This is a genomic window from Saccharolobus shibatae B12 (assembly GCF_019175345.1).
GTDB classification, from domain to species: Archaea; Thermoproteota; Thermoprotei_A; order Sulfolobales; family Sulfolobaceae; genus Saccharolobus; species Saccharolobus shibatae.
The window spans coordinates 57,672-172,527 of record NZ_CP077717.1 but is presented as its reverse complement, the minus strand read 5'-3'; the positions used below and the strand labels follow the sequence as shown (position 1 = coordinate 172,527).

General features: G+C 34.1%; 126 protein-coding genes, 8 tRNA genes, 1 rRNA gene, 1 other RNA gene and 2 pseudogenes (2 of these 138 only partly in view). 62 read left to right on the top strand and 76 right to left on the bottom strand.

Annotated elements, in window-relative coordinates; all coding sequences use genetic code 11:
* Together J5U23_RS01290 and J5U23_RS01285 are read right to left on the bottom strand one after the other, a co-directional pair.
* A protein-coding gene (locus tag J5U23_RS01290) for a TatD family hydrolase (RefSeq protein WP_218259093.1) crosses the window boundary here: on the bottom strand, window positions 1-520 show its 5' portion. 227 nt of this gene lie to the left of the window's left edge; 520 of the gene's 747 nt are visible here — the first part of the coding sequence; its start codon is at window positions 518-520; its stop codon lies beyond the left edge, outside the window.
* A gap of 31 nt (window positions 521-551) precedes the next feature.
* Window positions 552-716 (bottom strand): AbrB/MazE/SpoVT family DNA-binding domain-containing protein, encoded by a 165-nt coding sequence (locus J5U23_RS01285; RefSeq protein ID WP_012712036.1) that lies wholly within the window; start codon window positions 714-716, stop codon window positions 552-554.
* A 248-nt stretch (window positions 717-964) separates the two neighbouring features.
* Between J5U23_RS01285 and lrs14 the strand changes: the two genes are divergently transcribed.
* The 3 genes from lrs14 (at window position 965) to J5U23_RS01270 (ending at window position 2,599) form a co-directional block, all read left to right on the top strand.
* On the top strand, window positions 965-1,354 hold the full coding sequence (gene lrs14, locus J5U23_RS01280) for an HTH-type transcriptional regulator Lrs14 (RefSeq protein WP_012712035.1): 390 nt from the start codon (window positions 965-967) through the stop codon (window positions 1,352-1,354).
* 66 nt (window positions 1,355-1,420) lie between these two features.
* Window positions 1,421-1,816 carry a PadR family transcriptional regulator gene (locus J5U23_RS01275; RefSeq protein WP_218259092.1) on the top strand — a complete coding sequence of 132 codons (396 nt, stop codon included), beginning with the start codon at window positions 1,421-1,423 and terminating at the stop codon, window positions 1,814-1,816.
* A 33-nt stretch (window positions 1,817-1,849) separates the two neighbouring features.
* A complete protein-coding gene (locus J5U23_RS01270; protein ID WP_218259091.1) occupies window positions 1,850-2,599 on the top strand; it encodes an enoyl-CoA hydratase/isomerase family protein in 750 nt (249 codons plus the stop codon).
* On the opposite strand, the gene J5U23_RS01265 is transcribed toward J5U23_RS01270, so the two are convergent.
* Window positions 2,596-3,597: an ABC transporter permease gene (locus tag J5U23_RS01265; protein ID WP_218266673.1), complete on the bottom strand. Its 1,002-nt coding sequence runs from the start codon at window positions 3,595-3,597 to the stop codon at window positions 2,596-2,598. The genes J5U23_RS01270 and J5U23_RS01265 overlap by 4 nt on opposite strands.
* A complete protein-coding gene (locus J5U23_RS01260) occupies window positions 3,590-4,330 on the bottom strand; it encodes an ABC transporter ATP-binding protein (RefSeq protein ID WP_218259089.1) in 741 nt (246 codons plus the stop codon). The genes J5U23_RS01265 and J5U23_RS01260 overlap by 8 nt, the downstream gene beginning before the upstream one ends.
* Window positions 4,331-4,358: 28 nt before the next feature.
* On the opposite strand from J5U23_RS01260, the gene J5U23_RS01255 reads away from it, so the two are divergent.
* The 3 genes from J5U23_RS01255 to J5U23_RS01245 are packed head-to-tail and all read left to right on the top strand — an operon-like array spanning window position 4,359 to window position 6,500.
* Window positions 4,359-5,315 carry an AIR synthase family protein gene (locus J5U23_RS01255; RefSeq protein ID WP_218266672.1) on the top strand — a complete coding sequence of 319 codons (957 nt, stop codon included), beginning with the start codon at window positions 4,359-4,361 and terminating at the stop codon, window positions 5,313-5,315.
* Window positions 5,281-5,775, top strand: a complete 495-nt coding sequence (locus J5U23_RS01250) for an NTP transferase domain-containing protein (RefSeq protein WP_218266671.1) — start codon at window positions 5,281-5,283, stop codon at window positions 5,773-5,775. Before J5U23_RS01255 ends, J5U23_RS01250 begins: the two co-directional genes overlap by 35 nt.
* Window positions 5,772-6,500, top strand: coding sequence for a DUF1614 domain-containing protein (locus tag J5U23_RS01245; protein WP_218266670.1), 729 nt, complete (start codon window positions 5,772-5,774; stop codon window positions 6,498-6,500). The genes J5U23_RS01250 and J5U23_RS01245 overlap by 4 nt, the downstream gene beginning before the upstream one ends.
* A 72-nt stretch (window positions 6,501-6,572) precedes the next feature.
* Here the strand turns inward: J5U23_RS01245 and J5U23_RS01240 are convergent, their stop codons facing one another.
* Window positions 6,573-7,658 carry a transposase gene (locus J5U23_RS01240; RefSeq protein ID WP_218266669.1) on the bottom strand — a complete coding sequence of 362 codons (1,086 nt, stop codon included), beginning with the start codon at window positions 7,656-7,658 and terminating at the stop codon, window positions 6,573-6,575.
* A gap of 271 nt (window positions 7,659-7,929) precedes the next feature.
* Here J5U23_RS01240 and J5U23_RS01235 point away from each other — a divergent pair.
* The 3 genes from J5U23_RS01235 to J5U23_RS01225 all read left to right on the top strand — a co-directional run bounded on the left by J5U23_RS01235 (window position 7,930) and on the right by J5U23_RS01225 (window position 8,622).
* Window positions 7,930-8,005: transfer RNA gene (locus tag J5U23_RS01235), tRNA-Pro, on the top strand.
* An 18-nt stretch (window positions 8,006-8,023) separates the two neighbouring features.
* On the top strand, window positions 8,024-8,461 hold the full coding sequence (locus J5U23_RS01230) for a hypothetical protein (protein WP_218259085.1): 438 nt from the start codon (window positions 8,024-8,026) through the stop codon (window positions 8,459-8,461).
* Between the two features lie 74 nt (window positions 8,462-8,535).
* A tRNA-Asn gene (locus tag J5U23_RS01225) sits at window positions 8,536-8,622 on the top strand.
* Window positions 8,623-9,489: 867 nt separating this feature from the next.
* On the opposite strand, the gene J5U23_RS01220 is transcribed toward J5U23_RS01225, so the two are convergent.
* From J5U23_RS01220 to J5U23_RS01130, 19 genes are all read right to left on the bottom strand, one after another.
* Window positions 9,490-9,693 carry a hypothetical protein gene (locus J5U23_RS01220; protein ID WP_218266668.1) on the bottom strand — a complete coding sequence of 68 codons (204 nt, stop codon included), beginning with the start codon at window positions 9,691-9,693 and terminating at the stop codon, window positions 9,490-9,492.
* A 182-nt stretch (window positions 9,694-9,875) separates the two neighbouring features.
* Window positions 9,876-9,960 (bottom strand) — tRNA-Ser (locus tag J5U23_RS01215).
* A gap of 41 nt (window positions 9,961-10,001) precedes the next feature.
* An RNA gene (gene ffs, locus J5U23_RS01210) (signal recognition particle sRNA) lies at window positions 10,002-10,309 on the bottom strand.
* Window positions 10,310-10,365: 56 nt separating this feature from the next.
* Window positions 10,366-11,334 carry an MraY family glycosyltransferase gene (locus tag J5U23_RS01205; protein WP_218259084.1) on the bottom strand — a complete coding sequence of 323 codons (969 nt, stop codon included), beginning with the start codon at window positions 11,332-11,334 and terminating at the stop codon, window positions 10,366-10,368.
* Window positions 11,335-12,330: a geranylgeranyl diphosphate synthase gene (gene gds, locus J5U23_RS01200; RefSeq protein ID WP_218259083.1), complete on the bottom strand. Its 996-nt coding sequence runs from the start codon at window positions 12,328-12,330 to the stop codon at window positions 11,335-11,337.
* A gap of 1 nt (window position 12,331) precedes the next feature.
* On the bottom strand, window positions 12,332-13,438 hold the full coding sequence (fni, locus tag J5U23_RS01195) for a type 2 isopentenyl-diphosphate Delta-isomerase (RefSeq protein WP_218259082.1): 1,107 nt from the start codon (window positions 13,436-13,438) through the stop codon (window positions 12,332-12,334).
* A complete protein-coding gene (locus tag J5U23_RS01190) occupies window positions 13,431-14,150 on the bottom strand; it encodes an isopentenyl phosphate kinase (protein ID WP_218267469.1) in 720 nt (239 codons plus the stop codon). Before J5U23_RS01190 ends, fni begins: the two co-directional genes overlap by 8 nt.
* The gene (locus J5U23_RS01185) at window positions 14,102-14,824 is read right to left on the bottom strand and encodes a hypothetical protein (RefSeq protein WP_218266667.1); all 723 of its coding nucleotides are present in this window, start codon (window positions 14,822-14,824) and stop codon (window positions 14,102-14,104) included. Before J5U23_RS01185 ends, J5U23_RS01190 begins: the two co-directional genes overlap by 49 nt.
* Window positions 14,751-15,605, bottom strand: coding sequence for an AmmeMemoRadiSam system protein B (gene amrB, locus J5U23_RS01180; RefSeq protein WP_218266666.1), 855 nt, complete (start codon window positions 15,603-15,605; stop codon window positions 14,751-14,753). Before amrB ends, J5U23_RS01185 begins: the two co-directional genes overlap by 74 nt.
* On the bottom strand, window positions 15,602-16,282 hold the full coding sequence (gene rpsB / locus J5U23_RS01175) for a 30S ribosomal protein S2 (protein ID WP_218259079.1): 681 nt from the start codon (window positions 16,280-16,282) through the stop codon (window positions 15,602-15,604). The genes amrB and rpsB overlap by 4 nt, the downstream gene beginning before the upstream one ends.
* A gap of 12 nt (window positions 16,283-16,294) precedes the next feature.
* Complete coding sequence (locus J5U23_RS01170) at window positions 16,295-16,495, bottom strand: DNA-directed RNA polymerase subunit N (RefSeq protein ID WP_012712019.1); 201 nt, start codon at window positions 16,493-16,495, stop codon at window positions 16,295-16,297.
* Between the two features lie 6 nt (window positions 16,496-16,501).
* Complete coding sequence (locus J5U23_RS01165; protein ID WP_218266665.1) at window positions 16,502-16,915, bottom strand: 30S ribosomal protein S9; 414 nt, start codon at window positions 16,913-16,915, stop codon at window positions 16,502-16,504.
* The gene (locus J5U23_RS01160; protein ID WP_218266664.1) at window positions 16,915-17,361 is read right to left on the bottom strand and encodes a 50S ribosomal protein L13; all 447 of its coding nucleotides are present in this window, start codon (window positions 17,359-17,361) and stop codon (window positions 16,915-16,917) included. Before J5U23_RS01160 ends, J5U23_RS01165 begins: the two co-directional genes overlap by 1 nt.
* The gene (locus J5U23_RS01155) at window positions 17,358-17,717 is read right to left on the bottom strand and encodes a 50S ribosomal protein L18e (protein ID WP_218259076.1); all 360 of its coding nucleotides are present in this window, start codon (window positions 17,715-17,717) and stop codon (window positions 17,358-17,360) included. The genes J5U23_RS01160 and J5U23_RS01155 overlap by 4 nt, the downstream gene beginning before the upstream one ends.
* Entirely contained in the window at window positions 17,714-18,511 is a 798-nt protein-coding gene (locus tag J5U23_RS01150; protein WP_218266663.1) for a DNA-directed RNA polymerase subunit D, read from the bottom strand. The genes J5U23_RS01155 and J5U23_RS01150 overlap by 4 nt, the downstream gene beginning before the upstream one ends.
* 11 nt (window positions 18,512-18,522) lie before the next feature.
* A complete protein-coding gene (locus tag J5U23_RS01145) occupies window positions 18,523-18,921 on the bottom strand; it encodes a 30S ribosomal protein S11 (RefSeq protein WP_012712014.1) in 399 nt (132 codons plus the stop codon).
* The gene (locus J5U23_RS01140; protein WP_218259074.1) at window positions 18,905-19,450 is read right to left on the bottom strand and encodes a 30S ribosomal protein S4; all 546 of its coding nucleotides are present in this window, start codon (window positions 19,448-19,450) and stop codon (window positions 18,905-18,907) included. The genes J5U23_RS01145 and J5U23_RS01140 overlap by 17 nt, the downstream gene beginning before the upstream one ends.
* Window positions 19,451-19,460: 10 nt before the next feature.
* On the bottom strand, window positions 19,461-19,961 hold the full coding sequence (locus J5U23_RS01135) for a 30S ribosomal protein S13 (protein WP_218259073.1): 501 nt from the start codon (window positions 19,959-19,961) through the stop codon (window positions 19,461-19,463).
* A gap of 20 nt (window positions 19,962-19,981) precedes the next feature.
* Window positions 19,982-21,259, bottom strand: coding sequence for an AIR synthase related protein (locus J5U23_RS01130; RefSeq protein ID WP_218266662.1), 1,278 nt, complete (start codon window positions 21,257-21,259; stop codon window positions 19,982-19,984).
* A 205-nt stretch (window positions 21,260-21,464) separates the two neighbouring features.
* Between J5U23_RS01130 and J5U23_RS01125 the strand changes: the two genes are divergently transcribed.
* From J5U23_RS01125 to dnaG, 3 genes are read left to right on the top strand one after another with little or no spacing between them, the layout of a single operon-like run.
* A complete protein-coding gene (locus J5U23_RS01125; RefSeq protein ID WP_218266661.1) occupies window positions 21,465-21,818 on the top strand; it encodes a hypothetical protein in 354 nt (117 codons plus the stop codon).
* 45 nt (window positions 21,819-21,863) lie between these two features.
* Window positions 21,864-22,949 (top strand): tyrosine--tRNA ligase, encoded by a 1,086-nt coding sequence (locus J5U23_RS01120; RefSeq protein ID WP_218266660.1) that lies wholly within the window; start codon window positions 21,864-21,866, stop codon window positions 22,947-22,949.
* A gap of 19 nt (window positions 22,950-22,968) precedes the next feature.
* Window positions 22,969-24,177, top strand: a complete 1,209-nt coding sequence (dnaG, locus tag J5U23_RS01115; RefSeq protein ID WP_218260998.1) for a DNA primase DnaG — start codon at window positions 22,969-22,971, stop codon at window positions 24,175-24,177.
* Here the strand turns inward: dnaG and J5U23_RS01110 are convergent.
* A complete protein-coding gene (locus J5U23_RS01110; RefSeq protein ID WP_218266659.1) occupies window positions 24,164-26,455 on the bottom strand; it encodes a DNA-directed DNA polymerase in 2,292 nt (763 codons plus the stop codon). The two genes, dnaG and J5U23_RS01110, sit on opposite strands and share 14 nt — an antisense overlap.
* 51 nt (window positions 26,456-26,506) lie before the next feature.
* The gene (gene rimI, locus J5U23_RS01105) at window positions 26,507-26,962 is read right to left on the bottom strand and encodes a ribosomal protein S18-alanine N-acetyltransferase (protein ID WP_218259068.1); all 456 of its coding nucleotides are present in this window, start codon (window positions 26,960-26,962) and stop codon (window positions 26,507-26,509) included.
* An 18-nt stretch (window positions 26,963-26,980) separates the two neighbouring features.
* Here rimI and J5U23_RS01100 point away from each other — a divergent pair, with 18 nt between their 5' ends.
* Window positions 26,981-28,015 carry an mRNA surveillance protein pelota gene (locus tag J5U23_RS01100; RefSeq protein WP_218266658.1) on the top strand — a complete coding sequence of 345 codons (1,035 nt, stop codon included), beginning with the start codon at window positions 26,981-26,983 and terminating at the stop codon, window positions 28,013-28,015.
* Here J5U23_RS01100 and J5U23_RS01095 read toward each other — a convergent pair.
* From J5U23_RS01095 to J5U23_RS01085, 3 genes are read right to left on the bottom strand one after another with little or no spacing between them, the layout of a single operon-like run.
* Entirely contained in the window at window positions 27,986-29,038 is a 1,053-nt protein-coding gene (locus tag J5U23_RS01095; RefSeq protein WP_218266657.1) for a radical SAM protein, read from the bottom strand. The two genes, J5U23_RS01100 and J5U23_RS01095, sit on opposite strands and share 30 nt — an antisense overlap.
* Window positions 28,986-29,564 carry a DUF1122 family protein gene (locus tag J5U23_RS01090; RefSeq protein WP_218259065.1) on the bottom strand — a complete coding sequence of 193 codons (579 nt, stop codon included), beginning with the start codon at window positions 29,562-29,564 and terminating at the stop codon, window positions 28,986-28,988. Before J5U23_RS01090 ends, J5U23_RS01095 begins: the two co-directional genes overlap by 53 nt.
* A complete protein-coding gene (locus J5U23_RS01085; RefSeq protein WP_218259064.1) occupies window positions 29,557-30,213 on the bottom strand; it encodes a nucleotidyltransferase domain-containing protein in 657 nt (218 codons plus the stop codon). The genes J5U23_RS01090 and J5U23_RS01085 overlap by 8 nt, the downstream gene beginning before the upstream one ends.
* Here J5U23_RS01085 and J5U23_RS01080 point away from each other — a divergent pair.
* On the top strand, window positions 30,187-31,341 hold the full coding sequence (locus J5U23_RS01080) for a site-2 protease family protein (RefSeq protein ID WP_218266656.1): 1,155 nt from the start codon (window positions 30,187-30,189) through the stop codon (window positions 31,339-31,341). The genes J5U23_RS01085 and J5U23_RS01080 overlap by 27 nt on opposite strands.
* Here the strand turns inward: J5U23_RS01080 and lysS are convergent.
* The 10 genes from lysS to map all read right to left on the bottom strand — a co-directional run bounded on the left by lysS (window position 31,322) and on the right by map (window position 39,762).
* Window positions 31,322-32,800: a lysine--tRNA ligase gene (gene lysS / locus J5U23_RS01075; protein ID WP_218266655.1), complete on the bottom strand. Its 1,479-nt coding sequence runs from the start codon at window positions 32,798-32,800 to the stop codon at window positions 31,322-31,324. The two genes, J5U23_RS01080 and lysS, sit on opposite strands and share 20 nt — an antisense overlap.
* A 57-nt stretch (window positions 32,801-32,857) precedes the next feature.
* Window positions 32,858-32,996 (bottom strand) — tRNA-Trp (locus J5U23_RS01070).
* 63 nt (window positions 32,997-33,059) lie between these two features.
* Window positions 33,060-33,443, bottom strand: coding sequence for a 50S ribosomal protein L7Ae (gene rpl7ae / locus J5U23_RS01065; protein WP_012711999.1), 384 nt, complete (start codon window positions 33,441-33,443; stop codon window positions 33,060-33,062).
* Window positions 33,444-33,698: 255 nt separating this feature from the next.
* Window positions 33,699-35,426, bottom strand: coding sequence for a glutamate--tRNA ligase (locus J5U23_RS01060; RefSeq protein ID WP_218266654.1), 1,728 nt, complete (start codon window positions 35,424-35,426; stop codon window positions 33,699-33,701).
* Window positions 35,413-36,099, bottom strand: coding sequence for a phosphoglycolate phosphatase (locus J5U23_RS01055; RefSeq protein WP_218266653.1), 687 nt, complete (start codon window positions 36,097-36,099; stop codon window positions 35,413-35,415). The genes J5U23_RS01060 and J5U23_RS01055 overlap by 14 nt, the downstream gene beginning before the upstream one ends.
* Window positions 36,096-37,295, bottom strand: coding sequence for an HD domain-containing protein (locus J5U23_RS01050; RefSeq protein ID WP_218266652.1), 1,200 nt, complete (start codon window positions 37,293-37,295; stop codon window positions 36,096-36,098). The genes J5U23_RS01055 and J5U23_RS01050 overlap by 4 nt, the downstream gene beginning before the upstream one ends.
* A gap of 40 nt (window positions 37,296-37,335) precedes the next feature.
* Window positions 37,336-37,454, bottom strand: a 5S ribosomal RNA gene (rrf, locus tag J5U23_RS01045).
* Window positions 37,455-37,487: 33 nt separating this feature from the next.
* The gene (locus J5U23_RS01040; protein WP_218259049.1) at window positions 37,488-37,682 is read right to left on the bottom strand and encodes a hypothetical protein; all 195 of its coding nucleotides are present in this window, start codon (window positions 37,680-37,682) and stop codon (window positions 37,488-37,490) included.
* On the bottom strand, window positions 37,683-38,813 hold the full coding sequence (locus J5U23_RS01035) for a DUF1512 domain-containing protein (RefSeq protein ID WP_218259048.1): 1,131 nt from the start codon (window positions 38,811-38,813) through the stop codon (window positions 37,683-37,685).
* Between the two features lie 43 nt (window positions 38,814-38,856).
* Complete coding sequence (map, locus tag J5U23_RS01030) at window positions 38,857-39,762, bottom strand: type II methionyl aminopeptidase (protein WP_218266651.1); 906 nt, start codon at window positions 39,760-39,762, stop codon at window positions 38,857-38,859.
* 53 nt (window positions 39,763-39,815) lie between these two features.
* Between map and J5U23_RS01025 the strand changes: the two genes are divergently transcribed.
* The 4 genes from J5U23_RS01025 to J5U23_RS01010 are packed head-to-tail and all read left to right on the top strand — an operon-like array spanning window position 39,816 to window position 44,324.
* Entirely contained in the window at window positions 39,816-40,499 is a 684-nt protein-coding gene (locus J5U23_RS01025; protein WP_218266650.1) for a metal-dependent hydrolase, read from the top strand.
* 5 nt (window positions 40,500-40,504) lie between these two features.
* Window positions 40,505-41,902 carry a phenylalanine--tRNA ligase subunit alpha gene (gene pheS, locus J5U23_RS01020; protein WP_218266649.1) on the top strand — a complete coding sequence of 466 codons (1,398 nt, stop codon included), beginning with the start codon at window positions 40,505-40,507 and terminating at the stop codon, window positions 41,900-41,902.
* 5 nt (window positions 41,903-41,907) lie between these two features.
* Window positions 41,908-43,545, top strand: coding sequence for a phenylalanine--tRNA ligase subunit beta (pheT, locus tag J5U23_RS01015; RefSeq protein ID WP_218266648.1), 1,638 nt, complete (start codon window positions 41,908-41,910; stop codon window positions 43,543-43,545).
* Between the two features lie 8 nt (window positions 43,546-43,553).
* On the top strand, window positions 43,554-44,324 hold the full coding sequence (locus J5U23_RS01010; RefSeq protein ID WP_218266647.1) for an alpha/beta fold hydrolase: 771 nt from the start codon (window positions 43,554-43,556) through the stop codon (window positions 44,322-44,324).
* Here J5U23_RS01010 and J5U23_RS01005 read toward each other — a convergent pair.
* On the bottom strand, window positions 44,305-45,096 hold the full coding sequence (locus tag J5U23_RS01005) for a nicotinamide mononucleotide deamidase-related protein (protein WP_218266646.1): 792 nt from the start codon (window positions 45,094-45,096) through the stop codon (window positions 44,305-44,307). The two genes, J5U23_RS01010 and J5U23_RS01005, sit on opposite strands and share 20 nt — an antisense overlap.
* A 41-nt stretch (window positions 45,097-45,137) precedes the next feature.
* On the opposite strand from J5U23_RS01005, the gene J5U23_RS01000 reads away from it, so the two are divergent.
* Entirely contained in the window at window positions 45,138-46,343 is a 1,206-nt protein-coding gene (locus tag J5U23_RS01000) for an aminotransferase-like domain-containing protein (RefSeq protein ID WP_218266645.1), read from the top strand.
* Here J5U23_RS01000 and J5U23_RS00995 read toward each other — a convergent pair.
* Window positions 46,336-47,199 carry an MDR/zinc-dependent alcohol dehydrogenase-like family protein gene (locus tag J5U23_RS00995; protein ID WP_218266644.1) on the bottom strand — a complete coding sequence of 288 codons (864 nt, stop codon included), beginning with the start codon at window positions 47,197-47,199 and terminating at the stop codon, window positions 46,336-46,338. The genes J5U23_RS01000 and J5U23_RS00995 overlap by 8 nt on opposite strands.
* A gap of 55 nt (window positions 47,200-47,254) precedes the next feature.
* On the opposite strand from J5U23_RS00995, the gene J5U23_RS00990 reads away from it, so the two are divergent.
* Complete coding sequence (locus tag J5U23_RS00990) at window positions 47,255-47,623, top strand: helix-turn-helix domain-containing protein (RefSeq protein ID WP_218259039.1); 369 nt, start codon at window positions 47,255-47,257, stop codon at window positions 47,621-47,623.
* On the opposite strand, the gene J5U23_RS00985 is transcribed toward J5U23_RS00990, so the two are convergent.
* Window positions 47,600-47,992: a hypothetical protein gene (locus J5U23_RS00985; RefSeq protein ID WP_218259038.1), complete on the bottom strand. Its 393-nt coding sequence runs from the start codon at window positions 47,990-47,992 to the stop codon at window positions 47,600-47,602. The genes J5U23_RS00990 and J5U23_RS00985 overlap by 24 nt on opposite strands.
* A gap of 67 nt (window positions 47,993-48,059) precedes the next feature.
* Here J5U23_RS00985 and J5U23_RS00980 point away from each other — a divergent pair, with 67 nt between their 5' ends.
* Both J5U23_RS00980 and J5U23_RS00975 read left to right on the top strand, forming a co-directional pair.
* Window positions 48,060-48,755, top strand: a complete 696-nt coding sequence (locus J5U23_RS00980) for a DUF2192 domain-containing protein (protein ID WP_218259037.1) — start codon at window positions 48,060-48,062, stop codon at window positions 48,753-48,755.
* A 41-nt stretch (window positions 48,756-48,796) separates the two neighbouring features.
* The gene (locus J5U23_RS00975; protein WP_218259036.1) at window positions 48,797-49,699 is read left to right on the top strand and encodes a CBS domain-containing protein; all 903 of its coding nucleotides are present in this window, start codon (window positions 48,797-48,799) and stop codon (window positions 49,697-49,699) included.
* Between the two features lie 254 nt (window positions 49,700-49,953).
* Here the strand turns inward: J5U23_RS00975 and J5U23_RS00970 are convergent, their stop codons facing one another.
* Genes J5U23_RS00970 through J5U23_RS00955 form a run of 4 tightly spaced genes read right to left on the bottom strand, consistent with a single transcriptional unit; the run spans window position 49,954 to window position 55,221 of the window.
* Window positions 49,954-52,581: an ATP-dependent helicase gene (locus tag J5U23_RS00970; protein WP_218266643.1), complete on the bottom strand. Its 2,628-nt coding sequence runs from the start codon at window positions 52,579-52,581 to the stop codon at window positions 49,954-49,956.
* Window positions 52,582-52,621: 40 nt separating this feature from the next.
* Window positions 52,622-53,995 (bottom strand): glycosyltransferase, encoded by a 1,374-nt coding sequence (locus J5U23_RS00965; protein WP_218267468.1) that lies wholly within the window; start codon window positions 53,993-53,995, stop codon window positions 52,622-52,624.
* A complete protein-coding gene (locus tag J5U23_RS00960; protein ID WP_218266642.1) occupies window positions 53,988-54,551 on the bottom strand; it encodes a ParB N-terminal domain-containing protein in 564 nt (187 codons plus the stop codon). The genes J5U23_RS00965 and J5U23_RS00960 overlap by 8 nt, the downstream gene beginning before the upstream one ends.
* Complete coding sequence (locus J5U23_RS00955) at window positions 54,520-55,221, bottom strand: endonuclease III domain-containing protein (RefSeq protein ID WP_218266641.1); 702 nt, start codon at window positions 55,219-55,221, stop codon at window positions 54,520-54,522. Before J5U23_RS00955 ends, J5U23_RS00960 begins: the two co-directional genes overlap by 32 nt.
* 55 nt (window positions 55,222-55,276) lie before the next feature.
* Between J5U23_RS00955 and J5U23_RS00950 the strand changes: the two genes are divergently transcribed.
* Window positions 55,277-55,540 (top strand): hypothetical protein, encoded by a 264-nt coding sequence (locus J5U23_RS00950; RefSeq protein ID WP_218259033.1) that lies wholly within the window; start codon window positions 55,277-55,279, stop codon window positions 55,538-55,540.
* On the opposite strand, the gene upsB is transcribed toward J5U23_RS00950, so the two are convergent.
* The 7 genes from upsB to J5U23_RS00915 form a co-directional block, all read right to left on the bottom strand.
* The gene (gene upsB, locus J5U23_RS00945; protein ID WP_218266640.1) at window positions 55,521-55,925 is read right to left on the bottom strand and encodes a pilin subunit UpsB; all 405 of its coding nucleotides are present in this window, start codon (window positions 55,923-55,925) and stop codon (window positions 55,521-55,523) included. The genes J5U23_RS00950 and upsB overlap by 20 nt on opposite strands.
* Before the next feature lie 14 nt (window positions 55,926-55,939).
* A complete protein-coding gene (gene upsA, locus J5U23_RS00940; RefSeq protein ID WP_218266639.1) occupies window positions 55,940-56,389 on the bottom strand; it encodes a pilin subunit UpsA in 450 nt (149 codons plus the stop codon).
* A gap of 55 nt (window positions 56,390-56,444) precedes the next feature.
* A complete protein-coding gene (gene upsF, locus J5U23_RS00935; RefSeq protein ID WP_218259030.1) occupies window positions 56,445-57,956 on the bottom strand; it encodes a membrane pilin protein UpsF in 1,512 nt (503 codons plus the stop codon).
* Window positions 57,937-59,358 carry a type II/IV secretion system ATPase subunit gene (locus J5U23_RS00930; protein ID WP_218266638.1) on the bottom strand — a complete coding sequence of 474 codons (1,422 nt, stop codon included), beginning with the start codon at window positions 59,356-59,358 and terminating at the stop codon, window positions 57,937-57,939. Before J5U23_RS00930 ends, upsF begins: the two co-directional genes overlap by 20 nt.
* Window positions 59,359-59,385: 27 nt before the next feature.
* On the bottom strand, window positions 59,386-61,458 hold the full coding sequence (gene upsX / locus J5U23_RS00925; protein WP_218266637.1) for a protein UpsX: 2,073 nt from the start codon (window positions 61,456-61,458) through the stop codon (window positions 59,386-59,388).
* A 48-nt stretch (window positions 61,459-61,506) separates the two neighbouring features.
* Window positions 61,507-62,613 (bottom strand): RsmB/NOP family class I SAM-dependent RNA methyltransferase, encoded by a 1,107-nt coding sequence (locus tag J5U23_RS00920; protein ID WP_218266636.1) that lies wholly within the window; start codon window positions 62,611-62,613, stop codon window positions 61,507-61,509.
* A gap of 270 nt (window positions 62,614-62,883) precedes the next feature.
* The gene (locus J5U23_RS00915) at window positions 62,884-63,546 is read right to left on the bottom strand and encodes a hypothetical protein (protein WP_218266635.1); all 663 of its coding nucleotides are present in this window, start codon (window positions 63,544-63,546) and stop codon (window positions 62,884-62,886) included.
* Window positions 63,547-63,619: 73 nt separating this feature from the next.
* On the opposite strand from J5U23_RS00915, the gene J5U23_RS00910 reads away from it, so the two are divergent.
* Window positions 63,620-64,522: an FAD-dependent oxidoreductase gene (locus J5U23_RS00910; protein ID WP_218266634.1), complete on the top strand. Its 903-nt coding sequence runs from the start codon at window positions 63,620-63,622 to the stop codon at window positions 64,520-64,522.
* A gap of 107 nt (window positions 64,523-64,629) precedes the next feature.
* On the opposite strand, the gene J5U23_RS00905 is transcribed toward J5U23_RS00910, so the two are convergent.
* Together J5U23_RS00905 and cimA are read right to left on the bottom strand one after the other, a co-directional pair.
* A complete protein-coding gene (locus J5U23_RS00905; protein WP_218266633.1) occupies window positions 64,630-65,538 on the bottom strand; it encodes a 4-hydroxybenzoate octaprenyltransferase in 909 nt (302 codons plus the stop codon).
* Window positions 65,535-67,184, bottom strand: coding sequence for a citramalate synthase (gene cimA, locus J5U23_RS00900; protein WP_218266632.1), 1,650 nt, complete (start codon window positions 67,182-67,184; stop codon window positions 65,535-65,537). Before cimA ends, J5U23_RS00905 begins: the two co-directional genes overlap by 4 nt.
* Between cimA and J5U23_RS00895 the strand changes: the two genes are divergently transcribed.
* On the top strand, window positions 67,135-67,713 hold the full coding sequence (locus J5U23_RS00895; RefSeq protein WP_218259022.1) for a hypothetical protein: 579 nt from the start codon (window positions 67,135-67,137) through the stop codon (window positions 67,711-67,713). The genes cimA and J5U23_RS00895 overlap by 50 nt on opposite strands.
* On the opposite strand, the gene J5U23_RS00890 is transcribed toward J5U23_RS00895, so the two are convergent.
* Genes J5U23_RS00890 through J5U23_RS00880 form a run of 3 tightly spaced genes read right to left on the bottom strand, consistent with a single transcriptional unit; the run spans window position 67,696 to window position 70,131 of the window.
* Window positions 67,696-68,511, bottom strand: a complete 816-nt coding sequence (locus J5U23_RS00890; RefSeq protein ID WP_218266631.1) for an ABC transporter substrate-binding protein — start codon at window positions 68,509-68,511, stop codon at window positions 67,696-67,698. The genes J5U23_RS00895 and J5U23_RS00890 overlap by 18 nt on opposite strands.
* Before the next feature lie 31 nt (window positions 68,512-68,542).
* On the bottom strand, window positions 68,543-69,544 hold the full coding sequence (locus J5U23_RS00885) for a cobalamin biosynthesis protein CbiG (protein WP_218259020.1): 1,002 nt from the start codon (window positions 69,542-69,544) through the stop codon (window positions 68,543-68,545).
* Window positions 69,463-70,131, bottom strand: a complete 669-nt coding sequence (locus tag J5U23_RS00880; protein WP_218261537.1) for an A24 family peptidase C-terminal domain-containing protein — start codon at window positions 70,129-70,131, stop codon at window positions 69,463-69,465. The genes J5U23_RS00885 and J5U23_RS00880 overlap by 82 nt, the downstream gene beginning before the upstream one ends.
* 363 nt (window positions 70,132-70,494) lie before the next feature.
* On the opposite strand from J5U23_RS00880, the pseudogene J5U23_RS16135 reads away from it, so the two are divergent.
* Window positions 70,495-70,581: pseudogene (locus J5U23_RS16135) on the top strand (transposase); the annotation flags it as partial.
* An 80-nt stretch (window positions 70,582-70,661) separates the two neighbouring features.
* Window positions 70,662-70,736: transfer RNA gene (locus tag J5U23_RS00870), tRNA-Val, on the top strand.
* 223 nt (window positions 70,737-70,959) lie between these two features.
* On the opposite strand, the gene J5U23_RS00865 is transcribed toward J5U23_RS00870, so the two are convergent.
* A tRNA-Lys gene (locus J5U23_RS00865) sits at window positions 70,960-71,056 on the bottom strand.
* Between the two features lie 128 nt (window positions 71,057-71,184).
* On the opposite strand from J5U23_RS00865, the gene J5U23_RS00860 reads away from it, so the two are divergent.
* Window positions 71,185-72,420, top strand: coding sequence for an anion transporter (locus J5U23_RS00860; protein ID WP_218266630.1), 1,236 nt, complete (start codon window positions 71,185-71,187; stop codon window positions 72,418-72,420).
* Here J5U23_RS00860 and J5U23_RS00855 read toward each other — a convergent pair.
* A complete protein-coding gene (locus tag J5U23_RS00855) occupies window positions 72,406-72,666 on the bottom strand; it encodes a hypothetical protein (RefSeq protein ID WP_012711960.1) in 261 nt (86 codons plus the stop codon). The two genes, J5U23_RS00860 and J5U23_RS00855, sit on opposite strands and share 15 nt — an antisense overlap.
* A gap of 57 nt (window positions 72,667-72,723) precedes the next feature.
* Between J5U23_RS00855 and J5U23_RS00850 the strand changes: the two genes are divergently transcribed.
* Together J5U23_RS00850 and J5U23_RS00845 are read left to right on the top strand one after the other, a co-directional pair.
* Window positions 72,724-73,041, top strand: a complete 318-nt coding sequence (locus J5U23_RS00850; RefSeq protein WP_218260975.1) for a hypothetical protein — start codon at window positions 72,724-72,726, stop codon at window positions 73,039-73,041.
* A 21-nt stretch (window positions 73,042-73,062) separates the two neighbouring features.
* Entirely contained in the window at window positions 73,063-73,956 is an 894-nt protein-coding gene (locus J5U23_RS00845; RefSeq protein ID WP_218260974.1) for a hypothetical protein, read from the top strand.
* Here J5U23_RS00845 and J5U23_RS00840 read toward each other — a convergent pair.
* Together J5U23_RS00840 and J5U23_RS00835 are read right to left on the bottom strand one after the other, a co-directional pair.
* The gene (locus J5U23_RS00840) at window positions 73,931-74,704 is read right to left on the bottom strand and encodes a carbohydrate kinase family protein (protein WP_218260187.1); all 774 of its coding nucleotides are present in this window, start codon (window positions 74,702-74,704) and stop codon (window positions 73,931-73,933) included. The two genes, J5U23_RS00845 and J5U23_RS00840, sit on opposite strands and share 26 nt — an antisense overlap.
* The gene (locus J5U23_RS00835; protein WP_218259016.1) at window positions 74,691-74,984 is read right to left on the bottom strand and encodes a hypothetical protein; all 294 of its coding nucleotides are present in this window, start codon (window positions 74,982-74,984) and stop codon (window positions 74,691-74,693) included. The genes J5U23_RS00840 and J5U23_RS00835 overlap by 14 nt, the downstream gene beginning before the upstream one ends.
* 340 nt (window positions 74,985-75,324) lie before the next feature.
* On the opposite strand from J5U23_RS00835, the gene hxlB reads away from it, so the two are divergent.
* Complete coding sequence (gene hxlB, locus J5U23_RS00830) at window positions 75,325-75,954, top strand: 6-phospho-3-hexuloisomerase (RefSeq protein WP_012711955.1); 630 nt, start codon at window positions 75,325-75,327, stop codon at window positions 75,952-75,954.
* 40 nt (window positions 75,955-75,994) lie between these two features.
* Complete coding sequence (gene cedB, locus J5U23_RS00825) at window positions 75,995-77,797, top strand: DNA import protein CedB (protein WP_218267467.1); 1,803 nt, start codon at window positions 75,995-75,997, stop codon at window positions 77,795-77,797.
* Here cedB and J5U23_RS00820 read toward each other — a convergent pair.
* Window positions 77,777-78,202: a hypothetical protein gene (locus J5U23_RS00820; RefSeq protein ID WP_218260186.1), complete on the bottom strand. Its 426-nt coding sequence runs from the start codon at window positions 78,200-78,202 to the stop codon at window positions 77,777-77,779. The genes cedB and J5U23_RS00820 overlap by 21 nt on opposite strands.
* A gap of 56 nt (window positions 78,203-78,258) precedes the next feature.
* On the opposite strand from J5U23_RS00820, the gene argC reads away from it, so the two are divergent.
* From argC to J5U23_RS00765, 11 genes are all read left to right on the top strand, one after another.
* Window positions 78,259-79,317, top strand: coding sequence for an N-acetyl-gamma-glutamyl-phosphate reductase (gene argC, locus J5U23_RS00815; RefSeq protein WP_218259015.1), 1,059 nt, complete (start codon window positions 78,259-78,261; stop codon window positions 79,315-79,317).
* A gap of 1 nt (window position 79,318) precedes the next feature.
* Complete coding sequence (locus J5U23_RS00810; RefSeq protein ID WP_218266629.1) at window positions 79,319-80,113, top strand: [LysW]-aminoadipate/[LysW]-glutamate kinase; 795 nt, start codon at window positions 79,319-79,321, stop codon at window positions 80,111-80,113.
* Window positions 80,106-80,534, top strand: a complete 429-nt coding sequence (lysM, locus tag J5U23_RS00805; protein WP_012711950.1) for an HTH-type transcriptional regulator LysM — start codon at window positions 80,106-80,108, stop codon at window positions 80,532-80,534. Before J5U23_RS00810 ends, lysM begins: the two co-directional genes overlap by 8 nt.
* Window positions 80,535-80,599: 65 nt before the next feature.
* On the top strand, window positions 80,600-80,770 hold the full coding sequence (gene lysW/argW, locus J5U23_RS00800; RefSeq protein WP_012711949.1) for an alpha-aminoadipate/glutamate carrier protein LysW: 171 nt from the start codon (window positions 80,600-80,602) through the stop codon (window positions 80,768-80,770).
* Entirely contained in the window at window positions 80,767-81,618 is an 852-nt protein-coding gene (gene lysX, locus J5U23_RS00795; protein ID WP_218266628.1) for a lysine biosynthesis protein LysX, read from the top strand. The genes lysW/argW and lysX overlap by 4 nt, the downstream gene beginning before the upstream one ends.
* Window positions 81,615-82,781: a [LysW]-aminoadipate semialdehyde/glutamate semialdehyde transaminase gene (gene lysJ / locus J5U23_RS00790; protein ID WP_218266627.1), complete on the top strand. Its 1,167-nt coding sequence runs from the start codon at window positions 81,615-81,617 to the stop codon at window positions 82,779-82,781. The genes lysX and lysJ overlap by 4 nt, the downstream gene beginning before the upstream one ends.
* The gene (locus J5U23_RS00785) at window positions 82,729-83,769 is read left to right on the top strand and encodes an N-acetyl-lysine deacetylase (RefSeq protein ID WP_218266626.1); all 1,041 of its coding nucleotides are present in this window, start codon (window positions 82,729-82,731) and stop codon (window positions 83,767-83,769) included. The genes lysJ and J5U23_RS00785 overlap by 53 nt, the downstream gene beginning before the upstream one ends.
* Window positions 83,754-84,542, top strand: coding sequence for a polyprenyl diphosphate synthase (gene uppS, locus J5U23_RS00780; protein WP_218259010.1), 789 nt, complete (start codon window positions 83,754-83,756; stop codon window positions 84,540-84,542). The genes J5U23_RS00785 and uppS overlap by 16 nt, the downstream gene beginning before the upstream one ends.
* A 43-nt stretch (window positions 84,543-84,585) precedes the next feature.
* The gene (locus J5U23_RS00775) at window positions 84,586-84,987 is read left to right on the top strand and encodes a 30S ribosomal protein S8e (RefSeq protein ID WP_218266625.1); all 402 of its coding nucleotides are present in this window, start codon (window positions 84,586-84,588) and stop codon (window positions 84,985-84,987) included.
* Window positions 84,968-85,276 (top strand): signal recognition particle subunit SRP19/SEC65 family protein, encoded by a 309-nt coding sequence (locus tag J5U23_RS00770; RefSeq protein ID WP_218259008.1) that lies wholly within the window; start codon window positions 84,968-84,970, stop codon window positions 85,274-85,276. The genes J5U23_RS00775 and J5U23_RS00770 overlap by 20 nt, the downstream gene beginning before the upstream one ends.
* Before the next feature lie 45 nt (window positions 85,277-85,321).
* A complete protein-coding gene (locus J5U23_RS00765; RefSeq protein WP_218261536.1) occupies window positions 85,322-86,260 on the top strand; it encodes an NAD-dependent epimerase/dehydratase family protein in 939 nt (312 codons plus the stop codon).
* Window positions 86,261-86,646: 386 nt separating this feature from the next.
* On the opposite strand, the pseudogene J5U23_RS00760 reads toward J5U23_RS00765, so the two are convergent.
* The 7 genes and pseudogenes from J5U23_RS00760 to J5U23_RS00730 form a co-directional block, all read right to left on the bottom strand.
* Window positions 86,647-87,593, bottom strand: a pseudogene (locus J5U23_RS00760) (IS110 family transposase); the annotation flags it as partial.
* A 561-nt stretch (window positions 87,594-88,154) separates the two neighbouring features.
* Window positions 88,155-88,250: transfer RNA gene (locus J5U23_RS00755), tRNA-Lys, on the bottom strand.
* A gap of 51 nt (window positions 88,251-88,301) precedes the next feature.
* Window positions 88,302-89,429, bottom strand: coding sequence for an ATP-binding cassette domain-containing protein (locus tag J5U23_RS00750; protein ID WP_218266624.1), 1,128 nt, complete (start codon window positions 89,427-89,429; stop codon window positions 88,302-88,304).
* A complete protein-coding gene (locus J5U23_RS00745) occupies window positions 89,402-89,983 on the bottom strand; it encodes a hypothetical protein (protein ID WP_218260968.1) in 582 nt (193 codons plus the stop codon). Before J5U23_RS00745 ends, J5U23_RS00750 begins: the two co-directional genes overlap by 28 nt.
* On the bottom strand, window positions 89,980-90,534 hold the full coding sequence (locus J5U23_RS00740; protein WP_218266623.1) for a hypothetical protein: 555 nt from the start codon (window positions 90,532-90,534) through the stop codon (window positions 89,980-89,982). The genes J5U23_RS00745 and J5U23_RS00740 overlap by 4 nt, the downstream gene beginning before the upstream one ends.
* A gap of 60 nt (window positions 90,535-90,594) precedes the next feature.
* Entirely contained in the window at window positions 90,595-92,226 is a 1,632-nt protein-coding gene (locus J5U23_RS00735) for a thiamine pyrophosphate-binding protein (protein ID WP_218266622.1), read from the bottom strand.
* A gap of 40 nt (window positions 92,227-92,266) precedes the next feature.
* Window positions 92,267-92,380 (bottom strand) — tRNA-Cys (locus J5U23_RS00730).
* A 51-nt stretch (window positions 92,381-92,431) separates the two neighbouring features.
* Between J5U23_RS00730 and J5U23_RS00725 the strand changes: the two genes are divergently transcribed.
* Complete coding sequence (locus J5U23_RS00725) at window positions 92,432-92,992, top strand: nucleotidyltransferase (RefSeq protein WP_218266621.1); 561 nt, start codon at window positions 92,432-92,434, stop codon at window positions 92,990-92,992.
* Between the two features lie 14 nt (window positions 92,993-93,006).
* On the opposite strand, the gene J5U23_RS00720 is transcribed toward J5U23_RS00725, so the two are convergent.
* Complete coding sequence (locus tag J5U23_RS00720; RefSeq protein WP_009990396.1) at window positions 93,007-93,177, bottom strand: 50S ribosomal protein L40e; 171 nt, start codon at window positions 93,175-93,177, stop codon at window positions 93,007-93,009.
* Between the two features lie 62 nt (window positions 93,178-93,239).
* Between J5U23_RS00720 and J5U23_RS00715 the strand changes: the two genes are divergently transcribed.
* The gene (locus J5U23_RS00715; protein ID WP_012711936.1) at window positions 93,240-93,752 is read left to right on the top strand and encodes a transcription elongation factor NusA; all 513 of its coding nucleotides are present in this window, start codon (window positions 93,240-93,242) and stop codon (window positions 93,750-93,752) included.
* 1 nt (window position 93,753) lies between these two features.
* On the top strand, window positions 93,754-95,043 hold the full coding sequence (gene aspS / locus J5U23_RS00710; RefSeq protein ID WP_218266620.1) for an aspartate--tRNA(Asn) ligase: 1,290 nt from the start codon (window positions 93,754-93,756) through the stop codon (window positions 95,041-95,043).
* A 3-nt stretch (window positions 95,044-95,046) separates the two neighbouring features.
* Here the strand turns inward: aspS and truD are convergent, their stop codons facing one another.
* Both truD and pth2 read right to left on the bottom strand, forming a co-directional pair.
* Window positions 95,047-96,180: a tRNA pseudouridine(13) synthase TruD gene (truD, locus tag J5U23_RS00705; RefSeq protein ID WP_218266619.1), complete on the bottom strand. Its 1,134-nt coding sequence runs from the start codon at window positions 96,178-96,180 to the stop codon at window positions 95,047-95,049.
* Window positions 96,177-96,539 carry a peptidyl-tRNA hydrolase Pth2 gene (gene pth2 / locus J5U23_RS00700; protein WP_218259000.1) on the bottom strand — a complete coding sequence of 121 codons (363 nt, stop codon included), beginning with the start codon at window positions 96,537-96,539 and terminating at the stop codon, window positions 96,177-96,179. Before pth2 ends, truD begins: the two co-directional genes overlap by 4 nt.
* A 67-nt stretch (window positions 96,540-96,606) precedes the next feature.
* Here pth2 and J5U23_RS00695 point away from each other — a divergent pair, with 67 nt between their 5' ends.
* The 15 genes from J5U23_RS00695 (at window position 96,607) to J5U23_RS00625 (ending at window position 110,890) form a co-directional block, all read left to right on the top strand.
* A complete protein-coding gene (locus J5U23_RS00695; protein WP_153424083.1) occupies window positions 96,607-96,804 on the top strand; it encodes a zinc finger domain-containing protein in 198 nt (65 codons plus the stop codon).
* 13 nt (window positions 96,805-96,817) lie between these two features.
* Window positions 96,818-97,093 (top strand): elongation factor 1-beta, encoded by a 276-nt coding sequence (locus J5U23_RS00690; protein ID WP_218266618.1) that lies wholly within the window; start codon window positions 96,818-96,820, stop codon window positions 97,091-97,093.
* A gap of 64 nt (window positions 97,094-97,157) precedes the next feature.
* Window positions 97,158-99,467, top strand: a complete 2,310-nt coding sequence (locus tag J5U23_RS00685) for a CDC48 family AAA ATPase (RefSeq protein WP_218258999.1) — start codon at window positions 97,158-97,160, stop codon at window positions 99,465-99,467.
* 5 nt (window positions 99,468-99,472) lie between these two features.
* Window positions 99,473-99,703 (top strand): hypothetical protein, encoded by a 231-nt coding sequence (locus J5U23_RS00680; protein WP_218260183.1) that lies wholly within the window; start codon window positions 99,473-99,475, stop codon window positions 99,701-99,703.
* Window positions 99,700-100,755 (top strand): flap endonuclease-1, encoded by a 1,056-nt coding sequence (gene fen / locus J5U23_RS00675; protein WP_218260182.1) that lies wholly within the window; start codon window positions 99,700-99,702, stop codon window positions 100,753-100,755. The genes J5U23_RS00680 and fen overlap by 4 nt, the downstream gene beginning before the upstream one ends.
* Window positions 100,756-100,801: 46 nt before the next feature.
* Window positions 100,802-101,446 (top strand): precorrin-2 dehydrogenase/sirohydrochlorin ferrochelatase family protein, encoded by a 645-nt coding sequence (locus tag J5U23_RS00670; RefSeq protein WP_218258998.1) that lies wholly within the window; start codon window positions 100,802-100,804, stop codon window positions 101,444-101,446.
* The gene (locus J5U23_RS00665; protein WP_218258997.1) at window positions 101,436-102,716 is read left to right on the top strand and encodes a glutamyl-tRNA reductase; all 1,281 of its coding nucleotides are present in this window, start codon (window positions 101,436-101,438) and stop codon (window positions 102,714-102,716) included. Before J5U23_RS00670 ends, J5U23_RS00665 begins: the two co-directional genes overlap by 11 nt.
* Window positions 102,646-103,656: a porphobilinogen synthase gene (gene hemB / locus J5U23_RS00660; RefSeq protein ID WP_218258996.1), complete on the top strand. Its 1,011-nt coding sequence runs from the start codon at window positions 102,646-102,648 to the stop codon at window positions 103,654-103,656. Before J5U23_RS00665 ends, hemB begins: the two co-directional genes overlap by 71 nt.
* The gene (gene hemL / locus J5U23_RS00655; protein ID WP_218266617.1) at window positions 103,629-104,909 is read left to right on the top strand and encodes a glutamate-1-semialdehyde 2,1-aminomutase; all 1,281 of its coding nucleotides are present in this window, start codon (window positions 103,629-103,631) and stop codon (window positions 104,907-104,909) included. The genes hemB and hemL overlap by 28 nt, the downstream gene beginning before the upstream one ends.
* On the top strand, window positions 104,906-105,787 hold the full coding sequence (gene hemC, locus J5U23_RS00650; RefSeq protein ID WP_218260963.1) for a hydroxymethylbilane synthase: 882 nt from the start codon (window positions 104,906-104,908) through the stop codon (window positions 105,785-105,787). Before hemL ends, hemC begins: the two co-directional genes overlap by 4 nt.
* Window positions 105,768-106,472 carry a uroporphyrinogen-III synthase gene (locus tag J5U23_RS00645; protein WP_218266616.1) on the top strand — a complete coding sequence of 235 codons (705 nt, stop codon included), beginning with the start codon at window positions 105,768-105,770 and terminating at the stop codon, window positions 106,470-106,472. Before hemC ends, J5U23_RS00645 begins: the two co-directional genes overlap by 20 nt.
* Complete coding sequence (locus tag J5U23_RS00640) at window positions 106,465-106,722, top strand: hypothetical protein (RefSeq protein ID WP_218266615.1); 258 nt, start codon at window positions 106,465-106,467, stop codon at window positions 106,720-106,722. The genes J5U23_RS00645 and J5U23_RS00640 overlap by 8 nt, the downstream gene beginning before the upstream one ends.
* Window positions 106,723-108,369, top strand: a complete 1,647-nt coding sequence (locus J5U23_RS00635; protein ID WP_218260962.1) for an alkaline phosphatase family protein — start codon at window positions 106,723-106,725, stop codon at window positions 108,367-108,369. It abuts the gene before it with no gap.
* Window positions 108,335-109,771: a (2Fe-2S)-binding protein gene (locus J5U23_RS00630; RefSeq protein ID WP_218266614.1), complete on the top strand. Its 1,437-nt coding sequence runs from the start codon at window positions 108,335-108,337 to the stop codon at window positions 109,769-109,771. The genes J5U23_RS00635 and J5U23_RS00630 overlap by 35 nt, the downstream gene beginning before the upstream one ends.
* Window positions 109,772-110,890: an NAD(P)/FAD-dependent oxidoreductase gene (locus tag J5U23_RS00625; protein WP_218258990.1), complete on the top strand. Its 1,119-nt coding sequence runs from the start codon at window positions 109,772-109,774 to the stop codon at window positions 110,888-110,890.
* A gap of 173 nt (window positions 110,891-111,063) precedes the next feature.
* Here the strand turns inward: J5U23_RS00625 and J5U23_RS00620 are convergent, their stop codons facing one another.
* Together J5U23_RS00620 and J5U23_RS00615 are read right to left on the bottom strand one after the other, a co-directional pair.
* A complete protein-coding gene (locus J5U23_RS00620) occupies window positions 111,064-112,050 on the bottom strand; it encodes an MBL fold metallo-hydrolase (protein ID WP_218258989.1) in 987 nt (328 codons plus the stop codon).
* 31 nt (window positions 112,051-112,081) lie between these two features.
* Entirely contained in the window at window positions 112,082-113,887 is a 1,806-nt protein-coding gene (locus tag J5U23_RS00615; protein ID WP_218266613.1) for an ATP-dependent DNA ligase, read from the bottom strand.
* Between the two features lie 165 nt (window positions 113,888-114,052).
* On the opposite strand from J5U23_RS00615, the gene dcd reads away from it, so the two are divergent.
* Complete coding sequence (dcd, locus tag J5U23_RS00610; RefSeq protein ID WP_016730934.1) at window positions 114,053-114,607, top strand: dCTP deaminase; 555 nt, start codon at window positions 114,053-114,055, stop codon at window positions 114,605-114,607.
* On the opposite strand, the gene J5U23_RS00605 is transcribed toward dcd, so the two are convergent.
* Window positions 114,561-114,856: the 3' end of a CopG family transcriptional regulator gene (locus J5U23_RS00605; protein ID WP_218258987.1), read on the bottom strand. It continues 394 nt past the right edge of the window; 296 of the gene's 690 nt are visible here — the last part of the coding sequence; its start codon lies beyond the right edge, outside the window — the gene reads right to left on this strand; the stop codon is at window positions 114,561-114,563. The two genes, dcd and J5U23_RS00605, sit on opposite strands and share 47 nt — an antisense overlap.

The window sequence follows — 114,856 nt, the reverse complement described above, 5'->3', positions numbered from 1 at the left end:
CCCTCACTATTATTGGGGGAATTGATATTAATCCACCAAGTTCAATTACCTTATCAGCTATCTTTACACTTCCCTCAAAACTATGTATTACAAATTTAACTTTTTTGAATGAGGTAATTATCTCCAAGAAATCTTTCATTCCTCCCCTTATATGGATTATTACTGGTTTTTCTTCACTTTCAGCTATTTGCAAGAATCTCTCTAGAATTTCAATTTGTTTTCTTTTGAGTTCGTTATCCTTTATCCAAAAGTAATCTAAACCAACCTCACTTATTATGTTTGCGTACCTTGTTAACTCCACGCACCTATCTACCTCATTTATCTTATCTTTCACAAACTCAGGATGAAAACCTATTGCCGGAATAATATTGTTATATTTTCTAGCTAACTCAAGCGTTTTTAAATTGCTTTGGAGATCAACACCAGCATTTACTATTAGAATTTCACATTCATTTACTATAAAATCCCTATCTGCATCAAAGTCTCTAACATCTATATGAGCGTGAGAATCCACTAACATTAAAGGAAAAAGAGAAAAAAGATTTAAAAAACTACTTCCAAGGCTCCTTCAGTAACTGTATTTTTACTACTCCCTCACTTTCATCGTAGGTTACTTTAACTAAATCTCCTTCCTTAATTTGAAACTTCTGTCTTACTTTTGCTGGAATTGTTACTTGATAGTTTCTTGATACTTTTACTATTTCTTCTACTGCCATTCTATTCACCATAATACTCTATTACTAATCTAATATATAAATCTTACTCATATCTGTAAATAATAGATACTAGTACATAAGTGAGAATGATGTAGTAATGCTTTATATCCAAAGTATATTAGTAATACTTTATGCTAATTATTTTTGTATAATACTTGCACCAGAGGTTTATAGATTCAATAGTTACCTTACTATGGTTGGAAAAAATTTTTATATGTGACTTGTTAGATTCTTTATTAGTGAGATAAATGTCGGAAACCCAATTAAGTGAGGGAACTAGAATAAAGTTACCATCTGGAAAGGATGCTGGTCTAGTAGATATTTTGTCATTTTGCTATGGTCTATCGGAAACTGATGTCACAGTATTATTAGCCTTAATGAAAGGCGATGCTAGAGGTACTGAAGAGTTGGAAAGTGATCTTAAGCTTTCTAAAGCTTCAATTAATAGAAGTTTAAACAAGTTACTTGAAATGGGATTAGTAATGAGAATAAAGGAGCCAGGGAACAAGGCTGGAAGACCAAGATATTTATACAAGGCTAGAGATTATACTGAGCTTAAAGGTAAGATGCTTAGCGATATAAAGGATTGTGCAGATAAGATGGCACAACTAGTTGAAAAGGAGTTTAAGCCATTGTAATTTTTTCTGAGTTTTTCTATTTTTAGTACTTTAGCTTTAAAAGCTTTAATATAATAATGAATATTAATGTTTTGGCATAGGAGAAGAGGCTTAAAGTGGCTTATATTGTACGTATTATCTAAAGGGCCAATGACTGGTGCTCAAATTATGGATGAGATTGAGAAGACAAGCTATGGTATGTGGAGACCATCTCCAGGCTCTGTGTATCCTGCATTGGACGCTCTGGAATCTGAAGGTTTAATAAGAATTAGCAAAGTTGACGGGTGGAAAAAGTATTATGAATTGACAGAAGAGGGTAGAAAAGCTATCGGAGTTATGTCAGAGGAGGATAAAGTTAAAGAAGCAATAGAACAATTGGAGTTCTCTGCTAGATACATAGTTGAGAATCTAGAGAAATTGAATGACGAGGATAAGCGAAAAGTGAAAAATATTTTGGATGAGTTAAGTAAAGTTATGCGATAGATTTTTATTTGTTAAGTTATATTTACTATCAATATGCCTATTGAAGTTTACGAGTATGATAAGTATATTTTATTGAAATTTTATCAAAATGATAATAAATATAATTTATTTAATGTTGAGTTCATGACACAGATGATAGATACTTTATCAGCAATAAATGACAATAAGGGTAAAAGATTTCTTATTATTAGGGGAGAGGATAACTTTGGTACAGGTGCGGACATTAGAGAATTAATTAAAGCCTCCAACGATAGTGAATTCGCTATTACATTCTTTACCTATATGAGGGAAATATTTCATAAAATGCTAGATATGAATAAAATAGTTATTTCCCAAGTAAAAAAGATAGCCTATGGAGCTTCTATGGAGCTTCTATTGCTATCAGACTACGTCATATCGGAATCTAAGGCAATGTTCGCAACACCGGGTGTAAAAATAGGTGTATTTCCCCCGGTTCTCTCATCAATTGGCCATTTTATATTAGGTTATAATAACGTTAAAAGAATAGCAATGAAAGGTGAGGTTATTGATGCAAATGAGGCTAAATCTATAGGTTTAGTACACATTGTTAATGACGATTTGGATAAGGCAACCTTTGAATTGATTAAAGAACTATCAATTTCTGCACCTTCTGCAACTTTATATATAAAAAGAAATATGCTAAGACCATTTAGAGATTACATTGATAAAGCTTTTAATGATCTTATTATACAAATTCAGAGTGAAGAAGCAAGAGAGGGACTATTAAGCTTTCTTAATAAGACCAACCCACCCTGGTTTTAGTCAATTTCTCTTAACTTTAAAAGTCGTCCTCCCGCATAAAGGAAGAGTACGGTAAAGAAGAAAACTATGGAGACTAAAATGGGATTTGGCGATACACCGTATACTATTAAATCTCGAATAATTGTTATAATTACAGATAATGGTTGGTATTCTACAAATATTCTTACTATCGGCGGATATACGTTAGGAGGGAAGAAGGCATTACTCAAGAACATTAGCGGAAATACTAGAACGTTAGCCACTATCTCTGAAAGAAATATCTTATCCTTTGGTGTTAATCCGTAGATTATTGCCCCTAGGCCACCAAATAATAAGGTTGAGATTACTAAGAATACCAAGAATTCTATACCTATTATTGGTATAAAACCAAATAGAATTCCCAGAATTATTACTGCAGCTGTGGAAATTAGTGTTATAATTATCACGTAGATTATTAGTGAAATCACCCACTCATAACTCTTTAATGGAGATGTAGCTAATCTTTCGATTATCCTATCTCTGAAATAACTAGCCGAAACTCCTATCGTACTAAGTATTCCATTAGAGAGTGATATTATCCCTATTATTCCAGATATTAAATAATAATAATAAGTATATCCTGATATTTGTAAAACTGTGAAGTCATGTGTATTATTGACCTTTTGATAATACTGGTCAATAACTGACTCTAATACTGGTACAAACTCTTGATTTTGCTTACTGGTATATATTGTGAAACTAGACCCATTAACCTTAACGTAAATATAGTCATGCTCTACTGCGTATTTTAGACTTACGTTAGTTACTCCTTGAAATATCTCAGTGGTATTAAGATACTTGGCTAGACCATAATCTCCCTCCACTGCAACAGTAACGTGAAAATAACTACTAAAACCCCCAAATACGAGACCGAATAGTAACGTTATGATAATAGGAAATATTATTATCCAGAAGATTACGAATCTATTTCTTAAATTATCCTTAACCAATGCAGAAACAGTCAATAATATCCTATTCATTATTCTCACCATCCTCTAAAGACTTAATTAATTCTAGGTAAGCATCTTCCAAATTACTAGCCTTAAATTCTGTCATTATCTCGCTTGCGGTGGAAACTTTAATCAGCTTACCCCCGTATAGTATTGCTACTCTATCTGATAGTTTTTGCGCCTCATCTAAATAATGCGTTGTTAGAAATATCGTTACCCCTTTATTTTTCATCATCTTTATGATTTCCCAAAATTCTCTTCTAGCCTTAGGATCTAAACCCACGGTGGGTTCGTCTAAAAATAAAATTTCTTGATCTCCAGCAAATGCTGATGCAAGACCTACTCTTCTCATATAACCCCCAGACAAGTATCTTAGTTTTTGGTTTTTCACTTCCTCTAAGCCTAACAGTGAAATTAGTTCACCAACCTGTGTTTCCTTTCCATTATATAATTTAACGAAATATTCTATGTTCTCCCTTACCGTTAAATCTAGAAATCCTTGATAATCTTGAGGCATTACTCCAATCTTTTCTCTAATTTTTCCACACTCCTCCGGTACCCTATACCCTATTACCCTAACTTCTCCCCTAGATGGTTTTATCACACAAGATAGTACTTTCACAGTTGTTGTCTTCCCTGCTCCATTGGGACCAAGCAATGAGAATATTTCGCCTTTATAGACTGTAAATGAGATCCCCCTTAGTACTTCTTTATCTTTGTAATTTTTATATAAATCCCTAACCTCTACTATAACATTACTCATATATGCTAATTATTTCATAATAGTTAATGTGAATTTCGGTAAAGTTTCTACCAATAAATTTATTTATAATTTACCAATAGGGGACTGTCTTACTTGTCCATCAATAGGTGAAGACGCTGCAGTTCTTGAGATAAAAGGTGAATATTTGATCGTACATTCAGATCCAATTACTGAGGCTAAAAGTGACAACGGTTTTCTTTCAATAGCGGTGGCGTGTAATGATATAAATATGAAAGGAGCGCAATGCAGATGGGTAAACAGTGTTATCTTACTTTCAGATGTTTCCCACTTGGATGGTATAATTTCTGGAATATCAGAAGCGTGTAACTCAATAGGCTGTAAAGTTGTAGGTGGTCATACAGAGGTTACAAGTAATGTTAAACAAGACATTGTAATTACTACCGCAATGGGAACTTCTAATAAGTTTTTGAACTACAAGAGTGTAAAAGAGGGAATGAAAGTCGTACTTGTTGGAAGCCCGGGTATTGAGGGAACATGGATTTTAGCTAAAGATTATAGTGAATTGCTATTAGAAAAGGGTGTAAGTAGGGAGGTTATTGAGAAGGCAAAGGGCTTTAAGAAGGACATAATAGTCCAACAGAGAGCTTTAAGTATTTTAGATTATGTAGTTGCAATGCACGACGCTACAGAGGGAGGAGTAATGCAAGCGTTACTTGAGATCGCAAAAGCTACCGGCTATACTGTTTCGATTAATTTGGATAAGATTGGATTGAGATATGAGACCAAAATTATAACTAAGGCCTTAAGTATTGATCCTTTAAGATTGATTTCCTCTGGGTCCTTTATTGCAATATCTAATCATCCGGAAAAGATTCTTGAGAGAATTAGTGAGGCATATGTAATAGGTGAGGTTAGGAGGGGGGATTCGGTTCTAGAGATTAAGGATGTTGGAACTTTTAATCAAGATTTCGAGGAGGAATTGGTGAGGTTTGAAAGCAATTATCTTAGCTGGGGGAAAGGGTAGAAGAATTACGTTATTTAAGCCTTTTTTAGTAGTTTGCGGTAAACCGTTAATTTCATGGGTTTTTGACGCAGTAAATAAGGTATGCGATAAGGTATACTTAGGTATTAGTTCATCTCATCCGTTATTTCCAATATTCAGGGATTCTATTTTCAAAATATTTCCTACTCCAGATATTAGTTATGAAAACGATATCAAATATGTAGTTGATAATTTAAAACCACCAATTCTAGTTGTGCCTATTGACGTCGCGTTCATTGACGATAATGCCATTAAAACTTTGATTGAAAAGTGTAATGCTGATGTATGCAGTCTCAAAAGTTATGGTAGTTATCTTGGCGTCTCTTATTGGATTGGATTAAATTTTTCGAATTATACTGATATTGAAGTGAAGAAGAGGTTATATAACATAAATACTTGGGAAGATTATATTAAAGCCAATAAGGAGTGTAATATGCTTTGAAAAGAATAATTGTTCTTTCGCCTTTTAGGGGTCTTTTTAGGTCTATATTATACTTCTTGTTAGGCCTTATTATGGCACTAATATCTGCAGGATATTTCTCCCAACTTTTTTCCATAGTCGGAATTAATAAGGATATTGCAATAATTGTTTCGATTACTATTTCATTTCTAAGTCTGTTCAGTAGCCCTTTTAACTTAGTTTTGAAAGAGGTGAAAAAAGAGGCTATATCAATCGAGGAAGATGTTGTATTCTTCTTTGGGTTTCCCGTCTTTATACCACGTATCTCTAAACACAATATGAATACATTAATCGCCATAAATCTAGGCGGAGCCCTAATTCCATTAGCAGTATCATTGTTTTTAATGTATGAATTACAAGCTTATATCTTATATTTTGTAATAAATATAATAATTGTTGCCGTTGCATCAAAGCTTTTCTCTAGGGTAATAAGAGGAGTTGGAGTTATAATGCACCCCATAATACCTAGCGTATTTTCAGTAATAACTAGTTATTTTCTTTTCTATAGATTTCATATTCTTATACCCTTATCTGCATACATTGGTAGCGTGGTAGGTACGTTAATAGGTGCCGATTTACTTAACTTAAGAAGAATTATTAATGAGGCAAGGCCACAAGTTATTAGCATAGGTGGGATGGGTACATTTGATGGTATATTCGTATCTGGTATTATATCTGTTTTCATAAGTGAACTCCTTATTATCTAAATCATTGGGCGATTCAGGTTTCCATTGCGAATTGTAATATTCTCTATTAATTAGGATAATTCAATGAAGAAATTATTGTGTATATTTCTGATAAAGCGAGAAGAATGAGGAGTATTGTAATATTATTACAGTAACGAGAAAACAAGTTAATAGGTTATAGTTGTTAGCTATGGTCCGAGCGATCTGTAGTATCCTCCAAGGGGAGTGAAACTTACCGAACCTCCGCCTTTCCAAGAGAGAGTTGAAGGACTCGATCAAGTTATTGGATTTGAGCCACCTCCAGAGCTCCTTGGGAGCGGAGAGATAACTCAAGAGCCTCGGACAAGTCTCCGGCTTAATCTCTCCACTCTCGGCAGATGAGATGATAACATTCAACGCCTCCCTCTCCTCCTTAGTCGCGTTACGCTTAAGGTGAACCAAGCATCCTTGCCTTCTTACTTGAAGTTCAGCGAGGGAGATCGCCCTGTCCAACGCCTTAGTTCCATCAGCCACCACTAGGACGAAGCTCGACTTCTTCCAGACCTCAACCAAGAGTTTCCAATAACCCACTGCATCTTCCTCCACGCTTAAGATTATATCCAGAACGGCCCTCTTGCCTTCCTTTGTCATACCAATCGCCGAGAGGAGGACTCCCTTTCCTCCCTTGAGCTTCACGCACTTCCCATCAACTATTACATACTTGAAATTGCCACTCGCTTCGATCTGAGGCATCCAGAGCTTGGCGTTCAACTTACCTCCCAGCACAGAATAGACCAACATCAAGGCCGTGAAGACCTTCCTCTCCTCCCTCAGCAAAGTCTCCTCCACCTGAGTCTTCACCCTCCCCTTAATTCCGTAAAGTACGGGCAATTTCACCGAGATCCACTCTAACTTGTAAATGACTTCTCTCCCTTCTAACATGATCTTAAACCCCTTGAGGAACCTGTACCTCGCGTAACCCTTCCTTTTCACCTCCTTACCTCTCTGGTAGTTAGGACTCTTCTTCTCAGCCTCCTCCAAGGCCATCTTCTCGATCTCCTTGACCGATTTGTTTAATAAGGCGTCATCGGATAATATCTTGGGGACGAGTATGAGGGTTAAGCTCTGTCCAGATCCCTCTACGAGTTCCTTTAGCTGAATGTCGTAGAGGGTTACCTCGTTCGTAGCTAAGAGGTCCACGATATTACCTCATACTCGTCCCCTATCAGTGTTACTCAAAATGTAGAATCAATTATTCTTATCTGTTTTTATAGAAATAAATTGAAATCGCAATGGAGCCGTGAATCGCCCAAATCATTTTTGTTCATTATTCTACTTTACCATAATTTCTCACAACCAAAAGTCTTACTTCGATAACAGGCTAAGAAAGCGTATTTTCATGATCTACCTCAATTTCCCTTTTTATATAATAGAGTAAATCATTTATAGCCTTTAGAAACTATTATATGAGGGGGCCGTAGTCTAGCCTGGACTAGGACGCCAGGCTTGGGCCCTGGTGATCGCGGGTTCAAATCCCGCCGGCCCCATCTAGCGGGTTTGAAATTATGACAAAAGAGAAATCAAAAGCACTTATTGCCAGTTCAATGAAAAGAGTAAAGATGAGTATATTTTACCTTGAAAATGACATGATAGAGGAGGCTCGCAAAGAAATGCAAAAATCTTGGAGGCAAATAATTTCAGCATTACTTATACTAAATTTGTATAACAAAGAGGAAAAACAAATCACACATTATAGTGTGCCTAGGTCAAAGATATTTAGCGTATCAAAGTCATTAGAAGATAAGGGTCTTAGAGATCTAGTTAAAATCTCTTCCGTGTACTTTTCTTCTCTACAAGAATTACCTAAAAGTGAGATAAAGGTTCTTATAATCACCTTAATTAAAGAAGAGATAGAACACATCAAGGAATGGTTTAAAATAATATGGGATGAGAAATTAGATGAGGAGTTAAACGAGATAAAAAAGAAGGTAGCTAATGGCTGATATTGTTTTTATAAAGCTTTTACTTTACGTTAACTGAAGATAACTTTTTAATCCATTATTAGTATTTTTATCACGCCGGAGTAGCTCAGTTGGCAGAGCGCCCGGCTGTTATGCCGGGTGCAGAAACCGGGTGGTCGGAGGTTCGAGTCCTCCCTCCGGCGCTATGTTTTTTCATAGTTCTGAAATATAAACAGAATAAGACTACTTGTTCGTAATAAATCTAGCATCATATAAATGTTTCTTAAAAAATGAATACAAAAATATTTAACTACAATTAATTCCTAGGTTTGCTAAGTATTGTGATAGCTCATTGTATAATTTGTTTTATATCTCACTTTCACTTTCCTTAGCATCAACCTCAGACATTAAATTATTTAATTGACTTTGAGCCATTTGCTCATACTACCTTCTGATTCCTAGTTAAGTCTGGTTGTGTTTCAATGCGGGCGATTCACGGATCCATTGCGAATTGTAATTTATGAATAATATAAATATAAAAGTATTAACATGATTAAGCACGTATTCCCTTTATTAACCGTTATTACCCAATTAAATTCGTCATAATTTTTGAAATATAGTGAATTTGCAATGGAAACTTGAATCGCCCTTCAATGCATGAGTTTGTTGTTAACAATACTTGATTATAAACGTTATTCAATTTCTCTACAAAGGGTTGTGCATCTTGTATAATTTGATTAACCTCATTCCACTCCTCAACTGCAAATATTGTTGCATAAGCAATACCAGCTAGAACATAGACGCTACAAGTGGCTCATAAATCTTCTTAGCCTTTGACATCATATCCTTTAAAATATTAAATAGTTCTGATTGGCCTTTAATGCTGCTGCGTAATTTGCACTATCATTATCTGTAAAACTATTTGGCAATTTCATAACTGGTAACATCTACAAACCAATTTTAAGATAACCTGGCTTAATATTGGTTTATTAGGATAATAATCCAGGGAGTTCAACTACCGGTAGTGTAAATTGCAGGATAAGGATATGGAAAAACTGAAGATAGGGTTATCAAATTGTTTTTACACTTTTAGAGATAAGCCAATTGACCGCCAAAGGGTAAAGAAACTCAGACTTAACTTGCTTTAATATCGCGTACTTGTTTAATTCTGGTTGGTAGCTTAGTAGCTGTGCTGCACCATTTGGTAATGATATTTGATTTACTGATTCGTTGTAATTCGCATTTGGTAACGAGTACAATACCGGGTTTTTCAATTGATAACACTTCAAATGAGTCCTGTTCGCACTACTGGTATTACTCATTTTTCCGTTACATAATCAATTAACGTATCCTTGTACAAATTTACAACATTTCCTCCTTAAATTTTGATTCTATTAAGTGAGGAAACGATAGATCCTTGTTACTAGAAATTTAATCAAAATTGAAAAGAAATATGCGCCGAGGGCGGGATTTGAACCCGCGTGGGGAGAATCCCCAGCGGCTTAGCAGGCCGCCGCCCTACCTGGCTAGGCGACCTCGGCACTACTTTAATAGTATGCTTTATCCCTTTTTATGCTTTATGGGGCCAGACCCCCTACTCCATGGCCTACCTATCTATAGGCTTACCCCAGTTTCACTCTGGCTGTAGACCAGCGAACGCTGGCGTCCAGGCACGGCTGCTCCCTTCCGGGCCTCGCCGATTCCCCCAGCTATCGTAGTACTTCCCCTCCCTCCGGAGAGGAAGCCTACGACCGCCAAGCCCCGCTGGGCAGCCTTCATAGCTCCACTGGGACCTACAGATAGGAGACACCATAGAGTAGGAGTTACTGGTGCCCGCATTACGCCTTGCGGGTCACAGGGATTGGCGAGATCCCCCACCCTCCCTGGCCCCATCTATATATATCTTTAATGATTTTTAAGAGTATTGATAAAGGCCAAGAGTTCTACTATATTACTATTGTTACACTTTGTAGAATTACAGCTATTATTGCGAATATTACTTCTATTCCCCATAAAATTATAACCACTTGATACTCCTTAAATCGACCCATTTTCATTACTACATGTGTTAATGAATGAGGCTTTTCATCCCAATATAATCTACCAGAAGAGTCCACTTTGCCAAACGATACGCCCTTAAACTTTGTTCTTAACTTCAATATGAACTCCACAACGTATGGTATATAGAGAATCGCTAATGCAGTGTACATGAAACCCGCAATTCCTATGGCTCCTATCAATGCTCCTATGAAATACGTGCCAACATTACCTGGAAATATTTTCGCAGGATATTTATTAAATAACAGAAAAGCCACTAATGAAAAAATTGCTGAAAGTGCCACTAAACCAGCCTGGTATGAAGGACCACCATGAGTTAGTCCTATATACGCTAATGCAGATAACATTATAACCCCCATACCTACACCCAACCCGTTTAGACCCTCTAGCATATTGAAGGCATTAGATGCTATCGTTAACGCAAAAGGTATTATTATGACATAATACAATATTCCGAAATTTACTGGACCTAAAAATGGAATTGATATTACTGAGTGTCCAACGCTGTAAACTATTAGCGGAACTGATGCGAAAATTGGTAGAAATGCTCTTACTGATTGCCTAAGGTTAAATATATCATCTAATAGTCCAAGAAATGCTATAAGCAATGAGGAGAGTATTACAGATGGAATTACTCGCTCACTTCTTACATCAGTTAGTAATAAGGAGAAGGATCCCGCTATAAACCCGGCTATTATACTTATCCCACCCATTAGTGGTATTTCCGGTTTATCTGGTTTATTTACATCCTTACCTACAAGCCCACTCTTTTTTGCCTGTCTTATTACCCAGACTGTTGTAATATAGCTTATGAAAAAGGATATAAAAATTGAAAGCAATATCCCTGATATGCTCATTTACTTTCTCCTTTCAATGGTAAACTGCGCTAGATATTTTAAAGCCTTTTCAGCAGTTTCATTGTAAACTGGAATTTTACGCAAATGTTCTAATGCAAGATCTGAGTACTTTTTAGCTAAATTGTATGCATATTGCAATGAATACTTCCTTATTATTTCCGACGCTCTCTCAAGATCGTCCTTTTTAGCCTCCCTATTCCCAAGCGTAGAAACCAGAATTTTCTTTTCATCGTCAGTAGCTTCACTTAAAGTTTTTATAACAAGAATTGTTTTCTTACCTTCCCTAATATCACTGTAAACTGGTTTCCCTAATTCCTTTTCGTCTCCAATAATTCCTAAGATATCATCCACTATTTGGAATGATATGCCTAGATTTAATCCATATTCGACTAAATTTTTAATTATATCATCGCTAGCCTTGTTAATTATACCGCCTAATGCAGCAGAACATGAAAATAGCATCGCAGTCTTTCCTTTTATCATTTGCATGTACTCTTCCTCAGTTACATCTACTCTATTTTCAAATGACATATCCATTGCTTGACCTTCCGATATTATCTCGATAGAATTAATAAATACGGAAAAAGCCTTATAAAACGTATTCCCGTCAAGACCTTTTAGAGCCTCATTTAAGGCTTCAAAAGCCTTGGCGTGTAAGTAATCACCTGCAAGTATTGCCATTGGTTCACCCCACTTTACATGAACAGTTGGTAATCCTCTTCTTAGGTAATCCCTATCCATTATATCGTCATGAACTAGAGTAAAGTTGTGAAGAATCTCCACGGCAGCTGCTGCCTTATATGCCCTTTGCCTGTCCCCGCCAATTAAGTCTGACGATGAAACCAGAATTAAGGGTCTAAGTCTTTTGCCCCCAGCTGTAAATAAATGAAACGATGCTTCCTCAAGCGTTCTAACATTGCTCTTTACAAAATTTTTTATATGAAAATTTACATTGTTAACTATATCATTAAAATACGAACTTAATTCGTCACTCATTTTATTCTCTCTTTCTAACTTTCTCGTATATAGATAAATTTATCCCCCTATATTCTGCCCACTCTTTAAGTTTACCTAAAATAACAATACTGGTCTTCTTTAACGCATCAACGTCTTTAGAACCAGTAAGCATCATGGCGGCCTTCAATTCAAATATTATCTTTCTAAAGAATTGTTCTAAACTTTCCTTACCTTCTATAGCACTTTTTAACACTGGTAATGCCATACCAGCAATATCAGCACCTAAGGCTATAGCCTTAGCTGCATCTAACCCACTCCTAATGCCTCCACTACCCACTAGAAAGGAATCTGGAACTGAATATCTCACTTCCATTATCGACGCTGCAGTTGGTACACCCCAATCCAGAAAATTTTTTGCACTCTCTGCCTTCCAGTTCCCTCTTCTAATATCCCTTATCATCTCAATTGCTATCCAATTAGTACCGCCTTGTCCAGAAGTGTCAAAATTCTTTATACCATAACTGTAAAGAAGTTTTGCAGTTTCCATGGAAATACCGTTGCCGCTTTCCTTTACTATAATCGGCACAGATAACTCCTTAGAGATGTCTCTCAGTTTTTCTAGAGCATAAATCTGATACTCAGGTTCACCTTCTGGTTGAAATACTTCTTGGGCTGGATTTAAGTGAACAGCTATTGCATCAGCTTCGATCATTTGTATGGCGTCTTGGAATTCCTTTAGCCCATATCCTTTAACTAGTTGTGGCATCCCTAAATTAGCAATAATAGGTATTGTAGGAGCTACCTTCCTAACTATCGCAAAACTTTCCCTTGCCTCAGCCTTTTCTATCGCAACTCTCTGACTACCTACCCCCATGGGTATTCCGAATTTTTCAGCGACCTCTGCTATAATCTTGTTTATTCTTCCCAATTCATTCCTTCCACCTGTCATCCCAGTTACCATTACTGGCACACTTATCTCTTTCCTAAAAAATTTTGTCTTAGTATTTATTTCACTAAATGATATCCCCGGAAATCCTTGGTGAACTAAAATTACATCATTTAAGAACGTTGATGAAGATAAACCATCTACGTTTTCAAAAGCGGCAATTTCAACGTGCTCCACTTTTCTATTTACTATATCAGGCATTCGGATTACCTCTTACCAAAGTACCTATATTATATCCCTTTAATGCTAAATATATATTTCCAGCTTTACTCCCATCAAAAATCATAGCATTTAAATTGTTTTCAAATATCTTTTGTATCTTAGAAATTATTCCACCAGTAATATCATAATAATTAGCTTGTAGCAATCTACCAACCTCATCTATCCTTCTTAACTCGCTTATGACTCTTCCATCCCTTCCTAAAATTCCAGCCTTATCGATTGCGAAAAGTAATCTGGCATTGAGTTTCTTCACAATATCTATACTCATATCATCTGCAGAAATTATGGATCCATCAAATTTAATATCACCATATATCAAGGGCACAAGGCCCTTCTCTAGAGCATTTAACACTATATCAAAAGTATAGAATTTTCCAGGGATACTAATAACGTTAACACCACTTTTTAACAGTTGTTTAGTTATCATATAATTTAACTCCTGCATGGCTTCAGAGGTCCTTACGGTTCTACTATCATCAAATATCGATGCCTCATAATGGCCAAAACTCCCTCCACCATGTAATAATATAATCTTTTCGTTAGGATTTTCATCAATGAATTTCTTAATTTCTTCCGAAATTTTTCTTAGCAATTCTAATCTAACACACCTAGGGAGATCTTTGCATGTGATTAGACTTCCACCTAATTTGAGAACTCTATAATCGTAAGCCAATTCAGATCCCATATCCATTTCCAATTATTTATTTTTAAATACGGTAAGGAATATATAGCACTCCATAGTCCATTTTCAAATTCTATTAGATTTCGTGCTTTACTCTCAACATATTCAACTGGAATAATACCAGCTAGATGAATTAGCGAATTATCTAGATATTTAGGATTGCCATCAAAAGGGTATGAGGAAACTACTTTAATTTTAATTGGTTCTAATTGAATTCTAATTGGTTCTTCACCATCTCTAAAGAGGATGGGGGAATTAAGTTGTTGTGAAGTTCTGAGTGCCTTAACTAAAGAGTTTTGGGGGAATATTGCTTCATCCACTAGGTGAAGGATTTCAAATTTCTCATCTTCACTCATTGGGACCTCACAATTTCTTATAGCATCATTTGCCAACTTCTCAGTAACGTAAATATAATATGAAGAGAAGGGAATCGAGGAATCCCAATGTTCCTCCTCCTTAACGCACTGAAAACCAATTGCCTCATTAAATTGCCTTATAAACTGGCCAATTGCCTCAGTCCTCACAAAAATGTTTAATGACTCTATGATTCCGTCAAGCACCAGAATCGGATTATTTATTCCTTTTATAGGGATTCCGAGAAACGGAACTCTAACTCCCAAAACGCGCTGCAAGATAACCCACAACTGAATCTTTAGGTCCCGAAGTGTCACCAGAAGTTGCATGTTTCAAAATATAGGCTTTTTTACCGAACTTCTTAGCTAGGATTAGGTTAACCATTATAGGACCATAACCACATAAAGTAACATCTTTACCTTCTACAACCTCGTATAAACCCTTATAATCTAATTGTTGAATTTTTTCTATTGCTTCCTCATCTTTCTTTACCGTAATCTCATGTGGGTCGTAATGGTTCATATCACTACTTGCCAAGACTACTATATCCTTATCTGGATTCTTCTGCATAACCTTATAAATGGCATCTGCTAGAAATTCGGCAATTTCAGGGGTTTGCATCATAATTACAATTGGAACCATCTTAAAGTTATCACCAAAAAAGTACTGCAAAAATGGCAATTGAACCTCGATTGAATGTTCGTATAAGTGCGATTTTTCATCTAAGTCTATCACTTCCGATTCCTTGATTAATTGCATTAAAATTTCTTCATCTATTTTCACACTACCTAACGGAGTTTCCCATTCTCCCTTAGGCCAGGCAGAAACATAAGAACCCAAACCGGTATGATTAGGACCTAATATTATCACAACATCTGGCCTACCTTCTGAAACTAAATAATAATATGAGTGAGCTGCCACGGGGCCGCTATAAATATAACCAGCATGGGGCACGACAAAAAATAAATTATCTCTTTTCTTCTTCTCGTAAGATTGTTTAGGAATATCTCTTGGACCTATATTATGTCTGAATGACCACTCAATCTGCATTTTAAGTTTTTTCGGATCTGATTCATAAAAAGAACCTGCAACCGCTGGTAATCTCTTCATTGAACAAGCCTCATCTCGAATTCACTTACTGGTACCGCCAAATCGCCATCTGGGGGAATTATCCTCCTCTCTCTGAGTATTTGCCTAGCTAATGCCCAATATAATAGCGCCAATGATTTCCTACCTTTATTATTGGCCGGTATTATGAGATCAATATAATCGATTTTAGCATCAGTATCAGCAAAAGCAACTATCGGTATTCCTACCTTAGCAGCTTCTTTTATTGCTTGAGTATCAGTTCTAGGATCGGATACTAACAATACCTTTGGCTCTGTATATGTTGATAAATATGGATTTGTAAAAGTTCCTGGTATTATTCTACCTACCAATGCTCTAGCTCCTATCACTTCTGCGAACTTTTGGACTGGCCTGTATGCATAAGGCCTACTCGCTACTGCAATTATATCCTGTGGTTCATACCTTGATAAGAACTTAGCTGCTATTCTTAATCTTTCATCTATCTTTCTAACATCTAATACATACAATCCTTCTGCTCTTACTCTATATACGAAACTCTCCATATATTTAGTACAACTATGAGTACCTATATGAACTCCAGCCGAAAGATAAGTCTCTACTGGAACTAATAATTCTATTATTGTACCTTTTTCGGATTTTCGTAACTCCTCTTTTTCTGCTTCAGTTAATTCTCCTCCTCTTTCTTCCTTTTCACTCAAATTGATCACCTTTCAAATTGGTCTAGTATAGTGGATTACTTCACTAATTATATCTATGTGAGATAAAAGCATTCTTCTGCAACAATATCTTTTTACACCTAAGTCATCAAGAACCTTTCCTGGATTCTCCCCTGCATTAACTCTTGTTATAAATGGCTGCCACTTATCAGCTATCAATGAACCACATGTAAAACATCTAATTGGGATCATCATTTAGATTCACCTATACGATTTCTGCCTCCATCTCCTTGCGCTATATCTCATCCATTTCTCTGATTCCGTCTGCCTTGGATCTCCAGCTAGCATTGTCCTATCATACGCCCTATATATTTTCTTTAATTCATCACTACCAGTGAACTTAACCAATGCCCTAGCCAAAGCCATCCTTGCTGCATCAGCCTGGCCCATTATCCCACCCCCATAAGTTACTATTTTGGCATCTATCTTTGATCTAATGTCATTCCCAGCTAAAAGTAATGGTTCCATGACTTTCAATCTTACGATTTCTATTGGTATTAACTCAATTGGAATGTTGTTTACGAACACTCTTCCTTTCCCGGGGAATATATAACATGTAGCTCTAGCTGTCTTCCTTCTAGCGCTGGAAATAACTACTTTCTGTTCCTCACTCATCAACTCCACCCTAGCTCTTTTGCAACTACTTCTACTGTTACATACTTACCTTTAAGTCTACTCACATCAGCGTCTGGGAATTTAATAAATTGTCTCCCCTCAAATTCCTTCGGTACTCCAATATATACCTTAACGTTCTTAAGCATTCTACGTCCCTTACTACTCTTAGGTAACATTCCCCTAATAGTCCTTTTAACTATATTTATCGGTGATTTAGGTCTTCTAATCCCATTTCTATAAGGATTAAAAAGCGTTCTTACTGTTAAAAGTAATTTATATGACTCTATAACTCTGTTTTTCTCCCCACTTATTACTGCTTTTTCTCCATTTACTATAATTACCTTTTTACCTTCCTTTAATAATCTAACTATGTTACTCGCCATTCTACCTAAGATCTGACCTTCAGCGTTAATTACTACTTCTTGCTCTTGAACTTGCGTACTCATTGCTTCATCAACCTCACACTTTTTCCTTTAAAATCCTTAAAGGTTTCTAAAGCTTTATATATACTCATAGTCTGACCTCCCGAAGCTCTAATTTTTTCTATAGCGGATTTTGAGAAATCTAATGCAATAACTGTTACTACGTGATCTAGTTTACCTATACCTAAGACTTTTCCTGGAACAACAACTATGTCATTGGTCTTAGTGTACTTGTTTATTTTGTATAGGTTAATATATGGCCTCTTTCTGGATGATGCCGATAATTCCTCAGCTACTTTTCTCCACAATGGCTTCTTAGACTTTTCCAAATTTCTAATAAGCTTTCTAACCATTATATTCGTACTACCAGTTACCTTCATTTAATCACCTCTACCAACTTCTTCTCTAATTCTTCAATCTTTCTAATAATGCTTTTACCAGCCTCTAATAAAATTCTCTCTGGCTTAAGAGATCCGACACTTTCTAGCTCCAGAATATATTTATCTTCTACAGACGAAATTCTAATTAAGCCATTACAATATCTTAAACACTCTTCACACAAGGTACAGGCCAACTCGTTCTTTACTGAGAGTTTACCATCTTTTAATTCAAATACCCCCTCTGGGCAAACAGTAGCTCCTTTTTCACAATTTCCTAGTATCTCAACTTTCGGATAGTATCTAACTATTGCCAAAGAAACTGGTATAAACTTAGCGTGCTCTTTTCCGTAGCCTAATCTTAACCTAGCCTCAAGTGATATCTTTTGATTAGCACCTAATAGCACAATTGGTATGTCTCCAGATATTGGAACTATTGATGGATCCTCTGATTTTATATCTTTAGAGTATAGCATCTTAGGCTCATTCAACGCTTCCGCTTCAATGTAAATCTTAGTATAACATTTTTCACAGTTTTCAGTACAGTCGATACATTCTTCCGGCCATCTATACGTATCTAAGGCTTCCTCTGAAGTAAATGGTATTAAAGCCAACCTATGTGCCAATATCTCATCGTATAAAGGACTGTTATTCTCTATGAAATATACATCGTCAATAGACATTACTGGAACATAAAGCATCGCCGCTCTCCTAATTGCATTTACAAATTCTAAAGGATAACCCTCAAAAACTAGATCTATCCTTTTATCATCCTTATGAAGTAAATTAATTGACATGTATAAGCCGCCTATACTCTTCTTCCTCTTCTTCCACCGGGTCTCCTTATAGTATCATGAGGAATAGGCGTCACGTCTTCAATCCTTCCTATAATGAATCCAGCTCTAGCTAATGCTCTAATTGCAGGTTGAGCACCGGGTCCCGGCGTCTTACTACCATATCCACCAGGCGCCCTAACCTTAATGTGAAGTGCCATTATACCTTTTTCAAGGGCGTCACTAGCAGCTTTATTTGCAGCTAACATTGCAGCATAGGGAGATGATTTCTCTCTGTCCGCTTTCACTACCATGCCTCCGCTAGCTCTGGAGATGATTTCCGCGCCAGTAAGATCACTTATAGTTATTAGAGTGTTATTCTGTGACGCATAAATATGAGCTATTCCCCATCTAATTTCACGCCTGCTTGACACCTACTTCACCTCCTTCTTGTTGTGCCATAACTGGTGGTCTTGATTTAAATGAGGAAGTAACGTAATAATCGATTAGATTTTCCTCATCTACATTAACAATATAACCTGGAGACGTGACTCTTTTACCATTGACCGCAATGTGCCCATGAGTTATTAATTGCCTAGCTTGATATGTTGTATTTGCTAATCCTTTCTTATACACTATAGTTTGCAATCTTCTCTCCAATAGATCTTGCTCGGTTAAACTTAGAATATCATCTACAGTTGCAGTTTCCCTCTTTAACAAACCCATCTTCAGTAACTTCCCGACTAATTGTTTCTCCCTGACGGCCCTTTCTGCGGGTGGCAATGCTAATAATGATCTTGCTTGGTGTCTAAACTTTCTAATTATTGACTGTGCTATCCAGATTTCCCTTTTGTTTCTTAGACCGTATTTTCCTAACAGTTCTTGCTCATAACCTATTCTTTCTTTTATCCATGGATGACCTGGACTTTCCCATTTTTTCCTACTTTTTTTCGGATCTCCCATCTAGATCACCTTAAGAGGATTTCTGTTGTTGTTGGGAAGAAGATTGTTGAGCCTGGGGTTGTGCGGCTTTCTTTCTAGCTACACCTATAGTCATACCAGTTCTTCCCGTAGTCCTTGTTCTTTGTCCTCTAACCTTTAAGCCCAATGAATGCCTAACTCCTCTCCAACTCCTACTCTTCTTCTCTCTTTCTATATCATTTCTTACGTAAAAGATTAGATCAGAAGTAACTAAATGAAGATCTAAGCCACTCTCATAGTCTTTACGCCTATTATATAACCAACTAGGTAAACCTTTAATTGTATGATCACTTATTACAGACTCAACTTTCTTTATATCAGCATCGGATAATTCACCTAATCTCGCGTTTGGATCCATCCCTAGTTTTCGTATCATTGCTTTAGCAGTATTATAACCAATTCCTTTTACCATTGCTAAGGCGTAAGGTAGTTTCATAGTTCCATCTACATCTTGTCCAAAAATTCTAACAACGTACTTAAACTGTTGACTCATTAAGTATCAGCTTGTATGGTCTATGTAAAACTAGTTTTTAAGTTTTTCAATACGTTATCCATTTTTGTTTTAGCCTCAGCTATAGCATAATCTAAACGACTTGATATATATTCTATGCTATAAGGAGAATAATTCCCAATATATTTCTTTATAGGAGTATAAGGGCTTTCCCTAAATTGTGGTTTAAGTTCCTTTCCTCCATATGTAATTATAGGATATTGTCTAAAATCATCTATATAACCTATGACTTCACTTCTAATATTATGTTGAGCTAATCTCTCTTTAACTAAATCTGGGTTGTCAGTAAATATAAGTATTGAATCGATTGATATACCAAAGGGGTCTATGTTAATCTCTTCTAGCATTTTTCTTACTTTTGGATTTATTAATGAAAGAAACTTCTCATCATCTATCACAAAACTTAAGTTGGTTATTTTTGAAACCTCCAAGGCATCAGCGCGTATCCCGCCATTAGTAACATCTGTCATAGAATAAACATTACCTGACAAATGATCCCTAACTACGATACAGGTAATTAGGTCCTTAATGTTAAGCGTTTCCGAAATCACATCGGGCATACCATTATAGATGGCTGTAGTGGCAATGGTCCCACCACCATTTCCTTCAGTCATGAGTATTTTCAATCCTTTCATTACTCTTCTTCTTAAGAAATCCTTAGACTTCAATACTCCTATTGAACCTACGGCCCCGCTTATTCTATCTCCTAAAACTAAATCTCCACCTATTCTTAACGTACTACCACTTAATATTGGCACATTTAAAGCTTTGCTAATTGAAGTAACGCCTGCCTCAAAGTCTATTAGCATTCCTACATCGCTATCATCAGAAAGATGTATATCCACGATTAGGCCTAATGGGTAGGCTCCCTTGACCATTATATCCCTCAGTGTTGCTCTGGTAGCATAGAAACCAGCTAGGAACGGGAAATAAGAGAGCCTCGAATGAATACCATCTATAGAAACAACTATGTTTTCCCTTATTCCCGCGTCATCATATTCTTCGATTTGTTTACCAGCCAATTCAAATAACTTGGTATGTATTAAATTATCTCCTATACCTCTAGATCCTAATCCTGCTTCTCCAGCTTTTATGTTAGTTTTAGGAAAACCAAATATGCTATCAGCTTTCATGGAATTTATAACCTCAGTCAAAATAACGTTAGAGATCTCCTCCACATTATACCTATCACCCTTATAGAACCTTATTTCATCTATTAGTTTCGTTTTTGCCTTTTCAACGTCTGGATAAAGTCTTCTCACTATTCCCTCCAAATCCATTAAACGCAAAATGTAATGCCATTATAATATATTTTTCCCATCACACGATTAGATGTATTTGGTTTTAAAATACAATAAGAGTAAACTACTATATCTTAATTTTTTCAGCTAGTAACCAAAAGGAATCTGTGTAGTGATTAAGGTCGTGTTTATCGTAAAATAACGGGATAATAATAGCTTTTTTAGTAGTATTAGCGTAATAAATATGGGACAAAAATTGCCACCCACAAACAAACCTCCTTTTGAAAAGTTATATGATTGTGAAAGTGAAAGTTGTATTCAAAAACTAGTAGATGATTACATTTACAATTTAATGGCAAATAACAATAATAGTAATAACTATACTATGTTTAAATTATTTAAAGATGAAGATGATAGTGATCACAAATTTGTTTTAAATGAAAAAGTAATGTTAAACAGTTACTTATTCATCAAAGTACTTCTAAGGAGAATACTTGAGACGGACCTAGATTTTGAATATGTAATAGATGATCTCGAGAAAAAGCTGGGAAATACGCACCCAGTTGTTCTCTTTTTGAAACAAATCAAAGATGATTAGCGCTTTTTTACTTAAACTTCTTTTTACTTTTTGGGGAAACTGATTATGAGTATCGATCAAAGGTTACAGCTTATAACGAGAAATGCAGCTGAAATAATAACTATAGATGAGTTAAGGAAAAAATTAGAATCTAAAGAGAAATTAAAAGGTTATATAGGATTTGAGCCAAGTGGGCTCTTTCACATTGGATGGTTGATATGGACGCAAAAAGTGAAAGATTTAGTAGAAGCAGGCGTTAATATGACCCTATTAAGAGCAACTTGGCATGCGTGGATTAACGATAAGTTAGGTGGAGATCTAAACCTAATAAAGATGGCAGCTGATTACACAGTTGAAGTAATAAAAAATTACGGAGTTGACATAACTAAGTTAAACATAGTTGATGCTGACGATATGGTTAAGGAGAAAGATTATTGGGCTCTTGTAATAAAAGTAGCTAAGAACGCTAGTCTAGCAAGAATAAAAAGAGCACTAACAATAATGGGAAGAAGAGCAGAAGAAGCGGAAATAGACGCATCAAAACTGATATATCCAGCCATGCAAGTTAGTGACATATTTTACCTAGATTTAGATATTGCACTAGGAGGAACAGATCAGAGAAAAGCCCACATGCTAGCAAGAGATGTAGCAGAAAAAATGGGCAAGAAGAAGATAGTATCGATACATACACCACTTTTAGTTGGGCTTCAAGGAGGGCAGAGAATGAGCATAACGGAGGGAATGGAAGAAGATGACATACAAGCTGAGATAAAGATGAGCAAGTCAAAGCCAGAATCTGCGATTTTCGTTAGTGATAGTAGAGAGGATGTAGAGAGAAAGATAATGGGTGCATATTGTCCTAAAGGTGTAGCAGAAAATAATCCAATTCTTCAAATATTGAAGTATATTATATTTCCACGTTATAATTTTGTAAAGATTGAAAGAGATATTAGATATGGTGGAGACGTTGAATTTAAGGATTACGAGGAGTTAGAAAGGGCTTATATTGAAGGAAAAATACATCCGATGGATTTAAAGAAGGCTACTGCGAGAAGATTAAATGAGATATTAGAACCTATAAGAAAGAGTTTAGAAAGGAAACCCGAATTCGAGGAAATGATTCAGAAGATATCTAAAAGTGTAACAAGGTAATGTAAAGGTGAGCTTCCAAATGAAATATGATATAAAGTTAAGATTTGAAGTAGAAGGTATTGTCGAAAAAACTGATGTAATAGGCGCAATATTTGGTCAAACTGAAAACTTATTTGGAGACGAATTTGACCTAAGAGAGTTACAAGATAAAGGAAGATTAGGAAGAATTATCGTAGAGATTAAAACTAAAGGAGGGAAAAGCGAAGGGGAAATAATAATACCATCTAACTTAGACAGGATTGAGACCGCGTTAATTGCTGCAATGGTTGAAAGCGTAGACAAGGTAGGACCATATAATTCAAAATTTGAACTGATAGAAATAGAAGACATTAGGGCCGAAAAACTTAAAAAAATCATAGAAAGAGCAAAGGGAATCTTATCAAGCTGGAGTAAAGAGAAATCACTAGATATAAAGGAAGTAATAAACGAGATAAGCAGTGCAGTAAAGGTAGGCGAAATAACAGAGTATGGACCAGAAAGATTACCCGCTGGTCCAGATGTGGATAAGGATCCTAATTTAATTATAGTAGAGGGAAGAGCTGATGTAATAAACTTACTAAGATATGGTTATAAAAACGTAATAGCTGTAGAAGGGGCAACATCAAGGATACCAGAAACAGTAGTTAGCTTATCCAAGATGAAGAAGACAGTAATAGCGTTTTTAGATGGAGATCATGGTGGAGATCTAATACTCAAAGAATTATTGAGTAATAATGTAAAGATAGATTTTGTAGCAAGAGCACCAGTAGGGAGAGAAGTAGAAGAGTTAACAGGGAAGGAGATCGCAAAAGCACTATCTAATATGATGCCATTAACTCAATATCTAAAGAAGATTCAGGAGGCAGAACAAGCGATAGCTAAAAATGTGATTGCAAAAGAAGAAAAACCAATACAACCTGAAGCTACACAACAGCTAGTGCAGATAACTTTACCACAGAATGTTTTAGAAGAGATCAAAAAACTTCCTGGTACTTTAGAGGGTGTTCTCTACGATAATAATTGGAATTTAATTGAGAAAGTTCAAGTGCGAGATATAATACCTAAGCTAGAGGCTTACGAAGATAATAAAGTAGCATATATAGTATTTGATGGAGTTATAACTCAAAGACTACTAGATCTAGCCTCTCAAAAGAATATTAAGATGATAATAGGAGCTAGAATAGGTGGAATAAACAAGAGACCACAAAACGTCGATATATTAACATTTACCGACATTATTTCTTCTTAGAAGCCCCGAACATATCTAGTATATCAGTTATATTAGTTTTTTTCAAACTCTCTTCACTTACTCCTAAAGGTGTGAGTACCTTTAGAGATTCTCTGAGTAGTTGATCAACGTAATATTCTATATCTATTCTGTTTTTCTCCTTGACAAAGAAGAAAGGTTCTGCACGATCATGGACACTACCATGACCCTTTACTATAAGATAACCAATTCTTGAATCTTTAGATATTAAATAACCAGATTGAATAGCCTTTCTTGCAGCAACTACAAAAGGTAGTTGTTTATCGTACTCACTAAAATCTTTTTCTATGTGAACCCAAGTTATTAATTCCCCAATATCAAATTCCCCTCTCCTCAACTTGATTACAGCAGACTTAACTAACTTTACTGCTTTCTTAACATCTTTACTAATTAATATTTCTTCTACAACTTTTCTTTTTACATTCCTAACCAATTCACAAAGATCCCTATCCTCTTTACCTATTCTTGCAATATCTATCTTATCTCCTTCTAATAACCCTGCATACCTATCATTACCTAAGATTAATAATGATCTGTAGATCTTCCTTACCTTAAGGTTAAGATCGTATAGGCTATTTATCTTAAATATCAATTCATTCAGCTTATCTCCAGATCCTCCTTTCACAAATACTAAAAAGTCATTAGCTAAAATCACTTCGAAACCTGAGTTTTTAATTAGATCTATAACCAACTTACCTATTTCATAACTTAACTCGTCTACCGCACTTGCAATCTCTCTTGAGTACCATCTTGAATTTATCCAATGAATATAATCATAAAATGATGACATTAATTCTTCAATTACCTTTGATTTTCTAGTATCTTGAATATTACTTAATTCTTCCAGAAATGTTTTATAAAGACCTGACGGTTCTTTCTTAAATTTGTAATTAGAGATTGTGGACACATAACAATCATCGCACTGCCCTTTGACTAGAGTATCTGGACTTATATTGAATTTCCTTATTACTGATAGATAAACTGATGATATATCAAGAACATAAACATCGCTATAGATACCAATTTTTGGTTCAATAACGGTCTTCTTTATTTTTGAAGAACGATTAGGATTATCCATTCGAATTGGGATTAATTCCTCAGATTTTGCAGCGGTCCTTATTAGTGAAGCCTCGATCCTATTTCCCCAACTAGCTACTGATAATTTATCTAAAGGTAGACCAATTATCTTAACCAGTTCACTATAAGGCGATAATAGAAAGTTGCCTAATAGATAAATGGATTTAGCATTTTCTAAACTATATTGTTTGACTAGATCTCTATTCTTCTCGTCATCCCAATATCTTGAAATTTCATACCAATTTAAGGAGTCACGTTTAGGAGATATACCTAAATAATTCGCTACTTCAATCAAATCTATATGACCAGTTAATCTCTCATTCATTAACAGACCAACTAAATCTACGTTAAGTCTTCCTGAAATCGAGTAGTGCCCATAGGTACCCTGACTTACTTCAGAACCTATCTTCCTTCCTATATCTATTTTCACTCCTAACGAGTTGGCTCTTTCTGTAATATACTTCCAATGAAAAACGTCTACGTCAAAGACATATATTATATCGGGGTCATAATTCAATATGTAGTCAACGAATTTCCTTATAATTTTAAGATCATCCATGCTTTCGTCTAAACTAAACTGCATACTACCTTCCTTGCTCCACAAGCTCAAAACTACTATTGGATCTTTTCTAGGGTTCAAGGATCCATATTTACTATAGATCTGAAAATCGATCCCAATAGCCCTTAATTCTGGTATCTTACCCTCATAGTGTGAAAGAATTTTATCTAAAATATATACTTTTTTTGCACGAAAACCCTCCAGCTTTACCTCACTTACTTCAGCCTTAAACCAAGTAAATGGTCTTAGATCGAAATCGATTGAATATCTCATAGTAAACCTTATGTCCGCATCGAAAATACTTTTTATACCATTTATCCTACTGATCTTTTCTCTGCACCTCTTAATTTGAGTAGGTGTGAAAGTTTGAACAAGTAGAGCATCTACAACATTACCTAAGTATTTCCTTTTAACTTTAGTAATTAGGAGAACCTCACAATTCTTTCTTATGTTTTCAATTATTTCATCCCCATTACCCTCGTATACGACGTAAAAATATGGTTTAAAATTTCTCTCTACGACTACGCAACTGTTTCCTTCATCATCAATGCTCCAAATGTAAATTAGTGGAATGTTATCTTTGATTTCATAAGAGAAGTCTAATATAAAGAAATCCTTAATCATATATTACTAACCAAATGACTGGCTTTTTAATTTATTCAAAGTTTCTAACAATTAATCTAAAAATTTATAGTATAAATTCTTTATCATCACAAACGCGTGCTTACCTCTTCCATAATAATTCCTACGCATATACATTATAAGATAACCGTTTTCTCGATAAAAGGAAATTGCTGGTAAGTTATTAATATTGACTTCTAAATATGAGTATTTCGCTCCATTCAACTTGAATCTTTCCTCAATCTCACTCAGAAGTTTGGTTCCAATACCCTTCTTTCTGTATGCGGGTTCTACAGCTATTGAAACGATGTGCCCTCTATAGCCATATTGAATTATGCCTATTATATACCCTATTATTTTCTCTCCTTCTTTTGCAACCAAGTAAAGTTTATTTGCAAGAAACAAATATGCCCTTAATAACGAATAGGGATACGGATCGTCAAAGCTTTCTGTCTCTATCTCGAATATCTGACCTAAATCTGCCTCTGTTGCATCAGTTATAATTACCATGCTATGAAACTATAATTTGTGAGAATATTAGAATTTGATGAGAAACGCCAAGCAGTCAAACTACATATAGAGTCAGAGGACGATTTGTGGATTTTACATTTAATTCTAGAAAAAGACGATAAAGTAGTTGCTAAAACTACCCGAGACATAGGATTGGGAAAGGAGAGTAGAAGAATACCAATGACCATTGTCCTTAAAGTAGATTATACAGAGTTTCAAGAGTTCACAAATAGATTACGAATTCATGGAATAATAGAAGATGCTCCTGAAAGATTTGGAATAAGAGGAGCTCATCATACTGTTAATTTAGATATAGGAGATGAGATTATCATTATAAAACAACAATGGAATAAGTATGCGTTAGATAAACTTAAGAAGCAAGCTGATAAGAGAAGCAAGATAATAATTGCATTGGTAGATTTTGATGAGTATTTGATTGCAATACCATTTGAGCAAGGGATAAAGATACTCTCGGAGAAATCATTAAGATCATTAAATGAGGAAGAAGGAATAATAGAGCAAAATGCGTTGGAGGTTGCAACGGAGCTTGCAGAGTATGTGAAACAATACAATCCAGATGCTATACTACTAGCTGGGCCTGGATTCTTTAAAGAGGAAGTAGCTAAAAAAGTAAATAATATTTTAAAAAATAAGAAGGTTTATATTGATAGCGTATCATCGGCCACTAGGACTGGTCTTCATGAAATATTGAAGAGAGATATAATAGACAAGATAATGTCAGATTATGAGATTGCAATAGGAGCTAAGAAAATGGAAAAGGCTATGGAACTTTTGGCTAAACAACCAGAACTAGTGACCTATGGCTTGGAACAAGTAAAGAATGCTGTCGAAATGGGTGCTGTAGAAACAGTTTTACTGATCGAAGACCTATTATCTTCAAACGATCAAGAAAGGCTAGCAATTGAAAGAATTCTTGAGGATATAGAAAATAAAAGGGGGGAGATAATATTAGTGCCTAAAGAATCGCCAATCTATTTTGAATTAAAGAATCTTACTGGTATATTAGCTATTCTTAGATTTAGAATAAATTAGCTTCTCTCCTACTCTTAATCTTCGTGAATCAGGGTGCTCCTCAACTATATAAATTTCGTCTATTAAATCAGTGTACTCATTTAATAGATCTTTGATAATACCTGGCGAAACAGAGTATTCATTTGAACCATTAAACTCTCCAAAATTCTCCAAAGAGGGAATCTTATGGTTGGTCTTAACTATTGCTCTTACAATTGTGGCCTCATTAGTATACTCCTCATAGGGTTTTGAATTATATTTGATTATTCTAAAAAATCTAGTTCTAGTTTCCACCAGATCTTTATAAACAGAACTACAATAATGGACAGTAATCTTTTTGTCTTCTTCAAATTTTTTTAGAACATCTAAGGCAGTATCAAAACTACCTTCTACTCCCGTTATTCCATGTTTAGCATGAAGACCTTTACTGTTTAGATTCAAATAGTTTCTAGCATTTAGCTCTAGCTCATTTAAATTTACAAACTTAACATTATTTTCCTCAGCCCATTTAACTAATCTGACAATTTTATCCCCCTCGTTCGGAATAGCTGGTAATTCTAAACCTACATCAATATCGTACTTTAAAGCTATCTTTACTGCATTTAGATATAGCTCTTTTACTGGGTGAAAACGTATCTCATCCAGTCCTGCACTAACCAGCTCCTTCATTACATCGTCGTTAACATAACGTCCAGTAGTGTAAAGATGAATATGAAAATCCGAACTGAATTCATTCTTTAGCTTGTCAATAATCTCAATTACTCTACCTATTTCAAGAATAGGATCACCACCAGTTATTCCCGCACCTAGAGCTTTCATCCTATATGCCTCATATATGACGTCCATAGCGTCTTTTACTTCAGTCTCATTTGCAAATATCCTATTTTTTCCAAATCTGTCATCACTTACGGGGCAATAATAGCAGTTGTCATCGCATTCGCCAGTGATAAAGAGGACTAATTTACCTCCTAATCTACAGAGTTCACATCCTTTAGGTAATTTTCCAGTGTATAGTCCTATCTCCGGATTTCCTATAATGGTCAATTAACTCATCTATCCTTTTAATGATATTCACGTTTTTAATTTCTTCTCTTATTACCTCTAACTGTCTGACTCCCTCATAACCATTAAGGGGCTTATTTGACTGTAGCTTAGGAAAACCCTCGTTACCGCCCTCCGGAAAATACCAATCTTTAAACCAAGTGAAGCCTGCTAATAATAATGATGAACCTAGAGGAGTCTCAGCAGGATGAGTACCCTTATATAGCATCTCACGGGTTTCATTATCCCTAATGTAGGTTACAAATAGTTTTCCTCCTGGAGAGAGGAAGTTATATATAACCTTGAAAAAATTTTCCTCTAGATTTTCATTTCTTAGGATAGGATAGTAATCTATCTCTAACCAAGGAGTATAGTAACCCCTGCCGCTAAAGTAATTACATTTACCTATTTGTCTACCATCGCTTAATACAAGATTAAATGACACAAGTTCCTTTATATGAGTATTTTTCAAATCTCTTACTTCTAACTTATAATATAAACTAAGACTTACTCCATTAAGCTCAGACATCTACCATCCTCTTGAAAAATTTGTTAGACTTATACATCTTGTTAAATGCGTCATAAATACTTTCGTTACCGCTTAAATCGTATCTCAAAAAAATGCCAGTATGTCCTCGCTCCATTCTCTTAGCCAATAACCTTTTTCTCTCCATTATAGTATCTAGTGAAATCTTAAGAAGTTTTGAAGCGTAATCCTCATTTCCTTCCAATGGAATTTCCATATGACCGTTTTCAGTTGGGATTATTAACATCAGTTTCTTATTAACGCCAGGGACTCTTCTATTTTCTAGAAGATCCTTTAAATCTACTAGACCGCCAAATGAATAAAACTCAATCTCATTTCTCCTTAATCTGCCCAATGGAAAGGAAATAACTATAGTTTCTTCTTCATCTATTGATAAATATGCCTTAGGCACGGAATTTGGTGTAGCTTGAACGATATACTTATGATTCACATTAAGCGTATCCAATACGATTTGATTAGGGTTAAATACTATAACATCTACGTCGCTTTTCTCATTCACATCACCACGAGCAACAGAACCATAAACATAACCTTCCATCCCATATTGTTTCAAGAGTGAAAGGATTTCAATGGCTATCTTTCTCTTGTCATTTAAGATTTTCCAATGACGCTCCGTATACTCTATTTGCACATCTTTTTAATTTCTAAATACATTATTAGATTTGTGGATCAAATATACTTAGCTGTAACGATATTCTTATCCTTTTGGCTAATTATCTATGTTTTTAGAAGAAAACTAGAGAAATATAACCTAACAGTTTATCCATTTTTTATACTATGGAGGAAAAAAGCCAGGGAATATTGGTTTCCTAGATTTTCCAGATCAAAAGGTTATAGAGTTTATGAAAAAATTGCCCTACCTTTAGGTTTTTTACTTATGATAGCTGGAATTTCAACAATATTATATGTAATAATAGAAATGCTGACCATCAAACCCAATCAAACTCCGACAATAGCGCTAAAACCAATAATTCCAGGTTTAACGATAAGTATTTCCCAGTTACCCTACATATTACTAGCTATAGGAGTTTCAGTAGCTATACACGAGATTTTTCACGCATTGTCCGCCACATCAAATAATGTAAAGGTAAAAAATGGAGGAGTTCTATTACTTGGAATATTTCCTGGAGCATTTGTAGAACCAGACGAAGATGATTTTAATAAATCCACAACTGATGCAAAACTTAAAATAATTGCTGCTGGAATAGTGATTAATTTAGTTTTAGCACTAATAGCACTTCCGTTTTCCTTTGAACTTCCATATTTACCTTCAGAACTGTCTCAAGGAATAATGATAGAGGGAATAATTAATAACTCTCCGGCTGCTAATGCGTCAATTCATGCCGGTGATGTGATATGCTATATAAATGGTTATCATGTAACGACATTATCCCAGCTTCATGAACTTCTTTATAAATACAATACCGTCTTTATAACTCTTAAACATCCTAATGGTACTTTGAGTAATGTAACTGTTAACGTACCTGATCACCTTTTGGGAGTATATGTAACGTACTATATTCCAGATTATTTGATTGCAATTTTAACTTTCTTTACATGGCTATTTATAGTGAATTTCAGCTTAGCTGTATTTAATGCTGCACCCCTTATAATAACGGATGGAGGAAAACTCTTCACTGAATTATTAAAGAGAGTACTGGGAGAAAGTAACGGCGAAAAAATTTCATATTATTTACAGTCACTATTCCTCTTGATCTTTATATTTGCGATATTTCTCTCTAATCGTCCTCTAGGATAACCTTACTACTTATCATGGGGAAAGGAATAACTTCTTTGATGCTATAACTATTTGTCACTAACATAACTATTCTATCTATACCAATACCTAAACCTCCAGTAGGTGGCATTCCATAACTTAAGGCCCTTACAAAATCCTTATCGTAAGGATGAGCCTCCTCATCTCCTCTTCTAAACATCTCTTGTTCTTCTCTAAATAGTTTATCTTGTAATATAGGGTCATTCAGTTCCGTGTACGCATTTGCGATCTCCATGCCTGCTATGAACATCTCGAATCTTTCTACTAGTCCAAGTTTATTCCTATGTGGTTTACAAAGGGGTGTAGTCTCTATTGGGTAATCAGTTATAAAGGTTGGGTTGGTTAAAGTGGGTGTAACTAGTTTATCGAATAATTTCTCTATCATTAGCCCTCTAACATACTGATTTCCTCTAGGAATTAGATTATATTTTTTCATTAGCTCCTTAAGTTCATCATCACTCATATTTTCAACGTTCTTACCTAAAATTTCAGATAAAGAATCATACATACTGATTCTCTTGAAGGGAGCTTCAAAGTCTATTTCATATTTTCCATATACTACCTTAGTACTATTTGTAACCTTTTTGATCACACTTTTAAGTAGATCTTCAGTTAAATTCATTATATCATTGTAGTCAGCGTATGCCCAATAGAGCTCTAAGAGAGTAAACTCGGGGTTATGAGTTACATCAATATCTTCGTTTCTAAAGACCTTTCCTATTTCGAAAACTTTGTTAAATCCACCTATTACATACCTTTTTAAGTACAATTCTAACGCTATTCTTAAGTACCAATCTTCGTTTAAGTAATTTACATGTGTTTTAAACGGTTTTGCTAATGCCCCACCATATACTGGTTGAACAATAGGCGTTTCAACTTCAATAAAGCCTTTAGAATAGAGAAACTCTCTAATTTCTCTTATGATCATATATCTTATTTCCATAGCCTTCCTAGCATTATCATTATAGAGGAAATCCACATATCTATGCGCATATCTAAATTCTGGGGAAAGTTTAGACCAATCTGGAGGTTCTATAAGGGCTTTCGATAATAATTGGTAATCCTTTACGAGTAGGCTTAATTCTCCCTTCATGGTATAAAATAAATCACCTCTTACACCTATTATATCCCCTCTACCAACGTATGTGAAGAATCTGTCATATTTCTCTTTAAGCTCATCAACCCTCATATATATTTGTAATTTCTCACCTTCATCAAATATATCTACAAATGATGCTTTTCCATGCCTTCTGATATTAGCTACACGCCCTGCTGTAGATATATTAAACATAAATGGCTCATGGGATTTGTTACCTTGTGATGATGCAAGAAGCTTAATATCTTTGATCAAATGTGTTATTTCGTATTTATGAGGATATGGCTCAATGCCATTTTTTCTTAATTCTTCAACAATTTTTATTCTCCTTTCGTCCCAGTTCATCAACAATTAGATAACTTGGCAAAAATTAAAGTCTGTCTTCTTTTTCGTTTAGATGTATGGGCCCGGCGGGACTCGAACCCGCGACCACTGGGTCTCTCCTCTCCAGATACACTTCATCCCCATAAAGGGTCTTTAGACCCAATGTCTAGCATTAATATCTGGAGCCCAGCACTCTACCTGGCTAAGCTACGGGCCCATAACTAATTATTAGATAGGACTAAAAACAAAATAAGTTTAGTGGTAAAAAATATTGTTGGATTTAACTTGAAGTTTTACCTTTAATTTCGTTTACTCTCTTAACTATTTCGTCAACTAAATCCTTAGCCTCGCCAGGCTCTAAGATAGCAGCAGATGCTGTAGCCACTTGCAACCCACAAGCTTCACCTAAAGCTTTTTTAGAGGAAACGTATACATAAGGTATCTTTTTCTCATCGCATAGCAATGGTAAGTGTGCAACTATTTCCTCTGGTTGTACATCTTCAGCAATAACTACTAATTTAGCTTGTCCCCTTTCTACTGCTTTTGTTGTCTCATTTGTACCTTTCTTTATTTTTCCACTTTCCTTAGCTTTTCTTACTGCCTCTAATACCTTATCTGCTAGATCTTGCGGTACTTCAAACTTAACATAACTAGCTTTTGACATCGCGTTCATCCTCCTCTAGTTTCGTCACGCAAGTCTTTAAAAGTATTAGCAAAAAATAAAGTTTACTATAGAATAAGGCAAAAGCTTAGCCCTTTTAGGTGAAGATAAGTGCCATCCAGGTTTTTGGAGTCTTTAAATATAAATTTATATATTTATATGTGAGAGTTTTTGTTCTATGTTCCTCTTATGTGTCACTTAAATGATAGGTATACATTAAATCGATAATAAAAATCTCCTTGGATTACATGGAGGAGATTAATTGTGTGAAAAGATTACAAAGACCATATTACCGTCCTTCTTGTCCACTCTTACAAATCCAAATCTATAAAATTGCACAATTTCGTTTATCTCCAAATCCTTTACAATTCTTTCTGCATAACCATTTATTATTTTTATATCATCTCTTTCCGCTTTTTCTACTATTACTGGAACTTTTTCGTCCGATTTTACCCATTGAACTATTCTTGCATTGACTTTCTTAGCCTCATCTAACGTCTTACTGTGAAAAACAAGCTTACGATTACGCTTATCAACTCTGACATTACACAACTCCATTAACCTCAATACGCTTCCATCTTCTGCATCGATAGATTCTATCAAAATTTTATCACCAGAATTAACAATGATAGTTCTATCCACTTCCTGTTGTTTAGAAGGAATTAAGGGTATCTTAGCTTTCAACGTTTGAGGTAGCTCAATGGCAAACTCTTCGCCATCTTTTATGAACATTATTCTTTTAGCTACTGGATCTAATTTTTTCCTATTAATCGCAGCAATATTTTCGAAACTTATAGTGGCATCAGTTACCTTTACTCCAACATCAATTATCACGTCTTTAATAGTATCTGGTAAGATTCCCCTTCTTCTGAGTCCAGCCAAAGTTGGTAGCCTAGGATCATCCCTATTGGCACCCTTCTCTAACATTCCTCTTATTTTCGACTTACTCATCATAAAACCCTCAAGTTTTAGTCTCCCAAACTGTAAGACTTCTGGAAATTCCCATCCCATATACTCAGAAATGTACCTCTGTTTTTCCGTATTCGACATATGTTCTTTAGCTCTTAATACATGAGTAACACCAAGTTCATGATCATCTATTACAGAAGCGAAGTTATAGGTAGGCCATACATAATACTTACTCCCTACTCGTGGATGAGGATTTTTAGTAGTATCAATTATCCTAAGCATTACCCAGTCTATTTGAGAGGGATCCGGATCCATTAAATTGGTCTTTAACCTAACCACAGCTTCTCCCTCTTTGAACATTCCTTCTAGCATTTTTTCAAAAAGTTCTAGGTTACTCTCTGGTGAAGAGCTTCTATGTAGACATTCTGGCTCCCTCATCTTGCCTCTACTGTCTCTAAACTTCTTGAAAGTACTAGAATCACATGTATCAACATAAGCGTGTCCCTTTTCTATCAGATAACGAGCATACTTGTAGTATACCTCAAGTCTCTCTGAAGCGTAAAGCTCTTGTTCCCATTTAATCCCCAACCATTTTAGATCCTCCTTAATCCAATCATATGCGTCTAGAATTGGTCTTTTAACCTTAGGATCTGTATCATCAAACCTCAGTATGAATTTACCGTTATACATCTTGGCGTATTCGTAAGATAAGATAGCAGCTCTGGCATTTCCTAAATGAAGAGGGCCGTCTGGATTAGGTGCGAATCTAGTTACCACTTGTCCTTTAACGTTAGGAAGGGGTGGTAATATTTTCTTTTTTTCTTCGTGCTTCTTCTCTTCTAATAACTCAGGATACTTAGTTTCAATTTCAGCTATTTGTTGTTCCAAGGTTAGTGAATTAACTTGATCTATAATCTCCTTGACAATTTTTACTATTTCTTTTGCATTAGATCTTAATTCCGGCCTCTCCGCTATGATCTTACTTATCACCGGGCCCGCTTCAGCTTTACCATTATGCTTTACCGCGTTTTGAAGAGCGTATTTATATATAATTTCCCGTAGTTCACTTGATGACATCAAGCTCCCCTTTTAGTAATTTATCCACAAATTCCCTTACACCTTTTCCGCTTTTATTACTTGTTATATAATCAGCTATATCTTTCAGTTCATCATCCGCATTTCCTACTGCTACTTTGAATCCTACTTGTTGAAACAATTCTATATCAGTTGACGAATCACCGATAGCTGCTACATCTTCTTTCTTTAAACCTTGTAATTGAAGCAACTTTTCCACTCCTACACTTTTCCCTGCTGGATTATATGCAATATGAACAGCATATCCACTACTTTTAATATACAGATTCTTTTCTTTAGCCCAATTTATCATTTCATCAGTTAATTTTGCGGGAACGAAGCCAAAATCACATTCCCTATACTCATTTTGCCATGTATCCCTTAACTTAAATAGAGATTTAAATTCAATTACTAGATTCTTATCCATTTGTTTACATAACCTATATTTTTCCTTGTAAAATACTATACATCCGTTTTCTGCGACAATTCCACCATCTAAATAAAGATATGTGTAAAGCCCTCTAAGGATTGGGTAAGAATTTCCGCTAACTAAACCTACTTTAATCCCTTTTTCCTGCAAGAGCCTTATTGCGTAAATTGCATCTAGGTCAATTCTCGTAGAATCCCTATCTTCGGTTAACGTTCCATCTAAATCCATTAAAACTAATTTTATCATGGAACGACATCTCTAGCTCTCTTGGCGTATTCATGATCTACATAAATTCTTCTAATAGTTAAAGTCTCTGGTATATGATTAATTAACGTGGATTTATACTTAATTATATTAATCTCATTATTATTCGAAATTATATTTATTTTATCCTTACTGAGTATTTTTATTTTTTCCTCAATGGGATATATTGAAGTCCTAGGAATTTGATTTCTCTCTAATCGGTCAACTAGCTCCTTAATCTCAATATCTCCTCCTTTCGTTTCGTTATTATAGGAGACCTCTTCATAAACTACCTTAGGACCTCTTCTATCCAAGAAATTCCTTATTTTGTCTTTTAAATAAAGGGGAGAGTTAGAGGAATAGAGATATGTGTAAAGGATCATGAAGACCCATTCATCATCCCAATAGGATATTGAGGAATCATAGACAAGATCTCTTAAATTATCAACGCTTAAAATTGACGAATCACAGCAATCATGAATAGTTCTAAAAATTTCTCTCAGCATTAACTCATAACCTATTATCGTCTTATGATAATATACAGCTTGATACATGTGAAGCCTGGATATGAAAAAGTTCTCTAAACTGTATATGCCTTTATCCTGGACAATAATTTCGTTATTATTCCCATAAAAGATAGTATCTAGAAGTCTATATAAATCAATATTGCCTAGTTGCACTCCTGTGTGTCTCGAATCTCTAACTAGATAATCCATCCTATCAACATCTACGTCACTGTTTATAATTGATGAAATCATAGAATTTCCATTTAAAATATCTAGAATCTTATTGTAGTCAATTGACTCTTTATCAAAAAAATCCCTAAAGTAAGGGGACTTGGAAATTATCATATATCTTAAATCCTTATTTGATAATCCTTTTTCTAGATATAGAGGCTCGAGACTATGACTAAAAGGAAATTGACCTATATCGTGGAGTAATGCAGAGTACTTTAGATAGGTTGACTCTTCATCAGTTATTATTCCTAATTGTTTGAATTTCTCACCTAAAATTGTAGTAAGATAAAAGGTACCTAATGAGTGGCTAAATCTAGTGTGAGTAGCACCAGGATATACCAAGTATGCTAAGCTTGTCTGTTTTATTCTCCTTAGGCGCTGAAACTCAGGCATATCTATTATCTTGGCTTCTCTATCATCAAGTTTAATATAGGCATAAATCTCATCATATACTTTCTTCATTCAACTCAGAGTAATCTTAAAATCAGAGAAATATAAAAGCCCATCCCAGCTTAGTGGGGCTGCGGATCCTCACGGTATCCACGGCCCCACCAACGTGAGCGGCTTAACTTCCGGGTTCGAAATGAGTCCGGGTGTTGCCCGCTCACTGTGGCCGGGTGGGCAAAATTAAGTACTCATAACACATATAAAAAATTAACTACCCTTCTTTTCCTCAGGCACCACTGCGTATATACCTACTATATATAAGTTACGTCCATCCTTTGGACAAGTGCCAACTACTTTAAGAACATAATCTCCATCTTGGAAAGGTCTCTCCGTTTCATAGTCTCCATTAACGCACTTAATCACAGTGTAAACGTTTACAGTTTGTTGTTGATTAGAGGACATTTATTGAGCCACCCCTGCAGTATTCCCTACTCCTACTACTACTACTATATCTCCAGGTTTAGTTCTTTCTAGAATTATCTTCTTTACTAATTCTAATGCCTTAGGTGCAGCCTGATAGATTTCCTTCCTCATCTCAGTAATTGCCTCCTCCATGCTCATCTTCACTATTACCGCATCTATCGGTATGTTGTACTTTACAGCAACTCTCTCTATGCTTATCTTTTCTGGGCCTGGATCACCCATTGCAACCCCGGTACCTTCAGCTATGGCCCCAGTATTTTCGCCTTCTAATTTCAACGCAGCGTCTATTGTTATAATTCTTGTAACTTTACCTTTATATTCTTCTACGGCATTCTCTACTGCTTCCCCAGGCCTTCCTACTGTAGCCATAGGACCCTCAGCCTTTATTACGACCAATCTTCTACCTTCAAATTCCACCTCTCCTGCTACGGTATCTCTGCTAGGATTCCATTTTTTATCAGCATTCATAAATAGATAAGCCGCCACCAAGGGACCTAATGAATCACCTACTGGTATTCCTCTTATGAAAGTATTCATTGCCTTTGAGTATGCTTCAGATATCTTGACAAGTTGTGGAACAACAAATTGTAATTGATAAAGAAGAACCACACTATTTAGCTTTTTAGCTAAGATTAAGTAATGCCTCACTACTTTGTATATTAGATTCAACGAATTTACTACTTCTGCAGAAACTTCCAATTTACTCCTATTAACGCTGTCTATATTTGGAACCATAAGGGTTATAAGATCTCTTATCTTATCCTCTCCACTTCTAAGCAATAGCCTCATTCTACTTATTATATCCGTTGGCTCTACGTTTACTGGATCTATTATAAACATTTCAGATACTCTTTCAATAAATGGTTTTGGATCTTGAACACCTCTTTCTTTTAATAACTGTTCCATTTTACTCTTGGACTCATTCAAGTATCTTTCAATCATACTTAGTTGACCCTCTATACCTCTAGCTAACATCGATACAGTCAGCCTTGTATTAACACCAGGCAAATATAGTAGAAATAATAAAACAAAGAATAGTACATATGTTAGAACGTAGTAAAGAGAACTTGCTTGATTTAAAGATGTCTGTGCTAAAGCAATTAAACTCATTTTTATCGTTAACCTTTACTCATTCGAATTAATTAAACTTTTTTCAAAGAGACTTTGTAGACACTATAATTGAATTGCCCTTAACTATAACGGTATGCTCGAACTGGGAAACAACGCCTTTTTTAATCTCAAGTAGGATAGGATATCCTCTTAATGCACCTTTTTTAATTAAATTTTTTATATTATTTCTTAATTCGTCGATATTGGTAGAAAATTCCTTAAGCCATCTCTCTGAAAATGGCAGATAATTAAAATGTGTATATATATAATCTAGCAGTTCACTCTCTCTCGCAGAAAGACCTTTTACATTGGGATTTTTTAAGGAATATATTGTAACATCCTTCCCCTCTACTACCTCACCACCCCCATCAGTAGCGAACGGTTCTATCGCGTAAACAGAATCAGATTGTATAGCGCCTAATCCCCTTTCATAAACATTGGGTATAAAGACGCCAGCATGAAGTTCATAGCGCCTTATAAGATGACCTCCCAAGTTCCTTATCGGCTTATATCCTTGAGCTCTTATCATTTTTTCAATAACTCTACCTATCTCGCCTACGCTTAATCCAGCCCTAAAATTAGCAATTGCAGCTTCAAGAGCGGTTTTAGAGGCATCTAACAACCTTTGATACTTAGCGTCTAAACTAATGGTAGTAGCGGTATCACTAATATAACCATCAATATGAGCTCCCAAATCTAACTTAACTACTGCACCTTCCGGAATTCTCTTTTCATCATTTATAACTGGACTATAATGAGCTGCTTCTGAATTAATGGATATATTACATGGAAATGATGGAAATGCCTTATTTTCGAGTATTATACTCTCAACCTCTTCACAAATATCTAAAACCTTGGCATTGGCCTTAACGTTTAAGGAAACTTCCTCTCTAGCCTTAGCTGCAATTTTTCCTGCTAATAAGAGCTTGTTAAGTTCATCCTCAGTCATGAATGTAGTTTTCGGGGTATAAGCTTTATTTTTTTCTCATAAAAATCTTTTGTATGGCACAGTTAAGATGGTTAGGCCATGCAGTAACTTTGTTAACATTTGGAAATAAGAATGTAATAATAGACCCGATGATAAAGGATAACCCATTAAGCCCGGTAAAAATAGACTATTTTAAAAATAACTTGGACATTATAATCGTAACTCATGACCACTACGATCACTTAGGAGATACAGTAGAATTACTAAGAATGAATCCTAAAGCAAAACTCTACGCAACTTACGATTTGGAAGCTTACTTGGCAGAGACCTATAAAATATCCGAGGAAAGTATTATCCCAGCTAATGTAGGGGGATTTGTAGAAGTGGATGGAATAAAGCTTGCATTGACCAAAGCTGTACATTCAAGTACACATAGTGATCCAACTGGTGTAATAGTATCTGCTGAAGGATTTACCATATACCATGCAGGAGATACTGGATTATTTGAGGATATGAAATTAATTGGAGAGGTATTTAAGCCTGATTACGCACTATTGCCAATAGGTGGAAGGTTTACAATGGATCCCTATCAAGCATCAATAAGCGTTGAGTTTATTAAGCCTAAAAAAGGCGCTATACCGATACACTACAATACTTGGGATCTAATAAAAGTTGACGTAAATGACTTTGTTAAACTAGTTAAAAACAAAGGATATAATCCCATAGTGTTACAACCTGGTCAAACTATAACGTTGTGATATCGATGTTAAGTGAGAACGAAGCTAAGATATTGTTTTTTTTAAAAGATCTTAAAAGAACAAATTCTATAGAAATTTCAACAAAAATAGGTATTCCAGAAAGTTCGGTCCTAAGTTTAATTGAGTTACTAAGAGAAAAGGGTTATGTAAAAACGGAGATAATATCTGAAAAATATTATGTATTAACTGAAGAGGGAAGGAAAAGAAAGGAAAGCGGACTGCCCGAAGACATTTTAATAAATTCATTGAATGGACAAGAAAAAGATCTAAACGAGATAAAAAATACTCTTGATGAGGACTTTAATATTGCAATTAGTTGGGCAAAGAGAAAGGGATTAATAGAGATAAAAGAAGGAAAAGTAATACCTAAAGTAAAAACTTATACATCACCCGAATATCTTGCTCTATCAAATCTTGAAAAAGCTGATATTAATACAATAAATTTGCTTAAAAAAAGGGGGCTTATAGAAGAAAAGGAAAGGAAAATTGTAAACGTGGAGTTAGTAAAAGAACCTAAGGAGTCAGAGATCGGGATTTCAAATCTTACTAGAGAAATGATAGTTAGTGGTGAATGGAAAAAGTATAAACTTAGAAAGTATAATGTAGAAGCATTTCCCCCCTATTATACTATTAGTAAAAAACATTATTTTAGAGAATTCCTAGAAAAAGTCAAGGATATTATGATTAGCTTAGGATTTAAAGAGATTAATACAGGATATATTGAAATGGAATTTTATAATTTTGACCTTCTATTTCAACCTCAAGATCATCCAGCCAGGGAAATTCACGATAGCTTTTCAGTAGAGGGTTTGGGAAATATAGAGGATAAAGAGCTGCTAAGTAATGTAAAGGAAATTCACGAGAAATTCTGGAAGTACGAATGGAAACAAGATATTACGCTAAGGTTAATGTTAAGAAGTCAAACTACAGCGACAACTGCAAGAGTCCTAGCCTCAAGACCAAAGGCACCTCAAAAAGTGTTCACTTTAGGTAAAGTCTTCAGACCAGATGCAATAGATGCAACTCATTTGATAGAATTTCACCAATTAGATGGTGTAATTATAGATGATAATTTCACGTTTAGGGAGCTATTAGGTGTTCTAAAGGAAATATTTTATAGGTTAGGAATTAAAGAAATCAAGTTTAAACCAGCATACTTCCCATTTACGGAACCTAGCGTAGAAGCCTATGGATATCTGGAAAAATTGGGTTGGGTGGAGATGTGTGGAGCTGGACTGTTAAGACCAGAAATACTAAGTTCGGTTAGAATAGATAGCATAGCTGGAGCCTGGGGCATAGGAATTGAAAGGCTCGCTATGAGCTTTCTGAACATTAGCGATATTAGATTACTTTATTCGAATAATATAGAATATATAAGGGATATGAAAGTGAAAATAGAGTGATATAAATGGTAACTATAGTATTAAATAAATATAAATTACTAGATAAAATACATATTGGCCAGCAGAAACTAGAGGATCTATTGTTTAACTTAAAATCAGAAGTAAAACCAATCGATGAAAATAATATTGAAATTGAAATAAACGCTGACCGATTGGATCTGCTCTCCTCTGATGGGATAGCTAGAGCAATCAAGGGTTTATTAGAAAAAGAGTTGGGCGAAGCAAAATATAATGTTACAGATACAGAATATACTCTGATTGTCGATAATGTTAGAACTAGACCTTATGCATTAGCTGCTGTAGTCTATAATGCTAAGATAGACCTTGAAGAATTGATACAGTTTCAAGAAAAACTTCATGGTACTATAGGAAGAAAGAGAAAAAAGGTAGCAATAGGTATACATGATCTAAGGAAAGTAGATTCAAAGACGATAGAATATAAGGAAGTTCCTCTTTCCTATAAATTTGTCCCATTATATGGAAATAAAGAGCTCACAATCAGTGAGATTTTGGAGAAGACTGAGCAAGGAAAACTTTATGGAAATATCTCAATAGCTAATGGAGTATCACCTGCAATAGTTCAAGACGATGGAGAAGTATTAAGTATACCTCCAATAATTAACTCTAATAAAACCAGACTAAATGAAAACACAAAAGATTTCTTTATAGATGTTACAGGAACTTCGTTTGAAGCCGTTGCACAAACTCTAGATATAATAGTTTCAAATCTAGCAGAAGCTGGAGGAACTATAGGAAGAGTAAAAGTACTAAAATCTACTAATTCTTCACAATTATCTTCACCCTTGCTTTTACATAGGATTCAGAATGTTAGAGAGGAATATGTAAAAAAAATTTTAGGAATTAAAACCAGTAAGGAAGAGATATGTAAACATGTAATGAGAATGAGAATGAATTGTGACATAGAAAACGGGGCCATAAGAGTAACTGTACCTCAATATAGGGTAGATATTCTGAACGAAATTGACGTTGTAGAAGATATTGCGATAAGTATTGGCTATAATAACCTAGAACCTTCTAAGTATATTTCAACAAATTATGGCTCTTATGATTACATGACACTGCTTGAAAGGAAAATAAGAGAACTAGGCATCGGAGCAGGATTTGTAGAGATATCTAACTTTGTGTTAATTAAAGATGAAAAGCTATTCAGTAATAAATATGTAAAAATTCTCAATCCTATTACTGAGGAATATAATGCAGTAAGGGATTCACTAATTCCAGGATTATTAGATTTCCTATCTAAAAATCAACATGCGAAATTCCCCATTAGAGTTTTTGAGACTGGAGATGTAGTAGTTTATGACTCTTCCACAGATACTGGATTCAGGAATGATAAAAGGGCTGCGTATGCAATAATGAATAATAAGGTGAGTTATGAGGAGATACAAGCTCCAATCCACTATATTCTAAAATCCTTAGGCTTGGAAGTAAATTATAAGGAAGAAAATAATAATATTTTCATTGAGGGGCGCTCAGCGTCAATATTTTACGAAAACGAGAAAATGGGAGTGATAGGTGAAGTTAACCCTGACGTATTAATAAGATTCGGTATTGAATATCCTGCAGTAATTGCTGAATTATATATTTCAGAAATAGGTAAAAGACTTATAAATCAAAGATAATAGACGAGGTGATATTAATTCCATTTATAATATCGAATAGTGTTCGTCTATATTATGAAGTAAGAGGAAATGGAAAACCAATTGTGCTAATCCACCATTTAGCAGGTAATTATAAGAGCTGGAAATTTGTAATTCCAAAGTTGACATTAGATAGCACTGTAGTTGTATATGATTTAAGAGGACATGGTAGATCTTCAACTCCCAATTCACCTTATAATATCGAAGAGCATTCCAGTGATTTAAGAGGTTTATTGGTCCAACTAGGTATGGAAAAACCAGTATTAGTTGGACACTCAATAGGTTCTTTAATTGCAATAGATTACGTTTTAAAATATCCAGTAGAGAAATTAATATTAGTTGGAGCTCTGTACAAAGCACCATCGCCAGAAGTTTATGAGAAGTATGTAAGAATAGCGGTGAATTTCGGATTAAGAGCCTTAGCGGAATACAGAAGATTGCATAAAGAGTTTGCGGAGACATTAGTCAGTAACTATCACGCATGGAATTCTCTTCTAGAAGTATATGAGGAAACAACGCCAATAGGTTATAAAAACGCAGTAGAAGGGTTATTGAAAGCAAAAGATTATTCAGACGAACTCAGGGAAATAAACGTTAATACCCTTTTGGTGTATGGGACTTATGACGGATTAATAACAAATATGAACGTATTTAAGAACAACATGAAAAATGTGGAAACAAAAACTATAGAAGGCTATGGTCACTTTCTTAATTTCGAGAATCCGTCATTATTGTCGGATATCATAAAGAATTTCTTATAATTCCATTTAATTTCTTTATGGCATCTAGTAATTCATACTTAACTTTTTCTATTTTTACTTTAATTTCCTCCTCCCTTCCGCTCCCCGCTATTTGTATTTCTAATATAGGGCGTGACAACTCATAACTTTTTGGATGTGTTTTTATATAAATATCATACTTTTTCACAAGTTCCTTAACATATGGTGCCAAAGCAGATTCCATCACGTTCTCAACGTATATGAAGTCCTCTAGATATTTCAAATTGGGCCTATTTCTTAGCATTTTGTTTATAAAATTCTCTAATACGTTTTCCATTTCTCTAGGTACACCCGGTGTTGCTAATATATCAATGTTATTATAATAAATATATATCCCAGGTGCTATTCCCTCATTATTTTCGACGGCCATAGCACCATATGGCAAATAAGCCATTTTCTTTCTCTCTTCAGTGAGGGGAATATTTCTCTTGGTATACTTTTCTAAAATCATATCAAAGGCTGTTTTATTTAACTCCAAATTAACCCCCAACGCTTTTGCTAACCCTTCTGCTGTCTTATCATCCCACGTAGGCCCAAGACCACCAGAAGATACTATGACTTTCGGCTTTCTATCTATTGCCTCTCTAAAAGCTGATACAATTTCATCTATATCATCCATAACTACAGTTATTCTTCTCACAGTGAATCCCAATGATGTAAGTCTACGGCCGATATGGGAAGCATTAGTATTTACAGTCTTTCCACTTAATACCTCATTACCTATAGTTACAATTTCCGCGAACCAATAATCCATAAAAATATTAACTATCGGAACCAATTAAAACTTGAGCCTTCATGTTTGAGAGATTTTTATCCAACGAAACTAAGTATTTACGCACCTCAGAAATAAGAGATTTACTAAAGTTAACCGAAGGTAGAAATGTAATTAGCCTTGCAGGCGGTTTACCTGATCCTCAGACTTTTCCGGTAGAAGAGATTAAAAAAATAGTTGATGATGTTTTATTGAATAATGCCGACAAGGCATTACAATATACTGCAACTGCTGGAATATCTGAATTTAGGAAAGAACTAGTGAACTTATCTAGGTTAAGGGGAATTAGTGGAATAGATGAAAGAAATGTCTTTGTTACAGTAGGAAGCCAAGAAGCACTTTTCATGCTATTTAATATATTACTAGACCCAGGAGACAATGTAATAGTCGAGGCGCCAACTTATTTAGCAGCTTTAAATGCCATGAGAACCAGAAAGCCAAATTTCATATCAATCACCGTAACGGAAAGAGGGCCAAATCTAGATGAATTAGAAAGAAAAATAAGGAATACTCATAACGATGGGAAAAAGATCAAGTTAATGTACGTAATACCAACAGCCCAGAATCCAGCGGGTACGACAATGACTACAGAAGATAGGAAAAGACTTTTGGAAATTGCATCAAAATATGATTTCTTAATTTTTGAAGACGATGCTTACGGGTTTTTAGTGTTCGAAGGAGAGAGTCCCCCACCGATTAAGGCCTTTGATAAAGAAGGAAGGGTAATTTATACTAGCACATTTAGTAAAATACTTGCACCAGGTTTAAGATTAGGATGGGTAGTTGCTCATGAAGATTTCATTAAGGAGATGGAATTATACAAACAAAATATTGATCTACATACACCTTCATTTTCACAATATATTGCAATGGAGGCTATAAGGAGAGGCGTAATTCAAAATAATTTACCTAAAATAAGGAGAGTGTATAAGGAAAAGAGAGACGTAATGTTAGAGGCAATAGAAACTTATTTCCCTAAGGATGCTAGGTGGACTAGACCAGTTGGTGGAATGTTCGTTTTTGCTTGGTTACCAGAAAAAATAGATACCACTAAGATGCTAGAAAAGGCTTTGCAAAGAGGTGTAGCTTATGTGCCAGGTTCTAGCTTTTATGCTGACTATAGCGGAAAGAATACCATGAGGATAAACTTCAGCTTTCCTAAGAAACAAGAGCTAGTAGAGGGAATTAGGAGACTAGGAGATACCATAAAGCAAGAGCTCTCTACTTAAAAACCTCTTCAGTATTTATTACTACCCCAGCCCTCGGTGATGGAAAAGAAGCCAAAAGGTCATTGGAAAATGATACCAACTCATTAAATAGTTTATCGGTAATTTTTTTGTCTATAAATTCAAGAACACCATCAACTTCTCTAGGAGGAATAAATATCGCTTTAGTAGATGAAACTACTGGCCATGTGTTCATTAACTTGGGCATTATTATCTTAGTATTTGATTTAGAAATATCGTCTATAAAAGCTCTGATCCATGACCTAAATGTTGTAATTATTATATTGTCCCACTCCTGTGAAAGGTGTCGAATCTCCTCAACTCCCACTATTTTCGGATTAATTCCGTCTTCCCTATATACAGCAAGTTTAGTGACTACGTCTCTTAAATAAAGTGCTGAGGTTATTCCGTAAAGTCCACTACCTATTATTAAGGTATTGCCGCTGCTAATATATTTAGGTAATTGTAATGCAAAACTCACGTAAGGATAAAGTATATATTTTTCATTGAAATTAGATTGAGGAAGAATTACTATACTGTCCAGAGGTACAGTAGCCTTTTCTGCCAAAATACCATCTATCTCAGTTCCAATCCCACCATATGTCTGAGAATATGGTAAGACGAGAACTAGTTTCCCTTCTAAACTCTTGTCAATATCTAATCCCACGTTTTCAATTCTACCTATTCCAGTTGAACCGAGTATTCTAGCTGGTTCTACCCATAATAAACCCACATATATTGAGTTTTCTAACCCATTTACTAACACTCTTTTTGGCTTTAATAATACATAATCTCTATTAACTTGTTTTTCTGGCACATCGTTTATTGTAATACCTAAATTGAATACCAAAGCTTTCATTTAAGGGACATAACTCCTACTGCTTATTAAATTTTATAATTAAATTCATTCTACAATGGAAAAGGCAATTCATAATCTAGGGAAAGACGCTAGACTGCACATTATACACATTCTCTTACAAAACAGAAGTAAAAAGGAACTTGCTGATGAGCTGGGTATAACTCCAGCAGCGATTACTAAGTACTTGAAGGGAATTACACACCCAAGTGATGAAATAATTGAAAAATGTATTGAAGTTGCTAAAGAAGATGAGTATTATGAGATAATTAAAATAATAATTAGTGACATAACAGAGGCTTTAATAGAACTATCTAGGGAAATAGATATAGAAAAAATAGTGGAAAACGAGAATGTACAGAAACTTAAAAAACTACTTGATACAGCATTTGATAAAATGTTATCAACTTCTCCTAGCTTCGTATAGTGGACATACAATGCATATTTCTGAAAATTTGGAAACAACAACTCTTTTAGTACCATCATCATTTATTACTATTACATCACTAGGAATTCCGAGCTTACTTTCATCGCTTATATTCCACGCTTGACATACAAAGTTTATTGCATGTTTGCAAGTTTTTGATTTCCATACACCTTGAGATTTTGCTATATTAATCCAGTTTAAAGTTCTTGTTATATTGTCAACTATAGCATAGATTTTTTTATGCTCTTCATTATTATTATCTTTTATGTTCTTTAGTTCCTCTGTTAGTTGCCTTATTTCTTGCTCTAGATCAGAAGTTGAAAGAAGTACAATATTTGGTTTTAAATTATCCTCTGTAACTGAACTCATGATAAACTACTTAATATAGTATACCTTATAAAGAAATGTGCACATAAACTTAACGAGGTAGTTAGGAATGGTAAAGGAAATCTACAGAGAAAGGATAAAAGTACTTACTGACATATGGAGTTTATTGATGGAAAGCTGGGAATCATTAAGTCGGGAAGATGTTATTGAAATCGTTAAAAATGCTTATACAAAGAAAAATATTAAGCCATTTAGAGGGTTTAATGCAGATGGATTATATGAGAAGGAGCTAGTAAGCTTGTTTGTAGTGGGAAAATATGGGCTAGGTCTCTTTGAAGACAATAAACAAATATTTGACAAATTACTATCTAAGGAGGAAGACTACGATGAGATCTCAAGGTTAATCATAAATGGAAGCGTTAATGAGGCCTTTGAAAAGTCTGGTAATAACAAAGAGGTGTTAGCTAGAGCATTAAGAACAACATTTACTAAAATAGTATTCTCTTTTGAATCGGAAGATAAAATGTATAAATCGCTAAGAAATCTAAATATTTCAGAAAAAGACGAAATAAAGCATACTTCAAGAAGTTTTTCAAGATTCTATACTGCATTTAAGCTTGCAGAAAGTATAGCTGAGGGAATAGTGAGGGATAGGCTAACCTATATTGCTACTAAGAAGGCTATAGCAATATCAATAGGTATTGAATATCCTTTACCAAAAGCTGATTATGTTGCATTAATAGCCAAAGAGGTATTTAACGTAAATAAGAAGGTATTGAATAAGGTTTTAGGTATAAAGGTATAAGCATAGATATTTTAAACTACTAAATAAATTATAATTGAGTTATGCAGAATCTCTCGCCTACTCAAAGGGAAATATTGTTAGCACTTACAGATCTTTATAATAGGCAAAAAAGAATGATAAAAAGTAAGGAAGTAGCTGACATTATAGGGAAAGATGAGGGCACGGTAAGAAACATTATACTAAGCTTAAAGGTATTAGGTCTAGTTGAATCTAAACCTGGACCTAATGGAGGCTATATGCCAACACTAAAGGCGTATGAAATTATTAATAATCCTACATTAACTCCAATACTGGATAAGCTAAATCTCTATAAAGGAATGATAGAAACTGATATTAAAGTAGAAAATATTGAAATAATTGATATTACTAACCCTTCAGCAAATAGGGTTCTCTTAAAGGTAGAGGGAGATCTAAGGAAATTAAAAGTAGGAGATGCCGTACGATTGGGTCCTACACCCTATAGTAGGCTAGTTATTGAAGGATTAGTATTACACTTAGATGAGAATAGTAAAGAAATCGTAGTAGATGTCAAGAGAATGATAAGTATTCCAAAGGAAAAAGTTAAAAATCTCATTTCCAAGAAACTTATAGCGTTAAAACCGGAAACTAGCTTAAGAGAAGCTTCCATGATATTTTACAAGGAAGCAATAAGAGGTGCACCTGTTATCAATCAAGACGAAAAAGTTGTAGGGATTCTAACTACAGCAGATATAATCAAAGCCTTCTTCGAAGGAAACTATACCGCTAAAGTGTCGGACTATATGAAGACCAATGTAATAAGCATAAATGAAAATGAAGATTTGTTAGACGCAATTAGGAAAATGATAATTTACAATGTTGGTAGATTGCTAGTGCTTGATAGTAATAACAAAGCCGTAGGTATTGTAACCAGAACAGATATTTTAAGGTCTATCGCAGGCTTGGAAGGCTTGTGGACATCTTGAAAGAGAAATGCGGAATCATCTGTAATAATGCTTTTTATGAGTTAAAAAATATAAGTTATATAAAATATGAATTTCTATGTGACCCATCTGATTTTTATACTATTGTAAAAAACAAGTGTAACGGCGAAATACAAGCAATAGTTCACACTCATGAAGAAAGTTGTGAACCTAGTTACAAAGATATCGTATCCATGAAAATATGGAATATACCTTGGATTATTGTATCTCAAAGATGTATAAAAGGTATAATATATTCAAACGGAAGTATATTCGAGCTCGATATTAACTCCCTTCTGTCTCAAGAACTCCACAACTCTATCATGAAGCTTCTTCATTAGTTCTCTTCTGTCTTCAGCTAGTACTACATCTGAATGTCCTTTGAGTATTATGCTATGGGAAAATGGACTAGGAATGGTAGTAGGTCCAAATACGTCAACTGTTATTTCATGATCGGCAACTTTTCTGAGAATCTCTTTAGCCCTCATTATATCCATATGATCTTCCAAAATCTCTCTGATAGTCTCCTTAATCACTGGAAAATTTTCAATTTCTCTTACAGCCTTTAGTAATATCTCTGAATTTAATTCTCTTCTCTCTAGATTAGTCTCCCTTCCTTTGTATTTTCGCAATATCATAAATGATCTCTCTGCGCAGTGTCTAAATCTTCTCTTTAGCATTTCTGTCCTCATAATAGCCTTTGTAACTATTTCATAAACGTTATTTGTATTAACCTTTTCAAATAGGTTCTTAATATCATAATCCAAGGGAATGTCTCTTTTCACACTAAGTACAAATCCATTGTCAGTAACAGAAACTCTAACATCTGTATTTAATTCTTCACTAAGCACATATGCAAAAGCTCTAGAAAGAGCATCTAATGCCCTTCTTCCATATAATGCGTGAAAAATATAATTCCTAATTCCTTCTTCATCATCATAAATTTCTATTAAAATCAAGTTATCAGAAGGAACTTTTCCATTGGTGAAAAGGTATTGCTCTAAAATATAGGTATATATTGACATGGAAGCGTGTTTATCAATTTCATATTCCTTAGAAATATTTTGTATTATCTCGGTATGCGTTACTCCTTTCTTAATCATCTCAGCTATTTCTCTTCTAAACTTACCAACCTCTAGCGCTGATTCATAGGCTAATGGAAGCATTTCAGAAAACCAGCTCGGAACTGTTGGCCTTTGACCTATGGCCTCTTTTACAATTACCTTTGAACCTTTGCTCCCAATAAATTCATAGGTCCTACCACTTAATACGAAGATATCTCCGGGTGATAGTATTTCAACAAATTCTTCTTCTAAATTACCAACATATCTATTATTCTCAGTAACTACGCTTATCATAGCCTCATCCGGAATTGTACCACTATTAGTGTAAAATATAAGTCTACTACCTTTCTTGGGATAAATAATCTTTTCCTCTTTTAGTCGTATTTTAGCATAAACGTTTTTTAATTCAACTCCAAAGAAATCTCCACTAAGATATCTTAATACTAGAGAGTACTCAGATTCACTAAGGTCTGAGAAATTATATGACCGCTTTAGAATATTATACAACTCTTCCCTATCTATCGGAGAAATTAAACTAGCAGATACTATTATCTGCGACAAGACATCTAATGGATTTTTAGGAATATGAATGTTATCAATTTTCCTATCTCTAGCCAACTTAGCTAATACAGAACACTCAACTAAATCATCTCTATCAACAACAATCACTCTTCCTTTGCTAATACTCCTTATATGATGACCAGCTCTCCCTATTCTTTGTAATAATCTACTTACACTCTTAGGACTACTTAATAAAACGACTAAATCTATGTAGCCTATGTCTATTCCTAATTCAAGGCTAGTTGATGATACAACAACTTTTAAGATCCCCTTTTTAAGCTTATCTTCCACATCTAGTCTCACATCTCTACTAAGACTACTATGATGAGCTTCTATCGCATCAACATCAAAGACCTTTTCATTTTCAGCTAACTTTCTCAACTTATACGCTACTCTCTCTGTAGCGTGTCTTGTATTTGTAAAGATAAGAGTAGTTCTATGCTTTTTTACTTCATTCAAGATAGTCTTATATATTCCCTTATCTACCTCACTTTCAGAAGAATGAACTAGATCTTTAACTGGAGAAATCACCTTAATATCAATAGGTTTTACAAATCTAGCGTCAACAATTCTATACTCTCTGCCTTTACCCACAAGAAATTGAGCTACTTCTTCAAGGGGTGATACAGTCGCACTTAGACCTATTCTTACAAATTCTTTCTTAGCAAGTAGGTTTCTAAATAATTCTAATATTGCAGAAAGATAAGCTCCCCTCTTACTGTTAGCTAGCTCATGAATTTCATCGACTATAACCCATTTCACATCAGTTAATTTCTGGCTGAACTTCGGTGAAGTTATGGATATTCCGAAGGATTCTGGTGTTGTTATTAAAATATGTGGAGGTTTCTTTAACATTTTCTGTTTTTCATAGGGTGTAGTGTCACTGGTTCTAATTCCAACCCTAATATCTGGTAACCTTGGATTTATCTGCTTTAACTCATTAAGAGGTTCTAATAGGTTTCTTTGCATATCATTGTTAAGCGCCCTTAACGGTGAAATATAAATCGCGTAAACCTTATCTTCCAACTCGTTGTTATCGCCTAATTCAAATAACGAATCTAAAATTCCTAGAAACGCAGCTAAAGTTTTCCCACTTCCCGTAGGACTTGATACTAAGACATTATAGTTTTGCTTTATTAAGGGTATCGCTGCTCTCTGAGGAGGAGTGAACGTGGTATATTTCTCCTTAAACCATTTGGCTACATATGGTCTAAGTAAGTTATATATTTCTTCATCGGAGTAAAAGTAGGTACTACTCAACTTGTAGTCCTTTAAGAATATGATTTAAAAAATACTTCTTTCATAATCCTTTAATATATGCTATAAAAGTATAAAGGAAAGCTATTGAATAGTAAGCTAGCCAAATAAAGGTTAGAAAGTCGCCTCTAAACATATAAAGGAAAGCCGATAAAAGGAAAAATACTCCGAAGGCTAAAATTGGATATCCTATGTTACTCTCAGCCTTCTTACCTTTTGGAGTAACAATATATGTTCTAGTCTTCTTAAATGCATTAAGAGTACCAACGAGTAAAAATGGCGAAATTCCAACAGTATAAGCAGATAATCTTCCCAGCGCTTTTATTGCTGTTATAGTATCTATCCCTGACCTCTTTGCACTATTTACAAAAATAATAGCATAAACTGATAATGTTATAGCCCATATGACAAACATTGGCAAACTCATACTAAGCTTAATACCTAGAAAACCAGCTATTCCAAAAACAGTAGCACTTATAAAAGTTAGTATAATTGGAATGTACTGAGAAAGATAAGCTATAATCTCTATTTTTTGCCAAATTTTTATATTACTACTTACAATATATTTGAACCTCCTAGAAAGAACCTCCATCGTCCCCATCGCCCACCTAGTCTGCTGTACGTAAAATGCTATTAGATTGTCTGGAACTTCCACATAAACTGGGGATGAAGATGCGCAAATCCTAAATCCTCTATTTATAAGTCTGGTTCCAAGTTCATAATCATCTTGAACCATAGTATAGTCCCATCCGTTTACCGCTTCCAATGCACTACGCTTAAAGATCGTTCCACATCCTATTGGCAATACTTTTAATCCTAATTTGTCCCTTCCTCTCAGTATAGATCTACTAGTAAGTACTGTTGATACCATCAACGCTCTTGCTAGAGATGTGCTAATGTTAGAGTAACCATGCCATTCCATAGTAACTGCATCACAGCCTAAATTCACCATATGATTGTAAGCTCTTATTAACGAATCTTTTTCAATCCTAGCGTCAACATCTAATGTTAGAATTAAATCACCGGTACTTTTCTGCAAGCCAAATGCTAATGCACCACTTTTATAGCCAAGTCTCTTTTCTCTTCTGAATATCTTTACATCTAACCCTGGAGGAATAATTAATGTTGATAATAATTTATCAAAATATGCTTGATCATCATCAGATACGATTATTATCTCTAGCTTGTTTTTATCCCATCTAGCCTCATATATATTATTAATTAGCCCTTGAATCACATCTATTCGTTCACCCTTCGTCGGTACTATAATTGATAGTTTAGGTAAATTAATCCCGTTATCGTATAGAATTAAATTAACTACATTGTCATTCTTACCATAAATATAGAAAATTATCTGATTCCAAACCACTAGAGAAGGTACTATAAATATAGCCAGATTAAGTAATAAGTTAAGTATCATCTATTGATATTGCCTTTTGGGGAATAATAAATTCATATACGTGTCTTGTTGTCTTAGGTGGAAATCTTAAGCCCCTATTAGCAATACTTATAACATCTTCCTTATATATTGAAGGTGGTTCTAAATGACCAACCATATCCTTTTCGACATGTATCCCTATCGAATGTAGAAAACTTTCCACTTTTTCTAGTTTCCAATAAAGTTTATACAAGCTATCATCACAAATGCGGATAGAATCGAATCGGGCGCATATTCCACCACTGGAGTAAATTGATGATAATATGCTCTTTACAATATGAGGCTTTGAGAATCTTCTATACCATATACTGACGCTAATAGAAGTAGAATTATAGTTTACGTAAATCACTGGTATTTTTGGTAGCGAAAGACGTAAAGCAGCAGTAAATCTATGATGACCATCTAAGATAACATGTGTATTTTCATCCACTATAATAGGTTTTATAGCCCTTATTTTCTGCACTTCTAAAGAGATATTGACAACTTTGTCGATTAATATGTCCTCATGAGGTATTAAATTTCTGGGCTTCTCCATCTCTATGCGAATAGTACTCACAACATTCTTTAATTATACATGAATTACATAAAGGTTTTCTAGCCTTGCAAGTTTGTCTTCCATGTGCAATTAACAAGTGATGAAGTCGAAGAAGATCATAAGCCGAGAAAAGTTCTTTTAAAGTAGATGATATCAATTTATATTTAGCGTTCATAGGAACTATCCCTAACCTTTTACTAACTCTAGTTATGTGAGTATCAACCGGGAAAACTTCGTATCCCCTACAAGTTAATAATACAACATCTGCAGTTTTCTCTCCTATTCCCTCGAATTTTAATAGTTCCTCTCTGGCATTACTACTATTTAGCAGATTATCTATCAATCCATTATATTTCTCCAGAATTATTTTTGAAATTATTTTTAGCCTTTTGGCCTTAGTTTTGTAAAGGCCAGATATTTTTAGCGCATTTTCTATATCACTCAAATCCGCATCGGATAGTTTTTCTGGAGTAACGCCAACTTTCTTTTCTAGCTCTAAATAGGCTTTAAGTGCTGATTTATCTGTAGAATTTTGAGATAAGATAGTGGCTACAAGTACTTTAAAACAATTTCTAGTCTTAAGCCAGACATAATATGCAATGTAATCCTCCTCTTTTATAGTATAGATAGCGGAAAGTTTATGATAAACTATTTCGGGGGCACACTTCACGAATTTGAATATGCAGTTTAGCTTATAAGGAATTCTTAAGCTAACTTATTATTTGATGTACGAAATAGAGATGGTTCTTGATGCCATAAAGGAAGGCGCAGTAAATCCAGGGGATGCAGTAATCAAAACTGGACTACCTAGATATGAAGTCTTAGCGCTGTTCCACATTTTAGAGGAATTGGACTTAATAGAGCCAGTATACTCTAAGGGATCACATAAGGCATTTCGTCTTACTAAAAAAGGAGAGGAAATACTTGAGGGATTAAAAAAGGGATATGAATTACATGTATTCGTAAAACCTAATCTGATCCAAGGTTAAAATAGTAGTAGTTTCCATTAATCTGCAAAATTATTGTAGAGTTTTCCTTAACAGGTATGTTGCTATTTATTATTGAGCTCAGTGGAACTAAGCTACCAGTTAATATTTCATATTTTACGTTGTACGAGACGTTATTGACTATAACTTTATCTATTATAATAGGAATACTACCATAATTATATACAAAAGTAGTATTAGCTGAATTCCCTAAATATATCACACTTATTTTAACATTAATATCGGTTAGATAATTATTGTATGCACTATTTGCTTGGATAGAACTATTTATATAACTTTGTGCGAAAAATAAATATAATGGAACAATTAATGAGAGCGTAATCATAACCACGATCAATGTCGAAAAAATAGATGAAATAGCTTTCAAATAAACCACCTAATTTACGCTATTGAAGCTAGCACGTTCTGAACAACACTATACGGTTTTCCATTAGGTAAATTACCAACAATTTCAACAGTGTAGTATTGGCCAGCAGTTATTTTACCATTAATTGATGTTATATTTTGAATTGATTCGCCAGGTTGTAAGAGGTCGTTAGTAAGTGATATTACAATATTCTTAGTCCCATTTAGAATCACAATACTGTTTAGATATATCTGTGTGTTCCCTGTATTTGAAATGTAATATTGTAGATACGCTTGTCCGATATTAGGATTGACATAGATACTTAATTGAGTCTGGAGACTTGTATTTTGTGTTAATGAACTAAATAAACCGTTTGAGTAGGCATAAAGTAGACCACCTAGCACTAGAGTTATGGCTAATACTATTACTGTACCTAAAATTGATGAAAGACCTTTTCTCTTTTTTAATTTATACACTCCTTTCATCGCTCACTATATCAAAATTTATCTTACTCAGAGAACATCGAAAATAATTTACCTTTTAGATTAAGTTAAAGATAACGTTTCCGAAAAATAGTATCAGTATCAAGTTTACCAGAACTAAAACAAGTAATGGAAAATTAAAAATAGTAAAGCGAGATATTTTAGCATACACTATACTAAGCGCTATCGAATATAGAACAATAATCAAATCTAAGTTACCCACCGCCTTAATCTTAGTCATTACCCCTAGTGCAAAATAGAATATAATCGGAGTTATGATGGCTAGAATATTGAACATACGAAGATTCTGCAATACTTTCTTTCGCAACGAAATATAATTGTTAAGAACCAAGGACAAATCTTTGAAAGTGTAAGTGTCAGCGAAACCTTTTTTGTCAATATTTTCTATAAGTTCTAAAATAGCATTTACAATCCAGATATTTGTTTTTACATTAGACATTGCTTCATTTTTCTTAATCTTTGTAACAATTTCCCCCAAAAACTTCTTAAATTCCGTACTATCTACATTAAGTTTCAGTATTGCACTTTTTATACTATAACCTATTCTCAAATAATCTGCAATATCTGATAATATATATGGCAAATTGTTCAGAACTGCATCAGCGACCGATATCTTACGATAGACAATAAAGGAGAACACTATAAATATTGAATAAAATAGTAGTATCTCGTATTCTAAATTAAGATGGAAGAGGAATGTAAATATAAAAGGAATAGGTAGTATATATAATGATTTTTTAATCTCATTTATATTAATTTTTATATCATATCCTATATTTGGCTGTATTAGTGAAACATAAAAGAAAATAATAGGAAAGAGTAAAAGAGGAAATATAAGCTCGAACATATTTATTGTTGACGAAATATACTGAAAAGCCAGTAAAATCATTGGAGTGACTAAAAACAGCATAAATAGAATCTCAACTAATTCATTTACTTTTTCAACATAACTTCCAAAATTCAAATTTAAATTATCAATTGTTTCATTTAAAAGGTCCTTTATTCTTTCGGGCATGGAAATTCCTATTGACTCGCCACTTGTATAAGTTGTATAAATCTTGCCTAGAAAGTCCCCCCTATGAACTTTTGCTCTACTTTCCATTGCCGAGAAAGAAGATTTTCCTAAAACTTCCACCTCTTTAACCAGTAGCATAGCCTCTCTTCTTAAACCTTTAAATACCTTAGAATTCCTTATCTCCTCAAAAGTTTTATATAAATTTTTACCTAAAAGACTATTAACATATGCAAATAGTAAGAAAACGGGTATCTCGTTTTCTATAATCTTTCTTTGTTCATCCTTTCTAATTTGAGTAATCAATAACGGATAGAAATAAATGAAAAAATTCATTATATCCAATAGTAAAAAATATTTGCTAAATTTTAAATAAAAGATAACAGAGATAATGAAGATAATAGGTATTAAAAACGATATCCTAGTATACTCTTTACGGAGCCTTTCTATGTCATCACCATAATATTTAATATTATCATTTATTCTCGTAGCCATCAAGTTAAATAAATTAATTTTTTCAAATAGCCTTTGTCTCAACTTGACCACCTTGGGTTATTTTCTTTAGATAACTACTGAAATCTTCCAGATCTAGAACCTCATTATTTACTAACTTATCAAGGATTTTAACTCTATTATTAATCTCCTCTGCTATTTCTGAAATTGGTATTTCATATGTCTTTGATATATAATTGATCCTATAGGACTTTTTAACTAAATCATTAACATTGTTAGGTAAAAATGTGTTAGAGGAGAAAGACCATTTTAACACTGGTTTGAATCTTAGTTTACCTTTAACGTAAACTATTTCATAAATCAACCTTATAATGCGCCTTATATTCCCATTACGATCTCTTAATGTTCCTAAAACTATAATCCCCCATAGATTTTGTAAAAACAATTTAGCAACATCCTTATTTAAAAGGCTAATTAATCTAGTTAGAGCCTCATGTGGATTGCCTGCATGAAATGTGGCTAACGAACCATGCCCAGAAGCTGAGGCATGAACCAATGCCTCTATCTCCTTGCCTCGAATCTCACCTATAACTAAGTAATCCGGCCTATATCTTAATGATAGTCTGGCTAAATCCATCAACGATACTTCAAATTGGGAAGAGATTGATTGTCTAGCAAAAAACCTTATCCAGTTATCATGAACTATGTTTATTTCTGGAGTATCCTCAATCGTAATTACCTTAAAGAAAGGGTTAACCATACTGAGTATCGAGTTAAGTAAGGTAGTCTTTCCAGATCCGGTAGAACCTATGACTAAAAAGAAAGGTTTGTAATCCAATAAAAACCAAATATAAGCTAACATTAGCGAACTTATCGATTCGTTTTTAATCAATAATATAGGACTTATTGGCTTTAAAGGAAATTTCCTTATATCAAATGTAGAACCAGGTAATGAAACCTCACGAGATACCGTGGCAGCAACTCTATGGCCCTCAGGTAGGGAAAATTCAAGGTATGGCTTGGCAATACTGACTGGTTTATCCGCCTTGTTTGCAAGCTTTTCAATAACCTTTAGAACGTGATCCTCTTGCTCAAAGACTATATTAGTATACAATCTTGGGAATCTCGTAACAATTCTATGAACTACAGTTACAGGGTATGAGAATCCTTTGCATTCTACTTCTTCAACATAAGGATCCGCTAAGGGAACAGTTAGCTCATCATAACCTAGCCTTTTTCTCAAGTAATAGATCAGTTTTTCTATAATACCTTGATCAGTAATACCTTTACTCTTAAGTATCTTGACTACTGTCTCTTCTATATTAGATATACTAGGAGTCGAATAGATATACTCTAATATAGAATTAAGTAGTTCAATTTCCTTCTGATCTAGGCTAGGTTCGCTTACTTTATAATAGCCAATTCCATTATCCTCATATATAATGACTTTAGCATTTAGAACAGAATACTCTTGAAGAATATTCATAATATTGAGTATTCAGAAAAAATATACTCACACAATACCGAAATTACTTAAAACTTCCTTTATAGCCACTGCTTCACTTAAAGCCATAGAGATTGATAACTTTATAATATTAACTAAATCATATTGTGATTCCCACGTAAAACCGTGCGTATAGGCTCTAATTTTTATTGAATTATATATAGGCTCTATCTGGAAAATAATGTGATTTACTTCTTTAGATATGCCCCTAAATGAATAAGGCCCATAAAATATTTCGAAAGGAATATTAGGTTCCATATCTAATTTTATTATCAGTTGATCACCTTTTAACTCAGCATTGATTGACTTAATGGGGTTTTTAATGCCAATTAATAAGTATTCTCTGATATAATTCCCGTTATCTTTGACAATCTTGACCAAATCATATCCATCTCTTACAATTATCATTTCACCGTCAACTTCTATTTTTTCACCTACTTTTCCAAATAGTATTCCTTTGTATTCTAAAGGATATTCAAATAACTCCTTCCATTCGAAAATCTCGTTTTTTACTATAGCAACTTCTTTCTCAACACTATTATTTATAATTATGATTTTATTTCTATTTAAATTAGCTTCCTTTCTAACTATTTCCATAGGTGCTAAAAATTCTAATGACGCAACTAATCGATCATCTACATGAGCGTAAACATTGACTTGAACATCTGAAAGCTTTAAATTATTAATGGTTAGTGGTATTTTAAGTGATTTCTTACCATAATTTTCCATAGTAGTAAACTTATATATTTGACTTAGAGCTTCTATTGTAAATGTTATTTGAGATCTAGTTGGGATGGAATACTTTATATTAAACATTAATAACGCGTTCTTGTCTGGATTACCAATTAACGCTCCACCTTCATCTGCTGCAAATATCTTTGCATTTGAGAATTCAATTTTTGGGAGTTGAGAAGTATAAGGAATAGTGTACGTAAAAGAGAAGAATGTATTTCCAGCAGAGATTTCGAGGGAATCTTTACTATATTCAAAAGGCTCTATTAGCACGATTTTCTTTTTATCTTCAACAACCTTAATATCTAGCACCCTGCCGTTTTTTATATTAAAACTGTGGGAATAATTTTCGTCAACTTGCAGAATAATTGGATTCTGAATACTATTGTTTCTATTTATAACTTTGATCGGCTTATAGTTGTCTTCCAATGTAGCTATTCCAACAGTTCTGTCATTAGAAACCAGATAAATCCTTTTAGAGTTAAAATTGAATGAAGTCACATTATCAAAAATAGATAACTTGTTAAAATTATTGTCAAAAATGTAAAGTTTTCCGTTTTTTAGAATTCCAAACAAGTTTCTATTTGAGTTAACAAGGAACTCCGAATCTATATTTCTCTCGATCTCCCTCCAACCAGTATTATAGTACTGCTTTAAGCTTTCACCACATAGAATTAGTAATCCTCCAGAAAACTCTCCTATTAAGTATGCATCATCAATACATATTCCAATATTTCCCTTTTTAGAAGAGACTATTATTCCCTCACTTGATCTATATATATTACCATAGGATTGAATAAAACCTAGATAATCTCCCTTAAAATTAAAATATGACGCAATACCTTCATTATTAATAACTTTAGTACCACTATCATATATTATAGAAATAGAGTGCTTTGAAACGTACACTCTGTCTCCACGATCAACGTCCAAGCGTTTATTTCCTAATATTATGGTTAGCTTACGTTTTCCTATCAAAATTTTTTTATCTAAATAAGACAGATACTTCTCATACTCCTCTCCATTCAAAATATATTTTCTTCCTTTTAGATAAATTGGATAAATTTCATTATTGTTATACATAATATAATCTACTACATATTCATTTTCATCTTTCCTAATTATCGTTTCCTTATCGTCCTCAATCATAACAACAAAATTGCCCTTTCTGAAAATCCACTTATTATCACTCATTCTTATCCCAAATTCATTAATATCAACTGAGGGTTGACGCAAAACGTTACATACTAACTGGACTGAATCTTCATCCTTCAACTTAAGCCAGCAATTGAATTTAGTGACAAAATTTAAATCTAATTTCTGGTAAAGTATAAAATCAGGAATCGCCATATATCCTTTTTATTAATCCTTTATAAAAAGACGGAGTGCAATGTGAATTTATAATTTAGTTAAATTCAAGACTGATATAAAGAACCCTTCAGTAGAATCGATATGAGGGAAAGTCCTATTGGATCTCTTTCCTACCTTGTATGAAGAATAACCAGATTGATAATTAGAAAATGGCATTTCAGCTATATCATAATATTCTTCTATTACCCTTTCACCCTCTTCTGGAAATAATGAACATACTGCATAAATGAGTTTATTGGCCCTAATCTTTAAGGACTCCTTTAGTAAAGATTTCTGCAATTTAGCGAACTTTTTTATTTTTTCATTATCACTTAATTTCAATAAAATAGAAGGGTCATTATTTATCATTCCGGAGGAGGAACATGGAGCATCTAATAATATCTTATCTGATTTTATCACACTATTTTTTGTGGAATCTTGATGTATTATATGAATCTTACGTAAATCTACTCCACACCTTTTTAACAAATTATATTCCCTCGATAACCTCTTAAAATAGACATCGGCTAGGAAAGTTTCTGCCCTATTTTCTGTTAGCATCATGTATAAAGAAGCCTTAATCCCGGGAGCTGAAGACAGATCGACGAGTTTTTCACCTATCTCTGGCTTAAGTGCTTCTACCGCTAAGGAACTAGCTTTATCATGAATTACTAATTTACAGTCTTTTACTATGCTCAAAGAAGATAATCTTACTGGTGACTTCTTGATCTTTATCATATAATAAAAATTCGTATCTACTTCAAATTCTATATTTTGACTCTCTAATTCCCTATAAATTTTATCGATATCAGTCTTGAGGGTATTTACACGAGCCCACATCCATCTTTCTGATAGCTTTCTCTTTAGAGCATTAATGTCTAATAATGTGGATAGTTTTTCTTCCATCCAGTTAGGAAACTTAATCTCAATACTTTCCTTATTTTCAAGCCAATATCTTACCTTAAATGACCTTTTGCTTTGAGGTAATGCGTAATAAGATAATAGCATCCTTTTACTATATTCGTATAAGAGGTTAGACTCTATCTTCCTTGGTTTGTTGTGCAGATACGCTCGTTTAAACGCTACCGCCAAGGGATAATTCTTCTTTTCCACGTAATATAGCACAGTAGCCAAAAACTTTACTATATCCTTCAACTTAAGTGTACTTCAAATTTTGACGTTTAATATTCTTATCGTCATCTAGGCATAAGGTAATATTAGGGCCTACATAAGATTACTCTATATTGGATTACACGAATAACTAAATATGAAAGTTACATTACTCATCTATGTAACATTCGTCTTATTAACAATTTCGGTTTTGTCAACTAAAATTAATAATGAGGCACTTCAATACGCATTAACTATTAACTCAATTTTCATAGCAGCGGCAATGTTTATATTAACTAGAAAAACTAAAAACCTTCATAGAATCTGAGGAGAAATCGTACTCCTACATAAGCCCTTTTTTAAACAGAGTTGGAAGAAACACTCCACTGCTTGCCTCCCTTTAAGACCTAATTCTTTACTATACTGTGAGACTTTCTTCCTTGACTCTTGTAAAGATGCGGCTTCTCTGATAATTACTTTAACTTTAGATAGAGTTTGTTCATCTAGACGTAAAGAACCAATTAAGCTTATAACTATAGGAAGATCGCCGCAATTCTTTCTCCAGAGTTCATCTAAAGAAATATCGTAATCCTCATAACTTATTAGTACGTCAGTATCGGTACATGATTCACTTCTGACTACCTCTATTGGGTTTTTATAATTTGTAAGTATTTTAAACAAATAATACTCCGTTGAATTGGAACTACTAATACATAATCTAGCAAATCTATTATTTATAACCTTTAATCCAATTTTAGTAGTCACAAATGCACCATTACTTATAAATCTTATGTTTTCGTAAAAAAGTGTTAAAGGTAAGGGTATAAAAGCTATGTCTAATTCTTTAAGTTTGAACTTCAATTCGTCTTCCTTAACACGTATAGGCTCTAATTCAACATTTCTATTGATTTCATTGCTTAATAGGGGTTCTATAACCTCTAACTCTTTTTCACTCACGTATCCTAGACGTAGCCTCACATAGTAGAACTTTTTCTGAACCTTTATTTTAACTTATCTTTTAAAAGGAAACATTAGATTACTAATAACCGAAATGGAAACAGAGAAAGTCGTAATCGTGGGTGCGGGGTACTCGGGACTTAACGCTTATTATGAATTAGGGAATCATATAGTTAAAACGCTAATAGCTGATAAAGCTCAATTTGTATTTTATACTACATATCTCCAAAAACTCATGTTTAATAAAAATATTAAATATACAGCTAACATAAAACCAACCATAACGAGCAAGGTAAAGGAAATCGATTTAGAAAGAAAAACAGTGAAAATTGAAAATGGTACAGAGATTCAAGGTCATAAATTAATCCTTGCTATGGGATGTAAAAGAGAACGCCAATTAGATATTATAGGAAGGATAATAGGAAAGGATAGAGTTAGCATAAGTGTAGAAAATCATCTAGATGAGTATCTTGGTATTCAACTGGCTTTTTATTTGAGAAAGCTAAACAAGGAAGTCTCTTACTACGGCCCAGTCTTGAAATGGTTAGGGGAAAAAGTAAGTACTAAAGTTCTTGAATTATTAGAAAAGAATAGAATACGACTATCTGAAAAATCTGATGATATAATTCCTGCTTGTGAGCCTAATGAGGTAATTGGAGATTTCTTACCTATAAATGATAAATTGGAATATAAGAACGATGTGTTTGTAATTGGAGATATGATAAAGAACTATCCCAAATTGGGAGAGTTAGCAATGAGAGAGGGTATATACGTGGGCAAGTTAATATCTAAAAAAATTAATGAAAGCTTTAAACCGATTTTCATTAACATTATCGATACTGGTAAAGGAGGGGCTATACATATAAGGTCTAATGTTCCGTGGAATGGGAATTTCGAAAGTGTAAGAGTATCAAAACTAAGGGCAATAATGAAGAGATTTATCGAAAGGTATTACATTATCAGAAAGGGAAAAATGGGCATACTTTACAACTTATAAGATATCCAGGGACCCTGGGGGGAAATATCAAGGGGCTCCTCTCATCTGTCCTAAGGTCCCTGGATATCTCTACTTTATTTTTTGTATTAGGGGGTTTTAACTTTTTCCTAAAATGGAATACCTAGGACGACATCTATATCAACACCTAATCCTAACACAATAGATGAATATATATTGTAATAAAATGCTCTGCCGAAATCATTTTTCTGTGATGCCAAATAGTACGCATATGCCATTATAAGACCGTGAAGGATAGTTGTAAATATGGCTATTGGACCTAATCCATAATACAAATCACCCAGAAGATCGAGTACTACAGAGAATAGTTGATTGAGTCCAGCAAATGTTAGAGCCCATCTCCCCAGTACCACAGCGAAACTATGTAAGCCCATCTCTTTGTCAAATTCGGCATCAGGTATATGATTATAAAGATCGAACCCCACAGCCCACAAAATTGTTCCAATTACGAAAAACCATGGGACTTTCAAAAGAATCTGAACTAGGGAATTATAGTACAAACCCAATACAGCCACGGCACCACTAAATACTGCCAATCCTTGGATTGATGCCAGATGATAGTTAGCGAATGCAGTATATCTTTTCATATAAGGGTATGACATTACTACTATCGCTACAATAGGAGATAAGATAAATGCCCAGATATTGACAAAATATGAAGTAATAAAGAATAAAATCAGAGAAGTAGTAATCATAGCCTTTGCTTCACTTATTTTTATTGCACCAGTTACTAAAGGCCTATTCTTGGTTCTAGGATTCTTCGCATCTATCTCGACATCTGCTAAGTTATCATTAGTCATTCCAGCAGTTCTTAAAAAGAATAAAGCAAAAAAAATCAGTATTAATGTTGAAATTGGAGGAATTCCTTTAATTGCAACGAAAGCTCCTAAATAGGCCATAGGTAAACTAAAGAAAGTCTGCTCTATCCTTAAGAATCGCAAAATAACGTAAAATTTACTTCTAGTATTCTTGTTTAATCCGCCAGGATCCCAGCTCACGCAATATAATTATCTGCACTTGTTTTTAATGTCTTCTTTAATTGTAGGTAATAATCAAGCCCATCTACTAATGCCATGACTGAAGCTTCTACAACGCTTTTAGATACTCCTTCTGTTCTCCAGTTCATTTTATTATCTGTAAACTCTATGGTAACCCTAACGACACTCTCAGTATTCTTAACTTCACTAGGCAATATAACCCTATAATCTATTAACTTAACTTCACCTATTTCTGGATATACTCGCTGAAGTGCCATTCTTAGCGCTCTATCTATTGCGTTTACTGGACCTACCCCTTCAGCAACTTCGAGCTGAGAATTAACTTTAACGATCCCTATTGAAAGACCATTATTCTCGTTTATTACTTTCCAATATTCCAAATTTATATAATTCGTATACATATTTAGCTCCTTCAGTGTTATCAAAATTGCGGAAGCTGGACCAACATCAAAACTATATCCTTTAGCCTCAAGTTCCTTAATCTTATTTAAAGCTTTTTTAAGCCTTTCATCTTTCTTGTCAACAACTATTCCTATGCCTTGTAAATATGAGACTAGATTTGCAGTTCCAGACAATTCTGAAATTACAAACTTTCTGTCATTACCTACTAATGAAGGATCAACATGTTCATACGCTCTGGGTACCTTCATTACAGCATCAACATGAACACCAGCCTTGTGTGCGAAGGCGTTATCACCAACATAAGGTTGATAGGGATTAGGAGGTAATCCTAGTATTTCATATACTATTCTTGAAACCTCCCTCAATTTCCTTAAACTATCTCTACCTTTTAATACATTAAATCCCATTTTTAACACTAATGTGGGTATTATCTGTATTAGATCAGCATTACCAGTTCTCTCACCAATTCCATTTATTGTTCCTTGGACATGTCTAGCTCCTGCTTTTATAGCCATTAAAGAGTTGGCAACTGCACATCCTATATCATTATGGGCATGAATGCCTAGTTTAACATGTAATACTTCTCTAACTTTCTTTGTTGTCTCATAAACCTCAAATGGTGGTGTACCACCATTAGTATCTGCTAAAGCAATTACATCTGCCCCCGCGGATTCTGCAGTTTTCACTACTTCGAGTGCATATTCTGGATCTTCTTTAAAGCCTTGATAGAAGTGCTCTGCATCAAATATCACCTTAAGACCATGTGATCTCAAATAATTAATGCTGTCATATACTATATCTAAATTATCTTGCTTAGTTACCTTTAGGACTTCAGTAGCATGTAGTGACCATGACTTACCAAATATTACAGCAACATCAACATCTGCTTTTATTATACTATTTAGACTAATATCTTCCTTTACGCTAACATCTTTTCTTTTAGTACTTCCAAAGGCAGCTATTCTAGCTTTAGATAGTTTATATTTCTTTATCTCTTTAAAGAACTCCTCATCCTTAGGATTAGACCCTGGCCATCCTCCTTCAATATATTCTACTCCAAGCTCATCTAAGAGTAGTGCTATCTTAATTTTATCATTTAGAGTAAAAGATATATTCGCGCCCTGCGATCCATCTCTTAATGTTGTATCTAGAACCTCAACAGATTTCTTGGACACCGAACATAGGTGAAAAATAATGGGAAGATTTAAAAGCTTTAATGATAATGGGAAAAAATCATATTTCATTTTTAGCGCCATAGTGCTAATAATCTTTTTAATAACATTGACGCTTTTCTTAGAAATTCCAAACTATTTTCCCAATTATAAATATATTAGCCTTGTTTACAAAAGCAATCTCAAAAACGTTGAAATATCACCCAATTTAGGTATAAATATTGCAAACATTACTATTAACGATTTCAATAATACGCTAATCGCATTTACTTCAAACACTTCTACGACCAATATTTCAGTCATAAATGAAATTGGTAAGACTATTATTAATCAGCAAGGATATATAGGAGTGAAATTGATAAACGGAACCTACAGAATATTCTTGATAAATACTGGACAGCAGACTGCGTACTTAACCTTTGATTATGGTGTGTTCAACTATAATCTAATCTCTTCATTTTATTCATCTTTAGCTCTACTTAAAGTGATTTATGAAGTGATCATGGCAGGAAGCATAATATTGGGTTTGTATTCAATAATCCGAGGATTAGCTAAAGGAAGTAGGATAACTAGGAAGCTAAGGTTAAGAAAAAACAATTGATTTAAGCCAAATCAGTGCATCAGTTATGAAACTAGGTCCCATATGAGCTAAATAATCACCCTTGGTGAAGATTATACGCTTACTTAACAGCTGAAATAAGCCTCTTTTTTGTAAAATTGAATAAAATCTCTCCTTTTCGTAATATGTAAGCCTTTTTGGCTCGTAAATTAGAATGTCTGGATTTCTTTTCAAGATTTCGTCATCATTGGGTGTGAAATAGGCTTCGGAAACGTCATCGAAAATATTAATACTTCCTAATAGCGATATTCCGTCACTGATATGAGTTGGAAAACCTACTGTTATAGGTCCGCCTAGGTCCAGTTCCACATAGACTTTTAGCTTATTCTTAAATCTCCCAACTTTAAGCTCATTTATAACAGTGTAAAGATTATAATATAATTCTCTAGCGTTTTGGTAGGCTCCTAAAACATTTCCAATAAGCAAAACGTTATTAAAAATCCCTGCGATGTTAGTTGGAACTGGTAAGGGATATACATTAAAACCTAAACCAATTAATTTTCTTGTTAGCTCCTTTTGTGCTCCTGCAGTAGTAAATATTATATCCGGATTAATTTGCTCTAAGATATCCATATTAACGTGAGTATAACTACCTACTTTTAATGTTCTTCTCGCCTCTTCTGGTCTATAACTAAAGGCGTCTGTGGCCTTAACCTTATCTCCTAAGCCTAAAAGAAATATTATCTCTGTAGAAGCTGGATCTAGACTAACTATTTTAGTAATTGGCTTCGGAATTCTTATATAATCATCTTGTAATGGATTATAAACTCTTATGCTCATTTATTAAAATTAACAGAATACATCTTTATATTTATTTAACTCCAAGGCAAGTTATAACTCCAAACGCTCTTCTCACATCCCTTAACAAAACCTTAACTTGTAATTCTTTAAGCAATGTTTCACAAGAACACAACTCATCCACGTCAGAAACATATATAATATTAGAGTAATAGTATTTCGAAAGTTGATTTAATTTTCTATCATCTTTGAATGAAGAAGATATTACTATATAATCTATTCTATCATTTAGAATATAAAGAGATTTTAAGGTCATCTTTAAGGAATAGACAAGAACATCTAGGGGGGTAGATTCAAGATACTTTATACCAACATAGATGCCAGCAGGCATTAAGTATAGCTTATCACTACTTTCTTCTGTATTATCAACATGTCTAGAAATTACCAGATCAGCCGTTGCCTTATGATCGACTAATGAGTATCCATCATATAGTATATAATTACCTTCATAAGAGTCTAAGTATACACTAACCTTTCCTTCAGTTACTAACTTTTTATTAAGAGAATTCACAATTTTGTGATCATAATTATGAATTGAAAAACCATTAAGCCAGCTAAACTCTTCTACACTATATAGTCCCTTAACTCCAGTGGACGTTGTTAGGACTAAATTTGCACCTAAGGAGTCAGCCAAAAAACTGGATATTAAGGAACCACCCAAATGTTCTTTTGTTAGAGGAATTACTGAACTGCCATCTTGTACAACATTTATTATAATCTTATTGTGGAATTTTGGGAAATATTTCCTTATAGTATTATTGATGGAGTTGACAGAAATTATAATGTCAGGATCGTTATCGACAATCGAATATCCAAGTTCATTGAACAATCCCTTTATTTGCTTTACCAGATCCTTATTAATGCCGTTTACTAGAATCCTTGATACATACAACGCGTATAATATTTTTAAAAACACCTTTTTAATCTTAATTATTAAATTGGGAAGCCTATAATAAGCGATATTATATATCCTATCAACATAAAAGGAATTACTGGGATGCCCCAAGCAACCCATATATACATATCTGCTGAAATTTTACCTTCATTAACTAATTTTGAATAAAACTCTCGCCAATATTTATCATCTTCCTCTACTGAAAAATACTCCCTCAAGGTTATCGAACCGTCTTCCTTTATCTCAGTCAAAGGAAATAAAAACTTCGAGTTAATGAAATCCCTTATCCTGATTCTCTTAGCGGATAATGCCAAAAGAACTCTTTTGGAGAAGGGGAGATTTCTAACATATCTATAGTACTTTATAAAATTTATTAGACTAAATATAAGAATTGCTATTGACGAATATAATACTATAATTAAAGGCTCTAGACCTATAATCGAGAAACGACTCGGAACTAGGGGAATAACTGAGGCGTTTGCGAGACTGAGTATTACGTTTAAAAATAAATCGGCCCCACCTAATAAAGAAAGTTTGTACAAAACTAAAAATAGGAGATTAGTGATTATAAACGAGTACAAATAAATAGGAATGAATAAATTGTGAAAATTAAAAATAATGAATAAGCATAGGGGAGAGTAATAAATCCATACTTTTGGATCAACTTCTCTATATTTAAGATCAAGGACTGAAGTATGAACCAGCATTAAAATGGAAAGGAAAACTTGAATATAATATATAATGGTCACGGCAGGAAGTCCCTCTCATGCAATACCCTTCTTCGGGGCTGTCAAGGGACTAGATACCCCATGATTTAAAATAATCATAACACATAATAAATCTTGTGTGATATGCAGTTTCAAGTTCACCATTACAATCAACATTGATATGCAGTCTATAAAATTTCTGACTCTCCTTATCTGAAGATCAAAGTTCATCTTTAAGTTAAAACTGGTTACTTTATTAATACCTTAACATAAACGTTACGAGATAATCCATATTCTGCAGAAACCTTTAAAAAGCCATAACCGGAAGCCTTGCCCTTTAGGGTAGGATGTGAAATGCTTATTAATGGGAGAACAGTAATATGCATAGTGTGGGGATCTCTGACCCTCTCGTCTGCCCCTCGGATGAGAGATGTAGACCCTAATCGATGAGGAGATCCTATGACCACCAAGAAGGATTCCTTATCCTTTAGGGTGGGGAGGCCAGAGAGAATTCAAATTTGTTAGCTAAAGGGCCCGTCGTCTAGCCTGGTTAGGACGCCGCCCTCACACGGCGGAGATCCTGGGTTCAAGTCCCAGCGGGCCCATATGTAAAATTTCGTGTTTTAAATAATTAATTATCCTTCTCACTAAATTTCCGTCATCACAAATAAGTGCATTAAAGACTTAAATTATGAAGAATTAAAAACAAGAAGCTTACAGTGCAAGAAGGAATATATGTTAATAAAAAAGATCAACAAAAAGAAAAATCACACTACTGCGGGACGTTTAACACCATAGAATTAGGAAAACTCAAAAAGAACCATTGCGCGGGCCCGCCGGGATTCGAACCCGGGACCTACGGGTTGCTTTCCGCAACCCTTTGCGGTTAAAAGCCCGCCGCTCTACCTGGCTGAGCTACGGGCCCAAACGTAAGTAGTTAATTGAGATTTGGTTAATTAATTTTTCTTCGGTTTTTTACGTCCGTATCCATTATACTTCACGTGGCAAATATAGGCTAATTTTATTTATATCGATGCAAATGTTAACGCTGATATGCTAGTTAGCGTGCTAATACCAATGATGGTAACCTATGGCCTTATAATTTCTAGAGGTATTACGAAAATACCACCTTGGGCTTCAATGTTTTTTGGTGGCATCCTTATGGTTATTCTAGGTGTAATATCTCCAGAAGAAGCTCTACAATCAATAAATTTAGATGTGATATTATTTCTTATTACCCTTTTTACATTTGCATCAGCATTAGAAGTTTCAGGGTTTTTAAAATTTCTTGCATATAAAATTATAGAAAAGTACAAAGAACCTAAGAAAGTTCTCTTCTATATTCTTTTATATTCTGGTTTGTTGTCTAATTTAGTTACCAATGATGGGATATCAGCAAGTTGGACTCCAGTTATCCTAGAGTTAAGTAGAATGATAGGCGTTTCGGAAGTTCCCTTTCTTTATGCACTAGCAGTTGGTGTTACAGTTGGGAGCGTTATAATGCCTACCGGAAATCCTCAAAATTTGCTGATAGCTTTAGAATCTGGAATTAGGAACCCTTTTATTGTATTCACAATATATTTGACTTTACCATCAATAATTAGTCTAGTAATTGCTTATTTTATACTCTTTCGACTATTTAGAAAATCACTGTCTTTACCAAATGGACTTAATATGAAAAAAGAGGAAGGAAAAATAGATTTCGATAGAAGACTTGGATATCTTACATTAGCCTTATTGGCAGTCACTGTAATATTATTTTTTTCCTTAAGTTTCTTTAAAATAGATATTTTACTAGGATCATTAGTTACATCATCGCTCTTACTTCTTATAACGGAAAATAGAAGGGATATTGTAAGAAGAATGGATTGGCCAACTATATTATTTTTTATTGGATTATTTATATTTACAGAGGGAGTATTGAAATCTGGAATTATACAATATTTGGCTAATTTTCTTCCACCTCCAGATAACGTGGCTAGTATAATGATCGTGAGTATTTTGTTAAGTCAAGTATTGAGCAATGTGCCATTGGTTGCAATTTACATTCCGATCATGATCTCCCATGGTAATATTACAGTAGTTGACTGGTTGGCATTAGCCGCTGGTAGTACCATAGCGGGTAACTTTACCATATTAGGCGCAGCAAGTAACGTGATAATTTCCGAAGCTTCTGAGAGTAGAGGTGGAAAAGGATTTAATTTCGTAGAATTTATGAAGTATACTATACCCATTTTAATACCAAATGCAATTATGATTTATTTATTTTTGATATTATTCGTCAGATAATGGTGTTTCTGGTACTTTTACAACAACTACATAGCCTTCTTTATATTGTCCCATATCGGGGTCCAGATCTATGAGTTCCATTCTATCTTCGATATTAGATAAATTAAGAATTTTCACCTTTAATCCCTTGTATACCCTCTTGGCTTCTTGCATTGCTTTTTCAATTTCTTTATAATCCTTACTATAATCGTACACTGCTGCTTCTTGTAGAGCAACTAGGGTACCTAAAAACGAACGCATAACCACGTATTATTTATCCCTATCTGTTATAAAACTTAGCCTTATAGAGCCAGTATAGTAGAAATGATTCACATAAAATTAATTTTTGGACCCAATGGTGATATGGGGCTAGCAAAGACTATTTACAATTTAAAGATGTCATATCCTGACGTGAATGCTGAAGCAGAATTTAGCTTATTGTGTTCTACGCCAATGTTACAAATAGGAAATAAGACTATAAGTGTTATAGAGTATACTGATGATGAGATAATAGACCTTATAGTAAGCGCAGTAATCAGTCACGGAAAGATTGATCAGCTAAGAGAAAGCGGAGGGGATATTTATCAAAATGAATTCAAGGATTTTCCGCCGGGTCCCAATTTTTCAGAAGTTTTAATTTGATTTTGTTAATGGTATAAGTTAATGATCATCATAATAGGTGCAGGAATAGCTGGATTGTTGCTAAGTAAGAGAGTAAACGCTGATTTAATATTGGAAGAGCAGCCTGTCATTGGTGGTGTTTTCGCTTCTGATAATGTGTTTGGAGTAGATTTGCCTTATGTGTTGCCGATAATAAATGATCCTATGAAACTGACAAACATAGGACTTAACTATATGGAGTATGATTTAAAAATATTGTACAGAAAATATGACTATTTTAAAGATAAAATTTGCAAATTTTGCGATAAGTTACCTACATGGTTGAATTTTGATTTAATGAGAAAATTATACGTCATACGGAATATCACAGATTTTATAGCTACTTTATCTAAAAATGTGAGAATAATTAAGGAATATCCTATAAGGATAGATGATAAGAAAATTATAACTAATAAGGGAAATGTGTATAAATATACTAAGATATATAACACTGGATCTTTGAAAAAAATGAGCAAATTATTAGGATTGGATAACTCAAATCTAAAGCACAAATCAGTGTTGACTTTAATGATATTGACAAGGAAAGAATATGAGAGAGATTGGAATGTGCACTTGAGCGGAGATACAGCAGATTCTTTCTCAGTAATAATTAGGCTAGATAATATCATTAAAGATCTCGACTTATATTATGTTTACTCCTTCATAGATACGAATCAAAAGAACATTGATATAGATAGAATAATACTAGATCTAAAAAGAAGACAAATAATATCTCTCGATGAGATAGTAGCCTTTAGAAGTAAATTGATATCAGAAGCTCTTCTATTTGGCGAAATAAATGATAAAATGCCACCAAATGTAATAAACTGTGGGAGATTAGGTGAGTGGAAAAATTACGACATTATCGAAACTATATCAAGAATTCAGAATTGCTAAATTCTTCGGTAAGTTTACCTGCAATAGTAGCTGCTTCAATAATCTCCAGTCCACTTAACCTTAACGCAAAATATGCTCCTAACAAGAAGTCACCCGTTCCTACTTCGTTTCTGCCTATTCTACTAGGTCTGTAAGTATATTTTGCTAGCGTATACGTATAAACGTTGAACCCATTATGTCCATCTGAAATTATGATTTCCTTAAAACCTGATTTAAATAGATCGCTTAATTCTAGTTTAGAAGATTCAAATTCCTCCATATTGCCATGTAGTACCATGTAATTACTATTAAATGGAAAACTTAAACCCCTTTCATATTTAATTTCTTCTGACTCTACACAATTCCTAATAAAACCTTGAATGTCTGCTGCTATGGGAACAGAGCTTTGAATATTAATATTGTCAATTTCCTTACACACTGGATTTACCAGAATTCCATCAACTGTGTTATCATCGATCACTCTTATCTTACTTTTAGGCTTTTTAAGTAAGATTAATCTTCTCCCACTATTCGTTAAATCAATTTTAAACCTAATTGTATATTTATCATATATCAGTTGCTTCTCTAAATCAGATATAAAATCTATCTCAAAATCAAAATCCTCTCCTATTACTCCATAGAGTTTTGGTATACCACCACCTCTCATTACGCCAAGTGATGAATATATTAAAGGTCCACCCGGTCTTATCTTCCCTTGTATCTCGTCTATTGTAAATCCTCCTACTATTAATATCTTATTCCTCTTCAATTTCTTCTTCACCAACTGATAGCTTAGGTTCCTCTTCCTCTTCTTCAGTTCTTATCTTTTTCTGTAACCATAATCCATGTTTATGTGCATCTAAATGCCTTTTTAAATCTTCTAAATTAAAAAAATATGTACTATAGTCAGTTGACACACCTTTAGCACAATTTGGTGAGCATATAGGGCAAACGTAAAGCTTAGTAGTTTCATCATAGCAAATTGTAACCTTCTTATTATTATGATCAATCTCTATTGCTTTCCACTTAGGTGACCATCTCGTTGACATTGGTAATATAATTGTGGAGGCTAAATATATAATATTAAGTACTCATTTCTTCCAAATTATTATTAGGACATGTCGTATACCTTAAACGATATTGTTGACTTCCTTATATAAAAAATATTTTAGTCAGATCTCCCCAAATGGTCCAAGCTCGATTCTTTGTAGTGTTGAAATGAGAAAGTAATATTGATGACCGGACTCATAATTACGTATTAGATAAGTATAGATGTAAAAAGAGAAAAATGGACTTAGCTTTAGTATAAATAATATAAGTGCAGTGGCATAGCAGAAAGAGCAATGCTTATATAATGAATAAAGTAAGATAATAATTGGCGGTCCGAATTTGTCATCTTCTCTCGACGATTATCCTCTTTCTTTAAAGACAATGTATGATATAGCTGAATTTATACTTAGGGCGGCCAAAGCAATAAAACCAGAACAAACAAGTAAAATGATAAGTGAATTAGAAAATTTCTATAAAAATAACCGCAATGGAAAAGTATTAGTAATGGGAGCAGGTAGAAGTGGATTAGTAGGAAGAGCTTTTGCTATGAGATTACTTCATTTAGGTTTTAACTCCTATGTTTTAGGGGAAACTATCGTACCCGCTATTGGGAAGAACGATATAGTAGTTGCTATTTCCGGCTCTGGTAGAACCAAATTAATATTGACAGCCGCAGAGGCGGCGAAAGAAGCTGGAGCTAAATTGATATCGATAACAAGTTACTTCGATAGTCCCCTAGCAAAAATATCCGATGTAGTAATTGAAATCCCGGGTAGAACAAAGTATTCGAAAAATGAAGACTACTTCGCGAGACAAATTCTTGGAATAACTGAACCGTTAGCACCATTAGGTACATTATTTGAAGATACAACACAAATATTCTTAGATGGAATTGTAGCTGAGCTAATGATAAGGTTAAAGAAAACTGAAGAAGATTTAAGGTTAGTTCACGCTAATATTGAACTATAGTTTCTCTTCAGTCACTCACAATTTTTAAATAATAATGAGTATGGACGTAAAAGACTTCAACTCAAGAATCATTGGATTATTAATAATATCAATACTTATAACAATTATGTTTTTATATAAATTTATATACTTAATACCACTTATTTTTATAACAGTACTTATATTTCAGGGTAATAAGAAGATTTTTAGTTATATATCAAGACATACAAGACAAATCCAAACGTATAATATCGAAGATGGAGTATTCTATAGTGAAAAGAAAGCTAGTGCAGTTTTAATAATAGATGATATACAAATGGATTACAAAGATTTTACAAACTCGAATCTGAAATCATACATATCATCATTCTATAAAATTTTGGACATAGCAAAGGATATCAACATAGTATTAAAGAAAGAGAGCTTCGATAAAAACGCATACGTAGAATCACTTTCACAGAAAATGCAAGCACTCCGGATAATGATCGATAGTGATCCTTCAAATGAGAAAGCTAAAAGAAAGCTCGAACTAATGGAAACTATAATATCAAGAATCGAATCTGGTGAGAATCCATTTAAATATGAAATGTACATAATTGTTAACTCTAAAGATAAAAACTCAGCGCTAGCTACCGCATCCATGATTAGGCAAGGATTAGAAGGTCTTGGTATAAAAACCAGAATAGCTACACTAAATGAAATACAGGAATTATTAAAAGATTTTTTTCGTTCAAAATTAAATCTTAACAAAATTGTATTACCTACCCAAATTCCATATTTAACACCAATTTCTATAGAGAAAAAGCCTAGTAATGGTATTATAATTGACGGAATATTGTTAGGAAAGGATCCTAATAATAATAGCCTAGTATTTTGGAATATAGCCAAAAGTCAGAACACTCATCTATTAATTGTTGGGCCTACTGGTTCAGGTAAAACCGAGTTTTTAATCTGGCTATCCACGCTGCTAAGTGTGATCTATGGAGGTACAATAATCCTATTTGATATAAAGGGTGATATAAAACATAGACTTTCTAAATATAAAGTGCCATTTCAATTGATAAATCCGTTATTTTATAGACTAGGACTTCTTGATGAATATGAAATTCCTATAAAGATTAAGTTGCTTCAGATAGAGAAAATACTTCTCAATTCATTCAGATTAAGCAAGTTTAGCTCATCTATTTTATACACTTATCTAAATAGACTAATAGACACTAGCTACTTAAAATATAGAATTAAATGGAAAGATTTGGAAAAATATTTAAACGAACTAAACGATTTTCAGTTAAAGTATTATCTCAGCAAGTTAATAAACATATTATCCTCAATGGAGGATTCGGAATTGCCACCTTTGCTAAATGGAATTAGTGAAAATGAGATAAATGTAATAGATCTCACTCTGATTAAAAGTGAAGAAATAAAAAGACTTATAATATATTCCGTTCTGCAAGAGGTGTATAATAAATTTTCATTAGAAAAAATATATGATATACCCAGGGTATTCTTAGTATTGGATGAAGCATGGACTATTTTAAAAAATGAATCCGAAGATTATCCCATTGTAGTAGATCTAGTAAAAAGAGGAAGAGGGCATGGAATTTCCATCATTATGGCAACGCAAAACTTAGAAGATCTAGGTGACCTAGCTAATATATATCTAGATAATATAGGAGTAGTAGTATTTATGAATAATGGAGATAAAAAATTCTGGGAGGAGGTAAGGAGGTTTGTTAATGTTGATGACGATACATTATCTAACAATTTAATGTTCATGGGCAGAGGAGAAGCTCTCGTGAGATTTTTAGGAGATCCTAGGCCAATAGTTATAAGATTAGGCAACTTAGCCAGTAGCTCGCTCTAAAATAGCTTGTATACCCGTTTTTATCTTATTATAGATTATTTCGCTATTTATATTTTTTAAAACTATCTCTCTTAAATCATTTTTATCCATTTCGATAGTATAGTCTACTTTATTCAACTCCTTCTCTGATTCTAGAATTTTACTTAATGCGGAAAAATATGACTTGGTTAATGTGATCTTGTTTTTTATAACAAATTTTGCAACGGGAGGTGTAAAATAGATCTCAGCTAAAATTTCACCTCTTTTATTCTTTATATACTCTATACTACCTTTATTACCCTTTATAGTTGGTAAATAGCCGGATTCTATAATACTCAATAAAAACTCATAAAATTCAAGTTCTTTTCTCAGGCTTGCAATCTTGTTCTCAAGGAATTTTTTTAGCTCATCAGTGTTAACACTCATCACAAATATCTATATACATTAAACTATATATAACCTAAACTGCAATAGTTAGTTTAATGAAAGATAGAGTTAGAGTTGCCGTAGTGGGAGGTTCAGGGTACACGGGTGGAGAGTTACTAAGAATACTAGTTACACATCCGAAGACAGAAATATCAGTCATAACTTCTAGAGAATATGCAGGAAAACCGGTATCATTGGTACATCCGAATTTAAGAGGGCTATTATCGCTTAATTTCACAAATTTCTCAATAGATAAAATCTCAGACAAAGCCGACGCAATTTTTCTTGCTCTACCACATGGAGTATCGCTAAATTACGTACCCAAATTACTGGATTTAGGATTAACGATAGTGGATTTGAGTGCAGATTTTAGACTCAAGAATCCCGAACTTTATAAAATATGGTATAACTATGAACATCCTTACCCAGATCTATTAGACAAAGCGGTATATGGACTACCAGAGTTGCATTTCGAGGAATTAAGAAATGCTAAACTTATAGCTTCCCCAGGATGTAATGCCACAGCAACAATACTAGCACTAGCCCCAGTTGTAGCATCAAAAATAACTGATGAGAAAAAGTTTATCAGTGATGTAAAGGTAGGCAGTAGTGAAGGGGGAGCTAAACCTTCAGAAGGAAGTCATCATCCGGAGAGACAAAATGCAATTAGACCTTATGAAGCCGAGGGACACAGACATGCAGCAGAAGCTGAACAAGAATTGTCCAGAATAACTAAAGCGAATATAAGCGTAAGTATTGTCCCTCATGCTGTGAGCAGCATCAGAGGGGCTTTAGCATCTGCACATACGTGGTTATCTAATGAGATAGAAGAGATTGAAATATGGAAAAAAATAGCCGAATTTTATAGAGGCAAGAGATTCATCAGAATAGTTAGAGGTAATATACACCCATATCCTGATCCAAAATTCGTTATCGGAAGCAACTTCGCTGACATAGGATTTGCTGTAGAAAAAAGAATTTCAAGATTAACAGCATTCTCAGCTATAGATAACTTGATGAAGGGTGCGGCTGGCCAGGCTGTCCAAGCCTTTAATATCTCTATGGGATTTAACGAAGATGATGGATTAAAACTAGTACCCTTGAGGCCTGCCTAAAATGATAGTGGTTAAAATAGGTGGAAGAGTAGTAAAAAACTCGTTAGATAAGGTAATCTTAGATATAGTAAATATAAACGATAAGGTAATTTTAGTGCATGGCGGAGGCGATATTGTAACCGATTATACTAAAAGATTGGGAATTGAACCAGTTTTCGTAACATCACCTGAAGGTATAAGAAGCAGATACACCACAAAAGAAGAATTAGAAGTTTACATTATGGCAATGAGCCTTATAAATAAAACGATAACTTCAAAATTATGCAGCTTAGGTAAAAACGCGATAGGTATTACAGGCGTTGACGGAGGCTTACTGCTTGCGGAAAGAAAGAAAAGAATAATTGTAATTGACGAAAGAGGAAAGAAAAGAATAATTGAGGGTGGTTATACAGGTAAGGTAAAAGAAGTAAGGAGTGAAGTTATTAATCATTTAATGAAATTATTTGACATAATAGTAGTATCACCTTTAGCCCTAGACGTTGAAGAGAGCACACCACTAAACATTGATGGAGATCAAGCAGCATTTGCAATAAGTAAAGCTGTTAAAGCAAACGTGTTAGTGCTTCTTTCAGATGTGGAAGGAGTATTAGTGGAAGGAAAAGTAGTTAATAGACTTACTCCGGAAGAGGCAAAAGAGCTTTCGAAAAAAATAGGTCCTGGAATGAATAGAAAGTTATTAATGGCTGCTGAAAGTGTTGAAAATGGTGTAAATAAAGTAATAATAGGGTCTGGAGTTAAAGATAGACCAGTTAGTAGTGCTTTAGAACTCAATGGGACGGTGATAGCGAATGGGTAATGCAAATGTTGATGAGAGTGATCTAAAAATATTGGAGATTTTGAAAAAGAATGCAAGGACACCTTATACATTAATAGCCAAGGATCTGAAAGTAAGTGAGGCTGCGATACGAAAGAGAATAGAGAAATTAATACGTCAAGGTATAATTAAGAGATTCACTATAGAATATGAGCTAGAAAATGAGATTAGAGCAATAGTTATGGTTCAATCTACACCGCAAATACCAACACCGGAAATCTCTAAAAAGATAGCAAAAATTCCAGGAGTTGAAGTAGTATATGAGACTACAGGGGATTATGATATTCTAGTAATAGTAAGGGGAACAAATATAACATCAATCAATAGAACAATAGATGAGATTAGAAGTATTCAAGGTGTTGTCGGAACAAATAGTACTATTATCCTTAGAACCTGGTTCTAAAATCGTACCACTTATTACTAAAAACTTTTTCTACACAAAACTAAGTTAATATCTACTGACCTTCAATGGTAAATCTAAAATGCCCTATTTGTGGTGGAGAATTAACCGTAGAAGACGATGCGTTACCAGGAGAACTTGTTGAACACGAATGCGGAGCTCAATTAGAAGTTGTAAAACAAAACGGAAAATTATCACTCAGATTAGCAGAGCAGATAGGTGAGGATTGGGGAGAGTGAAAATAGGAATTCTATATGATATGCCTAGATGGGAGGAAAAAAACCTAATTGAAGAGGGAAAAAAATTAGGTTATCAAGTTACTACCATATATAGCAAAGATTTTGTTCTTTTTTCAAATGAGTTTAATATAGAGAATGATGCAAGTCTTTTTATCCAAAGAAACGTATCACATAACAGAGCCCTTATTACATCGTTTCTAGTAGAGCAGCTTGGCTATCCCGTAATAAATGACCATATGACTCTAATTAGATGTGAAAACAAAATTTTTACAACCTATATTTTAGCTAAACATAATATACCTACTCCTAAAACTTTCATAGCATTCGATAAAACTAACGCAATGGAGTATTCAAAAAAACTAGGATATCCAGTAGTTATAAAACCGGTTGAAGGAAGCTGGGGGAGAATGGTAGCTAAAGCTGATAATCTAGACGTACTATATAGTTATTTAGAGTACCAAGAATTTAGTACACAAAAATACAAAGATATATATTACATACAAGAATTTGTTAACAAGCCAAATAGGGATATAAGAATATTCGTGATAGGAGACGAAACTCCGGTTGGAATTTACAGAGTTAATGAAAATAATTGGAGAACTAATACTGCATTAGGTGCAAAAGCATATCCTCTTAAAATAGATGAGGAACTTAAAGAGCTGGCATTGAAAGTAAAGGACATAATAGGGGGTTTCTTTTTAGGAATAGATATATTTGAGGATAAGGATAGGGGATATCTCGTAGATGAAGTTAATGGAGTACCAGAATATAAAAATACTGTAAGAGTAAATAATTTTAATATATCAAAATTCCTTTTGGAAAAAGCAGTGGAGTGGGTGAAAAAATGATAAAGTTATTAAAATTCTATCAAGATAGAGGTGTTAAAATTGTTAGAGGAGAAGGTCAATATGTATGGGATGAAAGGAATAATAAATATTTAGATTTACACGCTGGACATGGAGTAGCGTTTCTTGGTCATGGAAATAAAATTGTTCTAGACTATTTGAAAAAGCAAATGGAGGAAATCTCTACTCTCTCTTTAGCTTTTGATACACCAATACGAGAGGAGATGATAAAAGAACTAGATGAACTGAAACCGGAAAACCTAGATAATTTATTCCTCTTAAATAGTGGATCCGAAGCAGTAGAACTAGCATTAAAAATTGCAAGAAAAATTACGAAAAGAAGAAAAGTTGTTGCATTCAAAAATTCATTCCATGGAAGAAGTATGGGTGCCTTGTCAGTAACTTGGAATAAAAAATATAGGGAACCTTTCGAGCCATTAATTGGCCCAGTAGAATTTTTAGAATATAATAATGTAGATTCCCTAAAGGATATTACGGAAGATACAGCAGCAGTAATAGTAGAACCAGTACAAGGTGAAGGAGGCGTAATACCGGCTAAAAAAGAGTTTATGAAGAGCTTAAGAGAAGTTACGGAAAAGGTTAACGCTATATTAATAATGGATGAAGTGCAAACGGGATTTGGCAGAACCGGTAAAATATGGGCACATCAACACTTTGACATAAAACCAGATATAGTAACAGCAGGGAAAGCAATTGGTGGAGGTTTTCCAGTAAGTGCAGTATTTCTACCAGATTGGATAGGTGAGAAAATAGAGGAAGGTGATCATGGTTCGACCTATGGAGGAAATCCATTAGCTGCTGCCGCAGTTACTGCTGCTTGTAAGGTTGCTAAATCTGAAAAAATTGCAGAACAAGCTCAAAAGAAAGGAGAATTATTTATGAGAATTCTAAAAGAGAAATTGGAAGATTACAAAATACTCAGAGAAATAAGAGGGCTTGGCTTAATGATAGGAATAGACTTAAAGGTTAATCCCTCGATGGCTATAAAAATCTTACAAGACGAAAAGGTATTATCATTAAAAGCAGGGCTTACAACAATAAGATTCTTACCCCCATATATAATAACACAATCAGATATGGAGTGGGCTTCAGATGCAGCAAGAAAAGGAATTAGTGAAACAGAAAGCAAAAGAATTGCTTCTTGATCTTTTATCAATATATACACCATCAAAGAATGAAACAAATGCTACAAAATTTTTTGAAAAAATTTCTAATGAATTGAATCTTAAACTTGAAATCCTACCAGACTCAAATTCGTTTATACTCGGAGAAGGAGAAATATTATTAGCATCTCACGTAGATACCGTTCCGGGATATATTGAACCAAAGATAGAAAACGAAGTAATCTATGGAAGAGGTGCAGTGGATGCAAAAGGCCCATTAATAAGTATGATAATAGCTGCATGGTTACTTAATGAGAAAGGAATAAAAGTTATGGTAAGTGGATTAGCAGATGAGGAAAGTACTAGCATAGGAGCTAAAGAACTTACTTTGAAAAATTTAAATTTTAAACATATAATTGTGGGAGAACCGTCAAATGGCACAGATATAGTTGTAGAGTACAGAGGATCAATACAATTAGATATAATGTGCGAAAGTACTCCAGAACACTCTTCATCAGCAAAGAGCAATCTGATCGTAGACATTTCTAAAAAGATAATCGAAGTTTATAAACAGCCTGAAAATTATGATAAGCCATCAATAGTACCAACAATAATTCGCGCAGGAGAGTCCTATAATGTGACGCCTGCTAAATTATACCTACATTTCGATGTAAGATATGCAATAAATAATAAGAGAGACGATTTAATCAATGAGATTAAAGATAAATTCCCAGAATGTAGTCTTAAAATAGTTGACGAAACACCACCGGTGAAAGTTAGTATAAATAATCCAGTAGTAAAGTCCTTAACTAGAGCGTTATTAAAACAAAATATAAAACCGAGGTTAGTAAGAAAAGCAGGAACAAGTGATATGAACATATTACAGAAGATAACAACAAGTATAGCAACCTACGGTCCTGGTAATTCCATGCTAGAACATACTAATCAAGAAAAAATTAGCTTGGATGAAATATATATAGGAGTAAAAACGTATATGTTGGCAATAGAAGAGTTATGGCAAAAGAGCTGACTAGAAACTTTCTCTTTAAACCTATTTACAAACTGTATGAGATCTTATTATGGAATCAGATTCGTAATGGTCCATTACCAGATCACGTGGGTATTATACCAGATGGGAATAGAAGATGGGCTAGAAATAATAAACTTTCCCTTAATGACGCCTATTTCTATGGTTATAAAAAATTGAAGGAGGTCTTAATATGGTTATTGGAACTTGGTGTAAAAAATATAACAGTTTTTGCACTCTCTACGGAAAATTGTGAAAAGAGAAAACAGAGTGAGCTATCAATAGTAACAACATATATTAAAAGAGGTCTACAAGAATTATTAGAAGATCCCATCGTAGACAGATATGAGGTTAAAGTAAGCGCAATTGGAAAACTAGATAAGTTACCTAAGGATCTTACTGATTATCTTAATAAAGTAATAGAGAAAACCTCTAACTACGATAAGAGAAAACTTACGTTAGCTATTTGTTATGGGGGAAGACAAGAAATACTAGATGCGGTCGTTAGGCTTCTAGATGATTATAGAAATGGAAAAATTAATAAAAACGAGATAAATGAGGAAACATTCAGAAAATACTTTTATGATAGTGAGTTGCATGATATTGACCTAGTAATCAGAACTTCGGGTGAAGTGAGAATTAGTAACTTTTTACTTTGGCATGTAGCATACTCTGAATTGTTCTTCTGTGAAGCTTACTGGCCAGAATTCAGAAAAATAGACCTATGGAGAGCAATAAGGTCATTTCAAAAAAGAAAACGCAACTTTGGAGCCTAAGTTTTTTAATCCTTTATTACACACTTTTAAAGTGGCGTAAATTATGGGATTTTACCAAGGCCCAGATAATAGGAAAATTACTGGTGGTTTAAAAGGAAAACACAGAGATAAGAGAAAATATGAAATTGGAAATCCACCTACGCTTACAACACTATCTGCAGAAGATATAAGGATAAAAGATAGGACGCTCGGTGGGAACTTTAAAGTTAGATTAAAGTATACTACAACTGCTAATGTCTTAGACCCAGCAACAAATACTGCAAAAAGAGTCAAGATTCTTGAAGTCTTAGAAACACCAGCGAACAAAGAACTAGCGAGAAGAGGAATAATAATAAGAGGAGCTAAAATTAGGACAGAGGCAGGGTTAGCTGTAGTCACGTCGAGACCAGGGCAAGACGGAGTAATCAATGCGGTGCTCTTAAAGAATGAGTCTCAGGGATCTTAAAGAAGAAAATAGAATAGTTATTTGGCCTTCATATTTTTTCTCGCCAACTAGATCTAAAGGAAGACGGCTGGCCAAGATACCATATAAAATAAAAACCGAAGAATTAGTCTCAACACTAAAACAACTTGGTCTAGATCCAGTAATTATAGAAAATAAAAAATACCCTAGAGATAGAAAGATTAATTTTTTAATAGCAGTGAAGAAAATTAAGAGCAAAAATTATACGTTAAAAATAATATACGACGCACTTACGAGGACAAGACAAGCTAGCTCTAATAAGGAGAATTAAGAACATCAAGTTTAATAAAGATCAAGGAGCCTATTTTCATTGAATATGTATATAGTTACTGGCGGTGCTGGATACATTGGTGGACATCTGGTAGATTATTTAGTTTCAAAAAATTTAGAAGTAATAGTTATTGATGATTTGTCCTATGGTAGATACAGAAACGAGAAGGCTAAATTTATAATGTTTGACTTACGTCAAGGCAATATAGTAGAGTTTACAGAGAAGTTAGAAAAAAATCCAATAATTTATCATCTAGCTGCAAATCCCGACGTAAGAACATCAATGATAAATGTGGAGGAACATTTCGAAAGGGATGTCAAAGTTACGTTAAATGTAATGGAGTTAGCAAGAAGAATAGATGCAGAAAAAGTAATCTTTGCTTCTTCATCTACCGTGTATGGTGAGACAAATAAAATTCCAACTCCAGAATCAGAAGACCTTAAACCGATTTCTAATTACGGATTATTTAAACTATTGTGTGAGAATGTTGTAAAGTATTACGCAGAACAATATGGCATAAAAAGCATAAGCGCAAGGCTGGCAAACATAACTGGAGGTAGGGTAAGTCATGGAGTAGTAGTTGATTTTGTCAAAAAACTCAGAGATAATCCAAACTTATTAGAAATCTTAGGAAATGGAAAACAAAGAAAAAGTTATCTGTATATTAATGATTTAATAGAGGCGTTTATGATGTTAGAGGAAAAAGTAAACAAAATTTATGATGTTTTTAACATAGGTAATACCGACTGGATCACCGTAGACGAGATTGCTAAAATCGTTATAGATGAAATGAGATTAAGCCCCAGAATCATTTATAAAGATTTGACAGCTGAGGGGAGGGGATGGCCGGGAGACGTGAGAATAATGTTATTAGACATCTCAAAAATCTCAAAGGAAATAGGTTGGTCACCTAAAATGGGTTCTAGAGAAGTGATTAGGCAAGCCGTAAGAGATTTGTTATATGGATACAGATCAGTCTATTAATAAAATGTTTCATCTAATTAAACAGAGTAAGGCACTTTCATATAAGAGCTATCTCTAAACTTCATTGATAGATTATCAATGTCAGTTTATTATCTAATTATATTGATGCGAGCACACAATCTTGCTGCTTTTTTAATACTGCTCATTTTTACTGACCTCATATCAACCTATCTAGCCATTGAAGTAGAAGCGATTAAAAGTATTTGAAGGTATCATTAAATTTTATTCAGCTTCAAGGTTCTGCCCATGGGGTTTACAGTCCATTACCCCCTATCACTGTTGCCTTGCCTCGGCCACTTTATCGAGACCTGAAGTTATTGAGTAGGCATAACAAGCATAGAATTGAAAGAGAGGAGAAACTAGACTTCTACAGCTTAAGAGGCCCCACATGCTATGTTGATAGTACTCTTCCACCTGGAGACAAGCCTATCATAATACTCCTTGAAACACTCAGACCTCCTAGCAACCAGGAAAAAGCCCTACGCAAATACTTATTACCCATAATCATACCAGAATGGGACTCACTCTCACCACTCTGCTTAGTCCTAGGAGCAAAACCCGCATAAGCCCTAGCTTTAGAACAGGGAAAACGAGAAACATCACCGAACTCAGCGTAAATAGTTGAACTAATCAAACCGATCAATCTTGCTCAACTCGACTATAGACTGAGGAATCTTAGAAAATATCATATCCTTAACCATACCCTTAAGCTCTTCAGTAGTTCTATCAGCTGCTTCAAAGCCAACTTCTCAATAATTCAAATTTCTCCCTAACCTCTCCTTCAACTCGTTTCTCTCGTCATTACTCAGTCCTTCTCCCTTAACTAACTTCTCCAACAACTCCCCTCTTATCAAAGGGCTCTATCTTGTATCCTATCTCTAAAAACTTCCTTATCTTGTTCTTAACTTGTGTTATCTTCCTCATCAAGCTCTCCCTATACCTCGTCAACTCCCTTATCTCTCCCGTTGGTATGTATGATCCCTTTACTACTCCGGTCATGTATACTAGTAGTCTTTGTGCATCTACCTTACCAGTCTTTTTCCCCAGTATTTCAGACAAGTGTAGTGGGTTTATTATTGTTACCTTGTATCCCTTTTCTGTTAGTTTTTCATGTAGGTAGTAGAAGTAGGGTCCGGTCGCCTCCATTACCCTCCTTGTATTCCCCAAGGAATTTGGTTAACTCCTCTATTCCCTCGTTGTTGTACTCGAATTCCCTTACTTCCTTGATGGATACTGTTGATTTACCTTGTTTTACAACTAGTTCTCCCTTTGCTGTTAGTTTGTTTTGCGAGATGTGGATTGCGAAGGTCTTGTTGATAACGTTCAATACCATGATTGAATATTGTTCATTTCTGCGAGATATTCTTTGCGGTAACAATACCTCGTTTTCCTTGAATATTATTAACTACCTTCAGCCCTTAGAGTAATTTGGCTAAAACCTCCTACTCGGGGTTTTGTCGCCACCTGTTTTCTAGGGGCTTCACAGTCAGCCTCTCGAAATTGGGTTCCATCCCCTTGGACCTTGTGGGCTTATGTCGTCTTTCCTCCTACCTATTTATTTCTTTTTCTATTGTAATGCTTGATTTTACTCGTTCTCTAGTTCTGCGTGAATTCCACGTAGGAGTGACCACCATGTCTCATTCGCTGATACACTATAGAAGAGAAGTTTTTAATAATTCATCATCTCGTTCTGAAGAGTGAGACTTTCTGTCGTAAAAGTTTGTAAAAGTTTGTTTTGGAGGAAAACCATAATTGTATTAAGATCATGAACCTTATATTGGAGACCTATCTAATCTTCTCCACCACATATTGAATTCCGAATTGATTAGAAAACCCTTCCAAGAGGAAAGTTGAAAATGTTTCTTAATCATTCTTTTTAAGGAAATTTAGTGCGCGGGCCCGCCGGGATTCGAACCCGGGACCTACGGGTATCTCCGCTTTTCTTACATGGTTAAGAGCCCGTCGCTCTACCTGGCTAAGCTACGGGCCCATCAATAAAAACTACTATAAATAATATATAAAGTAAACGGTTTCTAGCTATTTAATCTATAACTATGCGTGTGTCACATAGATTCATTATATCTTTATCATGCGTAGCGAGAATTAAGCCTCGTCTTTGCTCCTTAAGAACTTTCACCATTTCGTAAAACGAAAGTAATGCTTCTCCATCCATTCCTATACTAGGCTCATCTAAGCCTATTACTTTAGAGTCTGAAGAAAAGGCTGATGCTATCAGAACTCTCATTTTTTGACCGAAACTTAGAGTATAGGGACTTCTATCTGTCAAACTTTCTAAATTAAATAAAGATAAAGCATATTTACTTCCTACAATCTCCTTTACGGTAAAATCAAAGAATTGTAAGTCTACTTCTTGAAAAATTACGAAGATTTTCCTAGATAGTTTTCTGAGAATAGTCGTTTTACCACTTCCGTTTCTGCCTAATAAACACAAAATTTCCCTTTCTCTTATTTTTATCGTATAATTATCAACATCTACATTAAATATTTCATTATTACCCAATTCACTGTTAATCTTAGGTAAACTAAATCCTCTTAATCCTTCTTTCCTCAAGAATTCCGTATCGAAAAGTTTTTCCTTGGATATTTCATTTATTGCTTTATTATTCTTAATCATGTAGACCCTATCTACTAATTTGCGCAATTCGTCAATACGATGTTCAGCAATCAAACTGTTTTTAGGAATTATTTCACTAACCGACTTTACTCCTTCATCATCTAGGTTCGCAAATGGCTCGTCCAGTAAGAGATATTCGGGATTTGAAGCTAAAACTGAAGCGATAGCGTACCTCTTTTTATATCCGTCCGACAATTTATTGAACTCAACCTCATAGTAATTACCCATTAACTTTCTAGCTATTTTATCATCTACCCTATGGAATCTTTTCATTAACTCGATTTCATCCTTGCACGTCAAAGCCAATATTTGAGAAGAAACGTCTTGTAAAACTGCTGAGATTCTTGAATAGTCCCTCTCTTTGCAGAAGTCCATATCATCAACTATAACGTTATTAAAGGTAGTCTGATCTATGCATAATGTGGATAATATTAATGTAGTTTTTCCGCTTCCGTTCTTACCTACTAAACCTACTCTTTCCCCTTTTTCAATCTCTATCTTTCCGTTTAAATATTTAGGACTACTGATAAGCATAATGCGGCTACACCTATGAGTAGAAGTATTAAATCTTCCCTTGAAGGTTTTAAATTTCTCTCATAATTATACTTACCGAACAACTTAACAGTATATGCAACATATAAATTATCAGCTACTTTCACGGTTTCTACTATTATTGGAACTAATAATCTTTTAAGATCTAATAAATTTATTTTTCGAATTCTTGCATAAAATGCAACATTTTGCATTACATCATAAAACCTAGGATAATATGTAAGAGCGATTGCAAGAGGAACCCCCTTAGAACCAAGTAAGTCAATTATTGAAGACTTATCAGTATAGTCGCTTGAAATTAGGAAAACGTTAACAATTGAGAAAGCTCTAAGCGTATACTCATAAATGAAAATTTTCCCAAGAAAACCCAATATAAGATAAGATAGAATACCAATTATAGCCTCTATTACAATAATCCATTTTCTTCTATATAATACGGTCAATGTAACTAGAAAAGGTATGGCAGAATTAAAAAATATACTATTTACATAGATTAAGACTGAAAAAACTAAAATATAAAGAAACTTTACCTTCATTTGATAACCCCTGCTTTGGTTAAATATGAGACAATATAGAAAGATACCAATCCCATTAATGCACTTTCAGCAAACATTCCAACTGATATTCCAGTCCAGATATATAATGAAGTTATTATAGGTGCAGGGACTTTCACCATGTAAAGAGCAAGTAAAGTACTTAATATCCCCTCTAGACCTCCCGCAATTGTAGTATAAGTTATTACTGCCTTCAAAGACCTATATCCCATGACTCTTGTTATACCCTCTACAATTAGTGCTATAATAATTAAAGGTATTGCAATAAATGGTAAGAAGCTAATTGCATACAATCCAGCGCTAATTAACCCTATAAAAATAGGGCCTAACTTTCTATTAATAACTTGTATGCCAATGGAAAGAAGTATTAGAGGAACAGTGAGATTCAATATTGGATCCGCAAATATATTTACAGCAAAAAGACTAGTAGATAGTGCTAATCCCGCAGCAACAGCATATGATGCCACTGAGAAAACTGCTGCATAAACTAAGGCCTTTTTAACTGAAATTTGATCTGAAGACTTATCGTTCATATTTTAAACTTCAGAATAAGACAAAATAAAATTAGTCTTAATAAGTACTTTACCTTTATATTAAATTCTTGAAACTACAACTGACTCGAAATTAGGATCTATCTTTACATTTACGATTTTCTTATCAGCAGATTTTAAAGCCTCCTCTAACTCAGTTAACGTTTCAACAGTTACACCACCTAGGGTTCTTTTTACAATCTCATCGAAATTAACGTTGATACTGGTTTGTGATCTAGTAATGGTCGGTAAATCAGAGCTTGAAACATCAATATAATTTGCACCACCATCGTTTAACACAATTATTTTCCCCTTAATCTTATCCACTTTGTATTCTAGTAATGATAAATATGGTAATATTCCTTCTAGGTCAGTAATTCCATATGCAACGTATTTAGAAGCTATAGCACCACCCACCGCAATACCCCTCTCAAGCAAAGATTCTGCAGTATACCAGCTCTTCTTAGCGTTTATTGGTAATCTAACGAAATCTATTGTAGTAGCTGACATATCTACATATACTTTCTCAAAACCACCTACTGTGCTTAGCATTTTTACTACGTCAATTGGCCATAATCCGCTATGAGATTTAACTGAATATGTTTGACGTCGAGTTTTATAAATAATGTCACTAGCTCCTCTGTTTACTTTCTCCTTTATCTTAGCTTTCAATTGTGTTAAGAGCTCCCTTAAGAATAGCCCAGTATCAGCTACTACTGGAACATGAGGCATGAAGACCTTGCCTATGTCTTCACCATCAACATTATTATGTGCTAATATGCCCTTATACTTTAATGACCAGCCAGCTGTACTTAACTGAGTAAACCTAGTGCCTAAAGCTAATATTACGTCAGCATTCTCTATCAAATAATTTGCAGCATCAGTGCCAAAGGCGCCTAATCCTTCTCCAGCAAATAATTTATGGTTAGATGGTATTGAACCTTTCGCCTTAAATGTAGTAACGACCGGTGAATCTAATAACTCAGCCAATTCAACTAACATGTCTTCTGCATCGCTTAAAACTACCCCATATCCCGCGATTATAACTGGTAACTTAGCATTAGTCAGAAGTTCAGCCACTTTAGCCACAGTATTCTTATCTGGAGTCCTCTTCTCGGGCTTTTGACCCGCGGTGGATAACGGATAAGCTTTTCCCCTAAATAAGTCTTCAGATATTTCAACATAAGAAGGCCTTGGTCTATTACTAACCGCTTCCTTATAGGCTTTCTCTATTGTAACAGTTATTTCTTCTATACTGATAACTCTTTCTTTTGTCTTGGTTATTGGAGATAAAATATTTGATAAGTCATCAATCGTTCTAAATTCACCAATTCTAGCCCTTCCCGTATCCTTATGTGATCTTACGCTAGATATAACAAGAAGAGGAACAGATTCCATATATGCTTGAGCTATGACATTTACCGCATCAGTTAGCTTAGAACCAGGTATCTGAATTATAGTTCCGACTGAATTATTTTCCATTGCATAAGCGTATGCCAACCAACTTACGTCTTTTACTGTCATGGAAAATTCTACTTCAATATTATACTTCTTTAGCATTTCCTTAACCATATTCGGTAGGGAGTAAGTCGAAAACACTTTGGTTATCCCAATATCATTAAGAACATATGCAAGTGCTTCCTCACCTTTCATTTCTACGCCTACAGTCTCCTCTTTCCTTTTGGGCTGACTCATACTAACATTATAATTAAGACTACTTTTTAAATCTTCTAAAAGCCGGGGGCGGGATTCGAACCCGCGAAATAACGGGTGTCAACTAATACCACTGCGGCCCCTAGCGCTACCGATGGGCTGGTAGTGCCGCCTTAGACCGCTCGGCCACCCCGGCAACAATAATAACTTATTAAAAGCTACTTAAAAACTATATGGGTGCATATGCTTGATACCTTTTAGCAAGGTAGGAGAAGTTCTTCATGAATTACAAGGTCTTACAAAATTCATAATAATTGGAGATACAATAGTCGATATTTCTCTAAAGAGAAAAGGAACTGAGAGTGATGTGGACTTGTTTGCTCTGGATATAAGCGTCTTAGTAGACGACGATAAAATCAGAAACTTCGCATATGAGAAAGGATGGGATTATGGTAAAACTCCAATTGATACTCCAAGATTATTAGCTCCAGTTGATGATGACCAACTCCAGGTAGATTTATATGAAAATATACAAGATTTCTTTGTCCCTAAAGAAATTCTAGACAGTGCAATTAATATAAAAATAGGAGCTTATGAGTTTAAAAGCATAAGATTAGAAGATTACATTTTGCTCAAAGCCAACGCGTTTAGAGAGGAAGACGAAGATGAACTAAAAACACTAGTGTACTTACTTGGAGAAGGTAAGATCAGTATCGATAAGGAATATTTGAAAGAACATGTGAACGCATTTGAGGAAAATAGTGAAAGTATAAAAGAACGTTTATCAGCAATTGGAATAAAAATTTAGTTAAGTAAAAAATGTTAACCTTTCTTAGTTGGTAATTCCTTCTTCTTCAATCTTAAGTTTGTACTATGACATCGCCTACATTTGGTTGCCCTTATAGGATTAAGAGCTCCGCATTTTCTGCATACCTTTTTCAAAAATACCCTTTGTTGCACTATCTGTAATTTCGCGGGATCGGTTAGCGGCATTTATTTATCCCGGCTATAATTATTTTATCTCGCATTCATAAGTATTGCGGTAAACGGAGTGAATGAAGATGAAGATCCCCCTAGATTATGTTTGTGTTAGAAGTGGACTTCTGTGCAATAGATGCCAGTCTCTTATAGATAGTGGTGAGGTATTTGAATATGAAGTTGAAATAATAAAGGTACTATTAGATTTAGAAGAAACGCAGTTTAAAGAGCTTAAGGATTCCATATATCATAAGGCCTACAAAGTGGACGATCTACTAATATTATTAGTTACAAGTGGACCCGAGATGACTCAACAGAAGTGGATCAAAATAGCAAGAATCTTGCAAGATAAATTGAACATGAAAGTTAGAGTCTTAGAAAAAACTAATAGCATAAAGAATAGTGCGGTACAATTACTCTCGCCTGCTAGAGTACTTGGTGTAAATACTGTATGGATGCCGGATGGTTCTGTGCAATATGTAATTCGTGTGTCTAGATCAGAAAGAAGATTATTACCAGCTGAAGCACAACTTTTAGAGTCAGCATTAACTAAAATACATTCAACGCCAGTAAGAATAAGGGTCGAGTAAGTTGTTTAGGACACATCTAGTTTCAGAATTAAATCCTAAATTAGATGGAGCAGAAGTAAAAGTAGCTGGATGGGTTCATAATATAAGGAATCTAGGTGGAAAGGTATTTATTTTATTAAGAGATAAGAGTGGAATAGGACAGATAGTAGTTGAGAAAGGTAATAGTGCTTATGATAAAATCATGAATATAGGATTAGAATCAACGCTAGTTGTAAATGGCATAGTTAAGGCTGATCCGAGAGCTCCTAATGGTATTGAAGTACACGCAAAAGACGTAGAAATACTCTCATATGCGAAGTCTCCATTGCCGTTAGACGTAACGGGCAAGGTTAAAGCTGATATAGATACTAGACTTAGAGAAAGATTACTAGATTTAAGAAGATTGGAAATGCAAGCAGTATTGAAAATCCAGTCAGTAGCGGTAAAATCGTTTAGGGAAACATTATATAAATACGGATTTGTAGAAGTCTTTACTCCAAAAATAATTGCTAGTGCGACAGAGGGAGGAGCCCAATTATTTCCAGTACTATACTTTGGAAAAGAAGCATTTCTAGCTCAGAGCCCACAATTATACAAGGAATTATTAGCTGGTGCTATAGAAAGAGTATTTGAGATAGCTCCTGCATGGAGAGCAGAAGAGTCAGATACACCGTATCATCTCTCAGAGTTCATTAGTATGGATGTAGAAATGGCCTTTGCAGATTATAACGATATAATGGCTCTAATCGAACAAATAATCTATAACATGATAAATGATGTAAAGAGAGAATGTGAAAATGAATTAAAAATTTTAAATTATACTCCACCAGATGTTAAAATACCTATGAAGAAAATTTCCTATTCAGAGGCAATAGAGATTCTGAAAAGTAAGGGCGTAAATATTAAATTTGGCGATGATATAGGAACACCTGAACTGAGAGTATTATATAGTGAATTAAAAGAAGATCTTTACTTCGTAACTGATTGGCCTTGGTTAAGTAGACCGTTTTATACAAAGCAGAAAAAGGACAATCCGCAGCTGAGTGAAAGCTTCGATTTAATTTTCAGGTGGTTGGAGATTGTTTCCGGAAGTTCGAGAAATCATGTGAAAGAAGTCCTAGAGAATTCCCTTAAAGTAAGGGGATTAAATCCAGAAAGTTTTGAGTTCTTCCTAAAATGGTTTGATTATGGGATGCCACCACACGCTGGTTTTGGCATGGGATTAGCAAGAGTAATGTTAATGTTAACTGGACTTCAGAGCGTGAAGGAAGTAGTACCATTCCCTAGAGATAAGAAGAGACTAGCACCATAAAAGTTAAGTGAATTTTCTTGGATCCCCTCTTAAAATTTCCCTAAGTAATACCGTAGCGTACATCCCCCTATCTAATACAAAAGATATTGTTCTTGTTTCCTCGTTAATTTTTAAATTTCTTATATTCATAAATGCCTTTCTATTGAAGCTTTTTAGTGAAATTTTAAATTCTGGTAATTTAAAAAAATTCTTTTCTATTCCCTCATTCAGATAAATCTCCTTACAAATATCATCACAATCACTAAAATAGATAGGAATTCTTATAAATAAATTATCCTTATCATCTGAGTTCTTATACTCGTCTAATCTTCTGGATAAATACATGTTAAATAAATAACTTTGATATGCGTCTAAATATAACGAGATTGGAATGAAACTATTTTTAAGAGCTAGGTAATAAGAATTAAATTTCATATAGTTTTTCAATAATAGTTTCTCTTGTTTAAACTTAGACGGAATCAATCTAACTGCTTCATTAAAATCACCTTCCATTATTAGCTTTCTAATTTCAATAATCTCTTTTGATTCAGAAAGAAAAGGATACGTCAAAATCAAATAGAATGCTTTTTCCCAGTCTCTTTTCAATAGATATTTACCTATTAAATGTGTGATAGGCCTACGAGTACCAAAACGTTGATAACCTATAAAAGCGGGGAGATATGGATTTTTCTCAATTTGTCTCACTCTTTCTACGACTAAATCGAAATTTGACGTCAACAAAGATATTTCAAATATATTCCCGGTATGATTAAACTTCGTTGAAGAATATCCAAGAAACTTTAGAATAAAACTATTAGATTTATACTCATTAATCAATTCTTGCTTTTTGGTTAACGTTATATACACTAACTGAGAGGTTACCGCGTTAGCATCCTTAATGCCCATATAATTCACTTTCGAATGTAGTACTTTCTGAATCTCAGATAAAACGGAAAAATGATCTATTCCCCATTTTGTGAGCAAGTAGACTGCATATTTACCTTTTTCCTCACCTTTCCACTCATGAGCTGGCTTAAAGTCAATCTCTTCTACAACTTTAAATCCATTTGGTCTTTCGATTGTTCCGTCTATCTCATTCCAATCTTCATAGTAATATCTTTCCATACCTAACACAATGTCTATTTCATGAGGGATCACAGTAATTTTAGATCACCCGTGATAGGATCTATCAAATTCTCTGGAGCTGGTCCAATACCTAGACAAGTTATGGTTCCAGGCTCTAATTGGGTCTTTCCTGCATCTTCAATAATGGAGAAAGGTAAGTTCATCGTTTCAGCCTTTTTAGATCGTAAAATAATTTCATCTAATGAGTTTGCCTTGGCGACTATTTTTGGTTGTCCTTGCTGTAACCACTCATTTAACCACTCCTTCCAACGTGAGTTATTAGAATTAATAATACTTATTACTAAAGTTACGGCAGCGTGTGCAACTTGAGCAGCCATCTTACCTTTACCCATTTTAATATCACTTCTTACAACAATAACCATCTTAACCATAATGTAACTAGGAAAACAACAAACACTTTTAAACTTTTATTGAGGTTAAATAAAGGGGAAGATAGATATGTCAGTTAAGCTAAGTATTAGGGAAGAAGTGGAACCACCAATATGTTCAAGTTGTGGGAAAATAATACATCCAAGAGAGAAGGGAGTAGAATTTTACTGCCCCAACTGCGGTGAAGTGCTAATAAGAAGAGATCACATGTGCAGAAAACAAGGAGTAGAATATATTTGTCCGAACTGCGGATTTAAGGGACCTTAAGGGGTAGCTTAAAATGACAGACGTGTTAGTAGTCCTTAAAGTATTTCCGGACAGTGATGAAGTTAATTTAGATAATTTGTACACAGATATAAGCAATAAATTACCTAAAGAATATACAATTATTAGAAAGGAAACCGAACCTATAGCTTTTGGCCTAAATGCGTTGATTCTATATGTTCAAATGCCTGAGCAGACTGAAGGAGGGACAGACAATTTAGAAGAAGTAGTAAATAATATACAAGGAGTTAGTCATGCCGAAGTAGTAGGGATAACAAGATTAGGATTCTAATAAACTCTTTGGTACGTTAGTTCTTATATATCCTTTATACGCTAAAATATTTTGGAGATAAAAATTGAGCGCTAGTTCTGGTGAGGAACAGAAACCGCAAAGAAAGGAGTTAATACTTAGAGTAATGGAAGCTAGACAGAAAGATGTCGGAAGAGGAAAAGTGCGAATTGATATTGATTTACTATCGCAAATTGATGTAAGCCCAGGTGACGTTGTTGAAATTGAAGGAACGAGAAAGACTGCTGCACTTGCATGGCCTTTATCGCCTGAGGATACAACAACTGGAGAAAAGGATATAATAAGAATGGATGGAATCACCAGGAAAAACGCTGGAGTCTCAATTGGAGATAAGGTTATAGTAAGAAAAGCAGTTGTAAAGCCAGCTAGCACAGTAAAATTAGCACCATCTAACTTCTCAATTACTGTAGACCCAGGGTTCATTAGTTACGTTAAGAAGCGATTAAAAGAATTCCCCCTAGTTGAAGGAGATACGGTATTGATTCCTGTCCTAGGGCAAGCCATACCGTTTACTGTAGTCCAGGTTAAACCAGCAGGTATAGTTCTAGTGAATGACGATACGATAATAAGCATATCTGATAAGCCAGTAGAACCTTCCAGATATCCTAGAGTCACATATGAGGATATAGGTGGAATGAAAAATATCATAGAAAAAGTCAGAGAGTTAGTCGAATTGCCTTTAAGACATCCAGAACTATTTAAGAGATTAGGAATAGAACCGCCCAAGGGTATATTATTATATGGTCCTCCTGGAGTTGGAAAGACGTTACTAGCGAAAGCAATAGCTAACGAAACTGATGCATACTTTACTTCAATTAATGGACCGGAAATAATGAGCAAATTCTACGGAGAGAGTGAGCAAAGATTAAGGGAAATATTTGAAGACGCTAAAAAACATGCTCCTGCAATTATTTTCGTAGATGAAATAGACGCAATAGCACCGAAAAGAGACGAAGTGATAGGAGAAGTAGAAAGAAGAGTTGTCGCACAGTTACTCACTCTAATGGATGGTCTTGAAAATAGAGGAAACGTAATAGTAATAGCTGCAACCAATAGACCAAGTGCTGTTGATCCAGCCTTGAGAAGGCCAGGGAGATTTGATAGAGAGATAGAAATACCGTTACCAGATAAACAAGGAAGATTGGAAATATTACAAATCCATACAAGGAATATGCCTCTATCTAAAGATGTTGACCTAGAGAAACTTGCAGATATGACACATGGATATACTGGTGCTGACTTATCTGCACTAGTAAGAGAAGCTGCAATGAATTCCTTAAGAAGATACTTGCCAAAGATAGATTTGAATCAGGATAAGATACCTCCAGAAATATTAGAGTCTATGGAAGTTAAGATGGAAGATTTCATAAACGCATTCAAGGAAATAGTACCAAGTGGCTTAAGAGAAATTTACATAGAAGTTCCAGAGGTTAAATGGACAGATATAGGTGGCCTCGAAGAAATAAAAGAGGAGTTAAAAGAAGTAGTTGAATATCCTCTGAAATACTCAGAGCTATACCAAAATTCTGGTATAGAACCACCTAAGGGTATATTGTTATTTGGTCCGCCAGGAACTGGAAAGACAATGCTTGCAAAGGCTGTTGCAACTGAAAGCGGAGCAAACTTCATAGCAGTAAGAGGACCAGAAATATTATCCAAATGGGTAGGTGAAAGTGAAAAGGCAGTTAGGGAAATATTTAGAAAAGCTAGAATGTACGCGCCGGCTGTAATATTCTTTGACGAAATAGATTCAATAGCTCCAATAAGAGGAATCTCTTACGATTCTGGAGTAACGGAGAGAATAGTAAATCAACTATTAGCGGAAATGGATGGAATTGAAAAATTAGAAAACGTAGTAGTAATAGCTGCAACCAATAGACCAGATATCTTAGATCCAGCACTATTAAGACCAGGAAGGTTTGAGAAATTAATTTACGTACCTCCACCAGACAAGAGGGCAAGAATAGAAATATTAAAGGTTCATACTAGGAACATAGTGTTAGGGGAGGATATCAGCTTAGAGGATGTAGCTGAAAAGACTGAAGGTTATACCGGAGCTGATTTAGCTGCACTAGTAAGAGAAGCCACAATGAGAGCTATAAGGGAGAGTATGAAAATATGTATAGAGAAAACCAACGAGAATTGTAAACCCACTGACACTGAGTGCAAAGATAAAACTATGAAAGAGTGTATGAAGGTTAACGGGGTTAAGGTTTCCTTGAGACATTTCGAAGAAGCTATGAGGAAAGTTAAACCATCAGTTACGCAAGATATGCTGCAATTCTATCAAAACTGGGTAGAAAAAGCCAGACAGCAATTGCCCAAAACTACAGTTAAACCAAGTACATATGCGTGAAATCAATGTGGAGAAGTGTACCATTATATAATATTATTTTGGATAAAATAAGAAAAAATAATAGTAATATAAGAGATGATGATCTTTTTAAAGAAGTGAAAAATTCAACAAATTATGAGGTATCTTATGATGATTTCTTAAAAGCGTTAATGGCATTGGAGATTAGAGGTTATATATCGGTTTCACTAATTAAAGAAAATGTAAGAATGATAACATACTTAGGTGATAAGGAATAGGAGTAGATTTAGCAGATCTAGTAAAAGACGTAAAAAGAGAACTTTCATTTTCTGAGCTTAAAGGGAAGAAGGTAAGTATTGATGGATATAATGCATTATATCAATTTTTAGCAGCGATAAGACAACCGGATGGAACTCCCTTAATGGATTCCCATGGAAGGATAACCAGCCACCTAAGTGGATTATTTTATAGAACGATAAATATCCTAGAAGAGGGTGTTATACCGATCTACGTCTTTGACGGCAAACCACCAGAGCAAAAAAGTGAAGAGTTAGAAAGAAGGAGAAAAATAAAAGAAGAAGCTGAGAGAAAGTTAGAGAGAGCTAAGAGTGAAGGGAAAATAGAAGAGCTAAGGAAATATTCTCAAGCTATACTTAGACTATCCAATATGATGGTAGAGGAAAGTAAAAACTTGTTGAGAGCTATGGGAATACCTATAGTTCAAGCACCTTCCGAAGGAGAAGCTGAGGCTGCATATTTAAATATATTAGGATTTAGCTGGGCAGCGGCGAGTCAAGATTACGACTCGATTCTTTTTGGAGCTAAGAGATTAGTAAGAAATTTGACAATCACTGGTAAAAGAAAACTTCCTAACAAGGACGTATATATAGATATAAAACCAGAATTAATAGAAACTGAATTATTACTTAAGAAATTAGGAATAACAAGAGAACAATTAATTGATATAAGTATATTAATTGGGACCGATTATAACCCTGATGGAATTAAGGGAATAGGGCCAGAAAGAGCACTAAAGATAATTAAAAAATACGGCAAGATAGAGAAGGCAATAGAATATGGAGAAATTTCAAAAAGAGATATTACTTTCAATATTGATGAGATTAGAAGTTTATTTTTGAAACCACAAGTAGTGAAACCAGAAGAAACCTTGGATTTAAATGAACCCAATGAGAAGGATATAGTTGACATATTAGTAAATGAACATAACTTCAGTGAGGAAAGAGTTAAGAATGGAATTGAAAGATTAATTAAAGCAATAAGAGAAGCTAAAGGAGCTTCTAGACAAACCGGATTAGATAGGTGGTTTTAGAAGTTTAAAGTTAAACTTAAAGTTATCCATTTATATCTACTACCTTGTGATCACAAAGGATTATTATCCAATTTTTATAGATCTTTCTAATTTTCGTGTACTTGTAATCGGTGGAGGCAAAGTAGGTACAAAAAGAGCACTAGCTTTTAAGAAATATGGAGCTAATGTATCCGTCATAAGTTTAGATTTCTCCCAAGATCTTCTCAACTCGGATATAAGACTAATTAAGGAAGATGCAAATAAAATAGATGCTAGTATAATAGAAAAATACGATATAATTTTGACTTGTACGAATAATTTTGAGCTCAATGAGAAACTTTGTAATATAGCTAAAAATTTAAGAAAACTTTGTAATAATCCCACTAATCCGGAGAACTCCAACTTTATAGTGCCAATATTCTATTCTGACAATGATATGGAAATAGCTATAACTACTAAAGGAAAATCTAGTATCCTAGCTAAAGAAATCTTATCGAAAACAATTAATATTGCTAATAGTCCAGAAATGAGAAATTTATTGAGTGCAATGTACGATGTAAAAACTCTATTAAAGAAAAAAGTAACTGATCCGTCTGTTAGATATTCCTTTTATCATAAAATATATAATGATGAAAAATTCAAATATTATGCTACTAATGGATTAATAGAAAAAGCCTTACACAGAGCGGAGGAGATAATTAATGACCAGTAATGAGGAGTTACTACAAAACTATTGTTCGATTTTATTTACATACAAAACTATAGGGATAAGTAATCTTCACTTATATTATTTTAGAGAAACGGAAATAAAGTCCTTAAGACAATTGATCAATGCTGAATTTACTATTCTACAAACATGTAATAGAGTTGAGATATACTTATATTCAAATTCAAATACAATAAATGAGATAGATAAGATAATCCAATATTTAAATAATGTGCATAATGAACCAATTGGAAATCAAGCTAGAGTGCTCTGCGGTAAAGATAGCATAAAACACCTATTTCTAGTAGCCAGTGGTGCTGATTCTCTGTCTATTGGAGAGTATGAAATCTTATCTCAAATTAGATCGACTATTGATATGTTTAAAAAATTAGGATTTAGTGGAAAGTATCTACAAATACTCTTTGAAAGAGCAATTAAAGTAGGTAGAAAAGTTAGAGAAGAGACTAGTATTTCCAAGGGGAAAGTTGGTATATATTCCCTTGCTATTGATGAGGCTAAAAGGCAATTTAATGACTTCCATGATAGAAAAATTGTAATAGTAGGCGCTGGTGAAATGGGACAGAAAATAGCTAATATGTTATACAATGAAGGAGTCAAGAATGTTACCATTATGAATAGAACAGTAGAAAAGGCAAAACAACTTGCCCTAAAATTTGGCTACAATTACGAGAAATTAGATTTAGACAAGTTAGGTAGCTTCGATATTGCTTTTATATCAATTTCTCATGAGAATCTTAGACTGGAAAACAAATGGAACACACTAATTGTTGATATAACTGTCCCTCCCTTATTTACTGGGAATAATGTAATTACCCTAGAAGAATTAGAAAAAATATCAAAACTCAACTTTAAAGCTAGAGAAGAGGAGTTAGTTAAAATTAATAAATTAGTAGAAGATGGAATAGACGAATTAATCTATGATTACAAAAAAGAAATTTATAGTGAATTTATGTCAAAGATAATGAAACGTGTAGAAACTATAAGAGAAAATGAAATAGTAAGAGCCTATAAAGAACTTGAAAAACTTGGAATAAACAATCAACAAGTTAAGGAAATATTAGATTTGATGACAAGATCAATAATGAAAAAATCGTTTCAGCCCCTTTTTGACAATGTAAGATCTCTAGTATTTGACGGGGAAAATTCAATCAACTACATTAACTTTCTAATCGATATTTTTAAAGATGGTAACATTCCCAGTTTTGAGACCAAGAAGATTAAGGAAAAACAAATTAGTAAGAGATCTAGTAGCTGAAACGACTCTTTTTCAAGACGATTTAGTACTTCCAATATTTATAAAGGAAAGTATAAATGAGCCAGAACAAATTACTTCAATGCCAGGAGTGTACAGATATCCACCAAATGATAAGTTAGTCAATTATGTACAAGATAGCTATGAAAATGGTATTCGAAGTATTATATTGTTTGGAATTCCATCTTATAAAGACGAGATAGCATCATCAGCCTATGATAAAAATGGTGTAATACAGAGGGCAGTAAAAATAATAAAAGATAGTTTTAAGGATAAGATTATAGTCATCACAGACGAGTGTACTGATGAGTATACGTCTCATGGTCATTGCGGTCTTGTGAAATATAATAACGGATGTTATGTAATAGATAATGATGAAAGCCTAAAGATTCATGCAAAGATTGCATTAAGCCAAGCTGAAGCTGGAGCAGATATTATAGCCCCATCAAGCATGATGGACGGTGTTGTTAAGGCTATAAGAGATGCGCTAGATGGAGCTGGTTACAATGATACATTGATAATGTCATACAGTGTAAAGTACGCTTCAGTAATGTATGGTCCTTTTAGGGATGCAGCTTACTCTAAACCAGCGTTTGGAGATAGGAGAGGGTATCAGATGGATCCTAGGAACGCATTTGAAGCACTAAAAGAAGCTAGATTAGATATAGAGGAAGGAGCTGATATTTTAATGGTTAAACCTGCTCATACATATTTAGATGTAATAAGATTAGTAAAAGATCACTTCCCAGAATATCCTCTAGCGGCATATCATGTTAGTGGTGAATATAGCATGATAAAAGCAGCAGCAATTAATGGATGGATAGATGAAAGGACTGCCGTATTGGAAATTGCTACCGCAATAAAAAGAGCAGGGGCTGATTTAATTATTACTTATTATGCTAACGATATCGCAAGATGGATAAAAGAAGGTGTGCTGTTTTGAATAGTGAGGAAATGTGGGCTCAAGCTAAGCAATTATTTGCGGGAGGAGTAAATAGTCCAGTTAGAGCTGCAGTAAAACCATTCCCATTTTATGTGGAGAGAGGGAAAGGAGCTTATATTTACACGGTCGATGGTAAAAAGTTCATTGACTATGTATTGGGTTACGGACCTCTAATTTTAGGTCATTCTCCGGAATCTGTAAAGAGGAAAATAGTTGAACAATTAGAAAAAGGTTGGCTTTTCGGAACTCCTAGTGAATTAGAAATAAAATTAGCTAAAAAAATTAGTTCGCATATACCATCAGCTCAGAAAATAAGATTTGTAAATAGTGGAACTGAAGCTACAATGGCAGCTATAAGATTAGCTAGAGGCTATACAAAAAGAAGTAAAATACTGAAGTTTAGTGGAAATTACCATGGAGCTCATGATTATGCACTTGTGGAAGCTGGAAGTGCTGCTACAGAATATAACGTTGCAACTTCTGATGGTGTTCCAATTGAAATAATAAAAACAGTAGAAGTATGCGAGTTTAACGATCTCGATTGCGTAGATAAAAAATTAAGAAATGAGGACATCGCTACAGTAATCTTAGAACCCATTATGGGCAATGCTGGTGTAATCTTACCGGAAAAGGACTTCTTATCTGGAGTAAGGGAACTTACAAAGTCCTACAATTCATTATTAATCTTCGATGAAGTTATAACTGGTTTTAGAATCAATATAGGTGGAGCACAATCTTACTATCAAATTTATCCAGACATAACAACACTAGGTAAAATTATAGGTGGCGGTTTCCCTATAGGTGCAGTAGCAGGTAAAGCAGAAATCGTTGATAATTTCACACCTGCTGGTAAAGTATTTAATGCTGGTACATTTAACGCCAACCCCATATCCATGATCGCTGGAATTGCTACAATAGAAGAACTTGAAAAAGAATATCCATATGATATTGCAAACAAAGCCGCTAAGACTCTTGTAGAGGAATTAGAAAGGTTGCTAAAGATAAAGCATACAATAAATCATGTTGGAAGTATGTTTCAAGTATTTTTCGGAATAGACAAGGTTAGAAATTATTCAGATGCAAAAAGGGCTGATAAGGAGTATTACATAAAGTTCCATGAGAGACTATTAAAGGAGGGAGTCTTCATTCCTCCAAGTCAATATGAGACAATTTTCACTTCAGCTTCACACAAAGATGATGTAGTTAACGATACTATAGATAAACTTGTGAAAGTAATAGGCGAATTAAGTTGAAAATCCGAATAGCAGCAAGAGGAAGTAAACTAAGTAGAATACAAGTTGATATGTTAGGAGAAAAATTAAAGAAAATTGGAATAGAGTACGAAATAATAGATATAAAGACAAAAGCTGACTTATTTTCTAATGATCCACTAAGTAAACTAGGGAAAGGAGTGTTTGAAAAAGAAGTTAATGAGGCTGTATTAGAGGGAAAAGCTGATATTGCAGTACACAGCATGAAAGATATTTTATCAGAAATAAATCCTTATCTTGAGATATTTGCAGTACTTGAAAGAGACCCGCCATACGATGTACTAGTTGCAGAGAAGAATCTAGATAAGTTGGATTCAAATATCACTATAGGTACTAGTAGCATAAGAAGGAAAAACTTTCTTAAATATATCAAGCCAGAAATAAATACGAAAGATATTAGAGGCAACGTAGATACTAGAATAAGAAAATATCTGTCAAAAGAATATCAAGGCTTAATTTTAGCTGAGGCCTCCTTAAAAAGGCTCAATATGAGTATAAATTATCATAGACTTAATGTTTATGACTTTACTCCAGAAGCCAATCAAGGTATTATAGTAGCCTTGGGAAGAAAAAAAGATGAGAAGATAAAAGAGATATTCAAAGAAATTAATCATAAAGACACATTAGATGAGGCGTTAGCAGAAAGAGCAGTAATTAGTTTAGTTGGAGGAGGTTGCCATTCTCCAATTGGGGTGTTATTTAAAAAAGAAGGAAAAGAGTTTTATGGTATTGCAAGTTATAGTGATGGAAAGAAAAAAATTACTTTATCCATTAGCAAGCCAGGAGACCCATATACTATAGGGTCTGAATTAGGCTTGTTACTAAAGAAGGAGATGAAGAATGAGGATATTATTCCTTAGGCCCGATAACGAAGATGCGGAGCTCAATGAAAAGCTTATGATCCTTCAGAAAAATGGAATTGAGGTTCTAAACATACCTATTTTTAAAATAAAATGTATCCAGTATTCATTACCGAACTATGATTATGAGGCCCTTGCATTTACAAGTAGAAATTCAGTTATTTGTTTTAAAGAATATTTCTTCATTAAAAATCGTAAGATATACGCCATAGGAGAAGAAACTTCAGAGTTACTAACGAGAATGTACAGTATAAATCCAATAACTCCAGAAAAATTTACAAGCGTAGAACTAGCTAGAAGAATCTTGGAAGATAAGGTAAATAGTGTGCTCAGCATAAGGAGTAAAAAAGCTTCTGAAGATATGAAAAATCTTCTTAATGGCAAAATTAAATATGATGAGATCTATGTATATGATTCGGAAATAATCGGAGATAATATAAATGAAGTGTCAAAAATCCTAGCTAAATGTGAAGTCGATGCCATAGCATTTACTAGCTCATTAATGGCAAGGCTAATTGGCCCTTATATTAGTAGAAAGTGTAAGATTATAGTATATAGCATAGGTCCGATGACAACGGAAACTTTGAAACGGGTTAATAATGAGGTAAAAATAATAGAAAGTAAGACACATTCTATCAAAGGCATTATAGAAACTATTTTGGTGGAGATGAAACGAAATGGATGAAATGAAAGATTTGACGCTTAAAGTTCTTAAAAAGATTGATAATACAATAGTTGATAGTAGTCTTCAAATTAAGTATTATCAAGGCTTTAAAGATAGATACGATGTGTTCGGTGAATATGAAAATCAAATAGGTATTTATGAATTCGCGATAAGTTTTGATAAAAAGGGTAATTTAAAAAGATCTCATATTAATATGATTTCTCCAAAAAATATAAGAAAAGACCTAGAAAAGAAAATATACAAAGAATAGGTGCGTGATTTGAAGACATTATTAATAGTCATTGATGGAGTTAGTTATGCTGTTTTTAACCAATTTAGATATAATTTAGATACTATGAATAATCTTGTTGAAAATGGGAGCTTTGGTAAACTAGAGAGTGTTTTCCCCACAATAACACCAGTAGCTTTGGCATCTTTATTCACGGGATACTTACCAGCAAATCATGGAATAACTTCCACAAAGATCTTCATAAAAGGCTATAGTCTAAGTAAACCGCTATCAGCACATAGTAGTATACCATTAAAGGTTGATCCAATATGGTACCTCTTAGCGAAAAAAGAATATAAAGTAATAGTAACCTCAGCACCGCAAGCCTTACCGGATAAATGGAAACTAAAAAATCTTATCTTGTTTGATCCCTATAAATCCAAAATTAAAGAGTGTAGCGAGGGAGCTTTTCTTAAGATTGGCAATACAACTATAAATGAAGTTAATTTTAGTATCGAGAATAATAATGAGGAGTATACTATAAAAATAACTGATATCGAGAATAATACCTTGTCATTAAATTTGAAGCAAAATGAATGGACAGCTCCACTTGAGGTAATAATGAGATGTAAAGGAAAGGAAATGAAAGGAACGTTTAGATTAAAGGGCCTAAGTAATGGGATTTATCTCACACCAATATCGTTTCTAATTCCTAGTTGGTCAAATAGTCAAGAGTTACAAAACGAAGTATGGGAGAACGTTGTTAAGAAATACGGAATGATACTAGATGGTGATTACGTTTCTCTAAAGTCTAATATAATCGGTTTTAATGAATATTATGAAACTTTAAAATTTGCATATGATTTTTTCTATAACTATTCGTTATTTCTGCTTAAACGTGAAGAATGGGATTTCGCAATAACATACTTACCGATAGTAGATAATATACAACACCTACTTTATGGTATAGACGATTCAAGATCATTAGATTATATTTTCCAAGTATATAAGATGACAGATAACTTTGTGAAAGCCCATATCGAATTAGCTGATAATATTATTATTTGTTCAGATCATGGAATAAATAAGGTAAAAAAGAGGCTATATCTTAATAAATTTTTAGAAAAGCTTAATGTACTAAAAATAGTCGATGATAAGAAAATAGATTGGAAGAGAACTAAGGCGTATTATGGTGGTGGAGGAATTATTAGAATTAACCTAAAAGAGAGGGAGAAATTTGGAATAGTAAGCAAAAAGGAATTTAACAAATTAATTAAATATTTGACTATTAACTTAGAAAGATTAGAAGATCCCGAAACTGGAGAAAGGATATTTACCGTAATTTATTCTAATGAGACACCAGCAAGTGATAGACAAGGCGATATAATAATCAATGGCGTTAATCCAAAATACTCCATCTCAAGCAATATAGAAAAAAATACAATATTTGAAAACGTCATCCCTTATAATACGACTACTGCGGACCATGGGTATTATAGAAATGATGATATTAATGGGATTGTAATATTATATGGGAAAAATTTCACTAAGAAACGAATAGACATGAAAATAGTTGACGTTACGCCTACAATATTGAAACTGTATGGAATAAATTATAAATCTGATGGGAAAATTATAAATGAGGTCCTTAAAAATGGATATGCCGATAATACTAAGCAAAAGGCATAGAAGACCTAGAAGCATGAAAGATTGTGAGCCAGGCTTACCATATAACGAGATAATAGAGAACGGAAAAAGAATTGACTTATGTCATGATACACAGACTAAAAAATATGTGAAGAAAATTGAGATACCAATTGATACTAGTATCCTACATAGCAAATTATTACGAATATTCCCAAGCCTAGTAAAAACCTACTCTAAACACTTCATTAATTTACCAGATTCAATAACAAGTAATAATGACCAAAAAGAGTTGGAATTCCTTGAAGTACAGAATATAATTATAGGAGGAGGGACTTCTGGGTTAGGAGTCTTATCAGAAATAAATAAGGAAGAGAAAACGATCTTAATATCATCTGATATCGAATGGAACACTCATATACCCTATCCATTACCACAAACTAATAAATATGAGTTCTCTAAGTTATTAAAGGATATCGTTAACGAAAATAAGGATAAAATTCTAGAGGGAGTTTTATTAGGTAAATTTGATGAAGGAATAGGATTTCTTACGAAGAGTAAGATATTAATGATAAAGGCTAAAAGAATCTTTTTAGCAAGTGGCGGAAGATATATTCCACCAATTTTCGATGGAAATGACGTACCCGGTATAATATCAAAGAATCTTTACTTAAGATACGGAAATCAACTTACGAATGTAATTGCTTTAGGGAATAGTGATGACATAGTAAAAGTGCTATTTAAAGTTGAAAAGAAAATTGTAATCAATAACGGTATACTGTTTCTGTCAAAATATTATAGGGAGTTAATAGATGAGCTAGGTGTTGAAATAATAAATAGTAATAACTTGCAAGTGAGAAGGGAAAAAGGTGGGATGTTAAAGATAACAACTGACGAAAGAACATTTAGTTCAAATATTTTAGTTTATGCAATAATTAAGCAACCAAAAATAGATCATTCGTATAATATTGGGATCCCATATGATTTTAATGAGTATTTCCATGTTTATATGCCAATACACTCTATGGATGGAAAGGCTTATGAAAACGTTTACATAGTTGGAGGAATGCGTGGAATTTCAGACGAGTATACCTCATTTTTGAGTGGAAAAGCAGCTGTTGATGAGAAATACTTGGATGAATTCATAAATAATTTAAAAGATTATACATATATTTATGATTATTACCAACAAAAAAATCCCAAAAGAAATACCTCTCCATACATTTATGGAAGTAAAGGGTATGTATGTGAATGCGAGGATATTACCCTAAGCGAAGTTAAGATACAAGTAAGTAGAGGATTTAGTAAAGTAGAAGAAATAAAAAGAACTACGGGTTTGGGTACAGGAGAATGCCAAGGAAAATTATGTACATATTCCCTAGGAAGTTTTCTAGGCGATAGGCAACTTATAACGTTTAGAACTCCTCTGTATAGAATGGTGATCTGAATGATAATTATTGTTGGAGCTGGTTCCCACGGTTTAAGTTTAGCATACCATCTAGTAAAAAAGGGCTATGATAAAAAAGATCTAACACTAATAGAGTGGAAAAGAATTGGTTATGGATCGAGCAGTAGGAACGCATCTAGATATAGATATCATTTTTACAGTAAGGAAAACGTAGAGTATGCCATTAATGCGATAAATTATTTAAAGAAACAATCAAAGGAACTTGAGTATAATTCGTTACTATTAAGAACTGGATATCTATGGATCATTAACGAAGAAAAAGAGTATAGTTCATTCAAAAAACTAGATAGTTTTTGGAGCTCATATAATATAGGAGGGAAATTTATAGAATGTAAAGATCGGTATTCTTACATAAAATTTGAAGGACAATGTTACTTGGCACCTCAAGATGGCGCGTTTCATCATGATTACATATTGTACAGCTACTATTATTCAATCAAGGATAAGGTTTCAATGATTTATGATAAAGTGGTCTCGCTAATAAAAGATGATAACAAGATAAAAGGCGTAAAACTAAGTAGTGGAAAAGAATTGTATGGCGATAAGGTTATAGTTACTGCAGGGGCGTGGAGTAGTGAAATATTATCCAGTATCGGAATAAAAATACCTATATTTCCAGAGAAAAAAGAGATATATATAACAGAACCATTAAGATATTTTATCGAACCATTAATTATAAACTCTAAGCTTCAAATCTATTTCTCACAGACATTAAAAGGAGAGATCATAGGTGGAATAGAAGATAAAAGGGAATATAAATTTGAGGAGTTCACAATATCAATATCTAACACCATAAAATTTCTCAAAGGTATAACGCAATTAATAAAGGGAATAGAGGGTATAGGAGTATTGAGAGGATGGTCAGGTTATTATGAGATGACTCCAGACAGTTCTCAAATTATGGGGTATTCTGATGATTGGCCAGAAGGTCTATTTATTGACGCAGGCTATAGTGGCCACGGCATGATGTTCGCTCCTTACTCTGGAAAAATAATGGCTGATCTAATTGCAGATAACTACAAGAATAAATTTATAGATATTTTCTCGCCTTCCAGATTTAAGTTAAATAAGTTAATTAATGAGACACTTGTAATTTGAGGGCGATTCTGGGATCCATTGCGAATTGTAATTTGTGAATGGTATAAATATAAAAGTGTTAACACGATTAGGCATGTATTCCCTTTTATAAACCGTTTTCACCCAATTAAATTCGTCATAGTTTTTGAAATATAGTGAATTTGCAATTTAAACCTGAATGGCACTAATTTGATCTACGGCATACTAACCGCTACTTTGCCTAATTTTTTGGAAATGTATTCAGCTAGCTCTTTACCATAGCTTCTCCTTCCGCCATCAGTTATGATATACTTCGCAGAAGTTCTTTCCACGTAATATATGAGATCGTCGAAATCAGCATGGTCGCTAAAGGATACTGTATACGACTTTTCATCAATCTTTTTCACCACATCCTTAAATTCCCACCCACTTAACAAGAAATTAAAATATTTACCATTTCTTCGTTTGAATTCATTATAATGAGAAAAAGAAATATACCAGTCATCACGCATTATTTCTCTAGCCTCACTTTGACTCTCATCAAAAACTTGGCTTATGTTATAGCCGTACTTTATTGCAATATTGGTCATCTTGGAAATTTTGCCACCTACTATAAAAGGAGCGTCAATACCCATTTTTCTCAAGCTAAGCATTATCTCTTGTAATTTCCCATGATAACCGTAGATTCTCACTGGACCATTCATAAGCGCGTCTCTAACGTAATCTGCAAATAGACTCTCCACATCATCTTTAAATGGCCTTCTGAAATCCGGTTTGCCATATGTAGCTTCAATTATTAAAATATCTGGATGGAGTATAGGAGTACCTTTATCTGGATTCTTAAAATCACCAGTATACCCTATTTCTAAACCGTTTTTAAGTGTAATAAGAACTTGCGCAGAACCTATTACATGATCTGACTTCTTTAGTACAATAGTCTCGTCATCAAAAGTCATTTTTATATCGTAATTTAAACCAAACGCCTTTCTTGGTGGTATGGCATAATCTAGATTTAATATATCTAACGTAATGGGTGTTGCAATTATACCATCACAGATGGAAATACTTTTCTCAAGACCCATTATATGATCAGCATGAAAATGCGTCACAACCCTGAATGGACGTTCATAATGTCCATCAATAGTAAATTTTTCACCGATTAAAATAGCCCCATTAGGAAGTATCTTTACAAGATTCTGCACATTAATACCATATGTAGAGCCCCGATATATTTTAAACGCTCTCGTCTACAAGTGGTGATTCGATCTTCTTCTTAGGCTGCTTGTTGTACATTTCAAGTATCTCATCAGTGGTTGTAGCATCTTCTGGACTTTTATCGTCTCTCCATCTTATAAATCGAGGAAATCTTATAGATAAACCAGCATCCTTCTCTACGACGTCTTGACAACAAGTATGTAAAGGAGATATTGTTATCTCCGCTCCAATTATTTCCGCTACATAAACTGGCTCTATCCATATATCTGGTTCCATCTTAGAATTAACTCTAGGATGTTTTATATCCCTCTTTATTTCCATTAACTTCTTCTGTAACTCATCAAGTTGCTCATCTGAGAAGCCACTAGCCACCTTGCAAACAGATTCGAAAGTATCAGTCTTAGGATTGTATGCGGCCATTAATAGTGAGCTTATCTTGCCGCCTCTTTTACCCTTCCCATAGAAACCACCAACAACTACTAAGTCTACTGTATCAGCCATCTCGCTTTGATAATCACGTTTAAGCTTTATCCATAACCAACCCCTAGCACCGGCTTGATATATTGCATCTTTTCCAATTGCCTTCACCATTACTCCCTCTCCACCCTCAGATATTGCTCGATAGAAGAACGATTTAAGATCCTCTACATTATTAACTTGAATATGATGAGCTATTTTTACATAGTCGTTTGGTTTTACAATACTTTCTAACAATTTTCTCCTAACTTCTAATGGCTTTGTAGTATAATCCACATCTTCATAATACATTAAATCAAAGAGAAATACGTTTACTGGGTACTCTTTAATTGCTTCGTAAATATCTGACTTCCTCTTTCTGTGCATTAACTCCTGAAATGCTCTCATCTCACCGCTTTCTGGATCTACAGCCACTATTTCTCCTTCTATAATGAACTCTTTGCCTTCAACGTATTTACTAATATACTCTACTACATCTGGATACTGAGAAGTAATGTTCTCTAATCTTCGCGAAAATATAAAAATTTTGTCACTTTTTTTGTGTATTTGGGCCCTCTCTCCATCGTATTTATAATCGACTAGTGCACTTCCACCTACTTTCTTTAATATTTCTTCAGGGTTTGATAACCTTTCAGCTAGCATCGGTCTAATTGGTATTCCAACTTCAGGTTTTAGAGTCTTTAAGGCTTCAATTCCCTTCTCTACTATAATTTTTGCAATGTTTCCTAGATCCGCCCTAAGATTATAAGCTCTTTCAACTATTTCTGATGCTGATTGCCCCCCGCCAAAAGCTATTGCCATAGCATCTAAAACTGTCGCATCTCCTATACCAACTCTAAGTCGACCTTCAACAAATCTAACTAGGAACTTGGCCTCTAACGGATCTGCCTTTTTTAACAATCCTGCCAGTAATCTTATCTTTAAATCTCTACTACCCTCTCCCGTAGTTAATGCCACCTTAGATAACGTAGAGTAAACTTCATCCACTGTTAAGCTCTCTTTACTTGAAGTACCCAAAAAACCTAAAATTCCTGTACTTTGCTGCTTACTTTTCAACCTTCGAGCTACTTCTCCAAGATCACCTGTTGACTTATAGAGATTTTCTACTGAATTTTCATCTGTGTTCGTAGCTATACTAATTGCTTTTATTAAGAATTTCTCTCCAATTCCAAGCTCTGGATAACCTAGAAAATCGGGCCATAATTTGCCTTGTATAATATAAACTACCTTATCTATAATTGCCTTATCGCTTTTGCTTAAAAGATCAGCCAGTAAAGCTGTAAGCTGGAGCCTTGAAGATATCTTCTCTAATTTATCAAAGTATTCGGCAATAACTTTAAACTCCATAGATTAATTTATATTATCTGCAGTTATTTATAATCATTTCATGGATGATGAATACTCGGCAATTACCGAATTCAGATGAAGAGTCAGAGTTACTCTGAACACCTATGCAATATGAATATAGGAAGGTACTGGTTTTTAACCCTTTATAACTACAATATTTTTAATATGATTCTATCTGATAGGGATTTGAAGTATTATTTAGAGAAAAGCTGGATAAAAATCCAGCCCTTAAGGGAGGATACAGTAAGGGAAAACGGAGTTGACCTAAGAGTAGGTAATGAAATAGCTAGATTCAAAAAAACTGATAAAGTGTTTGATCCAGATAATCCCGATCCTTCATTCTTCCAAACGGAGAAAGGAGAGGAATTTATAATCCAGCCCTACGAACATGTGCTTTTAACAACTGAAGAGTATATAGAGTTGAATAATGATGTTATGGCTTTCGTAAATCTGAGGTCAACGTTCGCTAGATTAGGTCTATTTATCCCACCTACAATAGTTGATGCAGGATTTAAAGGACAAGTTACAATAGAAGTTGTAGGCTCGTCTTTTCCTGTAAAATTAAAGAGAAGTACAAGATTTATCCACCTGATCTTTGCCAGAACGCTTACGCCAGTGGAATACCCATATCAAGGAAAATATCAAGGACAAAAAGGAGTTACATTACCTAGATTTAACTCACAAATTTCCAGCTTTTACTATCAGCATCAAAGTATATAACACTATATTGTCTAAGTTTTTGGAACAACTTGTATTCTTGTTTTGTCAAATATTTTTGAACTTCTATCTCATCTGAAGTAGAAATGCTAGCTATTTTCTTCTTAAATTCCTCATAGAAATTAGAATCTATAGCTATCCTCTCTGGGTCAGTTGTTATTACTATTGCTCCTTGAGTTTCTAATTTATCAAAAAATGCATCTGGGTTATTTAACTTTAATTCAGATTCATATATCACACCTTGGTCTCTTA

Bases quoted from the DNA above. Each gene is read 5' to 3' on its own strand.
- J5U23_RS01285 (WP_012712036.1), bottom strand. From the start codon at position 716: ATGGCAGTAGAAGAAATAGTAAAAGTATCAAGAAACTATCAAGTAACA.
- lrs14 (WP_012712035.1), top strand. From the start codon at position 965: ATGTCGGAAACCCAATTAAGTGAGGGAACTAGAATAAAGTTACCATCT.
- J5U23_RS01275 (WP_218259092.1), top strand. From the start codon at position 1,421: ATGTTTTGGCATAGGAGAAGAGGCTTAAAGTGGCTTATATTGTACGTA.
- J5U23_RS01270 (WP_218259091.1), top strand. From the start codon at position 1,850: ATGCCTATTGAAGTTTACGAGTATGATAAGTATATTTTATTGAAATTT.
- J5U23_RS01265 (WP_218266673.1), bottom strand. From the start codon at position 3,597: ATGAATAGGATATTATTGACTGTTTCTGCATTGGTTAAGGATAATTTA.
- J5U23_RS01260 (WP_218259089.1), bottom strand. From the start codon at position 4,330: ATGAGTAATGTTATAGTAGAGGTTAGGGATTTATATAAAAATTACAAA.
- J5U23_RS01230 (WP_218259085.1), top strand. From the start codon at position 8,024: ATGACAAAAGAGAAATCAAAAGCACTTATTGCCAGTTCAATGAAAAGA.
- J5U23_RS01205 (WP_218259084.1), bottom strand. From the start codon at position 11,334: ATGAGCATATCAGGGATATTGCTTTCAATTTTTATATCCTTTTTCATA.
- gds (WP_218259083.1), bottom strand. From the start codon at position 12,330: ATGAGTGACGAATTAAGTTCGTATTTTAATGATATAGTTAACAATGTA.
- fni (WP_218259082.1), bottom strand. From the start codon at position 13,438: ATGCCTGATATAGTAAATAGAAAAGTGGAGCACGTTGAAATTGCCGCT.
- J5U23_RS01190 (WP_218267469.1), bottom strand. From the start codon at position 14,150: ATGGATATGGGATCTGAATTGGCTTACGATTATAGAGTTCTCAAATTA.
- J5U23_RS01185 (WP_218266667.1), bottom strand. From the start codon at position 14,824: ATGCAACTTCTGGTGACACTTCGGGACCTAAAGATTCAGTTGTGGGTT.
- amrB (WP_218266666.1), bottom strand. From the start codon at position 15,605: ATGAAGAGATTACCAGCGGTTGCAGGTTCTTTTTATGAATCAGATCCG.
- J5U23_RS01170 (WP_012712019.1), bottom strand. From the start codon at position 16,495: ATGATGATCCCAATTAGATGTTTTACATGTGGTTCATTGATAGCTGAT.
- J5U23_RS01165 (WP_218266665.1), bottom strand. From the start codon at position 16,915: ATGAGTGAGGAACAGAAAGTAGTTATTTCCAGCGCTAGAAGGAAGACA.
- J5U23_RS01160 (WP_218266664.1), bottom strand. From the start codon at position 17,361: ATGAGTACGCAAGTTCAAGAGCAAGAAGTAGTAATTAACGCTGAAGGT.
- J5U23_RS01155 (WP_218259076.1), bottom strand. From the start codon at position 17,717: ATGAAGGTAACTGGTAGTACGAATATAATGGTTAGAAAGCTTATTAGA.
- J5U23_RS01150 (WP_218266663.1), bottom strand. From the start codon at position 18,511: ATGTCAATTAATTTACTTCATAAGGATGATAAAAGGATAGATCTAGTT.
- J5U23_RS01140 (WP_218259074.1), bottom strand. From the start codon at position 19,450: ATGGGAGATCCGAAAAAAAGTAGGAAAAAATGGGAAAGTCCAGGTCAT.
- J5U23_RS01135 (WP_218259073.1), bottom strand. From the start codon at position 19,961: ATGAGTCAACAGTTTAAGTACGTTGTTAGAATTTTTGGACAAGATGTA.
- J5U23_RS01130 (WP_218266662.1), bottom strand. From the start codon at position 21,259: ATGGATTTGGAGGGAATAGTGAGAAGACTTTATCCAGACGTTGAAAAG.
- J5U23_RS01125 (WP_218266661.1), top strand. From the start codon at position 21,465: ATGGGACAAAAATTGCCACCCACAAACAAACCTCCTTTTGAAAAGTTA.
- J5U23_RS01120 (WP_218266660.1), top strand. From the start codon at position 21,864: ATGAGTATCGATCAAAGGTTACAGCTTATAACGAGAAATGCAGCTGAA.
- dnaG (WP_218260998.1), top strand. From the start codon at position 22,969: ATGAAATATGATATAAAGTTAAGATTTGAAGTAGAAGGTATTGTCGAA.
- J5U23_RS01110 (WP_218266659.1), bottom strand. From the start codon at position 26,455: ATGATTAAGGATTTCTTTATATTAGACTTCTCTTATGAAATCAAAGAT.
- rimI (WP_218259068.1), bottom strand. From the start codon at position 26,962: ATGGTAATTATAACTGATGCAACAGAGGCAGATTTAGGTCAGATATTC.
- J5U23_RS01090 (WP_218259065.1), bottom strand. From the start codon at position 29,564: ATGTCTGAGCTTAATGGAGTAAGTCTTAGTTTATATTATAAGTTAGAA.
- J5U23_RS01080 (WP_218266656.1), top strand. From the start codon at position 30,187: ATGACGCTCCGTATACTCTATTTGCACATCTTTTTAATTTCTAAATAC.
- lysS (WP_218266655.1), bottom strand. From the start codon at position 32,800: ATGAACTGGGACGAAAGGAGAATAAAAATTGTTGAAGAATTAAGAAAA.
- rpl7ae (WP_012711999.1), bottom strand. From the start codon at position 33,443: ATGTCAAAAGCTAGTTATGTTAAGTTTGAAGTACCGCAAGATCTAGCA.
- J5U23_RS01060 (WP_218266654.1), bottom strand. From the start codon at position 35,426: ATGTCATCAAGTGAACTACGGGAAATTATATATAAATACGCTCTTCAA.
- J5U23_RS01055 (WP_218266653.1), bottom strand. From the start codon at position 36,099: ATGATAAAATTAGTTTTAATGGATTTAGATGGAACGTTAACCGAAGAT.
- J5U23_RS01050 (WP_218266652.1), bottom strand. From the start codon at position 37,295: ATGAAGAAAGTATATGATGAGATTTATGCCTATATTAAACTTGATGAT.
- J5U23_RS01040 (WP_218259049.1), bottom strand. From the start codon at position 37,682: ATGTCCTCTAATCAACAACAAACTGTAAACGTTTACACTGTGATTAAG.
- J5U23_RS01035 (WP_218259048.1), bottom strand. From the start codon at position 38,813: ATGAGTTTAATTGCTTTAGCACAGACATCTTTAAATCAAGCAAGTTCT.
- map (WP_218266651.1), bottom strand. From the start codon at position 39,762: ATGACTGAGGATGAACTTAACAAGCTCTTATTAGCAGGAAAAATTGCA.
- J5U23_RS01025 (WP_218266650.1), top strand. From the start codon at position 39,816: ATGGCACAGTTAAGATGGTTAGGCCATGCAGTAACTTTGTTAACATTT.
- pheS (WP_218266649.1), top strand. From the start codon at position 40,505: ATGTTAAGTGAGAACGAAGCTAAGATATTGTTTTTTTTAAAAGATCTT.
- pheT (WP_218266648.1), top strand. From the start codon at position 41,908: ATGGTAACTATAGTATTAAATAAATATAAATTACTAGATAAAATACAT.
- J5U23_RS01005 (WP_218266646.1), bottom strand. From the start codon at position 45,096: ATGGATTATTGGTTCGCGGAAATTGTAACTATAGGTAATGAGGTATTA.
- J5U23_RS01000 (WP_218266645.1), top strand. From the start codon at position 45,138: ATGTTTGAGAGATTTTTATCCAACGAAACTAAGTATTTACGCACCTCA.
- J5U23_RS00995 (WP_218266644.1), bottom strand. From the start codon at position 47,199: ATGAAAGCTTTGGTATTCAATTTAGGTATTACAATAAACGATGTGCCA.
- J5U23_RS00990 (WP_218259039.1), top strand. From the start codon at position 47,255: ATGGAAAAGGCAATTCATAATCTAGGGAAAGACGCTAGACTGCACATT.
- J5U23_RS00985 (WP_218259038.1), bottom strand. From the start codon at position 47,992: ATGAGTTCAGTTACAGAGGATAATTTAAAACCAAATATTGTACTTCTT.
- J5U23_RS00980 (WP_218259037.1), top strand. From the start codon at position 48,060: ATGGTAAAGGAAATCTACAGAGAAAGGATAAAAGTACTTACTGACATA.
- J5U23_RS00975 (WP_218259036.1), top strand. From the start codon at position 48,797: ATGCAGAATCTCTCGCCTACTCAAAGGGAAATATTGTTAGCACTTACA.
- J5U23_RS00960 (WP_218266642.1), bottom strand. From the start codon at position 54,551: ATGGAGAAGCCCAGAAATTTAATACCTCATGAGGACATATTAATCGAC.
- J5U23_RS00950 (WP_218259033.1), top strand. From the start codon at position 55,277: ATGTACGAAATAGAGATGGTTCTTGATGCCATAAAGGAAGGCGCAGTA.
- upsA (WP_218266639.1), bottom strand. From the start codon at position 56,389: ATGAAAGGAGTGTATAAATTAAAAAAGAGAAAAGGTCTTTCATCAATT.
- J5U23_RS00930 (WP_218266638.1), bottom strand. From the start codon at position 59,358: ATGAATATTCTTCAAGAGTATTCTGTTCTAAATGCTAAAGTCATTATA.
- upsX (WP_218266637.1), bottom strand. From the start codon at position 61,458: ATGGCGATTCCTGATTTTATACTTTACCAGAAATTAGATTTAAATTTT.
- J5U23_RS00910 (WP_218266634.1), top strand. From the start codon at position 63,620: ATGGAAACAGAGAAAGTCGTAATCGTGGGTGCGGGGTACTCGGGACTT.
- J5U23_RS00895 (WP_218259022.1), top strand. From the start codon at position 67,135: ATGGGAAGATTTAAAAGCTTTAATGATAATGGGAAAAAATCATATTTC.
- cimA (WP_218266632.1), bottom strand. From the start codon at position 67,184: ATGAAATATGATTTTTTCCCATTATCATTAAAGCTTTTAAATCTTCCC.
- J5U23_RS00890 (WP_218266631.1), bottom strand. From the start codon at position 68,511: ATGAGCATAAGAGTTTATAATCCATTACAAGATGATTATATAAGAATT.
- J5U23_RS00885 (WP_218259020.1), bottom strand. From the start codon at position 69,544: ATGGGTTGCTTGGGGCATCCCAGTAATTCCTTTTATGTTGATAGGATA.
- J5U23_RS00880 (WP_218261537.1), bottom strand. From the start codon at position 70,131: ATGCTGGTTCATACTTCAGTCCTTGATCTTAAATATAGAGAAGTTGAT.
- J5U23_RS00860 (WP_218266630.1), top strand. From the start codon at position 71,185: ATGCTAGTTAGCGTGCTAATACCAATGATGGTAACCTATGGCCTTATA.
- J5U23_RS00850 (WP_218260975.1), top strand. From the start codon at position 72,724: ATGATTCACATAAAATTAATTTTTGGACCCAATGGTGATATGGGGCTA.
- J5U23_RS00845 (WP_218260974.1), top strand. From the start codon at position 73,063: ATGATCATCATAATAGGTGCAGGAATAGCTGGATTGTTGCTAAGTAAG.
- J5U23_RS00835 (WP_218259016.1), bottom strand. From the start codon at position 74,984: ATGTCAACGAGATGGTCACCTAAGTGGAAAGCAATAGAGATTGATCAT.
- cedB (WP_218267467.1), top strand. From the start codon at position 75,995: ATGGACGTAAAAGACTTCAACTCAAGAATCATTGGATTATTAATAATA.
- J5U23_RS00820 (WP_218260186.1), bottom strand. From the start codon at position 78,202: ATGAGTGTTAACACTGATGAGCTAAAAAAATTCCTTGAGAACAAGATT.
- argC (WP_218259015.1), top strand. From the start codon at position 78,259: ATGAAAGATAGAGTTAGAGTTGCCGTAGTGGGAGGTTCAGGGTACACG.
- J5U23_RS00810 (WP_218266629.1), top strand. From the start codon at position 79,319: ATGATAGTGGTTAAAATAGGTGGAAGAGTAGTAAAAAACTCGTTAGAT.
- lysM (WP_012711950.1), top strand. From the start codon at position 80,106: ATGGGTAATGCAAATGTTGATGAGAGTGATCTAAAAATATTGGAGATT.
- lysW/argW (WP_012711949.1), top strand. From the start codon at position 80,600: ATGGTAAATCTAAAATGCCCTATTTGTGGTGGAGAATTAACCGTAGAA.
- lysJ (WP_218266627.1), top strand. From the start codon at position 81,615: ATGATAAAGTTATTAAAATTCTATCAAGATAGAGGTGTTAAAATTGTT.
- J5U23_RS00785 (WP_218266626.1), top strand. From the start codon at position 82,729: ATGCAGCAAGAAAAGGAATTAGTGAAACAGAAAGCAAAAGAATTGCTT.
- uppS (WP_218259010.1), top strand. From the start codon at position 83,754: ATGGCAAAAGAGCTGACTAGAAACTTTCTCTTTAAACCTATTTACAAA.
- J5U23_RS00775 (WP_218266625.1), top strand. From the start codon at position 84,586: ATGGGATTTTACCAAGGCCCAGATAATAGGAAAATTACTGGTGGTTTA.
- J5U23_RS00770 (WP_218259008.1), top strand. From the start codon at position 84,968: ATGAGTCTCAGGGATCTTAAAGAAGAAAATAGAATAGTTATTTGGCCT.
- J5U23_RS00765 (WP_218261536.1), top strand. From the start codon at position 85,322: ATGTATATAGTTACTGGCGGTGCTGGATACATTGGTGGACATCTGGTA.
- J5U23_RS00750 (WP_218266624.1), bottom strand. From the start codon at position 89,429: ATGCTTATCAGTAGTCCTAAATATTTAAACGGAAAGATAGAGATTGAA.
- J5U23_RS00745 (WP_218260968.1), bottom strand. From the start codon at position 89,983: ATGAAGGTAAAGTTTCTTTATATTTTAGTTTTTTCAGTCTTAATCTAT.
- J5U23_RS00740 (WP_218266623.1), bottom strand. From the start codon at position 90,534: ATGAACGATAAGTCTTCAGATCAAATTTCAGTTAAAAAGGCCTTAGTT.
- J5U23_RS00735 (WP_218266622.1), bottom strand. From the start codon at position 92,226: ATGAGTCAGCCCAAAAGGAAAGAGGAGACTGTAGGCGTAGAAATGAAA.
- J5U23_RS00720 (WP_009990396.1), bottom strand. From the start codon at position 93,177: ATGCCGCTAACCGATCCCGCGAAATTACAGATAGTGCAACAAAGGGTA.
- J5U23_RS00715 (WP_012711936.1), top strand. From the start codon at position 93,240: ATGAAGATGAAGATCCCCCTAGATTATGTTTGTGTTAGAAGTGGACTT.
- pth2 (WP_218259000.1), bottom strand. From the start codon at position 96,539: ATGGTTAAGATGGTTATTGTTGTAAGAAGTGATATTAAAATGGGTAAA.
- J5U23_RS00695 (WP_153424083.1), top strand. From the start codon at position 96,607: ATGTCAGTTAAGCTAAGTATTAGGGAAGAAGTGGAACCACCAATATGT.
- J5U23_RS00690 (WP_218266618.1), top strand. From the start codon at position 96,818: ATGACAGACGTGTTAGTAGTCCTTAAAGTATTTCCGGACAGTGATGAA.
- J5U23_RS00680 (WP_218260183.1), top strand. From the start codon at position 99,473: ATGTGGAGAAGTGTACCATTATATAATATTATTTTGGATAAAATAAGA.
- J5U23_RS00665 (WP_218258997.1), top strand. From the start codon at position 101,436: ATGACCAGTAATGAGGAGTTACTACAAAACTATTGTTCGATTTTATTT.
- hemB (WP_218258996.1), top strand. From the start codon at position 102,646: ATGGTAACATTCCCAGTTTTGAGACCAAGAAGATTAAGGAAAAACAAA.
- hemL (WP_218266617.1), top strand. From the start codon at position 103,629: ATGGATAAAAGAAGGTGTGCTGTTTTGAATAGTGAGGAAATGTGGGCT.
- J5U23_RS00645 (WP_218266616.1), top strand. From the start codon at position 105,768: ATGAGGATATTATTCCTTAGGCCCGATAACGAAGATGCGGAGCTCAAT.
- J5U23_RS00640 (WP_218266615.1), top strand. From the start codon at position 106,465: ATGGATGAAATGAAAGATTTGACGCTTAAAGTTCTTAAAAAGATTGAT.
- J5U23_RS00630 (WP_218266614.1), top strand. From the start codon at position 108,335: ATGGATATGCCGATAATACTAAGCAAAAGGCATAGAAGACCTAGAAGC.
- J5U23_RS00625 (WP_218258990.1), top strand. From the start codon at position 109,772: ATGATAATTATTGTTGGAGCTGGTTCCCACGGTTTAAGTTTAGCATAC.
- J5U23_RS00615 (WP_218266613.1), bottom strand. From the start codon at position 113,887: ATGGAGTTTAAAGTTATTGCCGAATACTTTGATAAATTAGAGAAGATA.
- dcd (WP_016730934.1), top strand. From the start codon at position 114,053: ATGATTCTATCTGATAGGGATTTGAAGTATTATTTAGAGAAAAGCTGG.